A 112,719-nucleotide genomic window follows, 5' to 3' on the forward strand; every position below is an offset into this window, starting at 1 on the left:
GAACGTCGTAGACCTCGCTAATCGCCCCGTCAGCATCGCCGAGGGAGGCCTGCAGGTTGACCAGCATGACCGCGGATTCGAGCGTCGCGCGCTCGACCACCTGTACGCGCGTGGCCGCATCGTCGGCGGTTGCCTCGACCTCGGTCAAGCGCTGCGCCTGGCCGGCGGTGGTCTCTTGCAATCCGCTGACGGACGTTTCCAGGTCGCCGGCGCGCGTGCCCAGCGTGGTGATCTGCTGGGCCTGGCTCGCCGTCGTGGTCTCGACGACGCTCACCCGCGACCAGGCGTCGTCGGCGACAGTCTCCACCGCCGTCAGGCGGTGTGCCTGGTCGGCGCTGGCGTCCTGCAACTGCGTGACGCTGGAGGCGGTGCCCGCGGCCTGCGCCTCGACGCTCGTCAGGCGCTGGGCGTGCTGCGCCGTCACGTCCTGCAGCACGGTTATCTGCGCCTGATAATCGCCGCTGGCGACGTTGAGCCGTTGCAGCGTACGGGCGTGGACCGCCGACACCTCGCGCAGGTCCGTAATCGCGCCATCGGCATCGCCCAGGCTCGCCTGCAGGTTGACCAGGTGGAAGGCGTACTCGAGCGTCGTCTGCTGCAGTCCGGTAATGGCTGTCTCGGCGCCATCCGCGCGTGTCGCCAGCGTCGTGAGCTGCTGCGCCTGCGCGATGGTGGTGGCTTCGACGACCCCGACACGAGACTGCGCATCGCCAGCCACCGTCTCCACCTCGGTCAGGCGCTGGGCGTGGCCGGCGCTCGCCTGCTCGACCACGCCAACCCGCGACTGCGCATCGTCTGCGGCCATTTCCACGGCAGTCAGGCGCAGGGCATGCTGCCCCGTGGTCTGATCGAGCACCTGCACCGACGTCTCGACGTCGGCCGTGCGCGTCGTCAACGCCTGCAGCGCGCTCGCCTGGTCTACCGTGGTCTCGCGCAGATCTTCTATCGAGCTGCCCTGCTCGCCGATGGCCGTGGTGATGGTGACCAACTGCTGGGCATAGCCGGCGCTCGTCGTCTCCAGCGACCCGATGCGCGAGGACTGCTGGCCCTGGACGGTCTGCAGTCCCGTGATCGCCGTCGCCTGCTCGGCGGTAGTCTGCTCCAACGACTGGGCGAGCGAGTGCGCATCGCCGGCGACAGTTTCGACGGTTTGCAGCCGGCTGGCCTGGTCTGCGGTAGCATCCTCCAGTTGCTCGACGCGCGATGTCGCGCCGGCGGACTGCACCTCCACCACTGCTAGGCGCGAGGCCTGGCCCGCCTGCACGTCCTGGATCTCGACGATCGACGCGGCGCGCTCGCTGTCGCGCACCTCCAGGCGCGAGATGCTGCGCGCATGGCCGGCGCCCAGCTCGCGCAGTTCGGTGATGCTGCCGTCGGTATCGCCGAGGGAAGCCTGCAGGTTCACCAGGTGCAGTTGATACTCGAGGCCAGCCTGCTCCAGCGCGGCCACGGCCGCAGCCCGCTCCGCGGCCTCGGCCACCAGGTCGCCTGCCAGTTGCTCGCCCTGCGCGATGCGCTGGCTGCGCTCGGACAGCAGTGCCTGCGCCGCCTCATCCTGCACGCCCGCAATGGCGCCCTGCAAGCCCTGGATCTGCCCGACTTGGGCAGCGATCTGCGACTGCAGGTTGGCCGCAAGCGCTGTCCTCGCCGCTGCCTCGGCGGCTAGGTCGTCCGCAACCTGCTGGCCAAGCGCCGCACGCTGCGCGGCCTCGTCCTGCACATCCGATGCCAGTGCCTGCATATCCTGCGCCAATGCGCCCACGGCCTCACCCAGGCTCGCATAGTCGCCGAGCAGGGACCAGGCGGCGCTCGGCGGCTCGCTCCCCGTGGACGCCGCCACGGCCCGCCACAATTTGCCGCCGTGCGTGACGATATCGCCAGCGGCGTAGGCCATGCCCACGTCCCAAGCGCCGGTGCCGAGGATGCCAGCGACCTCCGACGTCAGGGTATCGATGCGGGCGGACAACTGCGCATTGATGCCCGCGACGGCCGCCACGCGCTCGGCCGACTCGGCACTGAGATTGTTGGCCAGCCCCGTGTACTGCGCGATGCGCTGTGCCTCCTCGGCCAGCAGGGCCGCAGCCAGCCGCGCCGACTCCTGCGCCAGCGCGGCCTGCGTGCGCCGCTCCACGTCGTCGATCTCATCGCCCCAGTATTCAAGCTGGTATGAGAGCTCGAGTAGCGCCTGCGCCCGCGCGCTGGCCTCGGTCGCGACACGCGCGGCCACAGAGTTCGGGAGGCTCTCATCACCGTCGATCAGGTCGATCCTCGCACCGAGGTCGGCGTGCAGTTGGCCCTCGCGGATCGAACCCTGGAGCAGGTCCAGGACATAGTCCACGCCCTGGGCCACGATCACATGCTCGGCGATGTATTGCGTGCCACCGCTGGTGATGCTCGCCCGCACGCGCAGCCGTGGACCCTGCATCGTCTCTGCCTGCACCGTGCGCGCATTGCCGGTGCCGGTGAGCGTGGCGGCGCCCTCGACCACCTGCCACGTGACCGTGCCGGTGATGCCCGTCAGCACCGCGGTCAGCGTCACCGTGGCCGGGCTCGGGCCGCCGGCCACAAACAGCACCTGGCTGTCGCTGGCCAGGATGCGCACGCCGCGCACGGCCTCGATCGTCTCGCCCACCTCGGGCGGCAGTTGGTCGATCGGGATGATGCGCGCGATCGTGCGCTCCGGATCGGCCTGGAGGGCCAGGTCGCGCGGGTTCTGGATGGTTGCCATTACAGCCTGACCTCCACCTCGACGGCCACGGTCGCCTTGAACCAGTCGCGCTGCAGGGACACGATCTGGCACGCGCGGCCGGCCTCCAACCCGTATCGATTGCCGTACAGCACGACGCGCTCGCCCAGCTCGAACTGCAGCAATTGGGCAAACCCTGTCAGCGCCAGGCGGGCAATGCGCCCGTCCCCGTTGGCGAGCCGTCGCTGGCCCTCGGTCAGGGCGTCGGACTGCTTGAGCAACAGCGTGTCGATCTGCTCGCCGGCGCGCGATGCGTCGCCCACCGTGACCGTGAGCCACTCCTGCGCATAGCGGTCGCGGTACCGCGCCGGCACAATCTCGGCGATCTCCTGCCCGGGCGTCCAGTTGCGGCAGTATCCCAGTGTCACGCCATCGACCCGCCCACGAAATCCAGCCAGGCGCAGGCTCCCATCGAGGTAGTCGCCCGGCCGGATGACACGCAGGCCGGCCGTCGCCGTCGGCGGGGGCGGGTCCGCCTTGAGCAGCCGCAGTTGCCCGGTGCGGCTCGCCGCCACCTGGGCGCCGACACTCGCAGCCAGGCGCTGCACGGCGTCGCGCACGGTGATGCGCTCGGCCGAATACAGGCCAACGGGCTGCGGGTGGGCGGCGGCGAACGCATCGAAGTTCGCGCGGTCGATCTCGCCGGCGCCCAACCGTTCAGCCTCCGGCCCATACGACGTCGCCAACAGCTCCACCAGCGGCCCGACGGTGTTGCGGTACACGCCACCGCTCTTGTCACCCTGCACGCTCATCGTGAGCAGGCCATCCGGCTGCTTGGCGACTGTGGCACGCGCGTTGGTGAGGTCCGCGGTGGCGTCAGCAGGCACCCCCCGATCGCGCAGCTCGATGATGCGTTCGATCGGACGGCTATGCACGCGCACCTGCTCGCCTGCCGTGTCCTCGACGCGCGGCGTGACGTTGTGACATTCGCCCATGCACAACGGCATGGGCTGCTCCGCATTCGGCCCGACGCCCAGCGTGCCATCGTTGGCCGGGTTGTTGAGGCGCTCCAGCACGTCGCGCAGCACCAGGTTGAGCGTGCGCGCGTTGCGCGGCTGCAGGCGGGCGACCACGCCGGCTAGGGCCAGACGGTAGTCAGCACGCGGCCAGGACACGTCGCCGATGTAGACCTCGATCCGCCGGTCCTGCCAGACCACGGACAGCAAATCGTCGGCGTGGCCGCCAGTGTTGTCGATCTCGATGTCCCCGGCGCTCATGCGCGCCTGCGCGCCGTCCTCGGACAGGCTCTCGCTAAACGACGCACCGCCCTGCAGGATCGCGCGGTACGCACGGTTCGGCGCAACCTGATCATCCGGCGCCGTCACGTACGCACGCGACGACAGGTAGATCGGCGTATCGCCGGGCAACTCCACGAGCACGCAGCGAGGCACGCCGCTGGTGCGCAACCAGCGGTCGAATTGGGCGTCTGTGATCATGCTTCGATTGCCTGCCTATGCAGCGCGCGGCTGGCGCTGTCCTCGACGGTGTTTGCGACGTGCGCCGCACCACGGGCAGTTGCTTCGGTGTTGTTGTCGACGGCCTTGACGACAGCCCCTTCAAGCAGTGCGATCCGGTCATTCAGTCGCCGGATCTCCGCGATCAGTTCCACGTTGCCCTGTCCGCGCCCGGACTGCGTCCAGTCCGGCATTGCGGCCAGCGCGCGGTAGCGCTGGGCCTCGGGCTGCGGCAGCACGGCCTCACCGGCGTGCAGCTCGGCGCGGTAGCCGTCGCGCGGGACCAACCACAGGCCGTCGCGGTGCGAGCCGTCGATGCCGGCGGACGCCAGAAACGCCCGCTTGGCGCCATCTGCGCCCCAGCGCTTGATATCCTCGATCCAGTGGGCCAGGCCGGCCGGATCCGGGTCGTGCCCCAGGTACTGCCGGTACCAGGTCGTGACGATGCTCGCGTCGAAATCGGCTTTGACCTGGTCCTGGGGCCGCTGACCCAGTTGTCCCTGCCAGTAATCGCGGCCGGCTTGGTCGCCCTGCCCGTAGCCGGCGTCCGCATACCAGCCCGAGACGATGTTGCCCATCGCGCCGGACAACACCGGCTGCAGTGCCGCGGCGATGCCCGCTGGCATGCCCTGCAGGAGCGCGGCAACATCGTGCAGCCGGTCGGTGTCCGAGGCCATGGCCGTGAGCATGGCCAGTTCGTGTTGGCTGGCCTGCAGGGCAGAGTGGTACTGCGCGTCGATCGCGTTATATGCGCGCTCGGCGATCACCTGCAACTGCGCCAATTGCTCGAGACTGCCCTCAGCCACGGCGAGCTGGCGATCCGCGTCAGCCTGCGCCCATGCGGCGAGGTCGCCGGCTGCGCCGGTCAGACGGTCGTAGGCGGACTGGTAGTCGCTGCCCGATGCCCCGTATTCGCGCCACAGGCGCAGCGCTGTCTCGAGCTGGCCCTGCACCCGGCCCATGGCGTCAAGATCGCCGACCTGAGCGCGCGCAATCGTGTCCATGAGCTGCCACTCGGCCTCTGCCGTACGCTGGCCCAGGGTGAGCGGAGAGAGGTCACCGACACTCAGGCTGTCGAGGTAGGAGCCGAGCGAGCGGCCCAGGTCGCGCATGCGCTCCGCGGCCTCGATCTCCGCGTTGTAGCGGTCGAGCTCGATGTCCGTCAGCTCGCTCGCCAGCTCGATCTGCTGCTCGTAGCTGCCCGTCGTCAGCCGCACCCACATCTCGGCCTCGCGCGCGCTGGCATAGCGCCCAGCGGCGCCGCTGGGATCGCCGGCCGCACCGGCCGCCTGAGCCGCTGCGATCCGATCGAGCACGCTGCCTGCCGTGCTCCGGATCGTGGCGAGCCGCCCCGCCTCCGTCGCCAAGCGCTGCACCAGGTCGTACTGGGCCCCGAAGGCTTCCTGCTGCGCGCGCTCGATCGCTGCGGCCTGTTCCTGGGCCGCGCGGATCGCCGCCTCCGCAGCGGCCTCCGCTTGTTGCTCCAGCGAGGCCATCCCTTCCTGCAACTGGCCGAACGCGCCGGCCAGGGCATACACACCAGCACGCGCCCGCAAGCCGGCGTCCGTGGTGGTATCCAGCCCTTCAACCAGCGAGCGCAACTCCGCCACGCTGCCCGGCATGGCCAGGCCCAGACCCTCGAAGCCCTCGGCGACTTGCGCTTGCAGATGTGCGACCTTCTCCTCCTCGCTGTAGACGAGGTCGTAGTAGGTCTGCATGTTCGCCAGCAGCGGCTCGATGCCGCCGCTGAACTGCGCCAACTTCAAGCCCGCTTCGAGAGCGATGCCGGCCAAGTCCTCGAACGGCAGGCGCGTCAAGGCATCCCGGAACTGCGCCATCGCGTCGAGGTTCGCCGTGACGGCGGCCACGCCGGTCTCGTCAAGCGCCGATATGTCGAACTGGCCGAGGTAGTCGGCGAACGCGGTATCGAGCCCGGACATCTGCAGGCCGCGCAGCACGGCACGCTGCATTTCCAGCCCGAACTCGGCCGCAACGGTCTCTGCGTCCTTGACACCGGACAGGTCGCGCATGCCTCGCTGCCAGCTCAGCTCGTCAGCACCGGCGACCCAATCGGACCACACGAACGAACGCCCTTTATCGGGGCTCAACTCGTAGCCGCCTCCGAAATGCAGGTTCGACGCATCACCACCCAGGCGGGCCGCTAGGTCGCGCACGGAGTCACGCACGCCCGTGATTGTCTGGATCGTTTGACTTTCGTTCGGGTCGCCGCCGGAAGGCCCTCCGCTGCGGAAATACTGGCCGTCGGCGCCAACGGTGTATCCGCCGCCGTAGCGCGTCTCGCCAGAGCCGATCAGGCTGCCCAGGGCCGAGCCCAGCACCATGCCGATCGCCGCCCCGATAGGCCCGGCAGCCGTGCCGAGCTGGGCACCGAGCGTCGTCCCGGCGACCGCCGACGACGTCCCGATCATCATGCCGGCCGAGGCGCCCAGACCACCTCCCATGGCGGACTGGCCCTTGTTGCCGAACATGGAGCCGCCGAGGTACCCACCGATCAGGCCGGCACCAGCGGTAGCCAGCCCGCCGGCAGCACTGCTCATGCCGGTGGCACTGTTGTAGCCGCCGAAGCTGAAGATCGAGGATGCCGGCACATTCGTGAACCAGCCGGTCAACCCTCCCGTGGTCCACTGGGGATTGGCAGCGATTAGTTGGGACAATCCGTCCCCGCCAGCGGCATACGCAGCAGAGCCAGGCGTGGCAGACGCCCAGTTCGCGTAGGACAAGGAACCCGGCAACGCCCCGCTACCGTACAGCATGCCGCTGACGCTGGACCCAAGGCTCGTCGAACCGCTGCCCGTCATCCCTGAATGCTGCAGGATGGACTGCTGCAACTGAGATCCGCCTGCCAAGCCGGCGACCTGCGCGATGAGCCGCACGACAAGCGGCTTCGCGAACGCCTCGTATGCCGCCGTCGCTAACGCAGTTTTCGCTGTCCGCTTCAGGTTGTCGCCAAAGGCCGACACGGCGTCCTGATCGCCGAGCGCCGCAAAGAACCCTTCCTGGAACGTCTCGCGCAGGCCATCAGCGGCCCGCATCCACTCCTGGGCCTCAGTCTGCACGCGCCTGCGGGTTTCAGCCTGGGACTGCGCAACATCACCCAGCCACGCCAGTTTCTGCCGCAGTTCCAACTGACGGGTCAAGCCGTCGATGACGCCGGCCGTGTACTCGATTTCCTTCGCGGATTCTTCGTTGGCGAGCTGGCGCCACAGCGTCTGCTCCTCGGTGGCGATACGGTCACGCAGGCGCGCCTGCTCGAGCATCTCCAGGTTGCGTGCGGCCCGCTGCTCATTGACATCCCAGGTGGCCGTTTGGTCGCTCAGACGCAGGTAGGATTCGTACAGGCTGGCGTTGGCGTCCAGGATGCTGTCCGAGTACGCCTTTTGCATCTCACGCGTGCGCTCTGCCGCCAACTGAGTTTTTTCGAGCGCATCCTTTTCCGCGAGCCGAGCGCGTACGCTGGCCTGAACCGCCCGCAGGCTGCCGTCCTTGTCGCGGGCCAGGCGACGCTCGAACTCGATCAGCTCTTTCTGCGCTTCGGTCACCGAGCCGTATGCGGCTGCCTCGACCTTGAGCGCCTCGATGCGGTCCTCGATGCCCTTCAGCAGCTTCTGGCCTTCGGTCTCGGCCGTCTTGCCGCCGGTGGCGGACGGAGACGTGTTCGCGAGGATGCGTTGCAGGCGCTCTCGATGTTCGGCGAGCTTCGCATCGTAGGCGGCCTGCGCCTGCGCATCGATGTTGGCCATGGCGGACTCGGCATACGCCAGAGACACGCCGCGTGCGATCTCCAGTTGCAACTTCGCCAATGCTGCCGTGCGCGTGGTCAGGGCTGCTGTGGCGGCCTCTTGCTTCGCGAGATCGTCCAGCACCTTGACCGCACCGGCCTGGGCTTTGGCATCCTTGTCCTGGATCGCCTTTTCCAAGGTTTTGTAAGCATCGGTCTGCGAGCCGATGATACCCGCCAATTGCGCCTGCGCGTCATTGGCGCCCCTCGCGCGTGCCTGGTACTCGGCCAGCTCCTTGGCTGTCATGCCGATGACATCGCGCGATTCCGTGAGTCCCTTGACATGCTTGTCCCAGTCGGCGGCGGCCATACCGGTGGCGAGTTGCTGTGCTGACTGTGCAAGGCCACGTGTGGCGCCATTGGCCGCCTCAACTACCTCCTGGAACTGCTTGACGCGGTCGGCGGACGTGGCAACGCTCTGCTGCGCGCGCGCTGCCGCGCCAGCAGTACGCTCCAGGCCCGCCACAATGTGCGGGGCGGCGCCGCTGCCCCGAATGAACTGTTGGACCACGCCATCCAGATCGCGTACGCCGCTCCGGACATCTTGCAGTCCACGCTGGAACTCAGCGAACGCCTCGGGGTTCCGCAGCCGCGCGAGCGACGGCACGCTGCCCTCGATATCGCGGAACGCCTGCGCGGCTGCGTCTCGGAAGTCCTCAAGTTGCTGTTCGGCGGCACGCAGTAGCGGCCGTCTCTGAGCTGCGTCGAGCTCCTGAAACGTCTTGACCTGCTCGTCGACGGCGCCGCCCATCTCCAGCAGCGAGCGCGTCGCCTCGTCGGCGTTGTCGCTGAATAGCAGGAAGCCGGCCGCTGTAGCCGCGGCAATGCCAATCAGCCCTGCAGGACCACCAAGCACACCGAGGGCCAGGCGTGCCGCCGCTGAGACGCCCCCCGAAGCGGCGGCCACGGCTGCCTTGGCCGCCGCCGCATTCCGATCCGCCGCGGCCTCCGCAGCACGCGCCGCAATGACGGTCTGGGCCGCTGCAGCCTCCTGTGCCGAGCCCCGTGCGGCTGCGAAGGACGCAGTAGCCGCCTGCGAGGCACTACGCGCTTTTACCTGCTCAGCCTCGGCCACGGCCAGATTCGCGGCCGCCAACGCCTGCACAGCCGGCCTGGTTGCGCTCGCCTCGACCCACTGGGCACGAAACGCCTTCGCCGCCTCCCATCCACCCTGCGACATCGTGCCGAGGGTCTTGACCAAATAGCCCGCGGCCAGCGTTCCTCCAGCCGCCCCCAACAACCCGAGATTCTCTGTCGCGAGGTCGATGGCCGACACGAGCATATCCGTAGCTCCGGTGGCCTCGTTCAGCTCATTGATGCGCATGCCCAGCCGATCCCAGCCGCGCGTCATCGCGTCGGCCACGCTCGTCTTCATCTTGTCGGCCTCGGCGCCGAGGTTCTCCATCTGGCTCGTCACCGTCATGAGCTGCTGCACGCTCAGTCCGCCATTCTGGACCATCTGCATGAGCTGGCCGTTGGTAACGCCGAGCGAGTCAGCCAGCGCCTGCGCCAACCTCGGGGACGCGTTCAGCACTGCCAGGTACTGATCCATCCCCATCTTGCCGTTGAGGATGGACTTGGACACCGCATCCACGGCGGATCCAGTCTTCTCGGCGTCCGCCGCTGCGATGGTCAGCCCGTATTGCATGGTCGCGACGAGATCGGCGGCGGACTGGGACTGATACCCCAGCTCGCGGAGACTGCCTGCCGTGCGTGCGTACACCTCCACCCCGTCGGCCACGCTACGGTACGTGCGTCCGGCCGCGTCCACCAGGCGCTCCTGCACCGCCAGGTACTCAGTGTGCGAGCGGGTCGCGCCCTCCAGACGGCTCTGGAGCTGCCCGAACTCGTCGGCCAGGCCGATGACCTTGCCAACCGCGAGGATGCCTGCCGCCGACCGAGCCATGTTGCCGATCATCGTGCGCGTGCGCTCGGTCGCAGCCGAGGCGCGATCCATCGCCGCTTCCGTCTCTTTCGCGAACTGGCCCGCGTGCATGGACGCGAGATTCAGCCCACGCCGCAGGCCGCTCTCGTCGGCAGTGAGCGTGACGCCGATGCGTTTGTTGGTCATGGATGCGCGCAATGAAAGGCCCCGCTCGCAGGCGAGGCTAGTGGTCAAACTCAGTTGTGACGCGAGCATCTGGGGCAGCTATCGCTGCGCTTGGGCCCACACCTCGAGCGCGGCTCGCTCCATGAGCCGCAGATCCTCAAGCAACTCTCGCCGCCGCCGCTTCTTCGGTACCAGTTCCCGCAGCAGTGCGGTGACAGCGGTGTAGTCCAGGCCGGTACGCTGGACTGGGCCCATGCCACCGATGTAGCGCCATGATGTACCCACCACATCGCAGAACCACGAGACGGATTCCCAGTTGTCCGGCCAGACCTCGAAATCGCCGCCGCTGCTCCCTGCAGACCGCCGAACCTGCTCCAGCACCTCGGGCGGGGCGCCGGCTTTCGTGAGGGCGTCCAGCACCACAGAGTCGACCGCGAAGCCCTGGTCGGGCTTCGCGCCGGCCCAGTGCCGGGCCGCCTCTACAAGTTTTTTTGCCGAACGTCGTTGATGTTGCTCCAGTACGCCGCGGCCATGGCCACGCGCACCTGCGGGATGAGCAGCAGCGCCTCCAGGTTTTCGGGGGTGGGCTCGAGCGGCTGACCGTCCTCGCCCAGAACCCCGCTCCAGGCAGTGTGGACGCGGCGGATGACCTCGCTCTGCCCCTTCACCAGTACGAGTTCGTCCAGCTCGTCGGAGTCGACTCGCCGCACGTCCCACCAGAAATCCTGACGTTCGAAACGGCCCTTTTCAGTGGGCAGTGACACCTCGACTTTGATGCGATAGGTGGGAGTTTGAGTAGCCAGACGGAGAGTCATGAAGTGATCCTGTGATGTTTGATTGATGGTGCAGTGAGCCGGCATAGAAGGCCTCGAACCGTTACAACAGTCGAGGCCTTCGCCTTTTCTGATCAGCGGAACGTGATCGCGACTTCGTCGTTACCTTGGTCCGGCTGGAACGCCGTATCGAGTCCCAGCATGGCTGTGCCATCCTGGTCGGAATACGAAGGGTTCATGAGCTGGGCGGTCGGCATCTCCAGTTCGACGATGTTGCCCGGCGTGACACCGTGGGTGATCGAGAGCGGCACATCCTGCGCACTCAACACCATCTGCGGCCAATTGAGCTGGGCAATGCTCGGCAGCTCCATCAAGACGTTGCCGGCCGGTCGCCGGTCGCTGATGTGCGCGCCATTGCATCCGATGAGCTCGCGCCACGCCAGTTGGTTCGCGATGTCCAGCGTGAGCGACTGCAGGCAACCGGTGTAGGCGCCGAGCGCCCATGTCGGGGTGTTCGCGCGGTTCGCAGCCAGCGGCTTCTGGAAAGCGGAGTAATCGACACCGGTCGGCATGGCTGCGTCCGTGATCGGTTGGTAGGCGCCGATCAGCCGGAAACGCATGAATGGGATCGCCTTGGCTGTGATGTCGAACGAGACCGTGCCCCGCGCATCCAGCAGGTTGTGGAACAGTCCGTCGAGGTAGTAGCGCAGCGCCAGCAGTTCCATGCCAGTGGACACCGGCGTGTACGTGACACTGGTGTCCGCGACCGTGGTTTCGGCAAAGCCGCACGCTCGCAGCAGCGGTCCGAACGCTGGCGCCGTGCCCGCCTCGCCGGAGCCTGCCAGTTCCACTTCGAACTCGAGCTGGCCGTAGCGCGTCGTGGCGATCTGCCCGCTGTTGCCCATGTACGGGCGGATGAGGTTCCGCTCGACGAACTCGGCCGACAGCGGGGTCGCGTTGACGTTTCGCACGAGGATGGCGTTGGCGCCAGCAGCCGGTACCGGGTCCGTGCCGGCCGTCGTCTGGACCTTCGCCAGCACCAGGGAGTTTCGGGTGGATTTCGCCATGGGCGGCTCCTAGAAAAAAGAAGGGCCGCACGTGGCGGCCAGGAAGCGTCTGCCGCTGCAGCGCGGCGTGTCGATGCGTTACGCCTTCGGCTGGGGCGTCTGGTGTTTGAGCGCCCGGACTCCGGTGGCAGGATCCAGGATGTAGCAACCGCCTCGTCCGGCATTCTCATCGCGCAGCGCCTTGCGCAGCACGTCCTTCGGGGTAGGAGCAGCCTGCTCAGGCACCGGGACCGCGGGAGGCTCTGCCACCGTGGGCACGGCGGTGGACGGGACGGCGGCCACGACATCGGGGGTCTTGTTCATAGTGATCTCCTACTCGCTCAGCGAATGCTCGTCGGTTTGATAAGTGATGAGATAGCGCCGGGTGACAACCTGGCGCAGCAGATCGCCATTGGCGTACTTCGGCTCATCGGTGCGCAGCTCCTGAATGCCAACGATGCCGGGGGCACTGAACCCCATCACCAGCGGGTGAGCCGCCTCGAAGACCGACTCGGACAACTCGATGTGATCCTCGCCTGCCGTGTGGACCAGCAGGTGGACTTCGCGCGCGCGGTTGACGCGCGAAATCGAACCGTCTGCCACGGTCTCCAGCCCCAGCAGCAGGGTCACGACCTGCGGTCGCTGCCGCGTGCTTGCCCGCACAGGGGAAGACTCCACCTCGGCCGGAAAACCCGGGGCGGCGATAAGCTCCGCCCTGAGGCCCTCAACATAGGTTTGCACGAGAGTGGTCATGGCAATCGCTCCAGTGTGGCTCGGGTCCAGTGCCCGTCGCCTTGCACCAGCGGCTCCTGGTTGACGCGGTAGCGCTCGAACACGCCTCGGCGAACCTCAATCTGCAGCACGTCAGCATCGGCCAGCGGCGGCTGCACGTCCGCGCTGGTGCACTCGATCGCGTAGTCGGTCGTGTGCACCAGCCCGTCGAGCACGAGCTCCTGCGGCCGGTCGAATCGGGCCCGGAACTCGGGCCCTGGCGTGTTGCCCACCAGACGCCGTACCGGCACGCGGATGCCGACCGCGTCGAACGCGCGGTCGAACACGCTGTTGTCCCAGTCCATCATGCGCCCGCGGTAAGTCGAATGACGGCCTTGGGCCGCGTCGGAATATGCAGTGGGTTCGATTGGCTCTCGATGCCCAGGCCCTTACCGTAGGGCAGCACCTCGACGCGGCTGTAATACGGCAGGCCGTCTGTGTTGACCGTTTCCAGATAGTCGCCAGGCGCAAAGCGTGTAATGAAGAACTCCGGTACGCCTTCTGGAAACGCGAAAGCTTCGTTCGCCGGCACGTAGGGCTTGCCTTTCATGCTGCCGCGGTAGCGCTCGAAGCTGATGCCACCGATCTCGAACGAGCCGCTGAGCTCACCGCGCAGTTCCGCTGCCTGCGCGGTGTTCAGGTACGTTTCGCGCACGCTCTTGTGACTGGTCAGCTTTTTCCAGAATTCGCGGCCGCACAGCGCGCGCGCGCTGCGCGTCGGCGTCGCACCCAGCGCGGTCTCGATCAGGTCCAACACGTCATCGCACCTGTCGCGAACGATGGTGTTGACGTCGCCCAGGGCCATCGAGAAGGATGTTTGTTCGATGTTGAACGCTTGGTATACATCGAGCAGTACGGTTTCGCCGTCGGCGTCCAGGATTTGGCCCTTGATGGCGCCGATCCGCTGGAACTCGTGCGTCATGTCCAACTGCGTACGATGCGTGGCCTGATACGAGGCGACGCGCGCGACGGCCGTCTCCAGTTCGGATTGCGAGCCGAATGCGCGGATGCTCTGGATCTCGTCGGCCAGCATGGTGGACCGTTGCGGCAGGTGCACCGTGTTGAAGGGGATCAACTTGCGCGGGCCGAGGGTGGTGATGTCGGCCACGCCGCCACGAGGCTTGGCGGCGACGAGTTTGAGCGTGGCGCCGTCATATTCGATCTGCACGACGGTGGTCGAAACGCCTCTTTCATTGAACAAGCCCAGTTCGCCAATGCGGCCGGGAACATAGGGCTGCTCGTTGATCGCTGCCGCGAGGTTGGGGACGGAGAATGCCTCGTCCTGGAACAGAGAGATATCGGCCATGGTGGCTCCAGAAATGGAAACGGCCGCACTCGCGGCCGCAATTCATCGGGTGATGAGGGCTGAAGGGGATCAGTCGCGCACGAGCACGCCGAGGGCTGCGAGGTCGGTCCGGCCAGCGGCATCCAGGCCAATGAGGAGCGCGGCGGCCACCTCGGCGTCGCGAACGATGCCGACAGCCTGCACGTCCGCCTGCGTCGTATCCACCGAGGCATACAGGACGCCACCGGCTGCACGCCGGCCGTCGTTGGCGCCGTCCTCGTCATACGGCACCCATTCGCCGAGGTTTGCGGTGACCGCAATGGTCCACGAGTCGCCCACCACGAAATCTGAGGCACCGTCAGCGATCGTGAACGTGAGACCGCCGGCGGTAAACGGCGTACCGACCTCGCCTGCACCCAGTACCACGCCGCCCGGGCCCGTAACCTCAAACGCACCACCTCCGGCAGACGCCTCGGTGATCTGCACCGAGTAGTTGCCGGACACGGCGCCGCTTGTGACGACGAACGTGCCCAGCACGCCGTTGCCCGTGTTGCCGGCGGTGGGCGTGGCGATTGCCGCGTTGTCCGCGGTGGTCTGCGCGATCAGGGTGCCGGCCAGCACGACGCCGAAACCGGCGGCCATCACAATGTTGGCTCGCGAACGCTGGCCATTGGCCTCGGAGACGATGAAATCGGCCGCACGGGCCTGTTGATGTACGAAACTCATGTTGAGACTCCTATCGAGCAGAGAGGGTTTTGCGGGCGGCGTAGATCGCCGAAGGGTTCGGTCCGCTGCTCTGCGACGGAGCCGAGGGAGAGGGGGGGCGTTGCAGGTTGCTGACAGGGTTGGCGTTGCGGGTCTCGAACATGTGGTCGAGCAGCCGTGAGCGCACCTGCTCGACACCCAGGCCGGCCATGATGAAATCGGCTGCGCGATCGGGCACAGAGGCCGCGAGACACAGCCCTGCGACCTGTTCTGCGACGGCGACCCGGGCGTTTACCGACGTGCGGTCCGTCAGGTCACTGCTGACGAGTACGCCCTCGGCCATATGGGGGATGCGGCGCGAACGGCACTCAGCGTACACATGTGCCACCATCTCGGCAGAGTTCGCGGGGACCGGGGGCGGAGGCGGGGCCGGAGCTGGCTGCGGCACCGGATCCTCGGGCACCGGCGGGGACGGCTCCGGAGTGGGCTGGGAGCTGGGGGCCGGGTCGCTGTCGGCGTCATCCAGCTCGGCGAGCAGCGCGGCCGGCACCCCCTTGTGTCGCGCCAGCAGATCGACGGCCCTCGCGGACGCGGCCAGTTTCACGGGCTCCTCGAGCGCGGTCGCAAACCCTTTATCCATGGCCTCGCCCGCATCCAGCCACGTGGTGGCGTCCATCATGGCGATGATCTCGTCATCCGCCTGGCCACTGCGCGCGTAAGCCGTCACCACACCGTTGCGTACCTTGTCCATCATGTCGGCCTCGGCACGCAGCTCCTCAGCCGTTCCGGCCGCCACCGTCCACGCATGGTGGATCATCAGCATGGCGTTGCCAGGCATGATGCGCTCGCCGCCCGCCATGAAAATCAGGGAGGCCGCGGAGGCGGCAACGCCGTCGACCCGGGTGGTGACGGGCAACGGGTGCCGCAGCAGCGTGTTGTAGATCGCGTTGGCGTCGAACACGTTGCCGCCGGGGCTGTTGATCGAGACGAGAATGCGCGTCGCATTGGCGGACGCAACCACCGCGTCCAGCTCGTTGACAAACGCTTTGGCCGTCGTACCCCAGAATCCGATCTCGTCATAGATCAGGATCTCGGCGACGCGCTCGTCGCCCAGGGTCTTGGCCCGGATCGAATACCAGGGTCTCGGCATGGGTAGCTCCTATCGAGGTGAGGGAACAGCGGCGGGGTCCGACGGATCGTCGTCCCGCTCGCTCGGGGCGGCGGGCTCGGCCCCCTTGTTGCGCGCGTGGCGCGAGTCGCTATCGAGCGTCAGGCCATCCCGGTCGGCCTGATCGTTGTCCTCTCGAATCTGCTCAGCGACCTCCTCAGGGTCAACGCCCTGGGCGAGGACGATCTGCTGGCGCGAAATGAAACCGGCCCGCACCGCGTCGGTGTTGGCCTTTACGTCCTGCACGGGGTTGAAATACTGCCAACCCTGGGGCACCCACAGGACACGACGAAAGAGCCGGCGGTCGCGGATGTAGGAATCCATCGGGATCACGCCCGACAGAGCCAGCATGTCCACCCAGGCGTTCCACAGCGGGCGGCACCACTGGTGGATGAAGAACCCCCACTGGAATCGCTCGATGGTGCGATGGAACTCGTTGACGATGACACGCAGCGTGCGGTCATTGACCCCGCGCAGGTCGCCCGAGCCGAGCTCATAGGGAATTCCGACGGACGCGAACGCGGCCATCAACTGCTGCCGCATGAACTCGCCATAGGCGTCTGGCGCTCCAGGCGGCGTGGCGAATTTCACGTCCCATCCCTCGGGCACCGCCTGCATGGTCCCGGGCTCGAGCCCCACCAGCGGGGCACCGTCATCGCCATAAACCTCATCCACACCAGTCATGGGGTTTACCGGGTCATCGGGCTGGCTCATGTCGCTGCCCTTGGCCACCAGGAACCCGGCGAACAGGTTGGACACCTCCTGCCGGAATGCCACGGCGTCGTCGAAACTATCGAGCGTGCGCAGCCGCAGCAGTACCGTGGCCAACTCCGAGACGCCACGCACCTGCCCGGGCCGCAACATACTGAACGCATGCACCACCTCGGTCGCCGGCACGCGGCGCAGTTCGCGCAGCGCGCCGGTGGCGTTGTCACCAGGATGCCGGTTCCAGAGGTGATATGCCACGCGTCGGCCAATACTGTCGAACTCCACGCCGTTGACGAGTTCATTCCGCCCCGCGAGCGGCATCGTGACCTCGACAGGCAGATGATCGCCCTCGATGGCCTGGACCTGCAGCGGCACCACAAGCCCGTCCTCCACGCGTCGTTGGCGCAGTCTCGACAGCGCCTCGCCGTCGATGAACATTGCACGCGCCGCGAGCGATTGCAGCCCATACACATCCAGCCGATCGTCAGCGTCCGCCTCCGGCGACCAGTCGGCCCACAGCTCCTTGAGCAGCCGCCGCATGCTGGGGTCCGGATGCCGAGGGTAGGGCTGGATGCCGGTGCCAATGGCATTGGACACCCAGCGCTCGACCGCGGCCTTTGCCCACGGGTCATTGCGCACGGCATCCCGGGCCCGCCGACGGATCGTGGTCAGGCTGGACGTGGCCGCACTGTTCGGCCCCGCCGCACTCGGGTTCCAGTTGCGGGAGCGGTGCCCGGTGGCGCTGCCGCCCTCGTAGGGCGACGACAACGCCTGCATGCGAGCGGGCACCATGAATCCACGTTGCGCCAGCGTGCGGTAGCCTGCGGGTGCCGTTCGCATCACATCCCCTTGCCCTTGTTGACCATGTGATACATACGCGGACGGCGGCGCCGAGCCTGCGCGTTCAGGTCATCCTGGATGAGGTTCACGAGCCTGAGCCGCTCCTCCACGGCCAGCAGCTTCACGCGCTTGTCGCCGTACTGGACCTCGCTCTGCGCCGCGATCAGATCGCGCTTGGCTTGGTCGAGGTCTGCCTGTGTATATGCCATGTCAGCGCCTACGCAGATACGTTGATTGCACCACCCGCCGCGGCGCACGCCGGGCCGGTGGTGGTGCCGGCGGGGCCAGCGGTTGATCGAGTGACGGCTGCTGGCGTGTAGCGCGCGCCGGCGACGGAAGGGCCGCCCGACGAGCCTCCGGCGGCGCTGCGCCGGCCACCTCTGCACGCGGTGCATCTGAGCCTGCACGCAATGCTGCGAACAGATCGGCCTGATCCGGCTGCACCTTCGCCTCCAGCATGTCCCACCAGGCCGCCGGCTTGCGCGCGAGCTCCAGGTGCGCCTCCAGCCAGAGGGCGTAGACCGCGCAATCCCAGGTCTCGACGCGCTTGCGTACCGCCGTCCAACGCGTTTGCGTGCCGGTAACGGTGCGCCGCGTGGCGCGCACCTCGCCGGTGAACTGATCGAACCAGGACTTCGGCAACTCGTTGGACAGATGCACGTAGCCTGGCCCCGGACGCGTCACCTGCAAACGGCCGTGCAACAGGTCTTTGGCAAGGTTGGTGCCGACATGCCAGAGGATCACCCCGCCCTTGACGCGCTTGCCCCGCCAGTCGATATCAACCGGACCCGCTCCGTCCTTGATGTGCTTCTCTCCAGCGGGGCGGCCACGCACCGCGAACACACGCAATGCGGCATGTGAGCGTGCGAACTCGTACACAGCCTGGGCATTGTGGCCGCCGCTATCGATTGCGGTGGCGTAGATGCCCATCTCCGGGCCCGCGACATGCGGGAACCGCGTTTCGCGCAGATAGGCGGAGAGCTCGACCCAGATCTGCGGCTCAGCCGGATTGCCGTAGAACACCCGGTGCTCGATGGTCCACATGCGCCCACCACGCCCGAACCCCCACACGGCTACCTCGATGCGGTTGTCCTGGGTATCGGCTCCGGCGAGCAGCAACAGACAATCGCGCGGCACGATGCGCAACGAAAACGGCTCGGCCCTGTTCAGCAGTTCCTCAGCGTCGGTGCGCTCAATCTCACCCTCCCACACCTCGCCCCGCGTCGTGTTCGTGAACGCTTTGAGCTTGCTGTCGTCGCCTTGCTGGGTCGCCTCGTACGCAGCCATGAACTCGCGCACGATTTGCGCCCACGTCACCAGTGGGCTGTAGGCCGTCCAGACGTGGAACGCGACGTGTGCCGGCGGCGGTATGACCACACCGGCGGCATCGCGGAACACGCCCTCGTGATCGACCGTGGAGCCGTCGGTGCCGTACCAACGGCCACTCTCCTCCGCGGCCAGGTAGTCTCCCTGGGTGGAGAGGGCACCGCAATGAGGGCACAAGTGCTTGACGGTCTCCGGGTCACCGTCCACCCACTTGAACCCGTGCGGCTCGTCTTTACCACCCCAGGTGAGCGCATGGTGGCCGCCGCAATGCGGGCAATCGACGTGGTATCGATAGACCACCTCGGCCAACTGCACCCGGGCATTGATCAGGCAGAAACCCTTGAGCTTGGGCGTAGACCCGCAAATGATCTTAGGGAACGTCGCTCCCTCGACGCGCTTGGCCGCTAGGGTGAACGGATCGCCCTCTTTCTCCACATCGTTGTCGAACCCGGACAGCTCATCCAGCAGCGCCACGTCCAGTGACATACGCCGGTAGTTCTTCGCCGACCTGCCGCCCTTCAGATGCAGCACGCTGCCTAAGAAGCGCTTTTGCAGCAGCGTGTTGTCCTTATGCCGGGCAAGATACTCCGGGAACACACGGCGCATGGCCGGAACGTCCCGCAGCATCGAATCCAACTCAGTTTTGACGAAATCGTCCCGGTCGTCATCCGTCGGCTGCCAGAGGCCCTGATTGCGCCGCTTGTGCTCCGCGAAATAGCCGATGGCTGCGAGCAGCATTTTCGTGTAGCCCACGCGCGCGGACTTCTCGACATCCACTTCGCGGATCGCGTCGTTCCCCATGCACGACAGAATCGCTCGCTGAAACGGCCACGGCCGCCACCGTTGCTCGACGTAGCTGGACTCCGCCGACAGATAGAAATTCTCGCTGGCCCACACATCGAGCGACACAGGCGGCGGCACGGCGAACGCCGCCAGGCCAACCCGCAGATGTTTGCAGACGGCCTCGGAATACGCTGTCGTCATGTCAACCTGCCTCGGGCTCGCCGTCGGACTCGGCGTCCGCGAATATGTCCTGAGGCTGCAGGTCGGCGACACTCACCGATGCGGCGATGTTGCGCACGCGTGCGATCTCCTCCTCGATGTAGCGCACCGAGGAGGCCGGCAACTCAGGCACGCGGCGCTTGACCGCCATCGGGATGCTATCCAGAATGCCGGCCACTCGCGCACCAGCACGCGACAGCACCTCCTCGATCACATGTGCTGGAGCCAGCTCGCCGCGCGTGACGGCGTTGGCCATCTCGACCTTGTCAGCCTGGGCTGATGCCAGCCGTGCGCGCTCCGTCGCCAGGTCGAGATCGCCCGCAGTCAACCGACCAGCCGCTCCCTCACGCAGGTGGCTGCAGTACTCGACGAGCCACACGCCCACGGGCTCGCCAGACCGGAGCACGCCACGTCCGACGAGGTCGCTGACGGCCTGCTGGCTGATACCAACAATACGCCCGAACTCGGACTGGGTAACCGTGGCGTGCAGATCCAGCATCATTGCCTCAACGTGCCGTAGCCAGCGCCATGTTCAGCGCCGACTGGTAATCGGTTTCGAAATGCGCCGCGTAGACCTCGTCGGCGCGCTCGTAAAACGGCAGACGGGGCTGGTAGCGCGGCTCGTCTACCGCCAGGAACACGGGAGAGACCTCGCCGCCATGGATGCCCGTTTTGCTCCAGATGCCGGCGGGAAGATGCTGCTCTCGGTTACCGGACAGCGTGCCCCGGCCCCGCGACACGAAATACACGACGCCGTTGATCCGCCTGAAACCCTGCTCGGTCGTGCCGACTTTCGCGAGGCGCTTCCGGCGCTTATCGGTGGCGTTCGCCCGGTAGCCCTCCTCACCGAACGCCTGGAGATACGACAGCAGCCGCACCACCTGGCCGCGAGACACGTTGCCATAGGGATCCAGCTCGGCAGCCGCCCCCGGCACGAGGTACGAGCCGGTGGGAATGCCGGAGCGCCGCGCAAACGCGAGTTCGCTGCGTTTGCGCGAGCGGCCGCCGCCCAGCGCCTGCGGCGAGAGGTAGCGGCCAGCGCTCGTTCCTTTGCCGGCGGCGTCCTTGAAATCCACCGTGGCCTCGAGCTTGTCCTTGCGGGCTCGCGAGAGCCGCAGAGCATTGCGAGTGTACGGAGTCGGCCGGTCGATGCGCCGGTCGATCTCGGATTTCAGGGCCTCTAGCATGCGCTGGCCCGTGGTGTTCAGGGCGACGGCCGTGGCGAACGGAACCTGGCGGCTCGTGGCGTCCAGAAATTTCGAGCCCTCGCCGAGGGTGGATCTGAACTTGATCACAGCCGATTCCTTCCCCAATTCACCATACAACCCCCTTGGAAGCGCCTCGTGACTGCGCACTTTCCGGGGTTCGAATTACCCTTACGGCAGCGTTTTCCCTAGGGGCCCCCGGCTTTCTGCTGGCTGCGGCACCCTCGGTCGCTGCCGCGCCCCACTTTGGTGCATCGACCACCAACCGCGCCCGCCGCGCCGCCTACCGCCGTCCCAAACGCACGAAGGCCCCGACATCTGACCGAATGTCGGGGCCTTTTCGCCCTGCCGCTGATTGTCTCCCGCGCAAGCTCCGCAGGAATGTACCGGATTATGCACGATCCAGTATATCTCTCCTAATTTCCGTCTCGCGGGCCGCCCTGGAGGCCGCCACGCGAGCCGCAAACCACTCGGCAAGCCGCTGGTCGGCGTAGCACAGACGCCGGTGCAGGGTGCCTCTCACGATGCCCAATCCATGAGCCACCGCGTCCAGCGTCCCCGACGCCGTGCCATGCCACGCCCCGACGGCCTGCCGCAACTCCGTTGGCAGGGCCCGCACCGCCTCGTCCGTCCTCGCGCATTCCAGAGCATCCACAGGCACGAAGGAACGCGGCACACCATCGCTGTCACCCCCACCGGCGCCCATGAAATCGGCCAGAGGGGACGAGGCCGCGTAGCCCCCCGAGTAGCGCCAGACCCCCCATGCGTCGAGGCGCTCCTGCATCGCGGGGTCTCGTTTCAGACTCATGCGGCCCGCCCATTGCCACGCGCGATCAGTTGCGCGATCCGACCTCGGTACTGATCCCGCGTCTCGCCCGGCCTCGCAGGCCCGGCGCCGACATCGCGCCCCTTGGCCTCCATGAGGCCATCATCCATCCACCACGCCAGCCCGGGCGCAGATCGCGGCTCTGCCGCCGCAGGCTTGACGATGGGGTCGAGCTCATCGTCCCAACGCTCTCCATTCAACCATGTGGCAGGGTGCGGGATGAACGACCGCTCCTCGCCATAGCGGGCGCGCCAGTGCTCGACGTGCACGGGCAACGCATCGCAGGCGGCCCGTCGATGCGCCTCCGGCATGCGAGACCACGCGCGTTCGGCGGCTTTCTTGGCGCACTTGCGAGGGTAGGCCGCCCACCATGCCTGGAACGTCACGGCCATGGGCTCGGTGTCGCGCGTTTTTGCTCCAGGGCCATCGTCGGTGAATAACTGCAGGATGTTGCTCATGATCTACCTCAATGGAACTTGTTGAGACGGTGGTACAGGGAGAGGGTGCCGGGCGGTTCGTCTGCCGTTTGGTGGGATCGGGGCGATTGGGCAGAGCACCCCCTAGTGAGGAGATGCGTACCCAACCATGCATGCCGCTCGGAGCCGACCGTACGCAACAGGGCCTCCGGGCGGATGTATGCCCCCGGAATTGACCAGACTTCGAACCCCATACAGGGCTCCTACCCACGCTCTAGTCGTTCGCACCCACGCTGCCCCTCGGGATCCGGTTTGGGGCCCTACCACCATGGCGTAACCGCGTATTCAGCCGCTTCCCGCCTGGCGCCTGGGCGAGTCAGGGAGGCCGGTCTGCTGCGATGTGCATGATGTCTCCATGTCGCCAGAACGGCGGCGCAGTAGCCAACGAGCGATCGGCGCCACGCGGTGCGATGCGCTCCCTGGGAATCGCAATGAGGGCCGTGAACGGCTCGCCCACGGTGTGGAACAGCACGATGATCTCGTGCGTGGGATGCCGCCGCACCGCGTCGGCAAACCCGGCCAGGCGCAGGATCTCGTCCCGCGACCAGGATCGCCCGGCCCCATGGAAATAGGTCTGACGCGTGGATGGATCACGATGCTCATGACGCGGAGGCAGGTCGCTGGCCGACGTGTCACGCCGCCATCCACCCGCCCGCCGGCTTTCGCGGCCCGTGAACATATCCCGCGTCATCGCCAGCCGATCGCCTCGGGCAGACGTTGCTCGGCAACGCGGTACACGAGCAGCGGTTTGCGCGTGCCGGATCTCCGGATGGACTCCGGTGCCGTGATCACGCCCGCCGCTTTGAGACGCCAGCAGGCGCGCTCCACAGACCGCAGCGGCAACCCCAGCCTGCTCGCGAGCACGTGTGCAGGCGCCGGTCCGCGCTCGTTGAGCGAGCTGAGGATGAGCGTCACGATGCGCCCACGAATCGGGGGGGATGAGGTCATGGTCAGGATGGCAGACGGTCCAGGCGCCGCGCGAACGCCTCGGAGAACACGCAAACGCCGCGTCCTGCCACATCCACCTCGCAGACGCGCTCGTCCGGCTCGCCAAATCCCTTGGCGCCGCGCTGTACATACCACCGGATCACAGTGCCCGTCGGGCCACTGTTGGGCATGCTGATCTTGTCGCCCGGCAAAAGTTGCGGCGACGCCTGAGCGATCTTCATCGGGATGAACCTTCGTGGAGTGAGTTACCGCGAGTTGCGGCGAGTACGTACGCATTTCCCGACATAGCGAAACCCAGCCACGCATCGCAAACTGATGCCGTACCTGAACTCGAGGATGAAGGGATGGAATTCGGAACCCTGGCGCGGCAGCACGCCGCCGACGACGCAACGGCGCTGCTCACCCTGCGGCGAGCCGTGGCAGTCGCAAAGCAGGCAGTGGCCGAGCCTGACGGCGGCGTTATCGGCGCCGTGTTCGCTCGCTTGACCGAGCTCGACGATCGCCGCGCCTGGGCGCGAGAGGAACTGCACCGAGAAAGCCTGAGCGAAATGCAGTGAGCCGCTCTCCGTGGCACGAGTGGTCTATGGGTGCCCCGCTCCTGACCGATACACTGGCGGCTCCTACACAACCAGAGTTCCAAAAAGGAGCAGGGCATGAACGACACGAACAAGCCGACAGCGCTGGAAGCGCTGACGGAAGCGCTTCTATCGGTAACCCGCACAACACAGGCGAATTCCGACTCGATCTTGGCCCTCAGGCTCGCAGTCGAGGCGCTTCTCGAAAGCGATGCCGCCGCGCAGAAGCGGTACGAAGAGAAACTCAGCAACTTCATGCTGTCCCGCCTTGATGAGGAGGGGGCTCGCCGCGTGCAGTCTCATTCCAAACAGCTACTTCAGCCGCGAACTTAGCGGCCGCTTCGGCACGGGCGGTGATCCCCTCACTGCCTTGCCGTTGAATCGACGCACGGACTTCAGATGCGGCTCTGGCCAGTTCAGCGACCAGCCCGATCGAGTATCCGCAAGCGCCACGGACAACGAGATCTACCCGAGGCCCAACATCGCTGGGAACGATCTGGCACGACACGATCAGCAACCCCGCCCGGCCTTCATCGGGCGGCTCAGCGACAAGTCGCATCACGCCCTCAAGCTGGCATAGCCGATGCTTGAGACTGGCTATCGCAGCCTCCGCCGCCAACAGGCGCTGGTCCAGGTTTGCAATCTCAAACGCGTGCGCGTCATTCATCGGGATCCTCCTGCGCTTGCGTGGGCGCGGCATGATGAGCCTCGTCGGCTCTGGATAGTTCACCGGATGGATCCACCGGCCGACCCGCGGCCCGACGGACTTTGACCTTCATCTGCATCAAATGCCGCACAACCAGATCGATGTGTTCCTCGATCTCGTCCACCTCGGCGCCCGTGAGGTGCCCGTCTGCCGTGGCCTGGTTCACGACGCCAGCGAGACGGCCGCCCTTCTCGAAGAACCGCGCGACCTTGTCCACGATCGCGCGCAGATCTGCTGCCAGATCGCCGACAGGCCGCGGCGGGTCAACGGCGATGACGATTAGGTTCCACCGTGCGGCCAGGGCAGCGATCCAATCGAGCGCCTTGTGGCGCGCATTGGCATCGCGCATCACGTACTCGGTGATCAGCTCCGCGTCTTCGATCGGGACGCGCTCACCCGGGTACTTGCCGTCGAGGCGCTTGTATAAGGTGCTGTCAGCGATCGTTCGATCGCGATGAGCCGAAGCCCAGTTGCAAAAGCCGGCAACGCCGTCATGCGTCGCCCGGAGAGCGTTGAACAGCGCGTCACGCCAGGACGTGTTTGTGCGTCGCAGAGTCATGCGCGCTCCGTAAATCGTGGGTTTTTTATCGTGGATGACGCGCCGCGCACGATGCAGAATGCGCAGCAGGAGGGCGCGATCGGGCGCCCGCCGCGACCTTGGAGATAACCGTGCGCGAACCCGAAATTGCCGCCGCCCGTGCAGACGTTGAGTTGCTGCTGGATCACGCACTGGAGATTGCGCGAGCGCGCGTGGCCGAGCCTGCGCAGACGCTCGTCGCAGCCATTTTTGAGAGACTTTGCGTGGAGTACGACCTGGCCGAGCCCGGCGCGGGCGACACGATGCGCGAGCGTGCGCCGGACATCAGGATGGTGCGGCCATGCGCGTGACGCAGCCGGCGGCGGGGTGCTCATATGACCACCCATGCGAGACACATGACAGCGACGATTCCGAGCGTGATGATGGCATCGAGGATGATCCACTCACGCATGCGTCGGCTCCTGCGCGGCGGCCATTGGGGATGCAAGCTCCGGCCAGCAAAGCTGCCAATCCGAGGGCCGCAGAGCTCGTCGGGAAACACCCCAAGTTCTCTCAGCCTCCACCGCCCGGGCGACGGGTACCTCGCCCCGATCGATCCACTCATACACGGACGTTCTTGCCAGTCCGAAGTGCTTGGCTACAACACCAACCCCACCGGCGTCCTTGATCGCTCCGCGGACAATCTGTTTCGGGTTCATAGACACGACCATGTTAGGCAATACACAACAATATACGTTAGGTGAAACACAACATGCAAGTGTTAGGCTCGCCCTCATGTCCATTGGCACTCGAATCCGGGAAAGACGTAAGGCGCGAGGCCTCACTTTGCAGCAGGTCGCTGAGGCATTCTCAATTCACCGCGCCTCCGTCTCGGACTGGGAGCGGGATGTGTCACGGCCGGACGTCGACCGCCTGGTTCGGCTCTCCGGCCTCCTTAGAACGACTACTGACTACTTGCTGACTGGCACTGCTGCATCCGCTCAGGGCGGAGCTGCGGACTGGCCATTCCGACGCGTTTCCCATGAGGAGTGGAGCGCGCTGTCCGAGGAGCAGAAGGCGCGAATCGAGGGTTTTGCTGAGGCGGTCGCCCAAGAGCTGCCTGCGCCTACCCATGCGGCGCGCAAGGCAAGCGGTTGAAAGGGATGGAGGGCGGCGGGTGGGGCCTACTCTAGCCTGTAATAATCCGCAACCACAGTTGAGCGGCCGCCGCGCCGCGCTTCGTCCAGTGAAGAAATAGAAAAGGCCCGCAGGATCGCGGGCCTTTTCTATTTCTTCACCGAGGCGTCGGTGTCAACCCAGTTTCCAGACACGCTTCGTTTAGAAGCTGGGCCATTCTCGGTTCATGCCCAAGTCTGTCAATGCGCACATGATCACCCATGACAGTGCCAATGAAAGGCTGGAAGCCCATATACGCACCATACGCATTTTTCGCGTTGAACTCCCCGCACATCACCACGGCCGCCTGCAGATCGCCAACGCGTAGCCGGCGCAACTGCACGCTGAACGGGTCCAGTAGATCCGAATCACGCATCGCCTCTTGCACGCCTTGCTCTTCTCTGGGCCATGCGGCCCTGACATTGAGGGCCCGCGCTGATGGCGGGACGAGCGACATAGCGATACCCGCGGTCTGACATTCATACTCGGCAGCGGTGCCGTACTGCGCCATACGGACGACAGTCCAGTCTCCGGGTGACCTCAGCGCCACAACCACCGAGACAAGCTGGAACTCCCGTGCCGCAGATAAGCCCGAGGCCAACGACAGATAGCCGCATAGCACTGTATGACCGGATACGTTGCTCGGGGCCGAAACTACTCCGCGCAATACGAAATCACGATGGAGTCGGGGATCGGCTGCAAGCGCTTCGCTTAACGCGTCGGAAGGGTTAACTGGCTCCTTTGCTGCTACCGGCGCCGCAAACCACGCCAGAGCCGCACAAGCCATAACGCCCCAGGCGCTTGGCCACCTCCATCGCCTCGCTTTCCGCAGACTCATTGGCGTCCTCCGTGACCGAGCGAGTTTACAAGTGACGCGCCCATGCGGTGGATCCGGAAATCAACTCGCCTATGGACCGCCTAGAAAGTTGTGTTTTGCTTGACATATGTAAGGCGCAGCCATACATTAGTCAGGCAAAACACAACTTTGAGGTTGTTATGCGAAACAAGTTGAATGCTCCACTGGGTCTCATTGCGGTGGCTGCGCTTTTCGGGGTTGCATCATCAGGCGACGAGGCAGCCTACGAAGCTCAGTTGATTGATATGCATACGGCCTGGGCGGAGATCGCAGGCCGTGGCGCCTGCGGCAGCGGCGGCGTGCTCGCCATCCTCCCCGAGGGGCATGCCTGCCTCTACGACCGCCCGGACGCTCGCACCATCGTCGAACCGCTGGACGATTACCCGCCACGCGCGCTCCTGGCCATGGAACGCCACTTCACAGCCGCGCATCGGGAGGCCCCATGAGCCCCTGGGCCAGCAATTCAGGCGCGACCGTATTCAGCCTCCTGACGGACTACGTTGGCTGCCAGCGGTGGCCGGACGACGAGGACAGCCCAACTCCGACGCCCCGCAACATGACCAGCATCACCGTGTTGGGGTCGCCGCCCTGGTCCTCGTTCAGGGCCTGGCATGCGGTCGTGGACGATTTCGGCACCCTGGTGCCAGTCGCCTGATATCGGACGCCGGCATGAGCCATCGGCAGCGCATTCAACCCACCGACGAGTATTTGCGCCGCGCTCACTACGAAGCCCGCGTGCGCGCATCGTTCGACGAGGCCATGCGTGACCCGCTGCTCGCTCACGCCATCTCACTGCACGCCATCGCCCTCATGCGGCGCGTATCGGCGCCGCCAACCGAGCTTCGCCCACCGCCGCCGCAAGACGTGAAGCGCCTGGCCGCTGGCGATAACGACTGAATCCGGCCGTGAGGCCACATACCGACGAGGACCCTATGGGAGTTCGACCCCTGATGGACACCCTGCGCCACGTGCGCGGAGGAATGCTGCTCGACGAGGCTGCCCAGGCGCTCGCAAACGTCGTCATGGCCGTGGAAAGCACGGGCAAGGACGGCGAGTTGACGATCAAGCTCAAGGTCAAGCGGCTGAGCCGCAGTGGCGCAATCGAGATCATCGACACGCTGACGCACAAAGCCCCACAGGAGGAGCGGCTCACGACGATGTTCTACCCGACGCCCGAGGGGAACCTGCTCACCCAGGATCCGCGCCAGCAGCACCTCGACCTGCATTCCGTAGAGATCCCCGGCGCCGCCAACGCCATCGCAGTGCCCCCCCGTCAAGCCATTGGAGAATGACATGCAAAAGCCCAGTAACGAAGTGCTCGCCGCATCCGCGGACGCCAACATCGCGGAAACCGCGGCCCGCCTCGCCCCCCGTCCCGAGATCGTCGTCGAGGCAGCCGACGCTCAGGGCAGGCTGATCGCGGTGCCCGAGGGCTACCACATCGAAACCGACGAGGCACTGCGCAAACTGGAGGACACGCCCCGTCGCAAAATCGGCTCGGTGGCCCTGCGCACGCCGGAGTCGTTCATCGAGTACGTGAACCGCCACAAACAACCAGAGACGCTGCTCTACACCACCGTGGATGCCACGGCCATGCCGCCTCTGAACATGACAGCGATATTCAACGAGCATGCGCCCGGCGAATACCTCGACTCGCCGGCAGGATGGTGCGATTTTCGTGCCGAATTCGCACCGAAAGTGGCGTTCGAGTGGGCGACGTGGACCAAACAGGACCGCAAACCGATGAACCAGGCCGAATTCGCCGAGTTCATCGAGAACAACATCAAGGACATCGCAACGCAGGAGGGATTCCCGACCGGCACCGCCATGCACCAACTCGCGACCAAGTTCGAGATCACATCGGACAAACGGATTCGCTCTGCCGTGCGCGTGCAGTCGGGCGGGGTGGACATCGAGTACGTGGATAACGAAGATGCCGAAACCACGTCGCGGATGCAATCGTTCGACAGGTTCCAACTGGGCATCCCGGCGTTCTGGCAGGGCCAGGCGTACCGCCTGGAGGCACGCCTGCGCTATCGCCTGCGCGAAGGCAAGTTGACCCTCTGGTACGAGCTCGTGCGGCCGGACTTGGTCCTGGACGCCGCCGTCGAGACGATGGTGGCAGACATCGTGGCCGGCACTGATACACAGGTGCTGTATGGGGCGCCGAAATGACCGGTCCGTACCTCACGATCGGTCTGTGTGGGCGCGAGGGCGTCGGCAAGGACACTGTCGCAGGTATCCTGCACGCCCTCGTTGGCTTCCACCGGACGGCGTTCGCTGATCCGCTGCGCGAGGAAGTCTCAGCAGCCTTCGGCGTGGATCCCCGCGTTTTCACGGACCGTGACCAGAAGTCCAAGCCCGACATCGTGTTGGCCATTGGTCGCTGCGCCGATGGAGACTTCATCCGCACGATGCACGCACTCGGCTGCGAGATTGGAACTCCGCGCAGCCCGCGCGACATCATGCGTTGGTGGGGCACGGAGTACCGCCGCAGCAAATGTGGCTCTGACTACTGGCTGCGCCTGATGGAGGACCACCTGGACACGGTTCGCCGCAACGGCACACGCAAGATCGTCATCACAGACGTGCGGTTCCCCAACGAGGCGCGGCTCGTGCGCGCCCATGGCGGGCAAATCTGGCGCGTCTACCGCCCGATGGCGGACAAGGCCAAAGCCGAACACATCAGCGAGATGCAGCTCGATGACTTTGCGCCAGACGTGACCATCAACAACAACAGCACGCTGGACCAGCTCGTACATGAGGTGTCGTCGGCGTACATGGACGCTGTGGAGGCCGCGTAATGGCGTCGGTCAACAAAGTGATCCTCGTCGGCAACCTCGGGCGCGATCCCGAGGTGCGCTACAGCCCCGACGGTGCTGCTGTCTGCAACGTGTCGATTGCCACCACGTCGTCCTGGAAGGACAAGGCCACCGGTGAACGCCGTGAGGATACGGAGTGGCACCGCGTCGTCTTCTACAACCGCCTGGCCGAGATCGCCGGCGAGTACCTGAGGAAGGGGCGCTCGGTCTACATCGAGGGCCGCCTCAAGACGCGGAAGTGGAAGGACACAGCCACCGGCCAGGATCGCTACAGCACCGAGGTCATCGCGGACCACATGCAGATGCTGGGCGGGCGCGAAGGGAGCAGCCCCGCTCAGGGGGGCGCCGCACCGGCACCGGCCGCAGGGGGGCGTGGCACCTATCCCGCCCCCGGCGCGCTCGACGACGACATACCGTTCTAGGGAGGTATCGACATGTCTATCCACGAACCGCCGCTGGACTACCAGCACGATCACGTGCGCGGCAACGTCAAGGCGGCGATGAGCGCGGCCGGCGCGAAATCCGCCGACCTCTGGCAGGTGCCGCCGGGCCAGATCCGGATCCTGCCGGGATTCAACGTCCGCGTGGACTCACCCGATTATCAGCAGCACATCGAGGAGCTCGCCGAGTCCATCCAGGTCAACGGATACTACCAGGACAAACCGCTGACCGGCTACGTGAGCCGCGAGGCGGATGGCGAGCACATCTATCTCACGGACGGGCATACCCGGTTCGCGGCCGTGCAACGGCTGCTCGACCGAGGCATACAGATCGAGCGCCTGCCGATCATCATCAAACCCGCCGGCACGAGCCGAGAGGACATGACGGTCTCTCTCGTGCGCGGCAATGCAGGCCGCCCGCTGACACCGTACGAAACGGGCATTGTCTGCAAACGCCTGCATGGCTACGGCATGGATCTGCCGACAATCGCTGCGCGACTGGGCCTGAGCAAAACCTACGTCAACAACCTGCTGGAGCTGGTCGCCGCGCCCAGGCAGGTACGCGACATGGTGGTTGCCGGGCACGTCTCGGCAACGACGGCTGTCCAGACGATTCGCGCGCATGGCGCAGCGGCGGTCGACGTACTGCAGACGGAGCTGGCACAGGCCCAGGCCGAGGGGAAAACGAAGATCACACCCCGCGCGATCGCCAAGCGCGGGCGCCGCGCAGCAGCGCTGGCGCCCGCGACGACAGCAGCAGACACTGCTGCGCGCGTCATGCCGCTGATCCCCAGGCTCTGCGATGCATGGGCGCAGTTCGACGGCAACGCCAGGGCAGCGGTTGAGAACATGGCAGCGCTCGCGCAGGTGCTGGATGAGATCTCGGAAGCGGCTGGCTGCGCGAGCTGCACCGCGACCGCCGGGTGAGGGGATAGCATGCGCACCTCGCAACTCGCGCTACCGCTGGGCAATGAGCTGATCATCGATAACTTCGCCGGCGGTGGCGGCACCAGCACGGGCCTGGAAGCGGCGTTCGGCCGCCCGGTTGACATCGCGATCAACCACGACCCCTAGGCTCTGGCGATGCACGCACTGAACCACCCGTACACGCGCCACCTGTGCCAGAGCGTATGGGACGTGGATCCCGTACAGGTCACAGGTAATCAACCTGTGGCGCTGGTCTGGCTGTCGCCCGACTGCAAACACTTCAGCAAAGCGAAGGGCGGGACCCCGGTCGCCAAGCATATTCGGGGATTGGCTTGGGTCGGCATGCGATGGGCCGCCCTGACAAAGCCTCGCGTGCTGATGCTGGAGAACGTCGAGGAATTTCAGACGTGGGGGCCAGTCATCGTCGGCACCGACGGCAACGTCTATCCTGACCCGAAGCGCAAGGGCAAGACCTTCGAGAGCTTCGTACGGCAGCTCCAGCAGCACGGCTACGTGGTGGATTGGCGCGAGCAGCGCGCATGCGACAACGGCGCGCCCACAATCCGCAAGCGCCTGTTCCTCGTCGCGCGCCGCGACGGCCTGCCCATCGTCTGGCCAGAAGCGACGCATGGCGATCCGGCGTCGCGGGAAGTGCTGGCCGGAATGCTGGCTCCTTACAGGACAGCAGCCGAGTGCATCGACTTCGGCCTTCCCGCCACCAGCATCTTCGACCGCCCGAAGCCGCTTGCGTCGAACACGCGGCGGCGCGTCGCCAAGGGCCTGTGGCGCCACGTCCTGAACAGCGCCAGCCCTTTTATCGTCGGCGTGGGCGGCCGCATGGGGCAATCTCCGGAACGGAGCGTGCACGCACCCTTGCAGACCATCACCAGCAAGGCCGATTCTGGCTTAGCCCAGCCAGTGCTGGCCCCTCTGGTTGTGACCAACATGCCAGGATATCCCGGCGCGAGCACTGGAACCTCCGGAGGTGGGGCGACTACCTCCGGAGGTCCTGAGGGTAGCTCCGGAGGTAATGGCGCGGCCCTGGCCCCGTTCCTCACGGAGCACGCCAACGCGAGCAACCAGCGCACCACGCCGGCGGACGCTCCGCTGCGCACCGTCTGCGCCCAGGTGAAGGGCGGCCATTTCAGCGTCGTGGCCCCGACCCTAGCCCCGCTGCGCGGCACCAGCGACGCCCACATGGGCGGGCATAGCGTCGAGCAGCCGCTCTCCACCGTGGCGGCCAGCGGCACGCACCATGCGATGGTAGGCGCGCACCTCGTCACCATCGGCTACGGCGAGCGCGAGGGCCAGCAGGCCCGCGCGCAAGACATCGAGGCGCCGCTGGGAACCGTGGTGACGGCGAACAAGCACGCACTGGTTGCCGCACACCTGGCCCACCTCACACATCACGGCGACCGGGCTGGCTCGACGCCGGCCGAGCCGCTGCCGACGGTGACGGGCGCGAACCGGGGCGAACAGACCCTGATAGTCGCCAATCTGATCGACATCGGTCACGGGGAGTCGTGCAGCACCGGCGCGAAGCGGTGGAGCAGTGGCGTGCGCAGCCTGGAATCGCCGCTCAACTCTGTGACGGCCAGCAGCGTTCCCAGCGCGCTCGCATCGGCATTCTTCGAACAAGCGAACGGCGGGTTCTATGACGGTGATGGCCGGCCTGCTGATGCGCCTATGTCCACGATCACAGCCTCGGGCAGCAACCAGCGCCTGGTGACGGCCTACCTCGTCCAGTATTACAGCGAGGGCGGCCAGGACTCGGGCTGCGCCCGGCCCATGCCCACCGTGACGACCAAGGCGCGCATGGGCCTGGTGTCCGCCGTCCAAGTGCCAGTCGATGCGCTGGCCCCGGAGCACCGGGAGAAGGCGCGCGCGTGTGCGACGCTGCTGCATGAGCATCTGCCCGACCTGTTCCCCGAGCCGGCTGATCTGGTGCTGATGAGCTATGGCGGCATCCGGTGGGTGCTGGTCGACATCACGCTACGGATGCTCAAGCCGCGCGAGCTGTACCACGCGCAGAGCTTCCCTTGCGACTACATCATCCACGAGATTCCCGACCCCGCACTGCTGTTCCAGGACGGCGTGCAGGTGCCGGGCGACCCGCGGCTGATCCCCCGCATCCCCCTGTCGATTACGGCCCAGGTGCGCATGTGCGGGAACAGCGTTGCTCCCATTCAGGCAGAGGCCCTGGCGACCGCCAACTTCGCACACGAATCCCTTATTGCTTCGAGGACTGCCGCATGACACAGGTACAGAAGAACACCAATGCCGGCGCCGGGGCGCAGCCGGCGCCGGACTGGCAGGCCATCGAAACCTTCATCGACGAGTATGTCCAGGACTACGAGATGATCGGGGAGGACGAATCCGGCCGCGCGGGCTACTGCACCCCGAACGAGCGAGAACGCGCCCTGATCCTCGATGCGATTCACGGGCTGGTCGCCGATGACGCGTTCGTGCGCCTGGTGCGCGCCCTCCCTCAAACTGTCGCCGTGCCGGATGTGCAGCCGGTGGCGGGAGACTTGCGCGCCTTGGTGGCATACCTGCGCGCTGAAGCGGATTTCAATCGGTCCTGGACTGATGGCCGCCGCGGCGGCGACCCTACGGACCAGTCGCCGGAATACATCGCCCGCCGGCTGGAACTGGCAGGGCGCGCGGACGGCTGGGCGGATGCCGTTGCAGTGCTGATCTCCGCTCCTCAACCCGCCGCCCAGGCCCAACCTGTAAGCGGGGCTGATGGGGTGCCGCGCCTGGAAAAGGACACCCGCGCTGCCCTTCTTTACGCACTTTGGCACCACCAGGGCGGCAGCAGCCCAGTAGGCCAACCCATCCGGCACATGCTGGGTATCAAGCAGCATGCGTACCTGACGAAAGAGCAGTACGCCGAGGCTCACCGCGTACAGGATGCGCTGGGGTTCCGCGTTGAGGCCCAGCCCAGCGAACAGGCCGCGCCGGCGCGAAAAATGACCTTCAAGATCGTCGACAGGCCGGGCGCCGTAGCCATCGCTGACATGCGCGAGACGTTCGAGCGCAGCGTGAGTGAGACAGCCATACTGGCTGCCAAACTTAATCTCACACCCGCCTACGCCAACGGCTCGTTCTCGCACTATGAGGATCCTGATACCGACTCCATCTGGACCGGCTTTGCCCTGGGTATGCGTGTCAGCGAGCGGTTGAGAGACGGCGGACCCGACCCGCTAGTGGAGGAGCTTTCGCGGATCATCCGGGACATGATTGTGGCCGAGCAGGCCGCATGGATCGAATGGCGCCACGGCGCAGGCGCCGAGGCGGCAATGTCGTGGATACATAACGGCCTGGCTGGGCCCGGCCACATACCTGACGAGGACGAACCATACGGGCGTGAGCCACAGGCGTGGTACGACGCCAACAACTCGAGACCATTTCCACGCTGCTTTTGCGGCAGGCCGTCGAACATCCTGCAGACGGGGAAGGGGTTCTGCTCGGAAGCGCACTACCGGCAACGCCAACAGGACGCCGATACGGCCCCACAGTCCGGAGGAGAAGCCACGCCATGACAACCGCTCGCGAGCGAGGAATCCTATTCTCGGCGTCCATGGTGCGCGCACTGCTGGCCGGCACGAAGACGCAGACCCGAAGGGCTCTGCGGCATCAGGTATGCGATCCAGGCATCTTTCGAATGGCCGGGCCCGGACACTGCGAAATCGTGAACGAGCACGGCGTGAGCATCCCAGGATTCGCCTGCCCCTATGGCCAGCCGGGTGACCGACTGTGGGTGCGCGAGGCTCATGCGTTGGATGGCGAGCGAGTGTTCTACCGCGCCGGCCACGTAGAAGCGCTGGGCAGCGGCCCACGAGTGGACGTGCGTTGGCGCCCCAGCATCCACATGCCCCGCTGGGCCAGCCGCATCACGCTGGAGGTCACCGGCGTGCGCGTGGAGCGGCTGCAGTCCATCGGCGAGGCCGATGCCCTCGCAGAGGGCATTCAGCGGCCCGAAGCTATTCGGGATGTGGACGTGTGGGAAGGCGCCGAGCGGGCGCTCTTCAACGGACTGAATCAGCCGGTTGCACAGTACCGCCGGCTTTGGGACAGCATCAACGGCGCCGGCGCCTGGGACGCCAATCCTTGGGTCTGGGTCGTCGAGTTCCGCGGCGCAGACATCGCAGGGGCAGCGGCATGACCGTCTACGTGGACGACATGCGCGCGGCCTACGGCCGGATGGTCATGTGCCACATGATCGCCGACACGGACGACGAGCTTCACGCCATGGCCGACCGGATCGGCGTGGCCCGGCGATGGTGGCAGTCGCCGGAGAGTACCAGCGGCAGTCACTACGACATCGCGCTGTCCAAGCGCGCGTTGGCAGTGGCTGCCGGAGCCATGGAGATCACCTGGCGCCAGTGTGGCGCTATGAATATGCGCCGTCGCGTCACGGGCGAGCTGGGCCAGCCGCATGAGGCGGTGGAATGGCTCAATGCACTACGCGCCTCACGCAGGGAAAGACAGCATGGCTGAGCGATCGTACGGTGCGGACGACGCCTATCTCACCGCGAGCGAGCTCGCGAGCCTGGTGGGATGCAAGCCCAACCAGCGCTCGATGATGTCGCGCTGGCTGGACCGCAATCGCTGGCGCTGGGTGCCAGGGCGGGACGGGCTACCACGGGTGGCCCGCGAGTATCACGATAAAAAGTTGGGTATCACGGATGGCCGCCACGAAGACCAACCGCGCACGCACCGCCGCCTCGCGAGCGAGCCGAACCAAGACGCCTTCGCCGGCATGGGAGCCCACCGGCGTTGATCGCCTGTTCAAGCGCGTAGGCAAGCGCAAGGTCTCGTTCATCTACAAGCATCTGCGCACCAGCGAGACGCTTGCCAGCGCGAATCTCGGAGATCGTAGCGCTATTGCCGAGGCTCGGCGGGTTGCGACGATCAAAGCGGCCGCCATCCTGGAAGGGACGCCGGTTGCAGGCTCTGTCGCCGATATGTTGGATCTTTTCATGTCCGACGTGGCCCCCAACCACTATCGGGATCAGAGCAAGAACGGCAAGGCGGATCGTGCCGCCCAGTCCAGGCGATTGACCGAGTTCTTCGGAGCTATGGCTCCCGGTGCGCTGAAGCCCCAGCACGGATACCTCTACGTCGACGCTCGCGCGAAAGTGGGCGCACGGCTGCGCGCGATCAAAGAGATGGCATTGATGGCAACTGTCTGCCATTGGCTCGTGCGCAAGGGCGCGATCGATAGCAATCCATTCGTGAACATGCGCTACTCGGTCGAAACCCCGGAAGGGGCGGGCAGACCGACGAGGCCCGCCACACGCCGCCAAGTTGTACGGTTCTATCTGTGGGCGGTTCGGCAGGACGCGCAGAACGTGCGCACGCTCGGCTGCGCGGCGATGTTCACGTATCTGACCGGGTTCCGGCCCTCGGAGGTCCGGCCGTTCCTGCGAGCCGGCATCACCGACGAGGGCGTGTGCGTCGTGGCGGCGAAGCGGCGCAAGGGACACGCCGAGATGACGAAGATCAGGGAATGGTCGATGAAACTGCGTTGCGTGGTCGCGCGGGCGCTGGACCGTGAGGACGTACAGCGCTCGCCTGCACTGTTCGCGCCGTCAAAACGCTCGCTGGTCTACACCCGATCCGGCTGGGGCTCGTCCTGGCATGACGCGATGCATGCCTGGATTTCTAGTTTCGATGAGAGCGTGACGGCGGCGCAGCTCGTCGAGCACCCGGCGTATTTCAATCTGCAGGACATCCGACCGACCGCGATCACGAAGAAGCTGGCCGACAGGGCCCCCGACGCGTACGACTTCGCTGCACATGCGAACCCGCAGACGACACACCGGCACTATGACCGCCGGGTCGTGAAAAAAGCGTCGGCTACCGAGTGAGTCCGTTCTAAAGTTCCCGATTCCGTTCTAATTTTTATATCGTGAAACCTGGAAAAAATCGGAACTTTTTGATTTATACGGGAAATTTGGGGTGGCTGATGGGACTCGAACCCACGACAACCGGAATCACAATCCGGGACTCTACCAACTGAGCTACAGCCACCACTGTGTGCAGAACGCACAGCAAGGCAGGAACCGCCTTGCAGAAAGAAATGAATTATAGCGTATTTTCTTGGCCTGCCCAGAGGGAGTCGAACCCCCGACCGTCTGCTTAGAAGGCAGATGCTCTATCCAACTGAGCTATGGGCAGCCCGTGCGTTGCGCCGGGACGCGGCGGCAGCGGAAGTTTAGCATCCGTGCGCCGCCGGAGCCCGTGGCTCCCCCGTAGGCATGCCGTGCGATCGAGAAAGCCTGCTCAGCCCGGAACGTCGGCCTGCAAGGACAGCGGTCCGACGCTACGCGGCAGCCGGACAAACGAACCGACCCCGCGCACCGGTGCCGGTTGCGCGGGGTCGCAATTGCCTAAGGAGGGTCGGCCGCGGCCGGTGGCCTGGCTCAGCGGATGCCTGTGCCGCCTTGCATCGGTGCGGTCGTACCGGCGGGAGGCGGCGTGTAGGTGCTGCCGGGCGTGGTGTAGGTCGTACCGGGTGCTCCGGTCGGGGCCGGCATGGTCTGGGTGGTACCCGCGGGCGGCATGGACGCACCGGCCGGGCCGGGTTCGCCGACCTCGCGAATGGTGGTCTGGCGCAGGATGGCACCGTCCTTGACGCTGCCCTGGACCTGGACATTGTCGCCGCGCAGCGCCATGCAGCCTTCGCGACGCTCGGGCGGCAGGCGATCGCAGCGGGCGGTCGCGTTGGCGCTGTAGTCGCCATTGGCGCGATTCAGGTTGCCGCGCTGGCGCTCCTGCAGGGCGGCGCCGGCTTCGCGCATGCAGTCGGCGCGCGCCTGGCCGGTCTGGCCGGCCTCGCAGGCGGCGCGTTCGGCCTGGTAGCGCTGTTGCGGGCTCATGCCGGCGGTGTCGGCCGCAAAGGCGGAGCCGGCACACAGGAGGGTGCCGGCGGCGAGGAGACTGGCGGGGCGGAGGGAGGACAGAAGGCGCACGTTCATGGGATCTCCTTTTGCATGTTGGGGAGCAGGCCGCATGGGCGACCGACGACGGTACGTCCAAGCAATCGGCGTGCCCGGTTACATCCGCTGCAGCAGATCTGCGGCGACGCGATTGCCGGTGTCCCTTGCCCGCGTACCGACGCAGGAAGCCCCGTCGGCCCCATACCAAGCGAAGGCAGCGCCGGCGCCCCGCTCAGCCCGCCACGCCCGCCCAGGGGAACAGGCCGATGGCCAGCGCGGCGGCCAGCATCACCAGGCAGACCAGCACCGCCCACTTCAAGGTGAAGCGCTGGTGATCGCCGAAGTCCACCGCGGCCAGGCCGACCAGCAGGTAGGTCGAGGGCACCAGCGGGCTCAGCAGGTGTACCGGCTGCCCGATCAGCGATGCGCGCGCCATCTCGACGGCGCTGATGCCATAGCCCTGCGCGGCGTCGCTCAGGATCGGCAGCACACCGAAGTAGAAGGCGTCGTTCGACATGAAGAAGGTGAACGGCATGCTGACCAGCGCGGTGATCACCGCGAGGTAGGGGCCGAGCGCGTCAGGAATCACCGCCAGCAGGCTGCGCGACATCGCCTCGACCATGCCGGTGCCCGACAGGATGCCGGTGAAGATGCCGGCCGCGAAGATCAACGCCACCACCGAGAGCACGTTGCCCGCGTGGTGCGCCACGCGCCGGCGCTGCTCGGCGAGGTCCGGGTAGTTGATCACCAGGGCAATCGCGAACGCAATCATGAACAGCACGGGCAGCGGCAGCACGCCCAGGATCAGGCCGACCATGAGGGCCAGCGTCAGCGCGGCGTTGACCCAGAGCAGCCGGGGCCGTCGCAGCGAATCGTCGTCTTCGGAGGTCGGCCCGCCCGGCACGCCGTCCTCGTCGTAGCCGGCATGCAGCGCGCCGGCGGGCAGGTTCACGGTGCCCAGGCGCCGCCGCTCGTGCAGCCCGAGATAGAACGACAGCCCGAGGATGGCGAGGATGCTCACGCCGATCGCCGGCACCAGCGGCACGAAGATGTCGCCGGCATCCACATGCAGGGCGGCGGCCGCGCGCGCGGTCGGGCCGCCCCAGGGTGTCAGGTTCATGACGCCGCTGGAGAGCATGGCCAGACAGGTCATGGACAGGGCATTCATGCCGAGACGGCGATACAGCGGCAGCATGGCGGCCACCACGATCATGTAGGTGGTGGAGCCGTCGCCGTCCAGCGAGATCAGCAGCGCCAGCACGGTGGTGCCGACGACGATCCTGAGCGGATCGCCCTTGACCAGGCGCAGGATGCGCCCGACGATGGGGTCGAACAGGCCCGCGTCGATCATCACGCCGAAGTACAGGATGGCGAACATCAGCATCACGCCGGTCGGCGCGATCTTGCGGATGCCGTCGAGCATCATGTCGTCGACCGAGCTGCCGAAGCCGCCCAGCAGGGCGAACACGATGGGCACGAGGATGAGGGCGACCAGCGGCGAGAGGCGCTTGGCCATGATCAGCGTCATGAACACGATCACCATGCCGAAGCCGAGCAAGGTCAGCATCATGGCGGGTATCTCCTGTCGTTATGGGGTCGGGCGACCCTCGTATGCGCGGCCCGCGCGGCGGCGCAAGGCCGCAAGCGTAGGCGCCCGGACCTGTCATCCACCTGTCATCGGCACATTCGTTTCGCGGGGCCTGTGCGACAATTTCCGCCATGCGCATCCTGGTCATCGAAGACGACGTCGACCTGGCCGACGCCCTGGTGCGCCGGCTGCGGCGCATCGGCCACGCGGTCGACTGGCAGCAGGACGGGCTGGCCGCGAACGGGGTGCTGGAATACGAGACCTTCGACCTGCTGGTGCTCGACGTCGGCCTGCCTCGCCTGTCCGGCCTGGAACTGCTGCGGCGCCTGCGCGCGCGCGGCGACAAGACGCCGGTGCTGATGCTCACGGCCCGCGCCGACATCGAAGACCGTGTGCACGCGCTGGACGCCGGCGCCGACGACTACCTGGCCAAGCCGTTCGACTTCCGGGAGCTGGAAGCCCGCTGCCGCGCACTACTGCGCCGTCCGCTCGGCCAGGCCAGCGGCCTGCTGCAGTTCGGCGCCCTGGTCATCGACAATGCGGCCCGGCAGGTCAGCTTCGCCGGCCAGCGCATCGAGCTGCCCAACCGCGAATACAGTCTGCTCGAGATCCTCGTGGCCGCGATGGGGCGCGTCGTCAGCAAGGACGAGATCGCCCGGCGCCTGTTCGGCTTCGATGACGAGGCCGGGCCCAACGCCATCGAGGTGTACGTCGGCCGCCTGCGCCGCAAGCTCGAAGGCACGCCGCTGCGCATCGAGACGCAGCGCGGCGCCGGTTATCTCGCGTCGATCTCTGCCGACGACGCCGAACCCAGGCCCTGACGATGACCCCATCCGGCAGCGCGCAGCGCCCCTTTGCGCGGGTATCCGTGCGACGGCGCCTGCTGGCCACCCTGCTCGTGCTCTTCGTCGCAGGCACTGCCGTGCTCGCGCTGATGCTGCGCGGCTATGCGCGGCAGGCGGCGGATGCCTCGTACGACCAACTGCTCCAGGCCTCGGCGCTGTCGATGGCCGACAGCCTGCAACTGGTGCAGGGGCGTTGGCAGATGGACATGCCCTATGCCGCGCTGGAACTGCTGGCCCAGGCGCCGCGCGACCGGGTGTTCTATCGCGTGACCGACCTCGACGGCGCGCCCATCGCGGGCTACGGCGATGCGCCCGCGCCGCCCCGCGCGCCCGGGCCGGCCGGGCCGGTCTATTTCGATGCGGTCTATCGCGGCGAGCCCGTGCGCTTCGCGGCGCTCCAGCGCCAGCTCGCCGGGCCGGAACAAACGACCGCCGCCGTGGTGCAGGTGGGCCAGACGCGTCTGGCGCGCGAAGCCCTCGCCGCGGACATCGTATGGCGCGGCAGCCTCGCGCTGCTCGCCTTCGCCGCCACCGTGATCGCCGTCGCGTGGTGGGGTGTGCATCGCGCGCTCGCGCCGGTGGCCCGCGTCGAACGCGACCTTGCCGCCCGCGAGGCGGCCGACCTGCGCCCGCTCGGCACGCCCGTGCCCGCGGAGCTCGAACACCTGGTGCGCGCACTCGACGACTTCATGGCCCGGCTCGCCGACAACCAGGATGCGCTGCGCCTGTTCATCGCCGAAGCGGCGCATCAACTGCGCACCCCGCTCGCCGCGCTGCGCGCGCAACTGCAGCTCGCCCTGGAGGACGACGATCCGGCCGAACGGCAGCGCAGCCTGCAGGCAGTGCAGCGCAATGCCGAACGCCTGTCGCGCCTGGTCAACCAGTTGCTGAGCGACGCCAGCGTGAACCATCGTGGCGCGCTGCGCCAGTACGAAAGCGTGGAGCTCGCCGCCGTGCTGCGCCAGGCGGTGCACGACAGCGTGCCCATGGCCGAGCCGCGCCCCGACGTGCGCCTGGCGCTGCCGGACACGAGCGCCTGCATCCGGGGCGATGCGCTGATGCTGCGCGAAGCCGTCAAGAACCTCATCGACAACGCCTTGCGACACGGCGACCCCGCGGCCGGGCCGATCGAGGTGAGCCTGCAGCGCGAGGGCGAGAGCTGGTGCATCGTGGTCGCCGACCGCGGCCCGGGCATTGCGCCGGCCTTTGCGCAGACCGCGTTCGAGCGCTTCTCCCGCGGGCCGCAGGCGCGCGCCGACGGCGCCGGCCTAGGCCTGGCGATTGTGCGCCGCGCCGTCGAAGGCCAGGGCGGCACGGTGACGCTGGCCAATCGCGCGGGCGGCGGCCTGGCAGTCACCCTGCGCCTTGCCGAGAGTCACGGCCATGCGAGCTGAGCCGCGCCGCCGGGCCTTGCCGGGCTTCCCCAGGGTCGAGCAGCGTTCCCCGCAGGGTTCAATAAGGAAACCCCGAGCGGCCCGGCGTTTTCTCGCGCGCGCCGGCGCCCTCGCCTTCGCCGCGCTGCTTTGCAGCGCCGAACCGGCCGGCGCCCGCGACTTCGAGACCGTCATCCTCGGCCCACCGCAGGCGAGCGACACACTGACCATCGAGGCCTCGACCGACACCCGGGTATTTCGCGGCGTGCTGGAAGATTTCAGCAGCCTGCATCCGGCCATGCGCCTCGTCTACACCGAACTGCCCACGCAACTGCTCTACGACGGCGTGATCGGCCGCGCCCGCGACGGCGAGCGGCCGGGCGGACCGGACCTGGTCATCAGCAGCAGCATGGATCTGCAAACCAAGCTCGCCAACGACGGCCATGCGCGCGCGCACACCTCGCCCGACACCCAGGCCGTCGCCGACTGGGCCAACTGGCGCGACGAGGTCTACAGCATCGGCGCCGAAGCACTGGTGATCGCCTATCGCACGGACCGGCTGCCCGCAGAACAGGCGCCGCATACCCGCGGCGACCTGCTGGCCATGCTGCGCGCACCGGGGGGCCGGCTGTCCGGCCGCATCGGCACCTACGACGTCGAGCGCAGCGGCATCGGCTATCTCGCCGCCACGCAGGATGCACGGCTCGACAGCATGGCCGGCGCGCTGCTCGCCGCGCTGGGCAGCAACCGCGCGCGCGTGGAGGAATCCGCCGACGCCACCCTGGACCACCTGGCGAGCGGCGAGATCGTGCTGGCCTACAACATGCTCGAGTCCTACGCCCAGCGCCGCATCGACGACGGCGCGCCGATCGCGGTCGTGCGGCCCGCCGACTACACGCTGGTACTCTCGCGGGCCGCCGTGATTCCGCACCAGGCTTCGCGCCCGGATCTGGGCGCGCGTTTTCTCGACTATCTGTTGTCCGAGCGCGGCCAGCACGTCATCGTGCGCGAGTCGGGCATGCTGCCCGTGCGCGCCAGCATGCAGGCGGCGCACGCGCTGCCCTCGGCCCGCCCCATCGGCCTGGGCGTCGGCCTGCTCGTCTACCTGGACGAGCTCAAGCGCGGGCACTTCATCGACGCGTGGCGCGCCGCGCTCTGCCTGGACTGCACACCCGGGGCGCCGGCCCCATCGCCCTGACCCGCCATGCCTCGCGCCCCGGGGCATACAGTTACTCTCGCCTACCCTTCATCCAGGAGACCGCCAGCATGACCGAAGCCGTCCAGCCCCCGCAGGCCATCACCCCCGACGCGCTCGCCCTGGGCGAGCGCCACCGCCGCCAGACCATGGGCGACGCCTTCGTCGACAGCGCCCTGGCCGCCGCCCGCGAGGACGAATTCATGAAGCCGCTGCAGGAGGCCGTGACCGGCCTGGCCTGGGGCGCGGTCTGGGGACGCCCTGGCCTGAGCCTCAAGCACCGCAGCCTGGTGACCGTGAGCGTGCTCGTGGCCACCGGCCGGCGCCAGGAACTCAAGGGCCACATCCGCGGCCTGCTCAACAACGGCTGGACCGTCGCCGAACTGCAGGAGATCCTGCTGCACTGCGCGTGCTACTGCGGCATGCCCGCCGCCGTGGACGGGTTTCGCGTGGCGCAGGAAGTGCTCGCCGAGCGCGCGGCAGCGCCTGCCCCGGCTGCTTCCTGATCCGAGCCGCGCAGCGCTCGGGCCCCTACCCCTGGCCAGCCGCCTGCCCGCGCCCGCGCGGGTGGGCGTCGCCGCGGTCCGTACCGCGCTCGACCCCGCAGCATCCAACATCGACACACTGCGGCGCGCGGTCGAGTGCATCGAATTGCCCTGCGTACTGGACTTCGAAGCCAGCCTGACCGAAGAGCGAGCCCGATGCGAAGCCCGGATGCGCGGTCCGGAATTCCGCGCCCTGCGGCAAGCCTTCCTGGCCGAAAGACGCGCGCCGAAAACAACTCGACCGGGGCTGGCCGCGCAAGCGCCTGCGATGGGCTGACGCCCTCCCGCAATGTTTCCACCAGCGGCCTGGGATGTCGTGGAGCGGCTTGCTCTCTGTGGTTGCGGATCGCAAACTGTCAACTCTTTAAGGTTTTAGGCTGGAATCCGACATGGTTTCGGGCCGGCTTCGGTTACGTACTTCTAGCCAAAAAGCGCGGAAATGTTGTCGTTTCCTGCTTGAAGCCTCATTGACCGCCCTGAACGATGATCCTATAGTGTCAACACATTACGGACTCGGTCGCATCATGTCACCCACCGTTCTACGCCTCACCCCCTCTTTCCTCTTTGCAGTGGCCGCCGCGTTCGGCACCTCGGGACAGGCGCTGGCCGCGGCCACTGCCGCCGACTATCCGGTCAAGCCGGTCAGGCTGGTGATCCCGTTTCCGCCGGGCGGTCCCACCGACATCACCGCCCGCGTAATCGGCGAGGCCCTGTCGCGCAAATGGGCTCAGCCGGTCGTCATGGAGAACCGCTCGGGCGCCGGGGGCAATGTCGGCGCGGCCGCAATCTCGCAGGCACCGGCCGACGGCTACAACCTGGTGCTGGGCGTGACTGGCTCGCACGCGATCAACGTCTCGCTCTACAAGAACCTGCCCTACGATCCGCGCCGGGACTTCGAGCCCATCAGCCTGGCGGTGATCTACCCCAACGCCATCCTGGCTCATCCGGACGTGCCCGCGAACGGGCTGCAGGATCTGATCGCGCTCGCCAAGGCCGAGCCGCAGAAATACAGCTACGGCTCCGACGGCAACGGCGCCGCGACCCACCTCACCATGGAACTCCTCAAGGCCCGCGCGGGCGTCGAGCTGACCCATATTCCCTATCGCGGCAGTTCGCCCATGCTCAACGACCTGGCCGGCGGCTCGATACCGGTGGGCATTACCGGGCTGCCTTCGGCGGAGGCCTTCATCCAGGGCGGGCAGGTCAAGCTCATCGCCATCACGACCGCCCGGGACGAAAGCGGCAAAGGCTATCGCAGCATTGCCGAACAGGGCTTTCCCGATTTCGCCATCGCGCCGTGGTCGGGCTTCTTCGCCCCCAAGGGCACGCCCGGCGAGATCGTCGAGAAGATATCGGCCGACATCAACGCGGTCATGGCCGATCCGGCCGTACGCGACAGGCTCGAATCGCTGGGCCTGACGCCGATGGCCAATACGCCCGCAGAGTTCGCGGATTTCCTGGACGCGCAGATTTCCCAATGGGCCCAGGCGGTGCAGCTTTCCGGCGCCCGCGTGGACTGAGCCCGGCAAGGCAAGAGAGAGCATTCATGTCAGCACAATACCGATCGCAGGACTTCGATGCCGAATTCGACGTCCTGGTCGTGGGCGCCGGCGGCTGCGGCCTGACCGCGGCCCTCGCAGCCCTGGCGGCCGCTCCCGGCGCGCAGGTCGCCGTCGTCGAGAAGGCCGACCGCCTGCAAGGCAATACCATGCTGTCCAGCGGATCCATACCCGCGGCCGGCACGCGCTGGCAACGTGCCGCGGGCGTCGAGGACGGCCCGGAGATTTTCGTCGAGGACCTGGAACGGGTCGCGGGCGCACACGAGGCGCCGGAACTCACCCGCCGGCTGGCCGGCGTTTCCGCCGAGCTGGTCGAATGGCTGGCCGACGAGGCCGGCGTCAACCTCAGCCTGGTCCAGACGTACAAGCATGTCGGCCACCGGGTGCACCGCCTGCACTCGCCGCCGTCCCGGCGCGGCGCCGACCTGCTCAACGACCTGTACCGCGCGGCCGAATCGCGCGGCATCCCGGTTGCCTTCGGCAACCCGGCGGTCGAACTCATCGTCACCCCCGACGGCGCCGTCGCCGGCGCGGTGACCGAGGCCAACGGCGAGCGCACCCGTGTCGGCGCCAAGGCGGTGATTCTCGCCAGCAACGGCTTCGGCGCCAACCGCGCCCTGCTCGCGCGGTTCTGCCCCGAGCTGGCGACGGCGCCCTACGGCGGTTCGACCGGCAGCGAGGGCGAGGCGGTGCTGTGGGGCGAAAAGCTGGGCGCGGCCTTCGCCAACATGGGGGCCTACCAGGCGCACGCCAGCCTGGCCGACCCGCACGGCTCGCTGGTGACCTGGACCGTGGTCGAGAAGGGCGGCATCGTGGTCGACCCGAACGGCGATCGTTTCGGCAACGAAACGGTGGGCTATTCGGCGTTCGCCGCACTGGAACTGGCCCGCGGCGGACCGTTCCACGTCATCGCCGACGCCCGCGTGCGCGATACCACCGCAGGCGGACAGGAAGAGTACGCGGAACTGGTCTCCCATGGCGGCGTAATCGAAGCGCCCGACGCGGCAGGCCTGGCCCGGCGCATCGGCGTACCCGCCGACAGGCTCGAACGCACGCTGGCCGAGGCGGCCGCGGCTGCCGAAGGCACCGCCGCCGACCCGTACTCGCGCACCGCCTGGGGCCTGGGCGCATTGCGCGCTCCCTATACGGCGACGCGGATCGGTCCGGCCCTGTTCCACACCCAGGGCGGGCTGCGCGTGGACCATGACGCCCGCGTGCTGCGCGCCGACGGCAGCCTCATCCCCGGCCTGTACGCCGGCGGCGGCGCGGCGGCCGGCATCAGCGGCGCGCGCGGCGGCCTGGGCTACGTGTCCGGCAACGGCCTGCTCGGCGCACTGGGCCTGGGCTATATCGCCGGCCGCGCCGCGGCTTCCGCCATGCGGCGCTGATCCCATTTTTGCCGCCGGGCCGCTCCCAAGGCAAAAAGCGCCCCCTCGGGGGGCAGCAAGCCGAAGGCGCAGCGTGGGGGCCATTTTCCGCCGCCGGGCCGCCCCAAGGCAAAAAGCGCCCCCTCGGGGGCAGCAAGCCGAAGGCGCAGCGTGGGGGCCTTCTCTTTCGGAACTCCAGCCATGAGCCAGACCCGCACCACCCGCCCGCCGCAGCCCACCACCGCCGCGCTCGCCGAGTTCGCCAGCCGCCTCACCACGCGGCAACTGGACGACGTCGAGCGTCGGGAAGCCGCCCGCCACCTCGTCGACACCCTGGGCGCCTGCGTGGCCGGCGCCGGCCAGCCCGTCTGGCGCAGCGCAGCAGGCGTGCTGCGCGAGCTCGATCTGGTCGGCGCTGCGCGCCCGGTGCCCATACCCGGAACCACCGAACGCGGGGACGTGCTGCACGCCGCGTACCTGATGGCGGTGGCCTGCCATGCGCTGGAACTCGACGACGGCAACCGCGAAGGCTCGATCCATCCCGGCACCGTGGTGGTACCGGCCGCGCTTGCCCTGGGCCACCGGCTGGATTCCGACGGCGACGACCTGATCGCCGCCGTCGTCGCCGGCTACGAAGTCGCCATCGCGCTTGCCGAAGTGCTGCACCCGCACGCCGCCCGGCGCGGTTTCCAGACGACGCCGGTGGCCGGCGTGATCGGCGCAGCGGCGGCCTGCGGCCGGCTGCTGGGACTGGCCCCCGCCGAGATGGAAAGCGCCCTGGGCATCGCCGCCAGTTCGTCGGCGGGCCTGTTCGCCTATCTCGCCGGCGGTGGCAACATCAAGAAGCTGCACCCTGCGCATGCCGCCCGCGAAGGCGTCTTCGCCGCGCTGCTGGCCGCCGAAGGCGGCGTACAAGGGCCGCGCGGCGTGGCCGAAGGCCCGGCCGGCGTGTTCCAAGCGTTCGCGGGCCTGGCCGGCGGGCCGCCTGCCGAACCCCGGCGCAACGCGCTGGCTGTCGTGCGCTCGTATCTCAAGCCCTACCCCGCCTGCCGGCACATACACCCGGCCATCGACGCCTTGCTGGCCCTGCGCGGCGAACACGGCATCGACCCGGCTCAGGTCGCCAGCATAAATGTAGGAACCTATGAGGCCGCCATGCCCCACGCCGCCCTGGGCTGGGACACCCTGCCCATCGCGCAACTGAGCTTTCCGTATGTGGTGGCGGTGGCCCTGCAGTACGGCGCGGTGGCGCTGCCGCACTTCTCCGACGAAACGCGCGCGCGGCCGGAGATCGCCGCCCTGGCCGCCAAGGTGAGCGTGCATGCCGACCCGGTCTGCTGCGCCGCCTATCCCGCCCATGGCCCGGCCGACGTCACCATCGTCATGGCCGACGGCACGCGCCACCAGCGCTACGTGGCCGAACCGCTGGGCTCGCCCGACCTTGCGCTGAGCGACGCCCAGTTGCTGGAGAAATTCTCGATTTCGGTCGCCGGCCTGCCGCGCGCGGCCGACGCCGGCCGCATGGCCGCCGGCCTGCTCGGCGGTGCCGCACCCGGCGTGCGCGCACTCGTGCACGAGCTGCTCGCCTGACCACGGGGCCCAAGCGCAAGCCTCGCCCTTCAGGGCGAGGTCAAGCGAAGCAAGCCCATCCTGGCGCCGCAGGCGCCCCCAACGAGTGACGAGGAAGCTCCCGCCTTCAGACGGGAGTGACTCACACGATCCAGCCTGCCCCGGCCCTCGCCGGCGGCCGGTTCCCTCCCTCATCCAGATCTGCCCGGAGCTTTCATGAAATCCCGCATTTCGGCCGCCCGCGCCACGGTCCTGACTTTGCTTTGCCTCGCCGTACCCGCAGCCGCGCTCGCCGCCGACGCCGACTATCCGGCCAAGCCGGTGCGCCTCATCGTGCCCTTCGCAGCCGGCGGCGCCACCGACATCTTCGGCCGCCTGGTCGCCAACGAACTCAGCCAGTCGCTGCACCAGCCCTTCGTCGTCGAGAATCGCCCCGGCGGCGGCGGCAACATCGGCTCCAACGTGGTCGCCAGCGCCGCACCCGACGGCTACACCCTGCTGCTGGGCGCCGCCGGCAACATCGCGATCAACCCGGGCCTGTTCAAGAACATGCCGTTCGACCCGATCAAGGATCTGAGCCCGGTCGCCCTGGCCGGTTCGTCGATCAACGTGCTGGTGGTGCCGGCCAGCCTGCCGGCGGCCTCCGTCCAGGACCTCATCGCGCTCGCCAAGAGCAAGCCCGGCGCGCTCAACTATGCGTCCTCAGGCAACGGCGGCACCACCCACCTCGCCGCCGAGATGTTCAAGACCATGGCCGACGTGGACATCCTGCACGTGCCCTACCAGGGTAGTGGCCCGGCCATGATCGACCTGCTCGCCGCGCGCGTGGACCTGATGTTCGACAACCTGCCCTCGGCCCTGCCCAAGGTGCAAAGCGGCGAACTCAAGGCCCTGGGCGTCACCGGCAGCGCGCGCAGCCAGTCCATGCCCGACGTGCCCACCGTCGCCGAGGCCGGCGTGCCGGGCTTCGAGGCCACCACCTGGTTCGGCATCTTCGCGCCGGCCGGCACGCCGCAGCCGATCGTGGACAAGCTCAACGCGGCGGTCAACGCCGCCCTGGACAAGCCGGAAATCATCGCCCGCCTGGACTCGATGGGCGCGGAAGCCAAACCGACCACGCCCGCGGCCTTCGCCGAACTGGTCGCCACCGACACCCGCAAATGGGGCGAGGTGATCCGCCAGGCCAACATCAGCATCGATTGACGTCCCGACCGGCGCCGGCGCGACACGGCCGGCCCGTGGGGCTTCGTACACCGATTCATTGCCGACGATGGCGATCATGAAAAACTCTTCCGAATTCGATGCGGCGCTGCATGCGCTCGCCGAGTGGGCCGCGGACTGCGGTCTGGCCGGCATCCCCGAAAGCGCCCGGCGGCGGACGGTGCTGGTCCTGGCCGACGATCTGGCCGCCATGGCCGCAGGCGCGTGCGAACCGGAACTCGCGGCGTACCGACAGCGCGTGCTGAGCAGGCCGCACATCGAAGAATCCACGCTGTTCGCCGCCGGCCTGCCGCGCGTCGACCGGCTGCAGGCGGCGTCGGTGAACGCGGTCGCCGGCACCTGGTGCGAACTGGACGAAGGATTCCGGCGGACCATCTGCCACGCCGGCATCTACGTCCTGCCCGCGCTGCTGGCGGAGGCCGAGGCGACGGGTGCGAGCTACGGCGAGCTGGTGCGCGCCCTGGCCCTGGCGTACGAATGCGTGACCCGCGTCGCCCTGGCCTTTCGCTTTGCCCGGCCGACGGTGCATGCGCACGCATGCTGGTCGGCCATCGGCGCGGCGGCGGGCGTGGCCCTGCTGCGCCGGGAACACGCCGACGTGCTGGCCGGCGCGATGGCGGCGGCAGCCACCACCGCCAGCCTGGGCCCGCGGCCGCACCTGGTCCAGGGCGTGCTGGTGCGCAACGGCTGGGCCGCCGCCGGCGCGGTCAACGGCATGCAGTGCGCGGACTGGTCGGCCTGCGGCATCCGCGGCGTCGGCGGCAGCCTGCCGGCGGTTTATCGGGACATCCTGGGCGGCCAGGCGGACAGCAGCGCCCTGACCGCGGCGCTGGGCGAAGTCTGGTCTGTCGAGTCCGGCTACCAGAAGCTGTATGCGTGCTGCCAGCACGGCCACGCGGCGGTGGAGGCCGTGCTGGAACTGCTGGCCGGCGGCGGGCTGGACGCGCAGGCGGTGCTTGCCATCGACGTGTACACGCACCCGCTCGCGCTGACCCTGGACAATGCGGATCCGCTGACGACCCTGGGCGCCAGGTTCTCGATGCCGCACATGGTGGCCGGACCGCTGGTGTACGGCACGGGGGGCATGGCGGCCTTCTCCAGCGCCGCGCTGACCGATCCGCGCGTGCAGCGGCTGCGCCGCGTGGTGCGCCTGCATCCGTGGCAGGGACCGCTGGAACCGCCGTTCGACCGCCCGGCCCGGGTGGTGGTGCATACCCCGGCCGGACGGCTGCAAGCCGAATGCCTGAGCGCGATCGGCAGCCCGGACCGGCCGCTGGACCTGTCGACGCTGGCGGCCAAGATCGGTGAACTGGCCGGTGGCCTGCTGCCCGGGCTGGCCAGCCTGATCGATGCCGGCGACCCTGCCGGGGACGCGGCCAGGCCCTGGCCAGACATGCTAGCGAGCCTGCGGACTTGACGTCCGCTCAGTCTGCCCTGAGCGGGGCCGCCAGCGCGCGGCAGCGCCTGCCCCGGCTGCTTCCTGAACGCGCAACGGCCATCGGCCGGCCGCCGCGCATGCGCCCGGAACGGCGCCACGCAGCCAGTCGCAGTCTTCGTGTCCGACTCAGGCATAGCGGCTAGGCGCGTACGGTGCAGGGTCGACCACCGGCGACGCACCGTCGAGCATCTCGGCGAGCAGCCGGCCGCTGATCGGCCCCAGCGTGAAGCCCTGGTGGCCGTGGCCGAAGTTGAACCAGAGGCCTGGGTGCCTGGGCGCGGGACCAATCAGCGGCAGCATGTCCGCGGTGCAGGGCCTGGCGCCCAGCCACGGCTCGGGCTCCACCGCCTCGCCCAGGTCAAGCCAGCGGCGTGCAGCCGACTCGGCCCGCGTCATCTGCAGCGGCGTGGCGCGCGCCCCCAGGCTGGCGAACTCCGCGCCGGTGGCCACGCGCAGGCCGGCGCGCATCGGACTCATCATGAAGCCACGGTCGGCATCCTGCAGCGGCACGCTGGGCGGCCGTGCGCAGACATAGTGCCGGTGATAGCCGCGCTTGACGAAGAGCGGCAGGCGATAGCCCAGGCGGCGCAGCATGCCATCGGCCCACGGCCCGAGGGCCAGCACGGCCTGCTGGGCCGTCAACACGCCGTCGACGGTCTCGACGGCCCAGCCGGCGCCCTCGCCGCGCAGGCTTTGCGCGTCGCCTTGCCGAACCTCTCCCCCCTGCCGTACGAACAGCGTCGCGTACGCCGTCACCAGGGCGCCCGGGTCGACCACGCTCCAAGGGTCCTGCCAATGCACGGCGCCGACCGCATCCGCGGCCAGCATGGGCTGCGCGCGCCGCAGATCCGCGGCCGACTCGACGGCGCTGTGCACGCCCCAATCGCGCTCGAGGCGCTCGGCGCGCGCCGTCGCAAGCGCGAAGCTGTCGGCACGGCTGAATATCGCGCGGTAACCGCCGGGACGCGCCAGCGCCAGGCAGTCCGCGGCCTCCATCAAGACCCGATGCTCGTCGATTGCGTGCAGGATGAGGCGGGCATAAGGCGGGACGATGTCGCGATAGCGCGCGGGCGCCGACGCCGACCAGTAGCCCGCCAGACGCGGCATCAGCGTCGGCAACGCCGCCCAGTGGTAGCGGATGTCGAAGCCGCGGCGCAGCGCTACGCGCAGAATCTTGCCGAACTCGCGCGGGAAGGGGTAAGGTTCGACCGCCTCGCGCTGGATCAGCCCGGCGTTGCCGTACGACGTTTCGCGGCCCGGTTCGCGACGGTCGACCAGGCAGACGGTGTAGCCCAGGCGCTGCAGATGCAGGGCGGTACAGACGCCGACCATGCCGGCGCCCAGGACGATGATGCTCTTGCTCATGGCGATGGCTGCTCCTGACGACGGACATTATCGCGTCCCCATGGAGCGTGTGGTGGGCCGCGCGCGCCGAAAGCGCGGCCGCAGGTCCGGGCATGCCGAATGGGCTCGCCGGGCGGCAAGCCAAACGGACACTCCGTCCATGAAGGAACCGATGCAAACTCTCTACAGCGCCACCTTTACATTCGCCATGCACGAAGCGGACGACGAATTCCATGCACTGGACCAGGTGATCGCGCGAGCAGCGAAGTCGATCCCGGGATACCTCGGCGAAGAAGCCTGGGAGAATCCCTCGACGGGCTTGATATCCAACGTGTACTACTGGGAATCCATGGAAGCACTGCAGGCGCTGATGACACATCCCGCGCACGTCGAGGCCAAGCAGCGCCAGGCGGCGTGGCTCGATGGCTATCAGGTCGTCATCGCGCAGATCGTCCGTTGCTACGGCGACGGCCGCATCGCCCATCCGCTCCAGAGGCTTGGCGAGCTTGCGACGAGAGCCTAAGGTAGCGCCATCGACGCAGCCTCCATCAACCACGTGCCATGTCGCTCCTGCCCTTTTTCATCGCCGCCATCGCTCTCGCCATCACGCCCGGCCCCGGCATGGCCTACGTCGTCGGCATGCTGCACGTCGCCGCTGCCGCTCTCGGGCTCTCGCTCCTGATCGCGCAATCGGCCGTTGCCTTCATCGTGCTGAAGTATGTGGGCGCGGCGTACCTGGTCTACCTGGGCATTCGCGCTCTCGTGCAGGCGAACCGACGTCTGCCCAACGATCGGACGGTCAGCCGCGGCATGCGCCGTGCCCTTCTGGAAGGCGCGCTGGTCGAAGCCATGAACGTGAAGACCGCCCTCTTCTTCCTGGCCTTCCTGCCGCAATTCGTCTCGCCGAGCGAGCCGCTGGCGGGTCAATTGGTCATGCTCGGAACCGTTTGTCTCGCCCTGAACACTTTGGTGGACACACTGGCCGTTCTTGGCGCTCACCGCCTGCTCCGCTCCGACGCCATGCGCGTCGCCCGGGCACGCCTGCTGGCGCGTTTGTCGTACCAAGGCTTGTTCTTCGCCGAGCATAAGATATATTCAATATAGATCTTTAAAGCACGTGTCCGAGCAGCGCTGCCCCCATGACCGAACGACTGCGCATCGACGAGCCCGCCACCGGCACATCCACGGCGCCGCAGTGGCGAGCGTTCCTGGAGCTGGGCTTTCGGCCGCTGTACCCGGCGGGGTGCCTCTGGGGCATCGTGGCGGTGGCCGTGTGGGTGTTCGCGCCGCAGTGGCTGCAGGGCGCGCTGTCCGGCGTGCTCTGGCACGCGCACGAGACGCTCTGGGGTTTCGTCGCCACCATTGCCCTGGGCTTTCTGCTCACCGCCAGCGCCAACTGGACGGGTGTCAATCCTTTACGCGGGCCAGCGCTGGGCGGGCTGGCCCTGCTATGGGTATCGGCCCGAGTGGGCTTTCTGGTGCCGGGCCCGACTGCCTTCGTCCTGGCCGCGCTGTGCGAGCTGCTGTTCTACGGCTGGGGCGCACTGGCCCTGGGCCGGACCATCTACGCCACCCGCAACCGGCGCAACTACGGCGTGCCGGTGCTCGTGCTCGCGCTGGGCGTAGCCGACGCACTGTTCCTGTACGCCATCTGGGCCGATGAGTATGCGCTGCTCATGCGCTACTTCTACACTGGGCTGCTGTGCATGGCCGTGATCGCCCTGCTGGTCGCGCGCCGGGTGATCCCCTTCTTCGCCATGCGAGCGGTCACCGGCCTGCATATCCCCATGCACACGGCGAGCGGCCAGTGGCAACTCGCGGCCGGCGCGCTTGCCGTGACGGGCCAGTTGCTCGGCGGGACGATCGCAGCCGCCGTGGGCCTGGCATCTGCCGGTGCGCTCGCACTATGGCAGGTGCTGGCCTGGAAACCCCTGGCCGTGCGGCGCGTGCCGCTGCTCTGGATTCTCTACGCGGGCTACGCAGGGCTCGGCGCGGGCCTGCTCGTGGCGGCGGCGCAGGCCGCCGGCTGGGTGCTGCTTGCGGCCTGGCCGGCGCACGTGATCGGCGTCGCCGGATTCGGCGTGCTCATCATCGGCATGGTCACGCGCACCGCCCTGGGCCACCTGGGCCGCCCGCTGCGCACGGACCGCAGCATGGTGGCGGCCTATGTGCTGGTGATCGCCGCGGCCGTGCTGCGCCTGGTTGCGCTGCTGCCCACGCCCCTGTCCCTGGGTACGCTGCATGCCTCGGCCGGGGCCTGGGAACTGGCCTTCGCCCTGTATCTGTGGCGCTTCCTGCCCATGCTGATCCGTCCGCGAGTCGATCAACCGCTTTCCGTGCCAGCCCCGCAACCCGGCAGCTCGGGCAGGCCCTCGTGAGCGAGGCTTTCGCATGCGTCTGACCACGATGACCGACCACGCGCTGCGCCTGCTGATGAGGTAGCGCCCCGGCCGGAACGCCTCCGCACCATCGCCGAGATCGCCGCGGCCCATCGCGTTTCATTCAGAAGCCCACCTGATGAAAGTCACGCATCAGCTCGGCCGGCACGGCTGGATCGAGACCGTGCGCGGCAAAGGCGGCGGCATGCGCCTCGCGCGCGCACCGCAGGACATCAATCTGGGCGCAGTGGTACGCAGCATCGAGCCTGATCTCGACCTGGTGGAGTGCTTTGCCACCGGCAGCCAGTGCACGCTGACGGGCGACTGCCGTCTGGCAGGTGTGCTTGGCGGCGCCCTGCGCGCCTTCATGTCGCACCTGGACGGCTACACCCTGGCCGATCGGCTGCCGGGCTCGGACCTGCCGGCGCCGGACCTTCTGTTGCGGATAGCACCGCACCGGCCCGCATGAGCTACGGGCTGCCGGTCGTCCTGCATCTGTTCGCTCTCGCGATCATGTTCTGACATTTCGCGACAGCCACGCTGTGCAGACGACGCGGCCTGCCGCGTTGGCCTGCACCCGAGTGTGCTCTGCCACGTCCTCGCCATGCGTGTCAATCGTGCCCAGAACGAATGCCGGCGCCTGGCGGTCATTCGTTACGCGGAAGGCGGCACGATTTTTCTTCTTGAGCCGGCACCGTCAGCGCGGCGCGTCACCGCCGCACTCGCATGCCATGACAGCTATTTCGCCATGTCTGGCTGGCCACGCATCAGACCCGCCAACCTCGAACGAACCCATTCGGCGTCGTAGGCCTCCTGCGCCGCCTCACGTCGCAAGGCCGCTCGCCGGAAGTCTTCAGGCATGCCGTCCCAAAGGCTCAGAATGGACGCCCCCAGGAAGGCCAGCACCCGCTTCTCGTGTTCGTCGAAAACCTCGAGCGGGAATGTAGCCGCCGCCGGCAGATGCTGCGAGCCGCCCTCATCCTCCCACTGCGCAGCGCCTCGCTGGCGGGAAAGGCTCTCAGGGTTCACACGCCCCCCTTTTTTCCCTGCTGCTGTGCTTGGCGGTCCGCGTCGGACTGGTTCCGGCCCTTGTCCTGGTCCGGCTGCTGCCTGCTGCTCTGGTCGGCCTGCTCCTGCTGCCTGCGACTTTCCTCGGTTGACGGCTGGCCTGGCTGTTGGGTGTTCACGGTGGAAGTCTGTTGTTGGGTCATGATATTCATCCCTTTCTGTCGTGCGCGGCAGTTGCCGCACACACCCAGGCTACGCGCACGGCGGGCCCGCACCTAACTTTCATTTGAAACACATCTAGCGTGTTCGGTTCGCTGTCTGAAGTGGTAGCCCGGATCGCGGCCCAGCCCCCCTCTCAAACCTGGATATATCCACCCACCCGGCTCGCCGAAGGCTTGCCCCGGTGGGATAAACAATGGCAAGCGCGCACCGCGGCCGCAAGCAAAGACCCGCTCGAAACAGAGAAGAGAATAGCGCCCTCTCTTTACCAAGCGGGCATCGATGCGTCGAGTCGCTCCATGTCGATTTGCTTCTTGCGCGATATATCCATGGGAAAACCATCACGATATTCAGATTGAATTGAGGAAGTCACAAATGGCATTGGACGGGCCAACTTGCCAGGATGCAAGATGATTTCAAATCAAACATCGCGGACTCCGGCTTTCGTCATGGAACGCAAAGCAAATGAGTCCCGCCCAAGATGTGTCAGCGCTTTCCCCGAGGAGGAACTTAATGAAAATATCAACGTACTTACGCGTGCTTGCGCTTGTCTTGCTCCAAAGCTTCAGCGCCATGCCCTGGGGGAACGCCACGGCGGCGGAGTTCCCGAGCAAACCGATCCGGCTCATCACCCCTTACGCGGCAGGCGGATCCACCGACACGTTGGCGCGCATAGTCGGACCCAAGATGTCCGAAGCGCTTGGCGTGCCGGTAGTGGTCGAGGCCATGCCTGGCGCCAACGGAGCTATGGCGCTGTCGCACCTGGCCAAGTCCGCGCCCGACGGCTATACGATGTTGATCACCACCGCCAGCCCCATCGTCGTCAATCCGCATACCTTTCCCAATGTTCCCTACGATCCTCTCAAGGATTTCACGCACATTTCCCTAGTGGCGAGATCCGAAGCGGCTTTTCTGGTCAATCCCTCGATACCGGCCAACTCTCTGCAGCAACTGATCGACCTGTCCAAGACGCGACCGATCCGCATCGGGGTGGCGGGTGCTGGCGGACAGCCGGAACTGATCTTGGCCAAAATCAACACAGATAGCGGCGCCCAGTTCGACGTCATCCCGTATAACGGCGGCGGCCCGGCGATCATCGACGCAGTTGCCGGGCACGTCGACGGCGTATTGAATGACATCGCGGGCAACGTCGGCCCGATGGTCAAGGCCGGAAAACTGCGATCGGTGGCGGTGCTGACTTCAAACGACAAGTCGGCCATGCTTCCCGGAGCGGCCACGCTGGCCAACCAATCCTTGCCGACGCAATGGGAGCTGCGCAACTGGCTGGTATTGCTCGGACCGGCGAACATGCCGCCCGCGATCTCCGAGAAACTGCGCAAGCTGGTCAGCGATGTGGTTGCCGACACGGGCGTGATCGAGAACCTGAAGACCGGATCGATGGTGCCATTTGCTTCCGAGTCGACGGCCGAAGCGCACGAGTTCATCACCAACGAATACATGATCTTTCGTGACATCCAGAAGCAGACCGGCGTGAAAGTCGAATGATCCGCCGGCCGACGCGCGGCCGACAGCTCTCTTTGATGGAAAAACACTATGACTGATCTCCACCAACCGGAATGCGTGGTGCGAAGCAATGACTCGCTCGGCGAGGTTCCACTTTGGAACAGCGTGCAAGGCAAGCTGTGGTGGATCGATGTCAGGGCCCCGTTGATTCAATCTTGGGACCCTGTCAGCGGCGAACACCAGCGCTTCGACATACCGGGGCGTTCCGTGGGTAGTTGGGCGTTTCGCCAAAGCGGCGGCATGATCGTCGCATTGCATGACGGCGTGTACCACTTCGAGCCGACGACAGGATCCTGCAAGCGCCTGCTGGCTCTGGAAGCGGACCAGGAAGGGCATCGCCTGAACGATGGGCGCTGCGACCGGCGCGGCCGCTTCTGGATCGGCACCATGCACGACACGGTACGCGAATTCCAGGGTTCGTTCTATTGCGTACAGCCCGACCTTTCCGTCCAGAAACTCTTCGGAGGGATCGACATTCCAAATTCGGTGGTGTTCAGCCCGGACGATCGCTTGATGTACTTCGCGGACAGCACGGCCAAGAAGATCTGGGTATTCGATTTCGATCTTGCCGCGGGCGCCTTGTCGAACCGGCGCGTATTCGTCGATTGCGCGGCCGACCCTGGCGTGCCGGACGGATCGGCCATGGACGCCGACGGCTGCCTGTGGAACGCCAATTACGGCAACGGCCGTATCGTCCGCTATACACCCGGCGGCAAGGTCGACCGTATCGTCGCGCTGCCTGTCACGCAACCCACTTGCTGCAGTTTCGGCGGCCCGGATCTCGATACGCTGTACATCACCACGGCGCGGCAGAAACTCACGGCGGAACAGTTGGCGCCGCAGCCACTCGCGGGGGGAGTCTTCGCGCTGAAGACCGGCGTCAAAGGCATCGCGGTGCCGGGTTTTGCCGGGTGACAGTCGGCGATATCGGAGGATGAACATGGCTTTGGACATTTCCACGCAAGCCGCGCGGCAAGCGCTGATCGAGCGCTGCGCGGGCATCAGCACGGCGACCTGGTCCGACGCGCTGGACGATTTAGGCCTGGCCGGGGTGATATCCGGCCTGCCGATGCGCAGTGGCACGGGCCGCCGCTGCGGTTTCGCCGTCACCGTGCGCGGCGAGGTCGGGAAACTCGGGAGCCATTCGCTCGCCGAGTTCGGCCAGGCCGAGATGGTGGCGGCGGCTGGACCGACTCAGGTGCTGGTGGTCGATGCCGGCGGGGCCGAGGTCTCGGCCATGGGTGGCATCGTCGCGTTGTCCGCGCATCTCAGAGGCATCGAGGCGGTCGTCATCGACGGTGCCTGCCGGGATATCGATGACATCCGCACGGCCGGATTGTGGGTGGCTAGCCGGCATGTCACGCCCAGATCGGGCAAGCGGCGCACCAGACTCGGTCATATCGGCGAACCGCTCGATATCGGCGACGTCCGCATCTGCGCGAACGACCTGGTGATTGGCGACAGCAATGGCCTGGTGGTCGTGCCGTTCGACAGACTCGAAGACATGCTGGCCATCGCCGAGCGCGTCAATGCCTCCGACCGGCAGTTGGAGGGACAAGTGGCGGCGGGCCGTTCCTTGCTGGACGCGGCGGCGCCGTGACGGCAATGCCAAGCGGCCGCGACGCGATGGATGGCATGCCGGCCACGCTCAGCACGCAATTGATCGATGCTCTATTTGCCCAGCGGCGTGCCGGCATCCCGGCGGCGATCCGTCGCAAGACCCGTCTGCACATTGCAGATAACCTGGCGATCGCAACTGCCGCGCGCGAGACCAGTGCTCTCGCCAGGCAGTTGCCGTGGTCTTTTCAGACGGGTGGTCAGCTCGCGCCGGCGATGGTCGCTTTCGTCATGTCAGCCTACGGCCACATCCTGGATTTCGATGACATTCACGACTTCGCACGAGTCCATCCCACCGCCGTGACGTTGCCGGCAGCACTGGCTGCGGCGCGGGCCGGCGGCGCCTCGGGAGCGGATGTGGTCGACGCGGTCGCCCTGTCCAACGAACTGTTGTGCCGGCTCGGCTCGATCTGGAGGCCGATAGGACGCGGCCCGGGTTCGGACTGGTTTCTGAGCCAGCTATTCGGCTATTTCGCCGCGGCGCTGTCGGCTTGCATCGTATTGCGGATGAACGCGGAAAACACGCGTTCGGCCCTCGGATTGGCATACATGCAGGCGGCCGGCGGCAAAGAAGCGGGCTTTGGCGTGGGCGGCAATGCCCGGGCCATCTACCCGGCGTTCGCCTCGATGGGAGGCGTCAACGCCGCATTGCTGGCACTGGCGGGAGTCGTGGGCCCGCCGACGGCACTGGACGGCGCGGCCGGGTTTTTCCCGCTCTACTTCGGCAGGAATCTGGACTCGGCTCAGCGCGCGCAGCTCCTGCGCGCCGATGCGTGGATGTGGAGCGATACCTGCATCAAGCCCTGGCCAAGCTGCCGCATTTCGCATCCCTATGTGTACGCCGCACAACGTCTGCGCGAGGATATGGGCAGGGATCGCATCGAGCGCATCGTGATCAGCGTGAACGGTTCGGCCGCCAAGTTGTGCGCGCCGCTGGCGCAGCGGCTCAGGCCGCAGACCTTGCAAGACGCCAAATACAGCATCCCGTTCATGGTCGCCTTTACGTTGGTGCATGGCGAGGTCAGCCTGAACACGCTCACCGATGCGTCCCTGCACGACGCGCACGTGCTGGACATGGCGCAGCGTATCGAACTGGTGCAGGTCGATACCGATGAACCGGGTTTGCCGCCGGCGGCGATCACCCTGTACGGCGGCGGCGCATCCCGCACGGTTGCCGGGCCGTTCAATCCTCCCGATTCGGAAGACGCGGTACGCACCAAATTCCGGTCCTGCTTTGATTTCGCCGGCTTGGGCGCGAGCGCGCACGCCGCGTGGATCGCCGTGGACGCTCTGGACCAGGGCGGTGTCGGCGATTTGCTGGAGCTGATGCGGGTCGAACCGGTCGGTCAATCGTAGGCACCATCGCAGCCAGCCGCCGGCGCCCGACCGTGCACGGGGGCGCCTGCGGCGCACCGCAAACGTCGCTAAACCGCGCTCGGTGCAGTTCCGGATACCGCGCCCGAAGCGCGCAGGGCGGCGATCCGCTCCGGCGCCAGGCCCAGCACGCCGCTCAGGATATCGTCGGTATGCTGCCCGAGGCAGGGTGGCGGCCGGCGGATCGGCAGGGGATTGCCGTCGATGCTGATCGGTGAGCGCACCATCTTGATCGACCGGTACAGCGGATGCTCGACGTCCTGGACCATACCCATCGCCCTGATCTGCTCACTGTCCAGAGCATCTGCAACCGTGTTCACCGCCGCGCAGGGAATGGCGTTCCGCGCCAGGCTCTGCAGCCACCATGCCAAAGGCTGCGCGGCGAAGACGGGTTTCAATTGCTGATTCAGCGCTTCGCGATGCGCGATACGAGCCGTATTGATCGAGAATCGCTCATCGTCTCTCAGATCCGGGCGCTCGATCAGGGTGCAAAGGCGTTTCCATTGCGGCTCGTTGCCCAGGCCCAGCGCGAGCCAGCGGTCGCTGGTTTCATATACCTCGTAAGGCACCAGATTTGGATGCGCGTTGCCATAGCGGTGGGGGAAAATACCCGCTACCAGATAGTCGCTGACGATGTTGGGCATGCAGGCCAACGCCGTTTCCATCATCGATGTGGAGACCTTGGGCGCCCGTCCGGTCGACTGTCGCTCGTACAGCGCCGATTGCACCGCGATGCAGGCGGTCAGGCCGGTCAGTACGTCCATGATCGGCGCTCCCACCTTCATCGGCGATCCATCGGGGTCACCGTTCAGCGCCATCATTCCCGACTCGGCCTGGATGGTGAAGTCGAACGCGCCGCGGCGCCGATCAGGGCCGCGATCCCCATAGCCCGTGATCTCGCATATCACGCATTGGGGATTGATGGCCCGCAAGCGAGTTTCCGACAGACCCAATTGTTCGAGCGCGCCGGCAATCGCGTTGATCACCAGCACATCGCTCTTGGCGATCAGCGCCTCGAGCGTCTGCATGCCATCGGCGTGCTTGAGATCCAAGCCGATCGAACGCTTGTTGCGATTGACCGAGAGATAGTAGGGATTGTCGGACGGAAACGGACCGGAACCCCAGCGCCGCGTGGCGTCCCCGTCCAGCGGATGCTCGATCTTGATGACGTCGGCGCCCAAGTCGCCCAGAAACATCGTCAGGTAGGGACCGGAAATGAAACGGGTCAGATCCACCACGCGGATGCCTGATAACGGTGCCATTCGGTGATCCTTTGAGATGCTAAGCCCTGGCCAAAATGACCGTGCTATGCATGGCCAGCGGACCGCCTTGGCTATGTACCAGGGCCGTCTCGGCGCCGGGCACCTGGCGCGCGCCACATTCGCCGCGAATTTGCCGAACCGCTTCGATGCCATGGGCCAGGCCGGAGAAACTATGGCCCCAGGACAAGCCACCGCCGTGTGTGTTCATCGGGTGGCTGCCGGCCGGGCGCAGCTTGCCGTCGCTCACGAAAGCACCGCCCTCGCCCTTCTTGCAGAAGCCCAGATCTTCGAGCATCCGCAGCGCCGTGATGGTGAAACAATCGTAGATCTCGAGCAGATCGATGTCATCGTGCCCGAGCCCGGCCATCTGCAACGAACGCGCGCCGGTGTGGACCGCGCCGGATTCCATCCAATCGTGCATGACGTTGACGTAGCCCTGGAAGGTATAGTCTTCGGCGCCGCCCAGGACCTGCACCGCGGCCTTGCGGCAGTCGCGCGCTCGTTCCTTGGTGGTGATGACCATCGCGCCCGCGCCATCGTTGGAGATGCAGCAGTCGAACAAATGCAATGGATCGGAGATCATGCGTGAGTCGGTCACGTCGGCGATCGTCAACGGCTTTTGCATGATGGCTTGTGGATGCATCGCCGCCCACATGCGTGTTGAGACCGCGATCTCGGCCAGTTGTTCGGAAGTGGTGCCGAACTCATGCATGTGGCGGCGCGCAGCCAGCGCGAACCAGGAAGGCACCAGCGTGCCCCACGAAACGTCGAATTCGCCGTGCGCATAGGCCATCTTTTCCACATTGGCCTGGCGCGACGCACCCCGGCTGCCGCCGCCGATCACGACAATGGTCTGCGCCAGACCGGCCGCCACCGCCAGCGCAGCGTGCAGGATGTTGGCCGAATGCGCCGCGGCAGCCGCGTCGACGGTGCTGAAATAGCGCATCGGATGTCCCAGCAGTTCCGACCAGTAGGCAGGAAAGGCGGTGGCCGCGCTGTCGGTAGGACTGCGGCCGCCGGCGATGCCGTCGACATCCTCGATCGTCAGGCCGGCATCGGCGAGGGCGCCTTCGATCGCTTCGAGCAAGAGTTCATCATTGCTGTGCGAAAGATCGCCCTGCTCGGTCGTGTATACGCCGACGATCGCCGACGACTGAAGCAAACGGCGGGTGGCATGCAAGTCATCAGTGCGCATTACGGTCTCCCGGCGGTGGACGCGGACGGCGCAGCCGCATCGCATGGACGAAAGCGGAACAGGGAAATATCCGGCGTCACGTCGTCGAACACGATCTCTACCGGCATGCCGATGCGTAGATCGCCAAGCGGTGCAAGCAGGTTCGATAACAGCCGCACATTCGTGTCGGCCACGTCGACCAGGGCGACGGCATAGGGCACGTCTTCTTTGAAGGCGGGCACCGGCGGACGATGCACCACGGTATAGCTGTAGACGCTGCCTTGCGGCCGCACACGTGTCCAGGCAAAGCCATGTCCATGGCAGCGCGGGCAGGCAATGCGCGGCGGGTGGTTATAGAAATGGCAGGCGGTACATTGCTGAAGCCGCAGCTCATGATGCTTGAGCGCTTGCCAGAATGGTCGGGCCAGTTCGGATGGGACCGGCAGCGGCTTGGCCGCCGCGACGGGCTCCGACGAGGTTGAATCACTCATGTTTGCATGCTCCCAGGGGTTGCGTCAGCCAATGGCCGGATCGCACGTGCGCGGCGACGGCATCGTCGCAATCGGCCGCCGAGCCCATCGCGGTCAGCAGCGGCAACACGGCGCGTGTGATGAAGTTGACGGGATGTTCTTCGATGAAGCCGATGCCGCCCAGCACGTCGTAGCACTTCATCAAGGCAGCCCAGGCGGTATCGCGCGCGAACGCCGCAGCGGCAGCGGCCAGTGAAAAGCGATCGTCGGCCTGATGTTCGAGCCCCGACAACGCACGCAGGCTGAGCAACTCGGCGGCATCGGAAGTCGCCAGCATGTCCACCAGTGCGTGCTGCACCGCTTGATAAGCACCGATCGCATGGCCGAATTGCATACGCACCCGGGCATAGTCGACAGCGATGGCCAGTGCAGCCTGGGCAGCGCCGATGAGCTGCGCGGCCGCCAGACAGCGATGGGTGGCCAGCGCTTCTTCCCACAGCGCACGGCCGGCGTCGGCTGGTGCCAGCACGCGGATGCGCTCGTCCGCCAGGTTCGTCAGCAGCACGTGGGAAGCGCGTGCGGTGGTGGGCACAATCTGGCCACGCGCGGCGTCGCCAAGCTCGCGCAGCACCAGGCCCTGCGCGGCCGTCCATTGGATGACGCCGATGCGCGCCGGACCCGCATCGGCAAGCAGGCCCGCACGGCCACCGTCCAACTCGGGCAGCGCCTGCGGCAAGGCCAACTGCAAGGTGCCGGCCGCGACATCCTCGATCAGATCCGCCGGCGGATGCGCGCTTCTTGCCAGGACGGCGCCGAGCGCCACGCTCTCGGCGAAGCCGGCCACGCGCGCCGCGCGCCCCAGTTCCAGCGCGATCACGCCGGCGGCGGGCAGGCCGCTGGCCGATCCGCCCAGCGACTCCGGGATGGCGACACCGAGCCAGCCCATGGCGCCCATCTCATTCCACAGGCGGCGCTGGCCATCGGCATCGCGCGTGAAGCGCGCGGCGCTCTGCGCAAAAAAATCTCGCGCCGAGTCGCGCAATATCGACAAAGTATCGTCGGCAACAGTCTGCATCGTCTTCGTCCTCAGTCTCGCGGCAGATTCAGGCCGCGCCGCGCGATGACGTTGCGCGTGACGAAACGGCCGCCTTGCCCATGGTTATTGAAAGATTCGCGCAGATACCATTCGACGCGGCCAGCCAGCACGGCGCGTGGATCGCCGCGTTCGATCAGGCACTGCGGACCGACGACCTCCAATAGCAATTTGCCGAATTGGGGGTTGAAATCCTTGCGGTACAGCTGCGCCATGGATGCCTCCCAGGTCGGCACTTCTCCTCGTGCTTGCAGCATCACGACGCGCCAGCAGACCATTCGCCAGGCTTCCAGATAGGCGGCCAGGCGGCCCACCGCCTCGCGGATGGAACTGCGCCGCCATAGCCCCGTCTGGCGCGCGTATTCGGCGACGTCTTCGAGCTGAGCCATATACTTGGCCGGCAGGTCCAGGCCCGAGCGCTCGAAATTGAGCGCGGTCGCCATGTGATAGAAGCCGCGGTTGGGTTCTCCCAGAAGCGCGCTGGCGGGGATATGCACGTCCTGCAGATGCACTTCGTTGACCATATGCCCCGTAAGACAAGGCAGGTGATTGACCGTGACGCCAGGCAGGTCCATGTCCATCAGGAACAGACTCACGCCGCCATGGCGCTTCTGCGATGCATCGGTGCGCGCCGCCAGCAGCATCGACGTGGCGTAGTGCCCGTAGGTGATGTACAGCTTGCTGCCGTTGGCCACGAAATAATCGCCCTGGCGTGTCGCCTTCAGTTCCATGGCCGCCAGGTCGCTGCCTGCATTGGGTTCCGTGAAACCCAGGCAGATCACTGTTTCGCCGCGGGCGATCGGCGGCAGATAGGTCGCCTTTTGCTCTGGCGTGCCGAACTCGATCAGCGCCGGGCCGACGATATAGCGGCCGTGGCCGCCGAAAGTCGGCACCCGGAAATAGCCCTCGAGTTCACGCAGCGCGGCATGGCGCATGAAAGCATCCGTGGTGCCGCCGCCATATTCTCGCGGCCAGTGCAAGGTGTACCAGCCGCGTTCGATCAGGTTCAGGTCCATCTGCCGGCCGTGCGCTAGATACGCTTCGCACTCGGGGTCCAGCGATAGCCACTCGGGCCGCTGCAAGGACTGGAATGCGGCGGCGACCTCGCGCTTGAAGGCTTCGATGGCGGGATCGAATTCGATGATCATGCTCGATTTTCCTGATATGTCCTTTGACTTTTCACCAGCATGTCCGGCGGCCGTTCAGTCTGCCGCCAGACGCAGGCTCGCATCGCCCACATCGCGGATCTGACCATTGACGCTGGCCTCGATCCGGCAATGCAACAGACAGCCACCATCGAGCGTGGACTCGTGTCCGGCATAGCGCACGGAATAATGCGGTGCCTCGCCGACGAGCATGATGCCGCGATGGGAGCAGTGCAGCCGCAGCAGCAGCCCCGGTTCGGGCGCAAGCTCGGCAAGTACCTGAGCCATCCAGGCGACACGTAATGAGCCATTGACTACGGCATCGGCAAAATTCGCCTTGCGCGCGAAATCGCGGTCGTAGTGAATAGGGTCGGTCACGCCGACGGCAGCGCAATAGAAAGCCAACTGCGTCATGGTGACCGCCGGCAGGTCCACGCCGGCCAAGACGTCGCCAAGGCGGCAGGATTGCAGACGCGCGCGGTTCAACGGATGTACGGTCAAGACGCCGCCCCCCGGTACACCATCGTCGAGCGTACGCAAGCGACTTCCTCCTGCTGTGCGTCGCGATAGCGGGTTTGCGTGACGATGATCGCCAGCGGCCCGCTCTTGCCCTCGCGCACAAAGGCATCCGCCAGGGTCCGCTCGGCGCTGATCGTTTCGCCAAGACGCAGCGGGCGCGAGAATTTCACTTCGGTGCCGCCATTGACCGGATCGCGCAGCGAAGCATCGATGGTTTCGTGCGGACGCACATCGCAGCCGACATCGGCGTCCGCGCGAAACAGATGCGCGATCGCCATCATCGGGACACCCAATGACGGATCGGCGGGAAGACCGAGCGCTTCGCGCAGGCGTCTGACGGTCACGGCGTCTGCCGTGGCGCTTCCCAGCGCATCGAGAAGCACGCCCTTCTTGCCGGCGAGGCGCGCGACGGCATCGTGAAGATTTGAGTGAGGCGATAACATGATGAGAACGCGAACCTGTTCGCGTGAGGAATCAGACGAACATCATGTTCTGTCAGGGCGCTGACGCAGTCCAATGTGATTTTTGGCTTTGTCGATTCGATTGGCATATCATTGCGGCCAGCCAAATGTAATCAGGGTTGAACGTGGATCTCCGACATTTGCGGTACTTCGTGGCGGTCGCCTCAGAGCTGCATTTCGGCCGCGCTGCGCAACGCCTGCATATCACCCAGCCGCCGTTGAGCGTCGGCATCCGTCAGCTCGAAGATCAGCTCGGCTTCCGGCTGTTTCACCGGGACAGCAAGCGCGTGGCTTTGACGCCGACCGGCCAAGCCTTTCTGCCGAAGGCGCATGAACTGCTGAACCAGGTGGACAAGGCCGAGGAATTCGGGGCAGCGCTGGCCAAAGGGCACGCCGGGCACCTGGATATCGGTTTCACCGGCGCGATGCTGTTCCGTGGCCTGGGCGAATTCCTGTCATTGTTCGAGGCGCTGCATCCGCATGTCGAATTTTCCTTGCATGAGGGTTCGTCGCTGGAGCAAAAACGCTTGGTGCGGTCCGGCCGCCTCGATGCCGGTTTCGTCAATGTCGGCGATTCGGGGGACTTCGGGAATCTGGTGTGTTTCAAAGAACGCTACGTCGTCTGCCTGCCGGAAAAACATCGCTTTGCCGACTGCTCCTGTATCGACCTGGCGAGCCTGCGCGACGAGCGCTTCGTCATCTTCGCTCGCGGGCCGTCGCCGGGGCACTACGATCATCTCATCGCCCTGTGCGCGCAGGCTGGTTTCGAGCCGCGCAGCCGGCTCGAAGTGCAGCAGTTTCTGAGTGTTGCCGCCATGGTGGCAAGCGGCCTGGGCATATCGGTGGTACCAGCGTCCATCGCCCGTTCGGCGATGCCGGGAGTGCGCTTCATTGCCCTCGAAGGAAGCGAGATCCAGCCGACCGCCTTTCTGATCTGGGACCCCAAGCGCGAGACGCCCGGGCTGGATGCGTTCGTCGATACGCTGAAACAAGTGCTGGTGCGGTCCGAGCTTGGCAATTTGTCGGCGTAAGGCGCATGGGTGCGGCGCGGACATCCGTGCCGCGGCCACGAAAGCTCCGCCCATGTCGCATGTCGACCGCGGACCCAGTCACGGGCCGGTTCGTTCTCATTTCGAGCCTCGCCGTCATCCCGATCGTCCCGGTCCGGGGCCGATAACCCCGGGGGAGGCAGGCCGATGCGCGGACCAAGGAAAAGCCTGTGCCGGTCGTTAGCCGACAGCAGCCCTCTCACCATTGAAGACCATACCAACCAGCACTTCACGAGCGTCGCTAGAAGGACTAAATTCAGGCTAAAATTAGTCTTTGCCTGCCAGGTCGTCCGAGACCGCACTATGAAATACTCCGCTCAAATCAAACCGATCAGCTACCTCAAGAGCCACACAGCGGAAATCGTCACGCAATTGACCGAGACCCGCGAACCGCTCCTGATCACCCAGAACGGCGAAGCCAAGCTGGTCGTCATGGATGTCCAGTCGTTCGAAGAGCAGGAACAGACCCTTGCCTTGCTGAAGATGCTCGCGCTCGGCAACCGCGAGATAGAGCAAAGCCAGTATCGCGGCGCCGCCGACGTGTTCGCGGAGCTGGATAAAGAAGAATGACGGTCAAGGTCGTCATCCTGCGATCGGCTCAGGCCGATCTGCAAGACCTGAGAAGCTACCTCGTCAAGAAGTTCGGCAAGGCCACTTGGCAGAAGAGCTATGCAGGCATCAAGGAGGCCGTCGCTCGCATCGAGACCCGCCCGCAAGCCGGCCGGATGCCCGATGAACTGGCCACACTCAACTTGATGCAATACCGGCAAGTGCTGTCCGGCATGAATCGCATCATCTATGAGCTCAGAGGCGATACCGCATTCGTGCACATCATCTGCGACATGCGCATGGACCTGAGGACCCTGCTGATGCGCCGGCTGCTGCGCGCATCGTAGTGAGGTGGTGAGCCCAGCGGGGAACTCGTCTCGCGGTGTATCGGCCGCTCCCCCGCAGTCTTCCACGTCCCTCTTACTGCTGCCCGTCCTCCCCACAGCCGTATTGCTGGACTAGCGCCTGACTCCGCCGGAACGCAACACCCGGATGGTCTTATGCGCCAGCGCAGACGAGCTTGCCGCCTTGAGCCCGATCGGCCACGCGACCTGTTGCGCGTTCTGTTTCTACGGCGGTGGGATCGTGGCTGGCAGCAATCGGGCTCGACTCTTCCTTCAGGACGCCGCCGGGGCACGTACATGGCATGGAGCCGCCGCGCATGGCACGGATCAAGCAAACGCAGACCAATAACGCTCGCAGGACCGCCAATGCGCCGCCACTGGATTGATGCGGTCTTACAATCACGAACGGCTGAATATGGCTCTGAAGGCTTCGTACCCCAAACAGCGGTTGACAATCGCCGCGTACCGTTGCTGCTGGCGTGCACCGCCAAGAAAAATGGGCTTTCCGTACCCTGCGAATGTCTCGCCATACATACTACAGAGAAGTACCGAACTTGAGGTGTCTAGATGGTGACCCTACGCCAGATCCGCTATTTCGTGGCGATAGCTGAAGAGTTGAGCTTCGTAAAGGCAGCGGCAAGACTTCACGTATCACAGCCGCCGTTATCCTCGCAGTTAAAGGCGTTAGAGGATGAACTCGACGTAAAGCTCCTGACCCGCGATAGCCGCGTCGTCGAGCTGACAGACGCGGGTAGGACGTTCCTGAATGGCTGCCGCCGCATCCTGGCCGACCTCCAATCCACTGTACAAGAGACAAACCGCACAGCAGCGGGCGAACTGGGCACATTACGTATTGGTGCCGTGGCGAGTTCCATCATCAGCATTTTGCCCACCATTCACGGGCAGCTCTCCGCGACAATGCCCGACATGGAAATTGTGGTGGACCACCAGGGATCGCGCGAGCAATACCTGTCACTCATGCGCGGCGACATTGACATTGCGATGCTTCACGCGGCGCCGAATGATGAAAGACTGGAGATCGCTCCGCTTCACCGCGAAAGCCTGTGCGCGATCATGCAAAAGACGCACCCACTGGCAAGCGCAAAGACATTTTCGCTGAACATGCTGGCAGACGAGAATTTCGTCAACTATCCACGCAAGTCTGCACCGGCGATGTTCGACCTCGTCATCAGCACGTGCATGCTGGCCGGCTTTAGCCCAAGACTTCGGCATACTGGCGACTTCATGACCATGGTGCAGATGGTCGGGATGGGTATGGGCGTTGCCCTCGTGCCTCGCTCCTTGGCGATCTGGTCGAACGGCATGATCACGGCACGGGAACTGGACGGGGCGGCGCCCACGATCGGAGTCGAACTTGCCTGGAAGAAAGACAATGCATCGACGCTCGTGCAGCGCGCAGCACGAGTCATCCTGGACTGCGTGACGCCCTTGGCTACTGCGAAGGTGCAGTTTCCGGCCACGGTCCAGAGAGAAACCCGGCCAGCACGCGGATCAGTTCGGCCGGCAGCCACAGGCTCCCGACATCCTACTCGCTCCAGGTAACAGCCAGACTCACGGCAACGCCATCCAACGATCCAGGTGCGTGTTCTGGCAACCCTCCGTTGCCCGCGTGCCCGCTGGCACGGGCTGCTCCGAGTTTTTCAATGCATGATTGTGCCGCCGTCCACCGACAGAGTCTGGCCAGTAACGAGCTTGCTGGCGTCGGACAGGAGATACAAGATTGCGCCGGCGAGATCCTCAACCTGTAGTGTCTTCTGAATCGCTTGGTTGCTGCGGATCACGTCCAGGGCACTAGTAACCTTGCCGCCAAAAAACTCCTTGGTGCCCTCCGTCATGACCGCGGCCGGAGCGACCGTGTTCACACGGATCAAGTCGCGCCCGAGCTCTCGAGCGAGGCCCCGAGTCAGGCCGATTACCGCTGCCTTGGATGCGGTGTAGTGCAAGCGGCCGGGCATGCCATAAGTTGCGGCCAGGGATGAGATGTTGACGATGCTGCCGCCGCCGCTCTTGCGCATGGCAGGCACCACCGCCTTGCAGCAGTTCCATACCCCCTTGACGTTAACCGCCATGGCCGCATCCCATTCCTCCTCCGGAATGTCGTCGAAGCGACCGCCTTTGAGGGTGCCGTAAAGCGCAGCGTTATTGACGAGACCGTCAATCCGGCCGAATTTTTCGACAGCAAGCTGCGCAGCAGCCAACGTGGACTCCGAGCTTGCGACATCCATCGTCGTCGCCACAACGTGCTGAGTGGCCTGAGCGACCAGATCGGCCGTCTCCGCACAATCACTCACGTCGCAGACCAATACACTGGCGCCGGCTCGCCCGAGTGCCACCGCGTATTCACGGCCGATACCGCGTGCCGCCCCGGTCACCACAACCACTTTCCCTTGCATGTTCATTCGAGTCCTCGACGTGAAGGTGTAAAGGGAAATTGTAGGACTCGAAAGCCTCGGGACTCTTTCGAAAACGAAATTGTCGCTGTTGATTTTCAAACTGTACAAGCCGGGAGTTGGACAGGATCATTGCTCGATCAAACAACGGAGCAATCACATGGCGGGCAGTTCACCGAACTCGAGCATCATCGAACTTTCGGCCAGCGAAGGGGTCGCTGACATTCGTTTGAATCGTCCCGAAGTCCTCAATGCATTCAGCGACGATTCGGTCAGGGCCCTGGTAAGCGCGCTGCGGCAAGTCGACCGCAGACCTGATCTCAACGTCGCTGTTCTCAGCGGAAATGGCCGCTCATTTTCCAGCGGCGCTGACGTGCGCCAGCGCCAGTTGCGCAGCCGTGAGGAGTTGATCGCGCTGGGTGGTCCCGAAGGCGACGGCGCGAAATGCGCCGATATCTTCACTCAGTCCGTCAACTGGAAACCCGTAGTCGCTGCGGTCCACGGCTATGCGATCGGCATGGGTCTGGGCGTTGCCCTGTCATGCGACCTCATCGTCGCCGAAGACGGCACACAGTTCCAAGTAACCGAAACGTTGAGAGGGCTATCCAGCGTACGTTACATGGAGATGCTCAAAATGCGCGGCAGCGGCTCGTTTGCGATAGACGTCACCTTGACCGGCCGCTGGTTCAGCGCACAAGAAGCGTTGGCCGCTGGTGTGATCGATCGCGTTGTCGCGCAGGGCAGCGCCTATCAAGAGGCGCATCGGATCGCCAGGCAGATTGCCGACCATCCGCCCTTGGGCATACGGGCTTCCGTGCGTTCGCGCCGCATGGCTCTGGACGCCGCTGAGCGACGAGCCGCAGCCCAAACGGATGCATTGAAACTGCATCTCACAGAGGACTTTTCCGAGAGTGCTCGAGCGTTCGTCGAGAAACGTCAGCATGTCCCCTACAAGGGCCAATGAACGCCTCGCGACAGCCGAATCGTCGATAAGCAGCGATGCGTTCCTGCAGCTAGGCAATCACTTAATGGCTTGGAAAGCATGAATCTGGTCAATTACCACACCAAAGATGCCATCGCCTATGTCGCCATGGCGAAAGCTCCACTGAATGCGCTCGATATGGACATGATTGCGGCGCTGCACGAGGCGATGGACCGGGCACGCAGGGATAGCGCTGTTCTAGGTGTTGTCCTCTTCGGTGAAGCCCGCATGTTTTCGGCCGGGGCGGATATCCGGGAATTCGACGCCCCGGACACATTGCGGCCTGCGCTGCAAGAACTATGCTCGGCAATCGAGTGCCTCTGCAAGCCGGTCGTGGCAGCTATCCACACCTGCGCACTGGGAGGCGCCCTGGAACTCGCTGTGGGCTGCCATGCGCGCATCGCGATGATCGGCTCCAGGCTGGGGTTGCCGGAAGTGAGTCTGGGCCTGCTGCCCGGAGGCGGAGGAACACAACGGGTACCCCGATTAGTGGGAACAACGCAGGCGCTCCAACTGATGATTGGCGGCAAGCCTATCGACGCGGCGCAGGCTCATGCGATCGGTCTCGTGGATGAAGTCGTGACGAGCGACCTTCTGGCCTCGGCCGCAGCGGCGGTCATTCGTCTTGCCACAGGCGCGAGCTGCCGCGTGACGAGCCGCTTGCCCGCAGACGTCTCGTCCGAATCCCTTGCCGAGATCGAGCGCCGCCGCACGCAAACCGCCCGCTTGTCGACTCCCGCACAAGCCGCCATCGTGGAGTGCGTCGATAGGGCCATGAAACACGCGCCGGAAGATGCCCTGGCGTTTGAATGGCGCGAGCTCATCAAGCTGATGCACACCCCGCAGTCGCGCGCGCTGCGTCATCTATTCTTCGCGGAAAAGGAAGCGGCCAGGCTGTCCACCGGCGCCGCACCGGAAGCGCTCGTCCCGATCCGGCGCATTGCAGTCGTCGGCGCAGGCACGATGGGTAGCGGCATCGCCACGTGCTTTCTTGCCGCGGGATTTCCGGTGGTATTGCTGGATGTGGCTGATGCAGCCTTGGAGCGTGGTCGAGATGCCATACAAAGGGCGCTGGACGCAGGCGTCAGGCGCGGCCGCTGGAGCTGCGCGGAATCAGCAAACTTTATCGACCGGCTGACCACGGCGACCGATCTCGAAGAAGCCGCCAGCGCGGATCTGGTCATCGAGGCGGTGTTCGAGAATCTGAGCCTCAAGCGTGAGGTGATGCAACGCCTGGGGAAGATCGTAACGCATGATGCGATTCTCGCTACCAACACATCCACACTCAATGTGGACGAGCTGGCGGCCGCAACGAGCCGTCCATCCCAGGTGATCGGAATGCATTTCTTCAGTCCGGCCCATGTGATGCGTCTGCTCGAGATCGTCAATGGTCGCGCCACGTCGCCGAGAGTATTGGCAACAGCCATGGCCATCGCACACCGCATTGGAAAGCAGGCGGTGGTGTCCGGTGTGTGCTACGGCTTCATCGGCAACCGCATGCTCGAAGGCTATCTCAGAGAGACCGACCTGCTGCTACTGGAAGGTGCCAGCCCAGCGCAAATAGATCGAGCGCTCGAAGCGTTCGGTATGGCGATGGGCCCATGCCGCATGCTCGACATGTCGGGTGTTGACGTAAGCGCCAGAGTCGTCGAAGAAGCGCAGCGGCGCGCAGATGTAAGCCGCGATGGCGCCTATCGACTCGTCTGCCGGCGTCTACATGCCATGGGCCGCGACGGCCAGAAAAGCGGAGTTGGATATTACCGACACGACGGGCAGAAGCTTCTGCCCGTCGACGACCAGACAACGTTGTATGCGTCCTGGGCCGCGGAGTTCGGCATTGCCCGGCGAAGCAGCATCAGCGATGACGAAATCGTGCATCGCTGCTTGCTGGCCTCGATCAATGAGGGCTTTCGGATCATCGACGAGCGGGTCGCCTCGCGCGAGGGCGATATCGACGTTGTCTGGACCAACGGTTATGGCTTTCCCCGACACCTGGGCGGCCCGATGTACCAGGCACGGCAATGGGGTCTGCCGTACGTCATCGCCCGGCTGGAAGAATTCGCCAAGCGCTATCCGCGCGAGCCGTCCTGGGCAGCAGCCCCTCTTCTTGCGGTCCAGGCCGCCGCCAACGAAACAACGAGGAGCACGGCATGACCGTCAGCGAGAACCAAGTAAGGCGCCATCAGCACCAATTCATTGACGGCCAATGGCGTGCAGCCAGGTCCGACAGGTATGTCTGCAACGTGGATTCCTTCACGGGGGAGCCCATCTCCGAGGTCGTTCTCGGCGACGTAGCCGATGTGAATGCCGCAGTTGCAGCGGCTCGCCGGGCCGCCGCCAGTTGGGCGGAGACATCGGCTGCCAGTCGCTGCGACCTGCTGCGCCGCGTCAGTGTCCGATTGAATGCCCGCGCAGCCGAACTGGCAGTCGAAGTGACCCGTGAAGTAGGCATGCCGCTCAAGCTATCCAACCGGATTCAAACCCAGGCTCCCGCGGCCGCCTGGGCCACCTATGCGTCACTAGGAGAGACTTTCGAATTCGAGTCGTCGGAGGGCAGTTCCACGGTGCGCCGCGTGCCGGTTGGGGTGGTGGCCTGCATAACGCCATGGAACTATCCATTGCATCAAATGACCGCCAAGGTGGCTCCGGCATTGATCGCTGGTTGTACCGTCATCCTCAAGCCCTCCGAGATCGCACCGGCTGCGGCTCAGGTCCTGGCCGAGTCGCTCGAAGCCGAAGGATGCCCGGCCGGCGTGTTCAACATGATCTTCGGAACGGGCTCGACGGTCGGCGAGGCGCTGGTGCTGCACGAGCATGTGGACATGGTGTCGTTCACCGGATCTACAGCGGTCGGCACCCATGTTGCCAGATTGGCAGCCGGGCAGATGAAGCGCCTTTCGATGGAACTGGGCGGTAAGTCGGCCTCTGTTCTGCTGGACGGTGCGGATCTGGCGCGCGCGGTCAGGCACGCGGTCAGTTCATGCTTTCTCAATAGCGGACAAACCTGCAGCGCCCTCACCCGTCTGGTGATACCTCGCGCGGTATTGCCTGAGGTTGACCGACTGCTATGCGAGGAGATGGAGAAGCTGCGAATGGGCGACCCCATGGACAGCGCCACCCGTCTCGGCCCGCTAGCCACCCAGCTTCAACGGGATCGGGTGAATACGCACGTCGACCGTGCCCTCACAGCCGGCGCCAAGATGCTCTATCGCGCGCCGACGTCGGCGCTTCCGTCCACGGGATACTTCGTCGCGCCCACGGCATTGCATGTCGAGCCAGACATGTCGATCGCGCAGGAAGAAGTATTCGGCCCGGTACTTTCCGTGATCACGCATGAGGGGGTCGACGACGCCGTGGCAATCGCCAACGGAACTCGCTACGGACTGGCCGGCGCCGTGTGGGCACAAGACAAAGGGACTGCGCTCCAAGTCGCCAGGCGTCTACGCGCGGGCCAGGTCGATGTCAATGGCGCCGTCTACAACACCACCGCCCCCTTCGGAGGATTCGGGCTCTCCGGAGTGGGACGGGAGAACGGCCGCTATGGCATTGACGAGTTCGTCGAGTTGCAAGCGCTCCAACTTCCGCCCGCGCAAGGTGCCGGGTCCAAACAAAGCTGATCTGAATAGCCAGCATCCCGAATCCAACACCTAAGAAGTGGGCTGCGCCCGCGGGAAAGATTCCCATAATTAGACGACGCCGCGCAAGAGCAATGCCTCGCAGACATGGAGACAAGAATGTCGATAAATAAGAACGCGTACATAGTGAGCAGCACAAGGCAGCCCCATCGGGGTCTCAAGCGCAGGGACATATTGGCCTTACTGGCATGCGCACCACTGGTGCATACAACCGCGCTCGCGAGGCTGCAAAGCACGCCGATCCGGGCGATCGTACCGTTTCCTCCAGGTAGCGCGACGGAAATCGGCGCACGCTTCATCGCCAATAAGCTGGCCGAACTCACGGGCCAGCCGGTGATCGTAGAGTCGCGCGGCGGCGGCAACGGCTTCATCGCGGTGCAAGCCGTCATGTCCGCGCCTGCCGATGGCCACACGGTGCTTTTCGGCGGGTACTCGACTCTCGTCACGAACGAGGTGCTCTTCAAGAAGCTGCCGTATGACACGCTGAATGATTTGGCTCCGGTCTCGATGACCATCTCATCGCCGGTCGTGCTGCTCACCAGCCGCAACTCCCCTTACAAGCGGCTCCCGGACTTCATCACGGCAGCGCAGCGGCAGCCGGGTAAAGTCACCATCGGCTCAGGTTCGGCCAGCTATCTCCTGGCCGCTGAATTACTGGCACAAAAGGGCAAGTTCGAGTTCACGAGCATCCCCTACAAAAGCGCACCGGAAACGGCCCTCGCCGTCGCATCGGGACAGATCGACTTGGGCGTCGTGGAAATGACCTCGGCTCTGCCGCATATACAAGCTGGTATCGCAAGCGCCCTGGCCATTGCCACCGAAAGCCGTCATCCCGCGTTGCCCGATGTACCTACCTCAGCGGAAGCCGGTGTGCAGGATTTTCTGGCCTCTTTCTGGACAGGCATCGCAGTATCTGCCAGGACGCCTAAGGAAACCATAGACTCGCTGTCCGACCTGATGGTCAAGATCATGAACATGCCGGAAACCCGGAAATACTTCACCGATCAAAACGTCGTTGTCATGCCGCCGGGCCAGGCTGCCATGCGGACCTTGCAAGGCCAAGAGATTGCGATGTGGAAGAAGATCGCAGCAGACGCAAAGATCGAGCTTCAATAAACCGAGGTTGCAGAAGCAATGAATAGCTCGCACACTGCCAGCGACCAGCAAGTATCACCAACGGCCTTGGGCGGCCTGCGCGTTCTGGACATGAGTCGCGTCCTGGCTGGCCCATGGTGCGGCCAGATGCTGAGCGATCTGGGCGCGGAAGTCATCAAGATCGAGCGCGCGGGCGTTGGAGACGACACGCGGCGATGGGAGCCCTGCGCCCCGTCGCCGGCCGGCGATGATCAGCGTCACTCCTGCTATTTCCTGGCCGCCAATCGCGGCAAGAAGTCGCTGACGATAGATCTTTCCCAGCCCAAGGGGGCGGATATCGTACGTCGGCTCGCCGCTGGCAGCGACATTCTCATCGAGAACTACAAGACCGGCGACCTCGACCGTTACGGATTGGGCTTCGAGGCCTTGTCCAAGTCCAATCCCGGGCTGATCTATTGTTCGATCACGGGGTTCGGCCAGACCGGGCCTTATAGATCCCGGGCAGGCTACGACACGATCGTGCAGGCCATGGGCGGGCTTATGCACATCACAGGCGAGTCCGATGACATGCCTGCCGGAGGACCGCAACGATGTGGCCTTCCGGTGATCGACCTGATGACAGGCGTCTACGCGGCGGCAGCCATCCTTGCGGCCCTGCGCCATCGCGATGCGACCGGCCATGGCCAGTACATCGACATGAGCCTGCTAGACGTGCAGGTCTCATCGTTGGCTTATTTCGGTCTCAACTACCTCACCACGGGCCGGGTGCAACAGCGCAGCGGCAATCGCAACCCCGTGAGCCATCCCAGCGGCGTTTATACGTGCTCGGACGGCCGAGTGGTCGTCATTGTTGGCAACAATCGGCAGTTCACAAGTTTCTGCACGGCATTGGGCGTGCCGCAACTGGCGTCGGACGAAAGATTCGCCGAGAACGAAAGCCGTGTGGGAAATGCCCTCGCCTTGGACACCGTTCTGGACCCGCTATTCGCCGCTGCACCAGTCGCGCACTGGCTGACCACGTTGAGCGCAGCGGGCGTGCCATGTGGGCCGATCAACGACATAGCGCAAGTCTTTGCCGACCCGCAGGTCTTGGCACGCGGTGCGGTAACGACTGCCTCCCACCCGGTGCTTGGTGAGATTCCACTGCTTGCAAGTCCGATGCGCTTGTCCGCAACCCCCACGCGGCACACGCTTTCCCCACCGATGCTAGGCGAACATACGAGCGAGGTTCTTCGGGACCGGCTCGGCCTCACAGATGACGCAATCGTCCGTTTACGCCGCAACGGGATCGTTTGACGCGCCTGCACTCGGCCCACTCCGCCCAACAGGATTATGACTATGCCCTTGTTAATGGAAAGACTCGGCGATATCGCCGTTCTGACGCTCAGCCGCCCTCATGCGCGAAATGCATGGGGAGATGATTTCAATGACGGGCTGATTTCGATTCTGCCGCAACTCGAGGCGGATCGCGATGTGCGTTGTGTCATCCTGACCGGCGATGAAAAGGGGAAGGCGTTCTCATCAGGTGCGTATCTCGCCGACAAGCACACGCACGCAGCCTTGGAACCCGGCCAGTTCATCGAGGACCTGCCGAATTCACGCAAGTTCGTCTCCAACTTGCTGAGCGAGTTCCCGAAGCCCATCATTGCAGCAGTCAATGGTTATGCCATCGGCATTGGCTGCATCGCGTCGGCCTCGTGCGACCTGGTTGTTGCCTCAGAGAAGGCTGAGTGGCGTCTACCTCAGGTCCAGCTCGGAATCTTGCCCGCTTACGCGGGAGCCGCCCGTCTTGCGCGCTTGATCGGCAAAGGCAACGCGATGCGGGTCGCCATGGGCTTTCCCTTGGACGCCCGGGAGGCGCACCGCACCGGCTTGGCGCAGTGGCTGGTTCCGCATGAAGACCTGATGGACCATGCGATGGAAGTCGCCCGAACCATCGCTGCCTCGGCGCCGCTCGCGACCCGTCTGGTGAAGGAGTCGATCGATCGCGGCATGGACCTGCCCAATATCGCGGACGCTGCCTTGGTGGATGCCTATCGCTTCATGGTGCTGCAACAGACAGAGGACGCAAAAGAAGCACATGACGCCTGGCGGGATGGCCGACGCAAGCCTGAATTTGCCGGCCGCTGACCCGTTCTCCGTTCCGCCCTTATCGCAGAACCGCGACGATTACTCATACATTGGAATCCCTCACTCATGGTCGACGCTGTCATCGTCTCCACCGCGCGCACGCCCATTGGCAAGGCATTTCGTGGGTCCCTCAACAACGTCAAGTCGCCCACGCTGATGGCGCATGCGATCCGGCATGCGGTCGCACGCGCACGCGTCGACCCAGGCCAAGTGGACGATGTGGTGATCGGCTCCGTCCTGACGGCCGGAACGGCAGCATCCAACATTGCGCGGCAGGCGGCGTTGGCCGCCGGGCTTCCAGACACCGTTAGCGCAGCCACGATAGACCGCCAGTGCGCTTCGGGCCTGATGGCCATCGCAACTGCGGCCAGGCAGATCATGGTGGATCGCATGGACATCGTGGTGGCCGGAGGACAGGAGAACATCTCACAGGTTCAGAACCGCTACTTCGAATGGATGCGAGCGGAACAAGACCCCAACGTCACCCGACTTTCGTTACACGCGTACATGCCTATGCTTTTCACCGCTGAGCACGTAGCGGCGAAATATCGAATCTCCAGAGAAGCCCAGGACCTCTACGCACTATCCTCGCAACAACGCACTGCGCGCGCATGGACCGCAGGGCTATACCACGCTGAGGTTGTCCCAATCTCCTCTTTCATGCGCAAAGTAGATCGCACATCTGGCGAGGAAAGCTTCGAGGAGATCGTCCTTGCCCATGACGAAGGCAGCCGTCCCGAGACGACTTTGGAATCCCTTGCCGCTCTGAAGCCTGTCGTAGAAGGCGGCACTATCACTGCAGGCAACGCAAGCCAGCTCTCCGACGGCGCCAGTGCCTGCGTACTCGTAAACGACCGTTTTGCACAGCGCAAAGGCCTCACGCCACTCGGGATCTACCGCGGGATGGCCGTCGTGGGCACAGCACCGGAAGAAATGGGCATCGGACCGGCCTACGCCATCCCGAAGCTCTTGCGGCAGCACGGGCTAAAAATTGAGGATGTGGGGATCTGGGAGTTGAACGAGGCATTTGCGTGCCAGGCGCTATATTGCCGCGACTATCTGGGCATCGATCCGGAAAAATACAACGTGAATGGGGGTGGCATTTCGGTCGGTCATCCCTACGGAATGACAGGGGCCAGACTCACCGCCCACGCATTGTTGGAAGGCAGACGCCGTGGGGTACGTTACGTCGTGATCGCCATGTGCGTGGGAGGAGGCATGGGAGCAGCAGCGCTTTTCGAAGTTGCGTAGCCTAGCCTTGTTGGGAGCCAAACCAAATTCGCGGCCAGGCTCAGAACGGTGAACTTTTAGAAACGCCGTCACATTCGGTCTATCTTGAGCCAGCCGCCCACCCATAGCTGGACATCGATACAGCAGGGTTACTGCCCGATTGCCTGAAGAAATGCTGCGTTATGTTTCACATGGTGAAGACCAACCCACAACTGCAATGTCCAAGGCGAACCTCACCGGCTCCACCCTAGTGTTCCTCTTCGTGATTGGACTTGCCATAAAGGCATGCGGTGGCGAGACAGCCACCGAACGGTCGTCCCGGTCCAGCTACACAGCCCCGGTCCAGCCTGTCGCGCAGGCGTATAAGCCGACGCCGCAACCCGTCGATCCGGTCGCCCTGCATATCAAGAAGCTATATGTCGGACCTCAAACCCTGAACGTTCGAACCTCTCCCAATGGGCAGGTCTCCGGCTCTCTCATCCATGGAGCGGCGGTGGATGTTCACGAAGAGCGGGATGGTTGGTCGCGCGTTTCTCCTAGCGGACAGCGCGAACGCTGGGTTTCCAGCGCCCACCTCTGCACGCGCCAAGACTGCAGCGATGCCCCTAGGTGGAGGTCGGGTCCATCAAGCCCAGCTCCGAGCGCCCCTGCCCGATTCAGTTCGCCGCCAGCCAGCTCGTCCTATGGCTGTCCTTGCTCTTCCGACTCCAACTGCTACGGGCCTCGAGGGGGCAGGTACTGCATCACCTCTGGAGGGAACAAGCGCTATCGTTGAACCAGCCAATAAGTACGAAGGGCGACCCGGAGTCGCCCTTCTCTGTTGCGTGCCTGGCCCTATTCGATGCCGGCCGCCGGTGCCCGCACCTCGGTTACTCCACATCGGCAAGAAAGACAAAAGGGTTAGCCACTACTGCGGCTAACCCTTTGATTTTCTTGGTCGGGGCGGCGGGATTCGAACTCGCGACCCTCTGCTCCCAAAGCAGATGCGCTACCAGGCTGCGCTACGCCCCGAAACGGTGTTGGCGAAGAGCCCGCACCGCGAAGCCGCCGATTGTAGCGCACTCGGGCGCTGCCGTAGTCGCCCGCACCCCGTGCGGGTTGTCGGCAACGGGCCACCTGCAAGCCTTGCGGACGGCGGTCCAGCACCGACGAGCCACGCGGCGCCGATCAGGTCTGCGGCTGACGCCCCCGCACGCGTTCGCCCAACAGGTCCAGCGCGCGGTCCAGCAGATGCTGCAGAGCCTTGGTGTCCGAGGACTCCGACACGTCGGGCGAACCCGCCAGACGGGCAGCCACCTCCTGAAACGTCGCCTGCCACCCCTCCAGGGCTCCCGGGGCAAGCTCGGGCTGTGTCGCAGCGGCTTCCATCTCGCCAATGATCTCGCGCAATTGCTGCTGCTCAGGTATGAACTTGTCCATGCGACCTCCCATGTCGGTGTTACGACAGCCCAGGGTAGCATTACCTGGACTGCGGGCAGGCGCCAGGACGGTGGCAGCGGCACCGGCCTCGGCTACACGCCCAGGTAGCGCGCCCACAGCCCCCGGTCGGCATCCAGCTCGGCCGAGGTGCCGCTCCAGGCGATGCGTCCGCGTTCGAGCAGGATGTGGCGATCGGCGAGCTTGACCAGCCGTTCGACGTACTTGTCGACCACCAGGACGGTCTGCCCCGCTTCGCGCAGCACGCTCAGGCAGCGCCAGATTTCCTCGCGGATCACGGGGGCGAGGCCTTCGGTGGCCTCATCGAGGATGAGCAGGCGCGGGTTGGTGGACAAGGCGCGGGCGATCGCCAGCATCTGCTGCTCGCCGCCCGAGAGCTGGTTGCCCAGGTTGTCGCGGCGCTCCTTCAGGCGTGGGAACAGGCCGTACAGGCGCTCGAGCGTCCAGGGTTCGCGCAGCCCGCTGCGGTTGTCCGCGAAGGCGATCAGGTGCTCTTGGACGGACAGGTTGGGAAAGCACTGGCGGCCCTCGGGGACGATGGCCATGCCCAGGCGCGCGATGGCGTCGGCGCGCATGCCGCTCACCCGCTGGCCGGCGAAGTGGACCTCGCCGGCGCGCACGGGCAGCCCGCCGATGAGGGTCTTGATGGTGGTGCTCTTGCCCATGCCGTTGCGCCCGAGCAGGGTCAGCATTTCGCCGGGCCGGATCTGGAAGTCCAGCCCGAACAGCACCTGGCTCGCGCCATAGCCGGCCTGCAGCCCGCGGCAGGCGAGCAAGGGCGCGGGGCCCTGCCGGTGTGCGGTCATGCCGTGTCCTCCGTGCCCAGATACACCGCCTGCACCTTGGGATGCCCCTTCACGTGCTCGGCGTCTCCGGACGTCAATACGGTGCCGTAGACCAGCACCGAGATGCGGTCGGCCAGTTGGAATACCGCGTCCATGTCGTGCTCGATGAGCAGGATCGCGGTCTCTTCGCGCAGTTGGCGCACGAGTTCGACCATGCGCGCCGAGTCTTCCGGGCCCATGCCGGCCATGGGCTCGTCCAGCAGCAGCAGCTTGGGCCGCGCCGCCAGCGCGAGCGCGACGTCGAGCTTGCGCTGGGCGCCGTGCGGCAAGGTGCCGGCGACGCGATCGAGCGCGTCCTCCAGCCCGACTTTGCGCGCGAGCGCCTGGGCGCGCTCGGCCAGCTCGCTCTCGCGCGCGCGGTCGGCGAAGAAGCGAAAGCTCGATCCGGCATGCGCCTGCACCGCGAGCAGCAGGTTGTCGCGCACGGTGTCGCCGGCGAAGATGCTGGTGACCTGGAAGCAGCGCGCAAGCCCGGCGCGCACGCGCGCGTGCGGCGTGGCGCGGGTGATGTCGGCGCCGTCCAGGACGATGCTGCCGGCGTCCAGCGGCAGCAGCCCCGAAACCAGGTTGACCAGGGTGGACTTGCCCGCGCCGTTGGGGCCGATGAGGGCGTGGACCTCGCCGGGCGCCACGTCGATGCTGACGTCGTTGGCGGCGATGAGGCCGCCGAACCGCTTGACCAGGCCGCGCGCCTGGAACAGCGGCGTGCCGTGCGCGCCTGCGCTCATGCGTTGCTCCTGCGACGGTCGAACCAGGCCGCAATGCCGCGCGGCGCGAAGAACACGATGGCGAGCAGCAGCACGCCCATCGGCCAATGCCAGTAGTCGGTATACATGCGCAGCACCTCGACCAGCGTGAGCCACAGGCCCACACCGATGACCGGCCCCCAGCGATAGCCCAGGCCGCCGACCACCACCATCACGAGCAGGGCGGCCGACTCCGTCCAGTGCATGATCGAAGGGCTGACGAAGGCGTTGTTCACGGCGAGCAGCGCGCCCGCCAGCCCGGCCAGCGCGGCGGACGTGACGAAGGCCGCCAGCTTGAGGCGGTACACCGGGTAGCCCAGCGCGGACATGCGCGTCTCGTTGTCGCGGATGCCTTTCAGGGCATGGCCGAAGCGCGAAGCCGACAGGCGGCTCAGCAGCCAGAATACGGCCGCCGCGAGCAGCAGCACGGCCCAGTACAGGGCATGGCTGCCGGTGGCGGCGAACCAGCCCAGGGACACCGGCGCGTAGATGCCGTAGCCGTCGTCCCCGCCGTAGGTGCGCCAGGACACCGCCACGTAGTAGAGCATCTGCGCGAACGCCAGCGTGATCATGATGAAGTACACGCCGCGCGTGCGCAGGCTGATCGCGCCGATGGCCAGGGCGACCAGCGCGGCGACGAGAGCCGCGGCCAGCCACATCAGCCAGGCCGCGTCGTGGCCGGCGTCGGCCATCGCCACCACGGTGTAGGCGCCGACGCCGACGAAGCCGGCATGCCCCAGGGCCACCATGCCGCCATAGCCGAGGATGAAATTCAGGCTCGCCGCGGCAATCATGAAGATGAGCAGGCGGCGCACGAAGGCGATGTAGTACTCCAGGCCCAGGCTGGGCGCCACGAACGGAAACGCCGCCAGCAGGGCAAGCACGATCCAGGGCAGCAGCGCGGCCGCGGCCGGCCGGCGCGCGGAGCGGGCGGCGGCGGGCGCGTCGGAAGCAGGCAGGCTCATCGCGCGCCTCACGAACGCGCAGGGAACAGCCCCTGCGGCTTGATGGCAAGCACGGTGGCCATCACCACGTACATGGCGATGCCCGCGATGGCGGGGCCCAGATCGGCGGCGAGCGAGGGCGGCAGCACGGCACGCAGCGCGGGCGGCAGGAAGGCGCGACCCGCAGTATCGATCAGGCCCACCAGCAGGGCGGCGACGAAGGCGCCCCGGACCGAGCCGATGCCGCCGATCACGATCACGACCAGTGCCGGAATCAGGATGGCCTCGCCCATGCCGATCTGCACCGCACTGATCGGCCCCATCAAGGCGCCGGCCAGCGCGGCCAGGGCCGCGCCCAGCACGAAGACGAAGGAGAACACGCGGTCCACCCGCACCCCCATGAACTCGGCCATGCGGCGGTTCGAGGCGCCCGCGCGCACGACCATGCCGAGCCGCGTGCGGTTGACCAGCAGGTAGAGCCCGATCGCCACCAGCAGGCCGACGGCGATCATCATCAGCCGGTACGAGGAATAAGGCAGCCCCGGGATGATCTCGAGCGGACCGCTCAGCGCGGCCGGCGTGGGCGCGGTGACCGGAGACGGCCCCCAGATCGCATGCACGAGATCGTCGGCGATCAGGATCAGGCCGAAGGTCGCCAACACCTGGGCCAGGTGGTCGCGCCGGTACAGCCTGCGCACGATCAGGATCTCGACGACGGCCGCGACCAGCATGGTGACGGCAACCGCAACGAGGATGGCCGCCAGGAAACTGCCGCTCGCCTGGTGCGCCTTGGCGGCGACGTAAGCGCCCGCCATGTATAGGGAACCGTGGGCCAGGTTCATGGTGTCCATGATGCCGAACACCAGGGTCAGCCCGGCGGCGAGCATGAACAGCATGAAGCCGTAGCCCACGCCGTTGAGCAGTTGCTCGATGATGAAGATCGCGTCCATAGGGGCGTATCCGAAGGAAGGAGGACGGGAGCGCGTGGACGCCATCCCGCGGGCGGCACCGGGACGAGCCCCGGCGCCGCGAGCGCGCCGCCCGCCGCGGCGAACCCGAAGCGAGTGTACCGAAGGGGCGGCGCCCTGCCCGGGCCCCCGCCTGCCGCCGGGAACGCCGCCCGGCGCGGCGCGCGCCGCGCCGAGGAGCGCATCAGGACATCTGGCACTCGGCCACGTAGGCGTCCTGGTGGTTCTCGAGCACGGTGCTCTTTCTGATGTTGGTCATGCGGCCGCTGCCGTCCTTCTCCACCACGCGCAGGTAGTAGTTCTGGATCGGGTAGTGGTTGGCGCCGTACTGGAACGGGCCGCGCACCGAGTCGTACTCGGCCTTGGCGAGCGCGGCGATCACCGCCTCGCGGTCGGACACGTCGCCGCCCACCTGCTCGACTGCGGCGTTCATCGCCATGAGCACGTCGTAGGCCATCGCCGCGTACACCGACGGATAGCGCCCGTCGTACTTCTTGCGGAAGGCATCGACGAATTTCTCGTTGGCCGGGTTCTCGAGGTCGTGCGTCCAGTGCGCGGTGTTGCGCAGCCCCAGCATCGAATCGCCCACGGCATGGATGACATCCTCGTCGGCGGAGAAGCCCGGGGCGACCAGGGGCACGTCCTTCAGGCCGGCGGCCACGTACTGCTTGATGAAGTTGATGCCCATGGCGCCGGGCAGGAAGATGAAGACCGCATCCGGCTTGGCCGCGCGGATCTGCGCGATCTCGGCGGCGTAGTCGATCTGGCCGACCTTGGTGTAGATCTCGTCGGCCACCTTGCCGGTGTAGGTACGCTTGAAGCCGCCCAGGTGGTCGCGGCCGGCCGGGTAGTTCGGCGCCAGGATGACCATGTTGCCGTAGCCCGCCTGGTTGGCCACCACGCCGGCGGCCTCGTCATAGGTGTCGTTCTGGTAGTGCCCGAAGAAGAACGCGTTGCACTGCTTGCCGGCGTACTGGCTGGGGCCGGGGTTGTTCGACAGGTAGGGCACCTTGGCCGCGAACAGGGCCGGGCCGGCGGCCAGCGCGGCGTTCGAGCCGATCGGGCCCGTGAAGAAGTCCACCTTGTCGCGCTGGATGTAGCGCGACACCAGTTGGTTGACCTGCTCCGGGTTGCCCGCGAAGTCGGTCTGCAGGAACTCCGCGTCCACGCCGCCGAGTTTGCTGCCGAGCTGTTCGATGGCAAGGTTGAAACCATCCCTGGCCTCGGCGCCCAGCGCGGCGAACGGGCCGGAGATGTCCAGGGCGATGCCGACCTTGATCGGGTCGGCGGCGTAGGACGCCGCGCCGCAAAGCGCCAGCGAGGCGCAGAGAACCGCGTGCTTCAGCTTGAACATGGTAACTCCTGGTGACGGATCGGAAATAGTATCCGGGGAACGCGGACGTTGGGAACGCTTGTGGCCGGATTGAGGATACGCGCACCGGCGCGGCCAGCGGCGGGACCCTTTTCGTCCGGAGCGGCCCGGCGGAAAAAATGGCATGGAATTTGCATTTTTGACTTTGCACTTTTCTGACACCACCGTCTTACCGCACGATTCATCCCGATGCCATCGTCAGCCACCCCACCCGACATGATCCACCAGGTCCGCGGCAACGAACACGCAGGCGTCCTGGTCTCCATGCTGCTCGCTGCCCCATCGGGCCGCGCCGAACAGGCGCCGCCCGCGGCAAGCATCGCACCGCGCGCGGTACGCCGCGCCGAAGCCTACATCGAAGCCCACGCTGGCGATGCCATCCGCCTGGACGACATCGCCAGCGCCGCCGGCGTGCCGGTACGCACCCTGCTCGACGGCTTCAAGCGCTTTCGCTCCTGCAGTCCGATGCAGATGCTGCGCGAGCGCCGCCTCGAACACGTGCGCCAGCGCCTGCTCGAAGGCGGCCCGGAGGCCCGCGTGGCCTGCGTCGCCCTGGACTGCGGCTTCGCGCATCTGGGCCGCTTCGCCGGCCACTACCTGCAGCGCTACGGCGAGTCGCCTTCCGAGACGCTGCGCCGCGTCCAGCGCCTGGCCGCCTGACCCGACCGTCCGACGCCCGCGCCGACGGCGCCCCACCGCAAGGTCGGGCGCCGTCGGCGTTTTCGCCCTTTTCCAGCGAGCACCGCGCCGGCCTCGCCGCCGTCGCGCAACGCGCCACGATGGCGCGTCGGACCGCCCGCCTGCATCGTTTTGGCGAGCCCAGGCTTCGTCGCTGTGCTGATTCTGAAAAGCTGATCTCGATACTGGTTCATATGATTTGTCGCGGCCCTGTCGGGCTCCTAGAGTGCGCAGAACGATCAACGTCACTGCCCACGAGAACGACATGGAACGCAAAGTCTTCCTGCGCAAACCCTATGCGGCCTACGAACGCGGCCGCACGCCTGCCGAGGACGCCGAGCTTACGCACGTGGAACAAGGCGCGCCCATGGGCGAGTACCTGCGGCGCTACTGGCAGCCGGTCGCGCTATCGGCCGAACTGGGCGAGCTGCCCTTGCCCGTGCGCATGTTCGGCGAGGATCTGGTGCTGTTCCGCACCCGCAGCGGCAAGCCGGGCCTGCTCGAGAAGCACTGCGCGCATCGCGGCGCCTCGCTCGAATTCGGCATCTGCGAGGACGAGGGCCTGCGCTGCTGCTATCACGGCTGGCTGTTCGGCGTGGACGGCACGATCCTGGAGACGCCGGGCGAGCCCGCCGACTCGCGCCTGCGCCACAACATCTGCCAGGGCGCCTACCCGCTGCACGAATACCAAGGCATCGTGTTCGGCTACTTCGGGCCGGCCGACAGGAAGCCCGAGTTCCCCGTCTACGACAGCTTCGAGCGCGAGGGCGACCGCCTCGTGCCCTATTGCATCACCTATCCCTGCAACTGGCTGCAGGTGCACGAGAACGTGATGGACCCCGCGCATGCGGTGTTCCTGCATACGCGCATCAGCTTCACGCAGTTCTCGGAGGCCTGGGGCGAGCTGCCGGACATGGCGTTCGTGCCCACCCCCACCGGGATGATCTACGTGACCTCCCGGCGCTGGCAGGACAAGGTCTGGGTGCGCTCGAACGACATCCTGCTGCCCAACCTCGCCCAGGTCGGCCACATCTGGGAAGAAGGCGCCCACGAGAAGGCCTTCGGACGCGTGGCCATCACCCGCTGGACCACGCCGATCGACAACACCACCTGTCGCATCATCGGCTGGCGCCATTTCCACCCGGACGCCGATCCGCGCGGCATCGCCGACGAAACCCAGTGCGGCGTCGAATCCGTCGATTTCTTCGGCCAGAACGGCGCGCGCGACTACGCCGAGCGCCAGCGCATCCCGGGCGACTACGACGCCATGGTGTCGCAGCGCCGGATCGCCGTGCACGCCATGGAAAGCCTGACCCGCTGCGACCGCGGCGTCGCGATGCTGCGCCAGTCGCTGCGCCGCGAGGCGCGCCGCGTTGCCCAGGGCGAGGATCCGGTGCCGCTCGGCGTACATGGCCCCGGCCCGATCCCGACCTACTGCCACGACACGGTGGTGAGCATCCCCGTCGTGGAAGGGACCGACGATGCGGCCGTGGTCCGCGACGTCGGCGCGGCCATCACGCGCATCGTGCTCGAGGGCGACTACCACGCCCTGCCCGAGCGCGAGGCCATCGTGCGCGAGCGCATCGCCGCGTTCGCCGAAAGCCGCCGCCTCACCCCAGCCTGATTTTCCCTTCAACCCCAGCCCGCCCCCCCGAAGAAGACTGAAGCCGTCTCGGCCGCGAACGCAGTGAGCGCGGGAGGCCGTTTCACTTCAGTCCTTCATGGCGCTGCGCGCCACCCCGACCGATGACTGCCGCGATGCGATCCAGGGCACCGCGGAGCCGGCTCCGCCAGTGCCGCCCCCCCGGGGGGCGCGCGTCAGCGCGTAGGGGGGGCACCCTTCCTTGGAGCTTTCGATGACGAATCCCACACATCCCGGCGTGGTCGCCTGGAGCGGACACAACCCCGGCATCTACCTGAAGAACGACCCGGACGGCGAATGGACCGGCCTGGCGACCTTCTTCCGGATCGACTACTCGCCCTTCGGCATGGGACGCGGCGTATTGCTGCTCGATCGCCCCGCGGTGGCCGCCGGCCTGCCCGAGGTCTGCAACGTCATGATCTCCGACAACGAAGCGCTCGCGCGCTATCTGATGGACGGCTTCTTCTCGAAGTTCGCCGCGTTCAAGGTGAGCCCGGGCACCGCCGCGGTGACCCACCTGGCGCTCACCCGTTGCCGCTCGGCCGGCGACAGCCGCAGCCGCTACCAGGAGATCATCACCTCGAGCGAGCTCGAAGTGGTGATGACCTGGGAAGGCCTGGGCACACCGTACGCAGTCGACATGCCGGCCGAGAAGGGGCCGACCGGGCGGCACGAGATGTACAGCCTGTTCCTAGACGCCGAGCAGGCCAGCGTCACCGTCAACGGCCGCGCGCTCGAGGGCAAGGTGGCCTACCGCGGCTTTGACGGCGGGCGCAAGCGTTCGGCCTTCCTCGCGTTCTCCGAGACGTGGGTGGAAATGCCCGCCAGCGGCGGTTAAGGGAGATCCACCATGACCGAGCTTCTCCAGTACCTCGTCTCCGGCATCGTCGTGGGCTGCATCTACGGCCTGGTCGCCATCGGCTTCACGGCCGTCTACAACGTCACCAGCATCGTGAACTTCGCCCAGGGCGAGGCGTCGATGCTCGCCGCCCTGGGCGCCGCCGGCCTGATCGCGCTCGGCCTGCCGCTGCTGGCGGCGCTGGTGCTCGCCGTGCTCGGCGTGGGGCTGCTCGGTATCGTGATCGAGCGCGTCGCCATCCGGCCGATCGGCCAGGACGTGATGCGCGGGATCATCATCACCATCGGCGTGGGCATCGTCCTGCAAGGGCTCGCGGTGCTGATCTGGGGCACGGACGCGCAGCCCCTGCCCGCCTTCTCCGGCCACGAACCGATACGCCTGGGCGACGTGGCGATCCCGCGCCAGGCGGTCTGGGTGGTGGGAACCACAGCGGTGCTGATGAGCCTGCTCTACGTGTTCCTCACCCGTACGTATCTCGGCAAGGCGTTCCGCGCCTGTGCCATGAACAGCAGCGCGGCCAGCCTCATGGGCGTGCCCACGCTGTCCATGCGCCGCGTCGGCTTCTTCCTGTCCGGACTGGTCGGCGCGATCGCCGGCGTGATCGTCGCGCCGATCGCCCTGATGCAGTACGACAGCGGGCTGAGCCTGGGCATCAAGGGCTTCGTGGCCTGCATCATCGGCGGATTCGGCAACCCGATCGGCGCCGCCCTCGGCGGCCTGCTGCTGGGCGTGCTCGAAGCGCTGTCCTCCGGCTACCTCAGCTCGGGCTTCAAGAACGCCATCGCCTTCGTGCTGCTGCTCGTCTTCCTGCTGGCCCGGCCCGGCGGTCTGCTGGGTGAACTCGACGCGGTGAAAAAATGAAGCCACTTCTGCTGCTCGTACCGGCGCTGATCCTGGCGGCGCTGGTCAACGACCCGTACGTCACCAACCTGCTGGTGGTCTGTGCGATCTTCGCGCTGCCGGCGATCGGCCTGTCGCTGCTGATGGGCTACACCGGCCAGATCTCGCTCGGGCACGCGGCCTTCGTCGCCATCGGCGCCTATGTCTCGACCCTGTTCGAACAGCACAGCGGGCTGAGCCCTTGGCTGGGCATGCTGCTCGCCACCGCGGCAAGCGCGCTGGCCGCCTGGAGCGTCGGCTGGCTCGTGTTTCGCCTGCGCGGCCACCACCTGGCCATGGCCACGCTGGCGCTGGGCATGATCGTGCACACGGTCCTGGTCGAATGGCAGCCCGTCACGGGCGGCCAGGACGGCCTGGGCAACATCGCCGTGCTCGGCGCCTTCGGTATCGAGCTATTCGACGACCTGCGCTTCTACCCGCTCGCCTGGCTGGCGTGCATCGCCGGCCTGGTCCTCGCGCACAACCTCGTACGCTCGCCCACCGGCCTGGCCATGCGCACGGTCGGCGAGAGCGATGCCGTCGCCGCCTCGCTGGGCATCGACGCCGCCCGCGTCAAGCGCCGCGTGATGGCGCTGTCCGGCGCCTATGCCGGCCTGGGCGGTGCTTTGTACGCACATTGGATGGGGTACATCAGCCCCGATCCGTTCCACGTCGGCTTCTCGATCAAGCTGCTGCTCATCGTGGCCCTGGGCGGCTTCACCGGCGTGTGGAACGTGCTCGCCGGCACCTTCTTCGTGGTCATCGTCAGCGAATGGCTCAAGCCGCTCGGCCGCTTCGACGTGGTGATCTATGGCGCCCTGCTGGTGCTCGCCATGATCCATTGCCGCGACGGGCTGTTCGCTTCGCTGGCCCGCATCGCGGGCAAGGCCCTTCCCGCCCGGCGACACGCAGTGCACAAGACCTCGGAACGCGCGATGGACATCGCCAAGGAGACCTCCGCATGAGCACCCTCGCAAGCCCGCTGCTCGACGTGCGCGGCGTGACAGTACGCTTCGGCGGCCTGACCGCCCTGGACGCCGTCTCGTTCGAGGTGCGGCAAGGTGAAATCCTGGCCCTGATCGGCCCCAACGGCGCCGGCAAGTCCACCATGATCGGCGTCGTCAGCGGCGCGCGCGCACCGGATACCGGCAGCGTGCGCTTCGCGGGCGAGGACGTGAGCGTCCGGAATGCGGCGCAGCGCAGCCGGCTGGGCATCGCCCGCACTTTCCAATCCGCCGAAGTGCTGCGCAGCCTGAGCGTGCTGGAGAACGTGATGGCCGCGGCCTATGCGCGCCACGGCAGCGGCTTCGTGGCCGGCCTGCTCGGCGCGCGCTCGGCCCACGGCAGCGCGGCCCGCATGCGCGAGCTGGCACTCGCGCAGCTCGAACTGGTCGGCCTCACGGCGCTGGCCGCCCAGCCGGCCGGCCTGCTCACCGCGGGCCAGCAGCGCCTGCTGGCCGTGGCGCGAGGGCTCGCCACCGAGGCCAGGTTGCTCATCCTCGACGAACCGGCCGCCGGCCTGAACGCCACCGAGAAACACACCCTCTCGCGGCTGATCCAGCAGATCCGCGGGCGCGGCACCACCATCATGTTCGTCGAGCACGACCTAGCCTTCGTCGGCCGGCTGGCCGACCGCATGGTCGTGCTCGATCACGGCCGCCTGCTCGCGCAGGGCGAGCCGGACGAGGTACGCGCCGATCCGGCCGTGGTCGCGGCCTACCTGGGCAACACGGAAGTCTCGGTGAACCGCGAGCCCGCGCCGGCGGCCGCGCCGGCGCGCCTGCTCAGCGTCGACGCCGCGAGCGTGCGCTACGGCGGCCTGACCGCGCTCGAACGCCTCGACCTGTGGGTCGGCGAGCGCGAGATCGTCTCCCTGGTCGGCGCGAACGGCGCGGGCAAGACCTCGTTGCTGAACGCGGTCGCCGGCCTGGCCCCGCTCGCCGAAGGCAGCATCCGCCTGGCGGGCCGCGATCTCGCGGGCATCCCGGCGCAGGATCGCAGCGGCCTGGGCATCGCCCTCGCGCCCGAGGGCCGCGGCCTGTTCCCCACGCTCACGGTTCGCGACAACCTCATGCTGGGCCGCTACGCCCTGGTGCGGCGCGCCGGCGTGCGCCACCTGCTGCGCCCGGTCGGCGACTCCGCCCGGCAGATGCGAGAGGTCCTGGACGAAGTGCTCGGCTTCTTTCCCCGCCTGGCCGAGCGCATCGACCAGCAGGCCGGCACGCTGTCCGGCGGCGAGGGCCAGATGCTCGCCATCGGGCGCGCGCTGATGAGCCGACCCCGTCTGCTGCTGCTCGATGAACCCTCGTTCGGGCTGGCGCCACAGGTCACCCGCGAGATCCTGGAGTTCCTGCCCACCCTCACCCGGCTCGGGCTCTCCATCCTGCTGGTCGAACAGAACGCGCGTGCGGCCTTGCAGGTCTCGCACCGCGGCTACGTGCTGGCCAACGGCCGGCTGACCGACACCGGCCCCGCGGCCGAGCTGCTCTCGCGCGGCGACATCGGCGCGGCCTATCTCGGCATGCGCGAAGAAGCGGAGGTGCCGGCATGAACCCCATCGACACTGCCGCCCGCCCGGCGACCCTGGCCGCGTGGCGGCGGCTCGCGCAGGTGCGGCCCCGCCTGGCGGCCCTGCGCCCGCTGGGCGACTGCGTCCGCCTGCCCGCGCGCACCCTGCTGCACGCCGGCCCACCGCTGGCCCGCCCGCCCTGCGCTCCAATGCTGAACTCAGCGGTCCAGGCCGTGCTTTTCGAAGGCTGGGCCGACACGCCCGAGGCTGCGCACGCCCTGATCGCCGACGGCAGCGTGCGCCTGGCCGCGGCGCAGGACCACGACTGCGTAGTGCCGCTGGCCAGCGTGCTCTCGCCCGGCCAGCAGGTGCAGGTCGTGCAGGATGCGTCGGGCATGGGACGCACCGCCTACGCGCCGCTCAACGGCGGCAGTGGGCCGGCCCTGCGACTGGGGCTGCCCGGCCCGCAGGTGCTCGCGCATCTACGCTGGCTGAACGGGCCGTTCGCGCACGCCGTGCGCGGGGTCGTACCGGCCACCCGCCCGCTGCTGTCGATCGCCGACCTGGCCTTGCACCAGGGCGACGACTGCCACGGACGCACGGCGGCCGGCAGCCGTGCGCTGCTCGAGGACTGGCGCGCCGCGGGGCTGGCCGCGGACGGCGAGGCAGCGCGCTTCCTGGCGGACTCCCCCAGCTTCTTTCTCAATCTCTGGATGGCCGCGGCCAAGTGCATGCTGAGCGCCGCCGAAGGCGTGGCCGGCTCGACGCTGGTCACGGCCATGGCCGGCAATGGCAGCCAGACCGGCATCCAGCTCGCGGGCCTGCCCGGCCGCTGGTTCACGGCGGCGGCCGCCGCGCCCGTGGGCCGCATCGAGCCCGGCCGCGACGTCGGCGACGCCCTGCCGGCGATCGGCGACAGCGCCCTTGTCGAGACCCTGGGCTTCGGGGCCCTGGCCATGCAGTACGCCCCGGCGCAGCGCGAGGCGCTGGGCGCCTACATGCCAGACACGCCCGAGCGATTGTGCGCCCGGCTGCTGCTCGCGCCGCACCCCGCCTGCACCGTCAGTCACGTCCGCGTCGGCCTGGACGCCGAAGCCGTTCTGCGCCACGCCCAGCCACCCGTCGTCGCGCTCGGCATTCTCGATCGCAAGGGCATGCACGGACGCATCGGCGGCGGCATCTGGCAGGCCCCCATCGCCCCTTTCCAAGCAGCGCTCGCCGCGCTCGCACCACAACCCGCCCCTTAAGGTGATATCCATGACAATCTGGAAACCCACGCTGTTCGCTCTGCTGCTCGGCCTCTGTGCCACTGCCAGCCAGGCGCAGATCCGCATCGGCGGCCTGCTCGAAACCTCCGGGCCCATTGCGTCCCTGGGCCAGCCTACGCTGGAAGGGGCTCAACTGGCGGTCGACCAGGTCAATGCGGCCGGCGGCATCGATGGCCAGCAGGTCACGCTGGTCAACCTCAATACCGAGAGCGACAATACCAAGGCCGTCTCGGCCACGCGGCGCCTGCTCAGCCAGGAGAAGGTGAGCGCCATCATCGGCCCGTCCAGCTCGGGCTCCAACTTCGCGGTCGTCGACGCCATCGAGCGGGCCCGCGTGCCCTTGATGGCCAATGGCGCATCGCGCGGCATCGTGCTGCCGGCCGAGAAGCGGCGCTACGCTTTCCTCGCGCCGCTCACCGACATGGTGGTGCTCAGCGTGATGCTGGACGACATGAAGGCACAAGGCGTCAGCTCGCTCGCGCTGCTGCACTCGGACGTGGCGTTCGGCACCAGCGGACGCGATACGCTGCAGCAGCTCGTCAAGGAGCGCGGCATGACGCTCGCCGCGGTCGAAGTGTTCGGCAGCGCCGACACCGACATGACGCCGCAGTTGACCAAGATCCGCGGCAGCGGCGCGCAGGCGACGGTGATCTGGGCCACCGGGCCCGGCCTGGCCATCGCCACGCGCAACCATCGGGCGCTCGGCATCGACAGCCCGCTGTACCTGACGCATGCGGCCAACGACTTCAACTACCTGCGCCTGGCAGGCGATGCCGCCAACGGAATCCGCCTGCCGTCCTCGAAGATCTACGTCACCGACAGCCTGCCGGCAGACGACCCGCAGAAGCCGGTGCTCGAACGCTTCGTCAAGGAATACCAGCAGAAGTACGGCAGGATGCCGGCCACCTTCGCAGGCAATGGCTACGACAGCGCCATGCTGCTGATGCAGGCGATCAAGGCGGCGGGCAGCACCGATGCGCCGGCCGTGCGCGACGCCCTGGAAGGCACGCGCGACTACGTGGGCGTGACCGCGGTCTACAGCTACGCGCCGGAGGATCACTTCGGCACCCAGCCCAGCAGCGTGCGCATGCTCACGGTGAAGGACGGTGCCTTCGCGCTCGCCCAGTGAAAGCGGGTCACCTCCGCCCGAAGGCGTCAGCGCGCCTCGAGCACCAGCTCGTCGACCAGGACGGCGAGCTGCTCGATGACGGCGTTGGCCACGCGCGGCAGGTGATAGCGATGCGAATAGGCCACCACGATGTTCGGCTGGCGCACCAGCGAGTCGAAGGCCCGGGAAACGACGCGCCCGACACCGGGCACCTCGTAGGGCGGACAGAAGTTCAGCAGCGAAATGCCGTGGCCGCTCGCCACCATGGCGAGCAGCATGCCCATCGAATAGACATGTTGGGAAACGCGCGGCGTGGCGCCGTGGGCGCTGTAGGCGGACAGCATGTAGTCGCGCGTTCGCGGCAGGTCGAGCAGCACCAGCGGCTCGGTGAGCAGGTCCACGGGCGCCAGGCTCCGGCGTTCGGCGAGGGGGTGGCGCTCGGCGAGCACCACCTGCAGCGGCGCCGGCCTCAACGGGACCGCGATGATGCCGGAGGGCACTTCGAAGTCGTACATGACGGCAAGATCGATCGCGCCCGAATGCAAGGCCTCGAGCAGGTGCTCGTGGTGGCCTTCGCGCCACTCGACGCGGGCGCGCGGGAACTGCGCCTGGATGGTCTTGAGCAAGGGCGGTACCACGTACGGCCCGAAGGTGAACAGGCAACCGAGACGCACCCTGCCGTGCACTTCGGCGCGCTCGAACAGGCGTCCGGCGCCGAGCCCCCACGCCTCCTGCAGCAGGCTGCGGCACTCGATGGCGAAGGCACTGCCCAGTTCGGTGAGGATGAGGCCGCGGGCATGGCGGCGCAGGAACAGCGGCTCGCCCAGCGTGGTCTCGAGGTGGGCTATCGCCGCCGAGATCGCCGGCGCCGAGACATGCAACGCGGCCGCCGCTTTCTGCACCGACTGATGATGCGCGGCCGCGACGAAGTAGGACAGTTGGCGCAATGAGAAATCCGGCGCGCGCAGGCTGGCGTCGCGATCCGGATCATCTTGCGGCTTGGACGGTTCCGTCATCGCGGCATGCCAATGAGAGAGCATCGATGCATAGGACGAGATTACAGGGAATCACCGGTCAAGCCCAGGCGGATGCGGGGCGCCCGCACGAGGCCGCCGACGCACACGTGCTGGCGGCGCTGCCGGTCAAGGCCGATACCTGCCGGGCCTGGGACATGGCCCCCGACGCCTGGGCGCTGACAGTGCGCATGCCCGGCGACTCAGGCGGCCGGGGCTCCCTGCTGTGGCCGCATGCCGCCAGGCAAGCGCCGCGGCGCATCGTGCTGGCCCCGGAAACGGTCCTGCCCGTGCCCGCGCACCTGGACGACGCCAGCGCCGCGCGCCTGGCGCTCGACTGGACCCGCGTCTGGAACGCGCTGGCGCGCCGCGCGGCCCTGCGCGCGGACGAGGCCGTCCTGATCCACGACGCGCACACGCTGCCCGGACGGCTCGCGATCCATCTGGCGATCCAGCTCGGCGCTTCGCCGATGGCGATGGCGCGCACCGCCGACGACTTTCCGGCCCTGTTCGCCGCGGGTGCCGTCGAGGTGATGCGCTATACCGACCCTTGGCCGCAGTTGCTGCGCGAGCATGGCGGCGTGGATGTCGTGCTCGATCCCGGCGACGGCGCACGGCTCGATCCCAGCTTGACCTGCGCCAGCGCGCACGCGCGACTCGTCCTGCTGGGGCAGACCGTCGCGCCCGACCTGCACCTGGATCTCCCGCGCCTGCTGGCCAAGGGCGTCAGCATCATTGCGGCCTCCTGGTCGCCGCAGCGCGAAGCGCATCTGCTCGCGCAAGCTGCAGTACAGTTCAAGACGTACTTGCAGGCCGGCCGCATGCCTGCCTGACGCCCGCCTTCCCACGCTCCCCAGCCGCTCATTGCGCCGACACCATGACCTCCTGCATCCCCACCGCCGACGCCCCCGAACCGCTCTGTGCGGTCGCCATCCATCAGGCCGTCTCGCGCGGCGAGACGCGCGCCGTAGCGGTGCTCGAACAGGCGCTCGCGCGCATCGCCACCGTCGACGGCGCAGTCCACGCCTGGACCGAAGTCGACCGCGACGCCGCTCTGGCCGCCGCGTGCGCGATCGATGCGGGCGAACGGCGCAGCGGTCTGCTCGCCGGCGTGCCGCTGGCGGTCAAGGACATTTTCCGGGCGGCCGGCACGCGCACCACCTTCGGTTCGCCGATCTTTCGCGATGCGCCGCCGGATGCGGAGGACGCCGACTGCGTCGCCGCCGCGCGCGCGGCGCAGGCGGTGGTGCTGGGCAAGACGGTGAGCACCGAGTTCGCCTACTTCACGCCGGGGCCGACGGCCAACCCCTGGGACACCGGCCATACCCCCGGCGGTTCGTCGAGCGGTTCGGCCGCGGCAGTCGCCAGCGGCATGGTGCCGCTGGCCATCGGCTCGCAGACCGCGGGCTCGCTCATCCGGCCGGCTTCGTACTGCGGCGTGTTCGGCCTGAAGGCCACCTATGGCCGCTACAGCCTGCGCGGCACGCGCGACTTTTCGCGCTCGCTGGACACGCTCGGCTGGATGGCGCGCAGCGCCGATGACCTGGAACTGATGCGCTGCGCGCTGGCCGGCGAAGCCTACGCGCCGCTGCCCGTGCCGCAGGCCGGCGGCCTGCGCCTGGGCTATTGGGACACCTTCGAAGCCGAGGCGCTGGACGCCGGCGGCCGAGCCGCTTTCGAGACCGCCGTCGCGCGCTGCGGCGCGGCGGGCATACACCTGGAGGCCGTCGCGCTGCCCGGGACGCTGCGCGGCCTGGCCGAGGCGCAGAAAACCGTCATGGCCTACGAGGCCTGCCGCGCCCTCGCACCGGAGTATGAAAACCATCGCGACCTGATGGGGCCGGCCCTGGTGCAGTTGGTGGAGACGGGGCTCGGCATCGGCGACGCGGCCTATGCGGCCGCGCAGGCGCTCGCCGAGCAGGGCCGGGCGGCGGCGGCCGACCTGCTGCGCCACGTGGACGCCCTGCTCGTGCCGGCGGCGCCCGGCGAGGCGCCTGCCGGCCTGGCCGCCACCGGCGATCCGGTCTTCAGCCGGGTCTGGACGCTGCTGGGCCAGCCGTGCGTGAGCGTGCCCGGTCTGTTCGGCCCGAACGGCCTGCCGATCGGCACCCAACTCGTCGGCCGCTGGCAGCAAGACCGCGCCCTGCTCGCTGCGGCGGCCCGCCTGCGTCAAGCACTGGCTGCCTGACGGCCGCGGCCGGCTATTGCAGCTCCAGGCCGACCTCGGTGGCGACCCGGTCCCAGCGCTCGGTATCGCTGCGCACGAACTCGACGAGATCCTGCGCGCTGCCCTGACCCGCGCGCATGCCGGCGAATTCCAGGGCCTGCTGGAACGCCGGTGCGCGATACACCTCGGCCAGCAAAGCATTCAACTGCGCCGCGGTGTCGGCCTTGACGTTCGGGCTCGCCGCCACCGCGAACCATTGGCTCGCATCGTAGTCCGGCAGGCCGGCTTCGCGCAGCGTGGGCGTCTCGGGCAGGCTGTCGAGCCGGTAGGCCGTGGTCACCGCATAGGCCGTCAGCGCGCCGGATCGGATGTGCGGCATCACGGGTGTCGGGCCCAGGATCGCCAGCGGGATCTGCGCGCCGACGACATCGGTCACGGCCTGGCCACCGCCTTTGTACGGGACATGCAGCATCCGCGTGCCCGCCTGCAGATTGATCAGTTCGCCCGCCAGATGCTGCGAGGTGCCCGTGCCGGAACTCGCATAGCTCCAGCTTTCGGGAGCGTTCCTGGCCGCCTCGAGCACGGCCCGCATGTCCGCCGGGCCGCCGCGCGGGCCCACGACCACCATGGGCCCTTCGGCCATCAGGCCGACCGGCGCCAGGCCAGCGCCGATGGTCGGCTGCGGGCTGGGATAGAGCAGCGGCCCCGGCACCGTGATCAGCACCGGCTCGCCGGCGCTACCCCGTGCGGCCTGCTGCAGGGCGATGGCGCCCGAGGCGCCCGGACGGTTCTCGACGAGCACCGTGTAGCCGGTACGCTGGGCCAGCCCTTCGGCAGCCAGCCGCGTCAGCACGTCGGCGGTTCCGCCGGGTGCGAAGCCGACGATCCAGGTGATCGTGCGGGCGGGCCAGGTGAAAGTGGCGCTCTGGGATTGGGCAGCGGGCAAGAGCCCGGTGGCGAGCGCCGCAGCGCAGACGAATTGACGCAGGTTCATGGCGGTTCCTGGCTGGTGCGATGGGGCCGGCCTACGCAACCGGCGTCGGGTCCGGCGCCCCGGGCGGGGTGTTCGGATGGGCCGCGCAACTCGCGTTGAAGTCGTGCACCATGCGCATGATCGGACCGAGTACCCAGGTGTTGAAGATGAGCACGTCGGACTCTTCCTTGGGGTCCTGGAGCAGGTGAAAGAGATAGGGCGATTCGAGCTTGCCCTGCCCCTGGTTGACCTCCGGTTCCCAATAGAAGTGCAGCTTCCAGTCGCGCCATTTCACGGCGCGCAGGTCGTTCTTGATGTAGAACAGAAAGCCCTCGCGCGCGGATGGGCCTTCGCCGCGCAGGAAAGGCAACTGGTTCACGCCGTCGATCGGACGGTCCCGGGGCAGGCTCGCACCGGCCGCTTCGCAGAGCGTGGTGTACAGGTCCGTGACGTGCACCATCTCGTTGGAGACGCGGCCCGGTTCCACGCGCCCGGGCCAGCGCACGATGCACGGCACGCGCAGGCTGCCTTCCATGGCGGTGTGGTACGTGCCGGACCACGGCCCGGCCGTGCCGCGGTAAGGCCGGCGAAACTCCGGGCCGTTGTCACTGCAGAAGATGAATAGCGTATCGTCGCGCAGGCCCAGCCGATCGACTTCGTCGACGATCTGCCCCACGCGGTGATCCATCTCGACCATGGAATCCGCGAAGTCCCCGGCGCCGGTCCGGCCCGCGAACTCGGGGTGCGGCAGCGTGGGGAAATGCAGGTGCACCAGCGGCAGGTACAGGAAGAAGGGCTTGCCGGCCGCCAGGCTGCGCTGCATGAAATCCACCGAGCGATCGACCAACTCGGCATCGATGCCGCGGCGAGCCTCGAGATCGTAAAGGCGCACGTTGCTCGACTCGGCGCCCGCCTTGCCCTGCATGATGTAGGGCAGTTGCGCCGCCTCGGGATCGAACCCGATCGAGCTCGTAAACTGGCTTTCGTCCGTGGTACGGGGAATGCCGAACCATTCGTCGAACCCGCGATCCGACGGAAAGCGCCCGGGGATGTCGCCGAGATGCCATTTGCCGAAATGCGCGGTGGCGTAGCCGGCGCCGGACAGTTGTTCGGCCAGCGTGCGTTCGTCGCGCCGCAGGCCCTGCGGCAGTCCCGGCGGCACCGACTGCAGGCAGCCGGTGCGGATCGGATGGCGCCCCGACATCAGCGCCGAGCGCGTCGGCACGCAGTCGCTCTCGACATTGAAGTTGTGCAGCAGCAGCCCGTCCTTGGCGAGCGCGTCGATGCGCGGCGTGGGCGCACCGCGCAAGGCCCCGCCGCCATAGCAGCCGAGTTCGCCCCAGCCGAGGTTGTCGGCCATGATGAGCACAATGTGGGGTCGTTTGGACATACGCGCGAATCCGTGAGCAACGGCCCGATTCTAGGGTCGTATACTTCGCTTACGCATTCCCATTCCGTGTATAGGCCATAACCTGCAGGCATGAATCTTTCGCTACGCGATCTGGACTATTTCCTGACCGTCGTCGCCTGCGGCCAGATCAGCAAGGCGGCGGAGCAGTGCGGCGTCAGCCAGCCGGCCCTGTCGAAATCGCTGCGCCGGCTGGAAACCGAGACCGGGCTGACCCTGCTCGATCGTGGCCGCCACGGCGTGTTCCTGACCTCCGCCGGCCTGGTCTTCGTGGAGCACGCGCGCAAGCTGCGCGCGGAGTACGGCGACGCGGTGCGCAACACGCACGAGATGCGCATGGGCCAGGCCGGGTTGCTGCGGCTGGGCGCCACGCGGGCCACCATGGACGAGTTCGTCCTGCCGACTCTCGCGCGGCTGCTGCCGCGACGGCCAGCCATGCGGGTGCAGCTACGCTACGGCCTGTCGGACGACCTGCGCGTGCGCGTCGACGCGGGCGAGCTGGACCTCGCCGTGATGCCGGTCTACGGCGAGGCCGCCTCGGAGACGGATGCGTGCATCCACAGCGAAACGCTGTGCGTCGCGGCCTCGGAGCGGCATCCGCTGGCACTGCAGCGGCGCGTGAGCGCACGCGAGCTGCTCGATTTTCCCTGGATCATGCCGATGCAAGGCTCCGACGCCCGCCGCGCCCTGGAGCACAGCCTGGCCGCCAGCGGCGTGGCCGCGCCGCCGGCCTCGCTGGAAGTGGAGTCGTACTCGGAGGGCACGCTACGGCTGCTTGCCGAGTCGCAGATGATCGCCCTGGTGCCCGAAGCGGTCGTCGGAAAAGGCGGCCGACAGCGGCTGGCGCGCCTGCCGGTGCGCCTGGCCTCACCCTTGCGGCGCAGCATGCTGCTGGTCAGCCGCGCGGGCGCGACCTGGTCGCCGCTGATGCGGGCGTTTCGCGAGGCGATGCCGAGCAAGGTGCAACGGCGCCCGGACTGATCTCCCGCCGCGCCGCTTCCGCGGGCCGGGACGCATCATGGCGCGGCAGCTCGCCGCGGCCTCATCGACGCGGGTATGCCCCCAGCACCCGAATGTCGCTGCGTGCCTGCAGCAACTGCGCCAACTTGCCGTCCTTGGGATGGCCCGCCACCTCGATCAGGTATTGGTGCGTGTCCAGGCTTTTCTTGCTCGGACGCTCGTAAATCGTCAGGATCTGCACGCCAGCGCCGGTAAAGGCTGTCAGCGCCGCGTCGAGATGCTCGTCCGACGTGTCGACCAGAAGCGAGGTCTTGTCGTTGTCCGTCGGCTCGGGCAGGGTGCGGCCCAGCACCCACCAGCGGGTGACGTTGTGCGGCCCTTCCTCGATACCATCGACCAGCGAGACCAAGGAGTACACCGAGGCCCCGACCGCAGGACCGAAGGATGCCTTGTCAAGGGTGGCGCTGTTCGCGACGGTCTGCGCTGCCGCGCCGCCGCTGGCGGCCTCGGTGCGGCGCACGTCGGGCATCTCACGATCGACCCAGGGCTTGACCTCCTCGAAGGCGACGGGATGGGCCAGGACCTCGGTGATGTCCTCACGCCTCGTGCCGGGCCGGACGAGCAGACTGTAGCCCAGCATCTTGGGATATTCAGCCACCACCGTGACCTCCGGGAGCGCGAGCACGTCATCCAGATAGGGCGTGACGCCGACGACCGACGTGGTAACGGGCACACACGCCCGCTCGACCTTGCCTGCAGCGTAGGCGTCGAACAGCTCCTGCCGCGACAACGCTACGAGGTCCTTCTCCCCGAACAGATCGAGGCAGGCCTGGTGCGTCCAGGACCCTGCCGGTCCCAGATAGCCGATGGAACCGGCAAAGGCGCTGCTCATGCCGAGCATGCAGGCCAGAAGGCCGAGGGCGGGAATGGTGCGCAGGGGTTTCATGAGTGTGGTTTCGAAAAGAGAGGAAGGCTCAGTCTGCCACATGCCGGCGGCGCAACGCCCCCTCCGCAGCAGGCATGCCTGCCGCGGCCTTCTCAAACCCCGCCCAGCAGGTGCATCAGGTGGTCGTGCAGGTTGACCTTGGCGCGCCGGCTGCGCGCACGGTGGTAGTTGCCATCCGGGCCCTGGAGCCAGGAAAGCTCGGTGTCGCGCAGCGCCCAGGTGAAGGCTTCGTCGATCACCCGCTTGCGCAGCTTGGGATCGAGCACCGGCACGGCGATCTCGACGCGGCGAAAGAAGTTGCGGTCCATCCAGTCGGCCGACGAGAGATACACCTTCTCGTCCCCGCCGTTGTAGAAGTAGTACACGCGCGAGTGCTCGAGGAAGCGGCCGACGATGGAACGCACGGTGATCTTCTCGGACAGACCGGGCACGCCGGGCCGCAGGGTGCACACACCGCGCACGATGAGATCGATGCGCACGCCGGCCTGGCTGGCCTGGTAGAGCTCCTCGATGATGCGCGGCTCGAGCAGCGAATTCATCTTGGCCATGATGCGCGCGCGCTTGCCGGCGCGGGCCTGCTGGGCCTCGGCGCGGATCATGGCGACCATGGTGTCGTGCAGGCTGAAGGGCGATTGCAGCAGTGCCTTGAGCTGGCGGCGCTCGCCCAGGCCGGTGAGCTGGGAGAAGACGCGGTCCATGTCCTCGCAGATGTCGCGATTGGCGGTGAGCAGGCCGAAGTCGGTGTAGAGCCGCGCGGTGCGCGGGTGGTAGTTGCCGGTGCCGAGGTGGCCGTAGCGGCGGATCTGGCCGCCCTCTTCGCGGCGCAGCACCAGCACCATCTTGGCGTGGGTCTTGTGGCCGACCACGCCATACACCACGTGCGCGCCGACTTCCTCGAGCCGGGCCGCCCAGTGGATGTTGGTCTGCTCGTCGAAACGGGCCATCAGCTCCACGACCACGGTGACTTCCTTGCCCGAACGGGCGGCCGCCACCAGCAGGCGCATCAGTTCGGAATCCTCGCCGGTGCGATAGATCGTCTGCTTGATGCTGACCACGTTGGGGTCGCTGGCCGCGGCGGTGAGAAAGTCGATGACCGGCTGGAACGCCTGATACGGATGGTGCAGCAGCCGGTCGCGCTCGGCGATCGCGGCGAACATCGCGGCCGGCGTCTCGGCCGCCGCCACCAGGTCCGCCGGGATCGCCGGACGGTAGTCGGAGAACAGCAGATCGGGGCGGCGCGTCTCGTTGGCGATCTGCATGAGGCGCGACAGGTTGACCGGGCCGTCGACGCGATAGGTGTCGATCGCGCTCAAGCCGAACTCGCGCTGCAGGAAGCGTTCCAGCTCGGGCGGCGTGCTGGCCTCCAGCTCCAGGCGCACGGCGTCGCCGAAATGGCGCTGCGTCAGTTCGCCCTGCAGCGCGTGGCGCAGATTGGTGATTTCTTCTTCGTCGACGAAGAGATCACTGTTGCGGGTGACGCGCCATTGGTAGCAGCCGTTGACCTGCATGCCCGGAAAGAGCTCGGCCACGAAAGCGTGCATCAGCGAGGTCAGCATGGTGTAGCCGTACTCGCAGCCCGCCACCTCGGGCGGCATGCGCAACACGCGCGGCAGTGCGCGCGGCGCCTGCACGATGGCGATGCCCGCGTTGCGGCCGAACGCGTCGCGCCCGCTCAGCGACACGATGAAGTTCAGGCTCTTGTTGTAGACCCGCGGAAACGGGTGCGCCGGATCGAGCGCGATCGGCGTGAGCAGCGGCATGACGTCGTGGCGAAAGACCTCGCGCGCCCAGGCGCGCTGCTCGTCGTTCCAGTCGGGCACGCGCAGCAGCGCCACGCCCGCACCGCGCAGTTGCGGCAGGATCTGCCCGTCGAGCAGCGCGTACTGGCGCGCGACGATCTGCTTGGCCAGGGCCGAGACCGCCTGCAGGGCCTCCTCCGGCGTCTTGCCGTCGGCGCCCGCGCCGGCGCCCTGGCGCAACTGCTCCTTCAGCGAGGAGACGCGGATCTCGAAGAACTCGTCGAGGTTGCTGCCGACGATGCACAGAAAGCGCAGGCGTTCGAGCGGCGGTGTGGCCGGATTGTCCGCCTGGGCCAGGACCCGCTCGTTGAACTTGAGAAGGGCAAGCTCCCGATTCAGGAACAGCTCAGGATCGGGGGAACGGGATGACATCGAGAAGCTTCCAGGCAAACAGGGCGAGCGCGGACCCGTTGCCGGATCGCCCTGTGCCGACGCGCGCCGGCGCGCACCCGCACGGAGGCGATCCGGCACGGCTGAGCCGCAGTTTTTAACGGATCACGATGACGCAATGATGACAACCCCGGCGGCGCCTGCCAAGCCGGGATTTACAGCGTACCGGCCGCGCGGTAGAGATTGCCGCTGCGCGTGCCGGAACGGCAGAACGCCAGCACCGGGCCCGGCAGCGACTTGACCAGCTCGCCGAAGGTCACGACATCCTGCGCCTGGATCGCGGCGCCGTTGACCGGCTGGTAGCGGTATTCCAGGCCCGCGGCCCTGGCGGCCTGCTCGATGTCGGCGCTGAGCGGCTGCGCGGGGCCGCCCTCGCCGTCGGGCCGATTGTTGATGACGCTCTTGAATCCGGCCTCGGCCAGCCTGGCCATGTCCTCGGGCGCGAGCTGCGGCGCAACCGCGAAATGGTCGTTGAAACGGGTGATGGGCAGATCGGACATGAGAGGGCTCCTGGAAGGCATCGATAGGATCAGCGCGATAGTACTACCGGCATCGGCGACAACACGGCTGCACCCCGGCTACACTGGCCCGCATGACGCCAGCGACTCCCATGCCCGAGGCCGCAGCCGAGGCGCCCCCATCCGCGACCCGCGAGCCGGGCCGCGCCAGCGCAACCATCCAGACCTTGCTCGACACGGCCGAGCGCCTGTTCGCCGAAAAGGGCGTCGAGCACGTATCGCTGCGCCAGATCGTCCTGGCCAGCGGCCACCGCAACGTGGCCGCCATGCAGTATCACTTCGGCTCGCGCGCCGAGCTGGTCACGCAGGTGCTGCGTCGCCGCCGCGAGTTCATCGACGCCGCCCGCAACGCGGCGCTCGACGCCTGCCTGGCCGGGAACCCGGACCCCGACGTACCCGCCCTGGTGCAGGTCACGACGCGGGCGCTGGCCGATACCGTGCGCGACCAGCCCTGGGGACCGGACTATCTGAGCGTGCTCGCGCAGGCCACCCTGAGCCCGCAGTTGCGCGAGGACGCCGCTCCGCTCACGGCCGTCTCGGGGATGCAGCGCGTGCATGCGCTGCTGCGCGCGCGCCTGCAGCACGTGCAGGCGCAAACGCTCGAGCAGCGTCTGACCTGGCTGACCCACACCATCGTCTATGCCCTCGCGCAGTGGTGCAGGTCGCACGACGTCCACGACCGCCGGGCCTTCGACGCCTACGTCGCCAACCTGATCGATTTCTGCAGCGGCGCGATGGCGCAGTCCGGTACCGGCGCGCTCGGCGGGTGATGAATGTCGATACAAGCCGGCGGCGGCACGATCCTTTTCGACGCCTGAAAGTCCAGGCGCGTAAGTGACTCCCGCTTGAAGAATGAGCCCGTGGTCAAGGCATCAGTGCGAAACCGCGCAGGCAGGCGTCATGCACCTCGCTCTGCGCGACATGCCGTTCGGCGCCCGCTGCGGGCCCCTGCCCCGGCCTGGGCAGCCGCGTGGTGGGATCGAACACCACGCCGCGCACCTCGCCGCCCGCGACACGATGGAACACCTGGGTAGCGCGTGTGCAGGCGCGCGCCTGAGCCGCCCGGGTGCGCGCCAGCGGCCCCGGATCGAGCCCGTCGCAGGCGATGACGCCTGCCATGCAGTCGGCCGGCAGCCAGACGCGCACATCCACCCAGGCTTGTTCGCGCAACCGCGCGGCGATCGCCAGGAAGGCGTCGACATCGAATCCGCCACGGCTCGGCAGGCGCAGCCAGACCTCGGTGGCGCCAGCCTGTGTGGCGCGCAGCGCCCAGGTATCCACGCCCGCCTCGCCTTGCTGGGCAAACGTGCTCGCGAGCGTGGAGAACTCGACGCCGAACACCCGGCGCGGCGGGTTTGCCGCCTGCAGGGCATCGTCGCCGAAACGCCTGCGCTCGTGGTCGGACACCACGGGCAGCGGCCTGCCATGCACATCGGCATCCGGCAGCATCAGGCGCACCTCGTCGTCCGCCGATGCGCGTATGCGCAAGGCCACGCCCGCCGCCCCGAACCGGGGCTCGACCCAGACGCGCGGTACGGTGCCGGTGATCTCGCGGATGCCGCTGGCCATTGCCGCCACGCGGCGAACCGCCTCCTCTGTCGCCTGGCGCGCCGGGTCGAAGGGCAACAGGCCCGCGAGCTCCACGTCGCGACGCACGGCCCGCAAAGCCCGCCAGGCCGGGCTTTCCGCCTCCGGCATCGCGTCAGCACTGGTGGGCGCCAGCACGGCGCGCCAGCCGTACGACGCCAGCAAGGGCCGGATCTCGCGCGCGAACTGCGCCGGCTCCTGTACGAACACCAGCACCATCGGGCGCGCGGACACACCGGCCGGATCTTCCTGGCCTGCCGCCAGGCGCACCGGATCGACCGCATGATAGCCCTGGGCATGGAGACGGGCCAGACGCACACGCGCAGCCACCAGCGCGTCGTCCGACCAGTGCCCGTCGAGCGTCTGCGCGTCCGGCAGGAATGCCGCGCCGACCAGCGGCGCAGCCGGCGCGCCGGGTTGGGCGCTCGCGTCCGCGGCCCATCCGCGCAGCGCGATGCAGGGCACGGCGAGCAGCAGACAGGAGAACAGCAGGAACGCGCGCCGCTGGCCGGCCCGCCGGAAAAACGTGAAGAGGGACAATCGAGGCTCTGTCGAACGGCGCCGCGGGGCACACGCACAGGCGCCGCCCCGTTGCGCCCCAGCCCGCACTCTACGCAAGCCTGCAGGCGGCGTGTCCGGACCGTGACGATTGTTTATGTTGGAGCGTCGGCCGGCGCCGCTGCGCGCGGCAGGCACAGCGTGAAGCGTGCGCCCCCGCCCGGCAGGTTCTCCGGCACCAGATGGCCGCCGTGCCGCGCCGCCACGGTGCGCACATAAGCCAGTCCCAGACCTACGCCGGCCGTTTCCGCCTGCAGCCGCACGAACGGCTGTCCGAGCTGCGCCAGAGCGGCGTCCGGCACGCCCGGGCCGGCGTCGCTCACCGACAGATGCCATTCGCCGTCGCTGGCAGCCAGCGTGATGCGCACCTGGCCGCCACGCGGGCTGAACTTGATCGCATTGCCGAGCAGGTTGACGAGCGCGCGTGTGAGCCACGAGCGATCGCCACGAACCTCGGCGCAGACGTCGGCCACGCCGGCGACCGACACACCGAGCTCGCGCGCCTGGGCCCAACAGGCGTCTTCGGCGTCCATGGCGACCTCGGCCAGGTCCAGCACTTCCACGCGCAGCGGAGCCGACTCCGCGCGCGCGAGCTGCACGAAGGACTCGGCCAGATGCAGCGCCTGGCCGGCCAGGCGCGCTACGCGGGCCTCGCGTTCGCGCGCATCGGCGGCGGCGCGCCCGTCGATCAGCGCCTGGATCGCCGCCAGCGGCGCGCGCAGGTCGTGCGACAGAAAGCGCAGCGCCTCGTCGCGCCGCTGCTCGGCCTGGCGCACGCGGGCGATGTCGACCACGGTAACGATGCCCAGGGCCGGCCCGTCGCCCAGCCACAGCGGGGCCGACTTGTAGAGGAACTCGCCGCCGTGCGCATCGATGCACTCGGCAGTGCCTTCGGCCGGCGGCGGCGCGAGCGGTTCGCGCGTATCGCGGGTGCGCAGGCCATCGAGCAAGACCGCCGCGGATACGCCAGCCAGCACGTGCGGCGCGGTGGCGCCGACGTAGGTCGCAGCCGCGCGATTGGCCAGCAACACCTGTCCCGCGCCGTCGGTCACGAGCACGGCATCGGGCAGGTGTTCGATCGACGCCGCGATGAAGGCGTTGAGCGCGCGCAGATTGTCGGTGGCCGCGCGCATCGCGGCGATGCGCCGCTCGACCGCGTCGCCGCTGGGCGCTGCCGCCGCCGGCGCGCGCGCCGGCAGCAGAGCGCGTTCATGCCTCAGGCGGGTCAGTTCCTCGTCCAGATACGCGCTGGCCGACTCCAGCCGGCGCCAGCTCCACACGGGATACGCGGCCAGGCAGACGATCACCGCGCCCGCCGGCGGATACCAGAGCCGCCAGCCGAGCCAGATCAGGGCGCTGGCCGCGCAGGCCGCCAGCGCGACGACCAGGGTCCAGAGCAAGGCATGGCTGGGCGAGGCGCGCCAATACACCGGCAACAGCAGGCACATCACCAGCAGCGTGAAAACCACGCTGCCTAGCGGCCCCGCGGCGGTGCCCGTGTCGCCGTGGGCGAGATTGGCGAGCGCGGTCGCGAGCACGTACACGCCCGGGCTGTAGGCGGTGCGCGACCTCGGCGTGGGATAGGTGTCGCCCAGCCCGCCCGCCGTCACCCCGATCAGGACCATGCGCCCGCGCAAGACGTCCGGCTCGAGTTCGCCGGCCAGTACCGCGGCAGCCGACACCGTGGGCGGCTCGCCGCGCGCGAACGTGAGCAGCACCCAGTGATCGCGCTGCCAGGCGCCGGGCGAGACCGACTGCGCCGGCGCACGCGCACCCGGCAGCGCCGGCGTCGGCGCGCCGGCCAGCCGCAGCATCTGCACGGCGAGATGGTCCCACCACCCTTGCGAGGCGTTGCCTTCGCGCAGGAAGACGCTGCGCGCCACCCCATCGGCGTCGGTCTCGATCGACACGTGGCCGAGGGCGGCGGCGGCCTGCGCAAGTTCGGCCACCGGCGCGACCGCCTGCACACCGCCGCCCGGCGCATAGGCGGTAAAGACCGGCAGCGCCACGCGGCCGCTGCGCCGCATCGCCGCGGCCAGCGCGGCGTCCTCGTCGGCGCCGGCCGGCTCCGACAGCAGGAGATCGAGCGCGATGGCGCTCGGCTCGTCGATGGCGATGCGTTCGATCAGGTCGGCGAGCACGCGGCGATCCCAGGGCCAGCGGCCATGGGCGGCGAGGCTGGCCTCGTCGATGGCGACCACCACCGTGTCCGTGCCGGCCGCGGGCGCCAGCGCCGAGACCATGGCGTCGTAGAACATGGCGTCCAGCCGACCCAGCCCGGCCTGCGCACCCAGGGCCAAGGCGAGCAGGGCCATGGCCGCCAGCAGCCCGAGGCGATCGCGCAGCCCGGCACGCATGCCGCTCAGGGCAGTTCGACGCCCGCGCCGCCGTCCACGCGCAAGGCCCCCGCGCCGACGCGCACCAGGCGCCGGACGTCGAACGCCTGCGGCGTCGAGTAGCGCCGGACGTAGCCGTCGGGGTCGGTGGCCTGCACCCGCAGGTAGTAGCGCCCGCCATCGAGCGCGGGCGCATCCAGCCTGGGCGCGTCGGTCGTCAGGTCGATCTGCGGCGCGGCGAACTGCGGATCGCCGGCGACCTGCACGCGGTAGGTCTGGCCGGGCTCGCCATCCCAGTGCAGAGCGAGGCGATCGGCGCTCTGCTGCACCTCGACACGGGTGGCCACGGGCGGGCGCACCGAGAACGCCCGCGGGTCGCTGTAGGGTCCGGGCCGGCCCGGCGGCGCGCCCTCGGCAGGTACCGAACGGATGCGCCAGTAGTACTGGCCGGTGGCCAGGGCCGCCAGCGCATGCGCGGTGCCGGTCACGCGCTGCTGTACCAGCGGCTGCGCGAAATCGATGTTGCGGGCCACCTCCAGATCGTAGCTGGCCGCCTGCGTCACGGCGGCCCAGCGCAGCTCGACATCGGCCGACGCCACCTCGCCGCCCACGTCCGGGGCCAGCGTGGCCGGGGGTTCGGGCCGCGCGCGCAGGTCGATCGGCACGCTCGCCACCGCACCCTCGATACCGTGAGCGTCGATGGCGCGGATGGCGACCAGATAGTGGCCGTCTTCCAGGCCTTCCAGGCGGGCCCTGGGCGTGGCGAACACGTCGTTGGCGACCACCTGATCGAGCGCGGTGTCGCGCGTCAGGTAGGCCCGGTAGGCGAGCGCGCCGGGCACCGCGGGAAAGGCCACGTCGATGAGCGGTCGTTCCTGCAACACTGGCACGCCGCCCAGATCGGGCGCTGCGAGCAGGCGCACCGGCGCCGCGGGCGCCTGCGAACTCAGGCCCATGCCGGCGCGCACGGCCACCGCCCCCGCGGACCGGGCCTGCGCGGCCACCCGCCCTTCGCTGACGTCGGCGGCCGCGCCGGCGGGGCCCATCGACACGCCGAAGCGGGTGCCGCGCACGCCGGTGGACATCACCGGCGTCTGCACCTCGAAGCGGTTGGCCGGCCCGGCAGTGCGGCGCGGCACGCTCGATTCCACCCGGCCGCGCGTGAGCCCTACCCGCGTATCCCCGCGCTTGCGCCGCACCGAATAGCCCAGGCGATCGAAGCGCACCTCCGAATCGCCGGCGACGCGTACCAGCGAGCCATCGGCCAGGCGCAGCGTGGCGAAACCGTTGCGCGCCGTCACCAGCACGTCGCCGTCGAGCACCACGTCGTCCGGCGCCAGCGGCCGCGGCGCCTGCCCGGCCGCCTGCAGCGTGACGTCGCCGGAAAGATGCTCGATGCGTGCGCCGCCGGGCCGGGCGCGCAGCAGTTCGGCCGGCACCACGATGACCAGGCCCGGCGGCAGCCGCGTGGGCTGCGGGTTGCCATTGGCGAGCGCGAGCGCCTGCCACTGCGCAGGGTCGTCCAGGTAGCGCTCGGCCAGGTCGTACAGGGTGTCGCCGGCAACGACGACGTGCTGGATGGGCTGGGCTGCCCAGGACAGAGCGGCGGCGTGGCTGAGCGCGAGCACGCCCGCCAGCCGCTTCAGATGCAACAGGTTCATGATGCCGAACCTTCCTCCTGCGCGATGGCTTCCAGCCGGTAGCCGGCGCCATATACCGGCACGATGCGAAAACCGCGGTGCGGACGCAGGTCGAGCTTGCGCCGCAATTGGGAAATATGGGTGGCGACCGTGCGCGTATCGATGTGGCTCACGCCCCAGAGCTCGACCAGCAGCTCGTCATGGGCCAGGAGCCTGCCCTGGTTGCGGAACAGGTAGAGCGCGAGCTCGTACTCCTTGGGCTTGAGCTCCACCGGCGCGTCGGCCAGGAAGACTTGGCGCTGCCGCGTATCGAAACGATAGGCGCCGAACACGTCCGGCGCCGCGCCGCTGTCGGGATAGGCGCGCCGCAGCACGGCGCGCAGCCGCGCCAGCAGTTCGCCGCGGCGAAAGGGCTTGACGAGGTAGTCGTCGGCGCCGCTGTCCAGGCCTTCGATGATGTCCTCTTCGGTGTCGCGGCTGGTGACGAAGACGACGGGCACGCGCTGCTCGAAATGCCGGCGCACCCAGCGCACGACCTCGATGCCGGACACGCCGGGCACCTGCCAATCGATCACCAGGGCATCCAGACGCCTGCGCTGCAGCTCGCGCAGCATCGCCGAGCCATCGATATAGGCGATAACATCGTGCCCCAGCGATTCGATCGCGCTGCGCAGCAGCGCCGCGTGCGCAGGTTCGTCCTCCAGCAATCCGATCAGCATGTCCATTGACACCGTTCGGGGCGCGCCGCATTGTGCCTGCGCGAGCCGCCTGGTGGTGTGCCATCAAATTCGACCGGGCTACATATTAACTTGCTTACAAAATTCTGCGCCTCAGTTACATATGCAACTTCTCTGTTACTGAATGATATCGGCCAGCAGGACGGTGCCGACAGCGACGCCAACAGGCAGCATCCATAAGAGAGCGTGCGGGCGATAGGTCAGCACCAGCCCTACCGCGAGTGCGGCGGGCAGCAGCAGGCCGCACCACGCCGTCGCCCCCGCCGAAGGGCCGGCCAGGCGGATGCAGGCGAACAACGTAAGCACCAGCGCCGCGGCGCCGATGCCGCGCAGCAGCAGGCGGGTGCCGCGCGCAAACTCGCGCGCAAGGACATCGTCCGCATGGCGCGGCATGGCCAGCGCCAGCAAGGCGAAACCGCAAAAGACCAGGGGCAGCACGGCAAGCAGGTTCACGATGCGCTCCCTTCTTTCAAACCGGCGCCGGGCAGCACGGGGCTACGCGCCCTGGCGCTGCGCAGGCTAGGCGTGGCGCCGCGCTGCACGAGCCAGCGCCAGGCCGCGCCGTGCACCAGCGCGAGCAGGAGCATGGCAAGGTCGAACCCCGCCACCGGCCATGCCCCACCGG

Annotated in this window: 110 protein-coding genes, 3 tRNA genes and 2 pseudogenes (1 of these 115 only partly in view); 58 read left to right on the forward strand and 57 right to left on the reverse strand. The window is 67.1% G+C overall.

Annotated elements, in window-relative coordinates; translation table 11 throughout:
• The 21 genes from FOZ76_RS14465 to FOZ76_RS14560 form a co-directional block, all read right to left on the reverse strand.
• Positions 1-2,728, reverse strand: a 2,728-nt coding sequence (locus tag FOZ76_RS14465; RefSeq protein WP_143948988.1) for a carbohydrate-binding protein, incomplete at its 3' end; no start/stop codon positions are given.
• Positions 2,728-4,182, reverse strand: coding sequence for a hypothetical protein (locus FOZ76_RS14470; protein ID WP_143948989.1), 1,455 nt, complete (start codon positions 4,180-4,182; stop codon positions 2,728-2,730). The genes FOZ76_RS14470 and FOZ76_RS14465, both read right to left, overlap by 1 nt.
• Positions 4,179-10,070 (reverse strand): tape measure protein, encoded by a 5,892-nt coding sequence (locus FOZ76_RS14475; RefSeq protein ID WP_170235454.1) that lies wholly within the window; start codon positions 10,068-10,070, stop codon positions 4,179-4,181. Before FOZ76_RS14475 ends, FOZ76_RS14470 begins: the two co-directional genes overlap by 4 nt.
• Before the next feature lie 78 nt (positions 10,071-10,148).
• The gene (locus FOZ76_RS27530) at positions 10,149-10,469 is read right to left on the reverse strand and encodes a DUF1799 domain-containing protein (protein WP_170235455.1); all 321 of its coding nucleotides are present in this window, start codon (positions 10,467-10,469) and stop codon (positions 10,149-10,151) included.
• A 59-nt stretch (positions 10,470-10,528) separates the two neighbouring features.
• Positions 10,529-10,864, reverse strand: coding sequence for a hypothetical protein (locus FOZ76_RS27535; RefSeq protein WP_170235456.1), 336 nt, complete (start codon positions 10,862-10,864; stop codon positions 10,529-10,531).
• A 92-nt stretch (positions 10,865-10,956) separates the two neighbouring features.
• On the reverse strand, positions 10,957-11,889 hold the full coding sequence (locus FOZ76_RS14485; protein WP_143948992.1) for a phage tail tube protein: 933 nt from the start codon (positions 11,887-11,889) through the stop codon (positions 10,957-10,959).
• Between the two features lie 78 nt (positions 11,890-11,967).
• Positions 11,968-12,192: a hypothetical protein gene (locus FOZ76_RS14490; protein WP_143948993.1), complete on the reverse strand. Its 225-nt coding sequence runs from the start codon at positions 12,190-12,192 to the stop codon at positions 11,968-11,970.
• A 9-nt stretch (positions 12,193-12,201) separates the two neighbouring features.
• Positions 12,202-12,621: a hypothetical protein gene (locus FOZ76_RS14495; RefSeq protein WP_143948994.1), complete on the reverse strand. Its 420-nt coding sequence runs from the start codon at positions 12,619-12,621 to the stop codon at positions 12,202-12,204.
• The gene (locus FOZ76_RS14500) at positions 12,618-12,947 is read right to left on the reverse strand and encodes a head-tail joining protein (protein WP_143948995.1); all 330 of its coding nucleotides are present in this window, start codon (positions 12,945-12,947) and stop codon (positions 12,618-12,620) included. Before FOZ76_RS14500 ends, FOZ76_RS14495 begins: the two co-directional genes overlap by 4 nt.
• Positions 12,944-13,945 carry a major capsid protein gene (locus FOZ76_RS14505; protein WP_143948996.1) on the reverse strand — a complete coding sequence of 334 codons (1,002 nt, stop codon included), beginning with the start codon at positions 13,943-13,945 and terminating at the stop codon, positions 12,944-12,946. The genes FOZ76_RS14500 and FOZ76_RS14505 overlap by 4 nt, the downstream gene beginning before the upstream one ends.
• 69 nt (positions 13,946-14,014) lie before the next feature.
• Complete coding sequence (locus FOZ76_RS14510; RefSeq protein WP_143948997.1) at positions 14,015-14,650, reverse strand: head decoration protein; 636 nt, start codon at positions 14,648-14,650, stop codon at positions 14,015-14,017.
• A gap of 10 nt (positions 14,651-14,660) precedes the next feature.
• Positions 14,661-15,779 (reverse strand): head maturation protease, ClpP-related, encoded by a 1,119-nt coding sequence (locus FOZ76_RS14515; RefSeq protein WP_143948998.1) that lies wholly within the window; start codon positions 15,777-15,779, stop codon positions 14,661-14,663.
• Between the two features lie 9 nt (positions 15,780-15,788).
• Entirely contained in the window at positions 15,789-17,345 is a 1,557-nt protein-coding gene (locus FOZ76_RS14520) for a phage portal protein (protein WP_170235457.1), read from the reverse strand.
• Positions 17,345-17,554 (reverse strand): hypothetical protein, encoded by a 210-nt coding sequence (locus FOZ76_RS14525; protein ID WP_143948999.1) that lies wholly within the window; start codon positions 17,552-17,554, stop codon positions 17,345-17,347. The genes FOZ76_RS14520 and FOZ76_RS14525 overlap by 1 nt, the downstream gene beginning before the upstream one ends.
• Before the next feature lies 1 nt (position 17,555).
• Complete coding sequence (locus tag FOZ76_RS14530; RefSeq protein WP_143949000.1) at positions 17,556-19,655, reverse strand: phage terminase large subunit family protein; 2,100 nt, start codon at positions 19,653-19,655, stop codon at positions 17,556-17,558.
• A gap of 1 nt (position 19,656) precedes the next feature.
• Positions 19,657-20,175 (reverse strand): terminase small subunit, encoded by a 519-nt coding sequence (locus tag FOZ76_RS14535; RefSeq protein WP_246129521.1) that lies wholly within the window; start codon positions 20,173-20,175, stop codon positions 19,657-19,659.
• Between the two features lie 4 nt (positions 20,176-20,179).
• The gene (locus tag FOZ76_RS14540; RefSeq protein ID WP_143949001.1) at positions 20,180-20,968 is read right to left on the reverse strand and encodes a hypothetical protein; all 789 of its coding nucleotides are present in this window, start codon (positions 20,966-20,968) and stop codon (positions 20,180-20,182) included.
• 714 nt (positions 20,969-21,682) lie between these two features.
• Complete coding sequence (locus FOZ76_RS14545; RefSeq protein ID WP_143949002.1) at positions 21,683-22,162, reverse strand: hypothetical protein; 480 nt, start codon at positions 22,160-22,162, stop codon at positions 21,683-21,685.
• A gap of 334 nt (positions 22,163-22,496) precedes the next feature.
• Entirely contained in the window at positions 22,497-22,859 is a 363-nt protein-coding gene (locus FOZ76_RS14550) for a hypothetical protein (RefSeq protein ID WP_143949003.1), read from the reverse strand.
• A gap of 8 nt (positions 22,860-22,867) precedes the next feature.
• Positions 22,868-23,128 (reverse strand): hypothetical protein, encoded by a 261-nt coding sequence (locus FOZ76_RS14555; RefSeq protein WP_143949004.1) that lies wholly within the window; start codon positions 23,126-23,128, stop codon positions 22,868-22,870.
• 2 nt (positions 23,129-23,130) lie between these two features.
• Complete coding sequence (locus tag FOZ76_RS14560; RefSeq protein ID WP_143949005.1) at positions 23,131-23,349, reverse strand: hypothetical protein; 219 nt, start codon at positions 23,347-23,349, stop codon at positions 23,131-23,133.
• Positions 23,350-23,472: 123 nt separating this feature from the next.
• On the opposite strand from FOZ76_RS14560, the gene FOZ76_RS14565 reads away from it, so the two are divergent.
• Both FOZ76_RS14565 and FOZ76_RS14570 read left to right on the forward strand, forming a co-directional pair.
• The gene (locus FOZ76_RS14565; RefSeq protein WP_143949006.1) at positions 23,473-23,685 is read left to right on the forward strand and encodes a hypothetical protein; all 213 of its coding nucleotides are present in this window, start codon (positions 23,473-23,475) and stop codon (positions 23,683-23,685) included.
• 96 nt (positions 23,686-23,781) lie between these two features.
• Entirely contained in the window at positions 23,782-24,036 is a 255-nt protein-coding gene (locus tag FOZ76_RS14570) for a hypothetical protein (RefSeq protein WP_143949007.1), read from the forward strand.
• 326 nt (positions 24,037-24,362) lie between these two features.
• Here the strand turns inward: FOZ76_RS14570 and FOZ76_RS14575 are convergent, their stop codons facing one another.
• Complete coding sequence (locus tag FOZ76_RS14575; RefSeq protein ID WP_143949008.1) at positions 24,363-24,968, reverse strand: phage regulatory CII family protein; 606 nt, start codon at positions 24,966-24,968, stop codon at positions 24,363-24,365.
• A 110-nt stretch (positions 24,969-25,078) separates the two neighbouring features.
• On the opposite strand from FOZ76_RS14575, the gene FOZ76_RS14580 reads away from it, so the two are divergent.
• Both FOZ76_RS14580 and FOZ76_RS28385 read left to right on the forward strand, forming a co-directional pair.
• Positions 25,079-25,297 (forward strand): hypothetical protein, encoded by a 219-nt coding sequence (locus FOZ76_RS14580; protein WP_143949009.1) that lies wholly within the window; start codon positions 25,079-25,081, stop codon positions 25,295-25,297.
• A gap of 424 nt (positions 25,298-25,721) precedes the next feature.
• Positions 25,722-26,084 carry a helix-turn-helix domain-containing protein gene (locus tag FOZ76_RS28385; RefSeq protein ID WP_143949011.1) on the forward strand — a complete coding sequence of 121 codons (363 nt, stop codon included), beginning with the start codon at positions 25,722-25,724 and terminating at the stop codon, positions 26,082-26,084.
• Positions 26,085-26,220: 136 nt separating this feature from the next.
• Here the strand turns inward: FOZ76_RS28385 and FOZ76_RS14595 are convergent, their stop codons facing one another.
• Positions 26,221-26,613: a hypothetical protein gene (locus tag FOZ76_RS14595; protein WP_143949012.1), complete on the reverse strand. Its 393-nt coding sequence runs from the start codon at positions 26,611-26,613 to the stop codon at positions 26,221-26,223.
• A gap of 485 nt (positions 26,614-27,098) precedes the next feature.
• Between FOZ76_RS14595 and FOZ76_RS14600 the strand changes: the two genes are divergently transcribed.
• The 13 genes and pseudogenes from FOZ76_RS14600 to FOZ76_RS14660 all read left to right on the forward strand — a co-directional run bounded on the left by FOZ76_RS14600 (position 27,099) and on the right by FOZ76_RS14660 (position 37,023).
• Positions 27,099-27,404: a hypothetical protein gene (locus FOZ76_RS14600; protein WP_143949013.1), complete on the forward strand. Its 306-nt coding sequence runs from the start codon at positions 27,099-27,101 to the stop codon at positions 27,402-27,404.
• Positions 27,405-27,627: 223 nt separating this feature from the next.
• Complete coding sequence (locus tag FOZ76_RS14605; RefSeq protein ID WP_143949014.1) at positions 27,628-27,855, forward strand: hypothetical protein; 228 nt, start codon at positions 27,628-27,630, stop codon at positions 27,853-27,855.
• A gap of 53 nt (positions 27,856-27,908) precedes the next feature.
• Positions 27,909-28,250, forward strand: a complete 342-nt coding sequence (locus FOZ76_RS14610) for a hypothetical protein (RefSeq protein WP_143949015.1) — start codon at positions 27,909-27,911, stop codon at positions 28,248-28,250.
• 1 nt (position 28,251) lies between these two features.
• A complete protein-coding gene (locus tag FOZ76_RS14615; protein ID WP_143949016.1) occupies positions 28,252-29,133 on the forward strand; it encodes a DUF2303 family protein in 882 nt (293 codons plus the stop codon).
• On the forward strand, positions 29,130-29,762 hold the full coding sequence (locus tag FOZ76_RS14620) for a deoxynucleotide monophosphate kinase family protein (protein WP_143949017.1): 633 nt from the start codon (positions 29,130-29,132) through the stop codon (positions 29,760-29,762). Before FOZ76_RS14615 ends, FOZ76_RS14620 begins: the two co-directional genes overlap by 4 nt.
• Positions 29,762-30,202: a single-stranded DNA-binding protein gene (gene ssb, locus FOZ76_RS14625; protein WP_143949018.1), complete on the forward strand. Its 441-nt coding sequence runs from the start codon at positions 29,762-29,764 to the stop codon at positions 30,200-30,202. The genes FOZ76_RS14620 and ssb overlap by 1 nt, the downstream gene beginning before the upstream one ends.
• 54 nt (positions 30,203-30,256) lie before the next feature.
• Positions 30,257-31,147: a ParB/RepB/Spo0J family partition protein gene (locus tag FOZ76_RS14630; RefSeq protein ID WP_170235459.1), complete on the forward strand. Its 891-nt coding sequence runs from the start codon at positions 30,257-30,259 to the stop codon at positions 31,145-31,147.
• Between the two features lie 9 nt (positions 31,148-31,156).
• A pseudogene (locus FOZ76_RS14635) lies at positions 31,157-33,403 on the forward strand (DNA cytosine methyltransferase).
• Entirely contained in the window at positions 33,400-34,692 is a 1,293-nt protein-coding gene (locus tag FOZ76_RS14640; protein WP_143949020.1) for a hypothetical protein, read from the forward strand. Before FOZ76_RS14635 ends, FOZ76_RS14640 begins: the two are co-directional and overlap by 4 nt.
• Positions 34,689-35,315 carry a hypothetical protein gene (locus FOZ76_RS14645; RefSeq protein WP_143949021.1) on the forward strand — a complete coding sequence of 209 codons (627 nt, stop codon included), beginning with the start codon at positions 34,689-34,691 and terminating at the stop codon, positions 35,313-35,315. Before FOZ76_RS14640 ends, FOZ76_RS14645 begins: the two co-directional genes overlap by 4 nt.
• On the forward strand, positions 35,312-35,650 hold the full coding sequence (locus FOZ76_RS14650; protein WP_143949022.1) for a DUF4031 domain-containing protein: 339 nt from the start codon (positions 35,312-35,314) through the stop codon (positions 35,648-35,650). The genes FOZ76_RS14645 and FOZ76_RS14650 overlap by 4 nt, the downstream gene beginning before the upstream one ends.
• Positions 35,643-35,933: a DUF4224 domain-containing protein gene (locus FOZ76_RS14655; RefSeq protein ID WP_170235460.1), complete on the forward strand. Its 291-nt coding sequence runs from the start codon at positions 35,643-35,645 to the stop codon at positions 35,931-35,933. The genes FOZ76_RS14650 and FOZ76_RS14655 overlap by 8 nt, the downstream gene beginning before the upstream one ends.
• Positions 35,839-37,023 (forward strand): site-specific integrase, encoded by a 1,185-nt coding sequence (locus FOZ76_RS14660; RefSeq protein ID WP_143949024.1) that lies wholly within the window; start codon positions 35,839-35,841, stop codon positions 37,021-37,023. Before FOZ76_RS14655 ends, FOZ76_RS14660 begins: the two co-directional genes overlap by 95 nt.
• 87 nt (positions 37,024-37,110) lie before the next feature.
• Here the strand turns inward: FOZ76_RS14660 and FOZ76_RS14665 are convergent.
• The 4 genes from FOZ76_RS14665 to FOZ76_RS14680 form a co-directional block, all read right to left on the reverse strand.
• A tRNA-His gene (locus FOZ76_RS14665) sits at positions 37,111-37,186 on the reverse strand.
• A gap of 70 nt (positions 37,187-37,256) precedes the next feature.
• Positions 37,257-37,333: transfer RNA gene (locus FOZ76_RS14670), tRNA-Arg, on the reverse strand.
• A gap of 245 nt (positions 37,334-37,578) precedes the next feature.
• Positions 37,579-38,133 carry a hypothetical protein gene (locus tag FOZ76_RS14675; protein WP_143949025.1) on the reverse strand — a complete coding sequence of 185 codons (555 nt, stop codon included), beginning with the start codon at positions 38,131-38,133 and terminating at the stop codon, positions 37,579-37,581.
• A gap of 193 nt (positions 38,134-38,326) precedes the next feature.
• Positions 38,327-39,664: a CitMHS family transporter gene (locus tag FOZ76_RS14680; protein ID WP_281283006.1), complete on the reverse strand. Its 1,338-nt coding sequence runs from the start codon at positions 39,662-39,664 to the stop codon at positions 38,327-38,329.
• A gap of 149 nt (positions 39,665-39,813) precedes the next feature.
• Here FOZ76_RS14680 and FOZ76_RS14685 point away from each other — a divergent pair, with 149 nt between their 5' ends.
• From FOZ76_RS14685 to FOZ76_RS14725, 9 genes are all read left to right on the forward strand, one after another.
• A complete protein-coding gene (locus FOZ76_RS14685) occupies positions 39,814-40,503 on the forward strand; it encodes a response regulator transcription factor (RefSeq protein WP_143949026.1) in 690 nt (229 codons plus the stop codon).
• Positions 40,504-40,505: 2 nt separating this feature from the next.
• Positions 40,506-41,921 (forward strand): sensor histidine kinase, encoded by a 1,416-nt coding sequence (locus FOZ76_RS14690; protein WP_143949027.1) that lies wholly within the window; start codon positions 40,506-40,508, stop codon positions 41,919-41,921.
• Entirely contained in the window at positions 41,911-43,098 is a 1,188-nt protein-coding gene (locus tag FOZ76_RS14695; RefSeq protein ID WP_143949028.1) for an ABC transporter substrate-binding protein, read from the forward strand. Before FOZ76_RS14690 ends, FOZ76_RS14695 begins: the two co-directional genes overlap by 11 nt.
• A 68-nt stretch (positions 43,099-43,166) precedes the next feature.
• Positions 43,167-43,601, forward strand: a complete 435-nt coding sequence (locus FOZ76_RS14700) for a carboxymuconolactone decarboxylase family protein (RefSeq protein WP_143949029.1) — start codon at positions 43,167-43,169, stop codon at positions 43,599-43,601.
• A gap of 563 nt (positions 43,602-44,164) precedes the next feature.
• Positions 44,165-45,160, forward strand: coding sequence for a Bug family tripartite tricarboxylate transporter substrate binding protein (locus FOZ76_RS14705; protein WP_143949030.1), 996 nt, complete (start codon positions 44,165-44,167; stop codon positions 45,158-45,160).
• A gap of 26 nt (positions 45,161-45,186) precedes the next feature.
• On the forward strand, positions 45,187-46,587 hold the full coding sequence (locus FOZ76_RS14710; RefSeq protein ID WP_143949031.1) for an FAD-dependent oxidoreductase: 1,401 nt from the start codon (positions 45,187-45,189) through the stop codon (positions 46,585-46,587).
• 180 nt (positions 46,588-46,767) lie between these two features.
• Positions 46,768-48,156, forward strand: coding sequence for an MmgE/PrpD family protein (locus FOZ76_RS14715; protein ID WP_143949032.1), 1,389 nt, complete (start codon positions 46,768-46,770; stop codon positions 48,154-48,156).
• Between the two features lie 195 nt (positions 48,157-48,351).
• Positions 48,352-49,338, forward strand: coding sequence for a tripartite tricarboxylate transporter substrate binding protein (locus FOZ76_RS14720; protein WP_143949033.1), 987 nt, complete (start codon positions 48,352-48,354; stop codon positions 49,336-49,338).
• Positions 49,339-49,414: 76 nt separating this feature from the next.
• A complete protein-coding gene (locus tag FOZ76_RS14725; protein WP_170235461.1) occupies positions 49,415-50,773 on the forward strand; it encodes an MmgE/PrpD family protein in 1,359 nt (452 codons plus the stop codon).
• 147 nt (positions 50,774-50,920) lie between these two features.
• Here the strand turns inward: FOZ76_RS14725 and FOZ76_RS14730 are convergent, their stop codons facing one another.
• Positions 50,921-52,159 (reverse strand): NAD(P)/FAD-dependent oxidoreductase, encoded by a 1,239-nt coding sequence (locus FOZ76_RS14730; protein WP_143949035.1) that lies wholly within the window; start codon positions 52,157-52,159, stop codon positions 50,921-50,923.
• Positions 52,160-52,310: 151 nt separating this feature from the next.
• On the opposite strand from FOZ76_RS14730, the gene FOZ76_RS14735 reads away from it, so the two are divergent.
• From FOZ76_RS14735 to FOZ76_RS14750, 4 genes and pseudogenes are all read left to right on the forward strand, one after another.
• The gene (locus FOZ76_RS14735) at positions 52,311-52,661 is read left to right on the forward strand and encodes an antibiotic biosynthesis monooxygenase family protein (RefSeq protein WP_143949036.1); all 351 of its coding nucleotides are present in this window, start codon (positions 52,311-52,313) and stop codon (positions 52,659-52,661) included.
• A gap of 38 nt (positions 52,662-52,699) precedes the next feature.
• Complete coding sequence (locus tag FOZ76_RS14740) at positions 52,700-53,242, forward strand: LysE family translocator (RefSeq protein WP_143949037.1); 543 nt, start codon at positions 52,700-52,702, stop codon at positions 53,240-53,242.
• A 35-nt stretch (positions 53,243-53,277) separates the two neighbouring features.
• Positions 53,278-54,516: an NnrS family protein gene (locus tag FOZ76_RS14745; RefSeq protein ID WP_143949038.1), complete on the forward strand. Its 1,239-nt coding sequence runs from the start codon at positions 53,278-53,280 to the stop codon at positions 54,514-54,516.
• 13 nt (positions 54,517-54,529) lie between these two features.
• Positions 54,530-54,985 (forward strand): annotated as a pseudogene (locus tag FOZ76_RS14750) (RrF2 family transcriptional regulator).
• A gap of 269 nt (positions 54,986-55,254) precedes the next feature.
• On the opposite strand, the gene FOZ76_RS14755 reads toward FOZ76_RS14750, so the two are convergent.
• Together FOZ76_RS14755 and FOZ76_RS14760 are read right to left on the reverse strand one after the other, a co-directional pair.
• Complete coding sequence (locus tag FOZ76_RS14755) at positions 55,255-55,545, reverse strand: hypothetical protein (protein WP_143949039.1); 291 nt, start codon at positions 55,543-55,545, stop codon at positions 55,255-55,257.
• Positions 55,542-55,727 carry a hypothetical protein gene (locus tag FOZ76_RS14760; protein ID WP_143949040.1) on the reverse strand — a complete coding sequence of 62 codons (186 nt, stop codon included), beginning with the start codon at positions 55,725-55,727 and terminating at the stop codon, positions 55,542-55,544. The genes FOZ76_RS14755 and FOZ76_RS14760 overlap by 4 nt, the downstream gene beginning before the upstream one ends.
• Before the next feature lie 529 nt (positions 55,728-56,256).
• Here FOZ76_RS14760 and FOZ76_RS14765 point away from each other — a divergent pair.
• From FOZ76_RS14765 to FOZ76_RS14780, 4 genes are read left to right on the forward strand one after another with little or no spacing between them, the layout of a single operon-like run.
• Positions 56,257-57,249, forward strand: a complete 993-nt coding sequence (locus FOZ76_RS14765; RefSeq protein WP_170235462.1) for a Bug family tripartite tricarboxylate transporter substrate binding protein — start codon at positions 56,257-56,259, stop codon at positions 57,247-57,249.
• A gap of 48 nt (positions 57,250-57,297) precedes the next feature.
• The gene (locus FOZ76_RS14770; RefSeq protein ID WP_143949042.1) at positions 57,298-58,182 is read left to right on the forward strand and encodes an SMP-30/gluconolactonase/LRE family protein; all 885 of its coding nucleotides are present in this window, start codon (positions 57,298-57,300) and stop codon (positions 58,180-58,182) included.
• A gap of 25 nt (positions 58,183-58,207) precedes the next feature.
• Positions 58,208-58,867 carry an RraA family protein gene (locus FOZ76_RS14775; RefSeq protein ID WP_170235463.1) on the forward strand — a complete coding sequence of 220 codons (660 nt, stop codon included), beginning with the start codon at positions 58,208-58,210 and terminating at the stop codon, positions 58,865-58,867.
• 35 nt (positions 58,868-58,902) lie between these two features.
• Positions 58,903-60,240 carry an MmgE/PrpD family protein gene (locus FOZ76_RS14780; RefSeq protein WP_170235464.1) on the forward strand — a complete coding sequence of 446 codons (1,338 nt, stop codon included), beginning with the start codon at positions 58,903-58,905 and terminating at the stop codon, positions 60,238-60,240.
• A 68-nt stretch (positions 60,241-60,308) separates the two neighbouring features.
• Here FOZ76_RS14780 and FOZ76_RS14785 read toward each other — a convergent pair whose 3' ends face one another.
• The 7 genes from FOZ76_RS14785 to FOZ76_RS14815 are packed head-to-tail and all read right to left on the reverse strand — an operon-like array spanning position 60,309 to position 66,364.
• A complete protein-coding gene (locus FOZ76_RS14785; RefSeq protein WP_170235465.1) occupies positions 60,309-61,520 on the reverse strand; it encodes a CaiB/BaiF CoA transferase family protein in 1,212 nt (403 codons plus the stop codon).
• Positions 61,521-61,539: 19 nt separating this feature from the next.
• Positions 61,540-62,715: a thiolase C-terminal domain-containing protein gene (locus FOZ76_RS14790; RefSeq protein ID WP_170235466.1), complete on the reverse strand. Its 1,176-nt coding sequence runs from the start codon at positions 62,713-62,715 to the stop codon at positions 61,540-61,542.
• Entirely contained in the window at positions 62,715-63,185 is a 471-nt protein-coding gene (locus tag FOZ76_RS14795) for a Zn-ribbon domain-containing OB-fold protein (RefSeq protein ID WP_143949047.1), read from the reverse strand. The genes FOZ76_RS14790 and FOZ76_RS14795 overlap by 1 nt, the downstream gene beginning before the upstream one ends.
• Positions 63,178-64,239, reverse strand: a complete 1,062-nt coding sequence (locus FOZ76_RS14800; RefSeq protein ID WP_143949048.1) for an acyl-CoA dehydrogenase family protein — start codon at positions 64,237-64,239, stop codon at positions 63,178-63,180. The genes FOZ76_RS14795 and FOZ76_RS14800 overlap by 8 nt, the downstream gene beginning before the upstream one ends.
• Positions 64,240-64,250: 11 nt before the next feature.
• Entirely contained in the window at positions 64,251-65,405 is a 1,155-nt protein-coding gene (locus tag FOZ76_RS14805; protein ID WP_143949049.1) for an acyl-CoA dehydrogenase family protein, read from the reverse strand.
• A gap of 54 nt (positions 65,406-65,459) precedes the next feature.
• Positions 65,460-65,942, reverse strand: coding sequence for a MaoC/PaaZ C-terminal domain-containing protein (locus tag FOZ76_RS14810; RefSeq protein ID WP_143949050.1), 483 nt, complete (start codon positions 65,940-65,942; stop codon positions 65,460-65,462).
• Positions 65,900-66,364, reverse strand: a complete 465-nt coding sequence (locus tag FOZ76_RS14815) for an FAS1-like dehydratase domain-containing protein (protein ID WP_143949051.1) — start codon at positions 66,362-66,364, stop codon at positions 65,900-65,902. The genes FOZ76_RS14810 and FOZ76_RS14815 overlap by 43 nt, the downstream gene beginning before the upstream one ends.
• A 143-nt stretch (positions 66,365-66,507) precedes the next feature.
• Between FOZ76_RS14815 and FOZ76_RS14820 the strand changes: the two genes are divergently transcribed.
• The 4 genes from FOZ76_RS14820 (at position 66,508) to FOZ76_RS14835 (ending at position 69,887) form a co-directional block, all read left to right on the forward strand.
• The gene (locus FOZ76_RS14820; RefSeq protein WP_246129575.1) at positions 66,508-67,413 is read left to right on the forward strand and encodes a LysR substrate-binding domain-containing protein; all 906 of its coding nucleotides are present in this window, start codon (positions 66,508-66,510) and stop codon (positions 67,411-67,413) included.
• 321 nt (positions 67,414-67,734) lie between these two features.
• Entirely contained in the window at positions 67,735-68,001 is a 267-nt protein-coding gene (locus tag FOZ76_RS14825) for a type II toxin-antitoxin system Phd/YefM family antitoxin (protein ID WP_143949053.1), read from the forward strand.
• Positions 67,998-68,327: a type II toxin-antitoxin system RelE/ParE family toxin gene (locus FOZ76_RS14830; protein WP_143949054.1), complete on the forward strand. Its 330-nt coding sequence runs from the start codon at positions 67,998-68,000 to the stop codon at positions 68,325-68,327. The genes FOZ76_RS14825 and FOZ76_RS14830 overlap by 4 nt, the downstream gene beginning before the upstream one ends.
• Before the next feature lie 564 nt (positions 68,328-68,891).
• Positions 68,892-69,887 carry a LysR family transcriptional regulator gene (locus FOZ76_RS14835; protein WP_143949055.1) on the forward strand — a complete coding sequence of 332 codons (996 nt, stop codon included), beginning with the start codon at positions 68,892-68,894 and terminating at the stop codon, positions 69,885-69,887.
• 98 nt (positions 69,888-69,985) lie between these two features.
• On the opposite strand, the gene FOZ76_RS14840 is transcribed toward FOZ76_RS14835, so the two are convergent.
• Complete coding sequence (locus FOZ76_RS14840; protein ID WP_143949056.1) at positions 69,986-70,744, reverse strand: SDR family NAD(P)-dependent oxidoreductase; 759 nt, start codon at positions 70,742-70,744, stop codon at positions 69,986-69,988.
• 73 nt (positions 70,745-70,817) lie between these two features.
• Between FOZ76_RS14840 and FOZ76_RS14845 the strand changes: the two genes are divergently transcribed.
• The 8 genes from FOZ76_RS14845 to FOZ76_RS28390 all read left to right on the forward strand — a co-directional run bounded on the left by FOZ76_RS14845 (position 70,818) and on the right by FOZ76_RS28390 (position 80,582).
• Entirely contained in the window at positions 70,818-71,699 is an 882-nt protein-coding gene (locus tag FOZ76_RS14845) for an enoyl-CoA hydratase/isomerase family protein (protein ID WP_143949057.1), read from the forward strand.
• 78 nt (positions 71,700-71,777) lie between these two features.
• Positions 71,778-73,871 (forward strand): 3-hydroxyacyl-CoA dehydrogenase NAD-binding domain-containing protein, encoded by a 2,094-nt coding sequence (locus tag FOZ76_RS14850; RefSeq protein ID WP_143949058.1) that lies wholly within the window; start codon positions 71,778-71,780, stop codon positions 73,869-73,871.
• Positions 73,868-75,334, forward strand: a complete 1,467-nt coding sequence (locus tag FOZ76_RS14855; RefSeq protein ID WP_143949059.1) for an aldehyde dehydrogenase family protein — start codon at positions 73,868-73,870, stop codon at positions 75,332-75,334. Before FOZ76_RS14850 ends, FOZ76_RS14855 begins: the two co-directional genes overlap by 4 nt.
• A 117-nt stretch (positions 75,335-75,451) precedes the next feature.
• Positions 75,452-76,468 carry a Bug family tripartite tricarboxylate transporter substrate binding protein gene (locus tag FOZ76_RS14860; RefSeq protein WP_170235467.1) on the forward strand — a complete coding sequence of 339 codons (1,017 nt, stop codon included), beginning with the start codon at positions 75,452-75,454 and terminating at the stop codon, positions 76,466-76,468.
• 18 nt (positions 76,469-76,486) lie between these two features.
• Positions 76,487-77,743: a CaiB/BaiF CoA transferase family protein gene (locus FOZ76_RS14865; RefSeq protein WP_143949061.1), complete on the forward strand. Its 1,257-nt coding sequence runs from the start codon at positions 76,487-76,489 to the stop codon at positions 77,741-77,743.
• A gap of 42 nt (positions 77,744-77,785) precedes the next feature.
• Positions 77,786-78,577 (forward strand): enoyl-CoA hydratase/isomerase family protein, encoded by a 792-nt coding sequence (locus tag FOZ76_RS14870; RefSeq protein ID WP_170235468.1) that lies wholly within the window; start codon positions 77,786-77,788, stop codon positions 78,575-78,577.
• A gap of 66 nt (positions 78,578-78,643) precedes the next feature.
• Entirely contained in the window at positions 78,644-79,828 is a 1,185-nt protein-coding gene (locus FOZ76_RS14875; protein ID WP_143949063.1) for an acetyl-CoA C-acyltransferase, read from the forward strand.
• A gap of 196 nt (positions 79,829-80,024) precedes the next feature.
• Positions 80,025-80,582 (forward strand): SH3 domain-containing protein, encoded by a 558-nt coding sequence (locus tag FOZ76_RS28390; protein ID WP_170235469.1) that lies wholly within the window; start codon positions 80,025-80,027, stop codon positions 80,580-80,582.
• Positions 80,583-80,741: 159 nt separating this feature from the next.
• Here FOZ76_RS28390 and FOZ76_RS14885 read toward each other — a convergent pair.
• The 7 genes from FOZ76_RS14885 to FOZ76_RS14915 form a co-directional block, all read right to left on the reverse strand.
• Positions 80,742-80,818: transfer RNA gene (locus FOZ76_RS14885), tRNA-Pro, on the reverse strand.
• A 156-nt stretch (positions 80,819-80,974) separates the two neighbouring features.
• Positions 80,975-81,226, reverse strand: coding sequence for a hypothetical protein (locus FOZ76_RS14890; RefSeq protein ID WP_143949065.1), 252 nt, complete (start codon positions 81,224-81,226; stop codon positions 80,975-80,977).
• Positions 81,227-81,318: 92 nt separating this feature from the next.
• Positions 81,319-82,020 (reverse strand): ABC transporter ATP-binding protein, encoded by a 702-nt coding sequence (locus FOZ76_RS14895; RefSeq protein WP_425473295.1) that lies wholly within the window; start codon positions 82,018-82,020, stop codon positions 81,319-81,321.
• A gap of 26 nt (positions 82,021-82,046) precedes the next feature.
• Positions 82,047-82,817 (reverse strand): ABC transporter ATP-binding protein, encoded by a 771-nt coding sequence (locus FOZ76_RS14900; RefSeq protein ID WP_143949067.1) that lies wholly within the window; start codon positions 82,815-82,817, stop codon positions 82,047-82,049.
• Positions 82,814-83,800, reverse strand: a complete 987-nt coding sequence (locus FOZ76_RS14905) for a branched-chain amino acid ABC transporter permease (protein WP_143949068.1) — start codon at positions 83,798-83,800, stop codon at positions 82,814-82,816. The genes FOZ76_RS14900 and FOZ76_RS14905 overlap by 4 nt, the downstream gene beginning before the upstream one ends.
• A gap of 8 nt (positions 83,801-83,808) precedes the next feature.
• Positions 83,809-84,729 carry a branched-chain amino acid ABC transporter permease gene (locus FOZ76_RS14910; RefSeq protein ID WP_143949069.1) on the reverse strand — a complete coding sequence of 307 codons (921 nt, stop codon included), beginning with the start codon at positions 84,727-84,729 and terminating at the stop codon, positions 83,809-83,811.
• A gap of 202 nt (positions 84,730-84,931) precedes the next feature.
• A complete protein-coding gene (locus tag FOZ76_RS14915) occupies positions 84,932-86,101 on the reverse strand; it encodes an ABC transporter substrate-binding protein (RefSeq protein WP_143949070.1) in 1,170 nt (389 codons plus the stop codon).
• Between the two features lie 207 nt (positions 86,102-86,308).
• Between FOZ76_RS14915 and FOZ76_RS14920 the strand changes: the two genes are divergently transcribed.
• From FOZ76_RS14920 to FOZ76_RS14955, 8 genes are all read left to right on the forward strand, one after another.
• On the forward strand, positions 86,309-86,779 hold the full coding sequence (locus FOZ76_RS14920; RefSeq protein WP_143949071.1) for a helix-turn-helix domain-containing protein: 471 nt from the start codon (positions 86,309-86,311) through the stop codon (positions 86,777-86,779).
• Between the two features lie 283 nt (positions 86,780-87,062).
• Complete coding sequence (locus tag FOZ76_RS14925) at positions 87,063-88,421, forward strand: aromatic ring-hydroxylating dioxygenase subunit alpha (protein ID WP_143949072.1); 1,359 nt, start codon at positions 87,063-87,065, stop codon at positions 88,419-88,421.
• A 232-nt stretch (positions 88,422-88,653) separates the two neighbouring features.
• On the forward strand, positions 88,654-89,277 hold the full coding sequence (locus FOZ76_RS14930) for a hypothetical protein (protein WP_143949073.1): 624 nt from the start codon (positions 88,654-88,656) through the stop codon (positions 89,275-89,277).
• A gap of 12 nt (positions 89,278-89,289) precedes the next feature.
• Positions 89,290-90,159, forward strand: coding sequence for a branched-chain amino acid ABC transporter permease (locus FOZ76_RS14935; RefSeq protein WP_143949074.1), 870 nt, complete (start codon positions 89,290-89,292; stop codon positions 90,157-90,159).
• Positions 90,156-91,142: a branched-chain amino acid ABC transporter permease gene (locus tag FOZ76_RS14940; protein ID WP_143949075.1), complete on the forward strand. Its 987-nt coding sequence runs from the start codon at positions 90,156-90,158 to the stop codon at positions 91,140-91,142. The genes FOZ76_RS14935 and FOZ76_RS14940 overlap by 4 nt, the downstream gene beginning before the upstream one ends.
• On the forward strand, positions 91,139-92,728 hold the full coding sequence (locus FOZ76_RS14945; RefSeq protein ID WP_143949076.1) for an ATP-binding cassette domain-containing protein: 1,590 nt from the start codon (positions 91,139-91,141) through the stop codon (positions 92,726-92,728). The genes FOZ76_RS14940 and FOZ76_RS14945 overlap by 4 nt, the downstream gene beginning before the upstream one ends.
• Entirely contained in the window at positions 92,725-93,933 is a 1,209-nt protein-coding gene (locus FOZ76_RS14950) for a YlbE family protein (RefSeq protein ID WP_143949077.1), read from the forward strand. The genes FOZ76_RS14945 and FOZ76_RS14950 overlap by 4 nt, the downstream gene beginning before the upstream one ends.
• Positions 93,934-93,943: 10 nt before the next feature.
• On the forward strand, positions 93,944-95,083 hold the full coding sequence (locus FOZ76_RS14955) for an ABC transporter substrate-binding protein (protein ID WP_143949078.1): 1,140 nt from the start codon (positions 93,944-93,946) through the stop codon (positions 95,081-95,083).
• A gap of 26 nt (positions 95,084-95,109) precedes the next feature.
• On the opposite strand, the gene FOZ76_RS14960 is transcribed toward FOZ76_RS14955, so the two are convergent.
• A complete protein-coding gene (locus FOZ76_RS14960; RefSeq protein ID WP_246129525.1) occupies positions 95,110-96,078 on the reverse strand; it encodes a LysR family transcriptional regulator in 969 nt (322 codons plus the stop codon).
• 26 nt (positions 96,079-96,104) lie between these two features.
• Here FOZ76_RS14960 and FOZ76_RS14965 point away from each other — a divergent pair, with 26 nt between their 5' ends.
• Both FOZ76_RS14965 and FOZ76_RS14970 read left to right on the forward strand, forming a co-directional pair.
• A complete protein-coding gene (locus FOZ76_RS14965; RefSeq protein WP_170235470.1) occupies positions 96,105-96,908 on the forward strand; it encodes a zinc-binding dehydrogenase in 804 nt (267 codons plus the stop codon).
• A gap of 44 nt (positions 96,909-96,952) precedes the next feature.
• Positions 96,953-98,263 carry an amidase gene (locus FOZ76_RS14970; protein WP_143949080.1) on the forward strand — a complete coding sequence of 437 codons (1,311 nt, stop codon included), beginning with the start codon at positions 96,953-96,955 and terminating at the stop codon, positions 98,261-98,263.
• 13 nt (positions 98,264-98,276) lie between these two features.
• Here the strand turns inward: FOZ76_RS14970 and FOZ76_RS14975 are convergent, their stop codons facing one another.
• Positions 98,277-99,236 (reverse strand): Bug family tripartite tricarboxylate transporter substrate binding protein, encoded by a 960-nt coding sequence (locus tag FOZ76_RS14975; RefSeq protein WP_143949081.1) that lies wholly within the window; start codon positions 99,234-99,236, stop codon positions 98,277-98,279.
• A 31-nt stretch (positions 99,237-99,267) separates the two neighbouring features.
• Positions 99,268-100,605, reverse strand: a complete 1,338-nt coding sequence (locus FOZ76_RS14980) for an arylsulfatase (RefSeq protein WP_143949082.1) — start codon at positions 100,603-100,605, stop codon at positions 99,268-99,270.
• A gap of 90 nt (positions 100,606-100,695) precedes the next feature.
• Between FOZ76_RS14980 and FOZ76_RS14985 the strand changes: the two genes are divergently transcribed.
• Positions 100,696-101,604: a LysR family transcriptional regulator gene (locus FOZ76_RS14985; protein WP_143949083.1), complete on the forward strand. Its 909-nt coding sequence runs from the start codon at positions 100,696-100,698 to the stop codon at positions 101,602-101,604.
• A gap of 61 nt (positions 101,605-101,665) precedes the next feature.
• Here FOZ76_RS14985 and FOZ76_RS14990 read toward each other — a convergent pair whose 3' ends face one another.
• The 3 genes from FOZ76_RS14990 to FOZ76_RS15000 form a co-directional block, all read right to left on the reverse strand.
• Entirely contained in the window at positions 101,666-102,484 is an 819-nt protein-coding gene (locus FOZ76_RS14990) for a prephenate dehydratase (protein WP_246129577.1), read from the reverse strand.
• Between the two features lie 137 nt (positions 102,485-102,621).
• Complete coding sequence (gene ppk1 / locus FOZ76_RS14995) at positions 102,622-104,700, reverse strand: polyphosphate kinase 1 (RefSeq protein WP_143949085.1); 2,079 nt, start codon at positions 104,698-104,700, stop codon at positions 102,622-102,624.
• Between the two features lie 173 nt (positions 104,701-104,873).
• Positions 104,874-105,218, reverse strand: coding sequence for a protein tyrosine phosphatase family protein (locus tag FOZ76_RS15000; protein WP_143949086.1), 345 nt, complete (start codon positions 105,216-105,218; stop codon positions 104,874-104,876).
• A gap of 110 nt (positions 105,219-105,328) precedes the next feature.
• On the opposite strand from FOZ76_RS15000, the gene FOZ76_RS15005 reads away from it, so the two are divergent.
• Entirely contained in the window at positions 105,329-106,006 is a 678-nt protein-coding gene (locus FOZ76_RS15005) for a TetR/AcrR family transcriptional regulator (RefSeq protein WP_170235471.1), read from the forward strand.
• Between the two features lie 94 nt (positions 106,007-106,100).
• On the opposite strand, the gene FOZ76_RS15010 is transcribed toward FOZ76_RS15005, so the two are convergent.
• The 6 genes from FOZ76_RS15010 to FOZ76_RS15035 form a co-directional block, all read right to left on the reverse strand.
• A complete protein-coding gene (locus tag FOZ76_RS15010) occupies positions 106,101-107,363 on the reverse strand; it encodes a polysaccharide deacetylase family protein (RefSeq protein ID WP_143949088.1) in 1,263 nt (420 codons plus the stop codon).
• 113 nt (positions 107,364-107,476) lie between these two features.
• Positions 107,477-109,738, reverse strand: a complete 2,262-nt coding sequence (locus FOZ76_RS15015) for a CHASE2 domain-containing protein (RefSeq protein ID WP_143949089.1) — start codon at positions 109,736-109,738, stop codon at positions 107,477-107,479.
• Between the two features lie 5 nt (positions 109,739-109,743).
• Entirely contained in the window at positions 109,744-111,378 is a 1,635-nt protein-coding gene (locus tag FOZ76_RS15020; RefSeq protein ID WP_143949090.1) for a FecR domain-containing protein, read from the reverse strand.
• Entirely contained in the window at positions 111,375-112,076 is a 702-nt protein-coding gene (locus FOZ76_RS15025; RefSeq protein ID WP_143949091.1) for a response regulator transcription factor, read from the reverse strand. Before FOZ76_RS15025 ends, FOZ76_RS15020 begins: the two co-directional genes overlap by 4 nt.
• Before the next feature lie 135 nt (positions 112,077-112,211).
• On the reverse strand, positions 112,212-112,547 hold the full coding sequence (locus FOZ76_RS15030; RefSeq protein WP_246129526.1) for a DUF3325 domain-containing protein: 336 nt from the start codon (positions 112,545-112,547) through the stop codon (positions 112,212-112,214).
• Positions 112,544-112,719, reverse strand: the final stretch of a protein-coding gene (locus FOZ76_RS15035; RefSeq protein WP_246129528.1) for a PepSY-associated TM helix domain-containing protein. 1,432 nt of this gene lie beyond the right edge of the window; the window shows 176 of its 1,608 coding nt (coding positions 1,433-1,608); its start codon lies beyond the right edge, outside the window; it ends in the stop codon at positions 112,544-112,546. The genes FOZ76_RS15030 and FOZ76_RS15035 overlap by 4 nt, the downstream gene beginning before the upstream one ends.

It is taken from the genome of Verticiella sediminum (genome assembly GCF_007558815.1).
GTDB classification, from domain to species: domain Bacteria; phylum Pseudomonadota; class Gammaproteobacteria; order Burkholderiales; family Burkholderiaceae_B; genus Verticiella; species Verticiella sediminum.

Coding starts and splice junctions, on each gene's coding strand:
- FOZ76_RS14470 (WP_143948989.1), bottom strand. CDS start 4,182: ATGATCACAGACGCCCAATTCGACCGCTGGTTGCGCACCAGCGGCGTG.
- FOZ76_RS14475 (WP_170235454.1), bottom strand. CDS start 10,070: ATGACCAACAAACGCATCGGCGTCACGCTCACTGCCGACGAGAGCGGC.
- FOZ76_RS27535 (WP_170235456.1), bottom strand. CDS start 10,864: ATGACTCTCCGTCTGGCTACTCAAACTCCCACCTATCGCATCAAAGTC.
- FOZ76_RS14485 (WP_143948992.1), bottom strand. CDS start 11,889: ATGGCGAAATCCACCCGAAACTCCCTGGTGCTGGCGAAGGTCCAGACG.
- FOZ76_RS14490 (WP_143948993.1), bottom strand. CDS start 12,192: ATGAACAAGACCCCCGATGTCGTGGCCGCCGTCCCGTCCACCGCCGTG.
- FOZ76_RS14495 (WP_143948994.1), bottom strand. CDS start 12,621: ATGACCACTCTCGTGCAAACCTATGTTGAGGGCCTCAGGGCGGAGCTT.
- FOZ76_RS14500 (WP_143948995.1), bottom strand. CDS start 12,947: ATGATGGACTGGGACAACAGCGTGTTCGACCGCGCGTTCGACGCGGTC.
- FOZ76_RS14505 (WP_143948996.1), bottom strand. CDS start 13,945: ATGGCCGATATCTCTCTGTTCCAGGACGAGGCATTCTCCGTCCCCAAC.
- FOZ76_RS14510 (WP_143948997.1), bottom strand. CDS start 14,650: ATGAGTTTCGTACATCAACAGGCCCGTGCGGCCGATTTCATCGTCTCC.
- FOZ76_RS14515 (WP_143948998.1), bottom strand. CDS start 15,779: ATGCCGAGACCCTGGTATTCGATCCGGGCCAAGACCCTGGGCGACGAG.
- FOZ76_RS14520 (WP_170235457.1), bottom strand. CDS start 17,345: ATGCGAACGGCACCCGCAGGCTACCGCACGCTGGCGCAACGTGGATTC.
- FOZ76_RS14525 (WP_143948999.1), bottom strand. CDS start 17,554: ATGGCATATACACAGGCAGACCTCGACCAAGCCAAGCGCGATCTGATC.
- FOZ76_RS14530 (WP_143949000.1), bottom strand. CDS start 19,655: ATGACGACAGCGTATTCCGAGGCCGTCTGCAAACATCTGCGGGTTGGC.
- FOZ76_RS14535 (WP_246129521.1), bottom strand. CDS start 20,175: ATGATGCTGGATCTGCACGCCACGGTTACCCAGTCCGAGTTCGGGCGT.
- FOZ76_RS14545 (WP_143949002.1), bottom strand. CDS start 22,162: ATGAGCAACATCCTGCAGTTATTCACCGACGATGGCCCTGGAGCAAAA.
- FOZ76_RS14550 (WP_143949003.1), bottom strand. CDS start 22,859: ATGTTCACGGGCCGCGAAAGCCGGCGGGCGGGTGGATGGCGGCGTGAC.
- FOZ76_RS14555 (WP_143949004.1), bottom strand. CDS start 23,128: ATGACCTCATCCCCCCCGATTCGTGGGCGCATCGTGACGCTCATCCTC.
- FOZ76_RS14560 (WP_143949005.1), bottom strand. CDS start 23,349: ATGAAGATCGCTCAGGCGTCGCCGCAACTTTTGCCGGGCGACAAGATC.
- FOZ76_RS14565 (WP_143949006.1), top strand. CDS start 23,473: ATGGAATTCGGAACCCTGGCGCGGCAGCACGCCGCCGACGACGCAACG.
- FOZ76_RS14570 (WP_143949007.1), top strand. CDS start 23,782: ATGAACGACACGAACAAGCCGACAGCGCTGGAAGCGCTGACGGAAGCG.
- FOZ76_RS14575 (WP_143949008.1), bottom strand. CDS start 24,968: ATGACTCTGCGACGCACAAACACGTCCTGGCGTGACGCGCTGTTCAAC.
- FOZ76_RS28385 (WP_143949011.1), top strand. CDS start 25,722: ATGTCCATTGGCACTCGAATCCGGGAAAGACGTAAGGCGCGAGGCCTC.
- FOZ76_RS14595 (WP_143949012.1), bottom strand. CDS start 26,613: ATGGCGCAGTACGGCACCGCTGCCGAGTATGAATGTCAGACCGCGGGT.
- FOZ76_RS14600 (WP_143949013.1), top strand. CDS start 27,099: ATGCGAAACAAGTTGAATGCTCCACTGGGTCTCATTGCGGTGGCTGCG.
- FOZ76_RS14605 (WP_143949014.1), top strand. CDS start 27,628: ATGAGCCATCGGCAGCGCATTCAACCCACCGACGAGTATTTGCGCCGC.
- FOZ76_RS14610 (WP_143949015.1), top strand. CDS start 27,909: ATGGACACCCTGCGCCACGTGCGCGGAGGAATGCTGCTCGACGAGGCT.
- FOZ76_RS14615 (WP_143949016.1), top strand. CDS start 28,252: ATGCAAAAGCCCAGTAACGAAGTGCTCGCCGCATCCGCGGACGCCAAC.
- FOZ76_RS14620 (WP_143949017.1), top strand. CDS start 29,130: ATGACCGGTCCGTACCTCACGATCGGTCTGTGTGGGCGCGAGGGCGTC.
- ssb (WP_143949018.1), top strand. CDS start 29,762: ATGGCGTCGGTCAACAAAGTGATCCTCGTCGGCAACCTCGGGCGCGAT.
- FOZ76_RS14640 (WP_143949020.1), top strand. CDS start 33,400: ATGACACAGGTACAGAAGAACACCAATGCCGGCGCCGGGGCGCAGCCG.
- FOZ76_RS14645 (WP_143949021.1), top strand. CDS start 34,689: ATGACAACCGCTCGCGAGCGAGGAATCCTATTCTCGGCGTCCATGGTG.
- FOZ76_RS14650 (WP_143949022.1), top strand. CDS start 35,312: ATGACCGTCTACGTGGACGACATGCGCGCGGCCTACGGCCGGATGGTC.
- FOZ76_RS14655 (WP_170235460.1), top strand. CDS start 35,643: ATGGCTGAGCGATCGTACGGTGCGGACGACGCCTATCTCACCGCGAGC.
- FOZ76_RS14660 (WP_143949024.1), top strand. CDS start 35,839: ATGGCCGCCACGAAGACCAACCGCGCACGCACCGCCGCCTCGCGAGCG.
- FOZ76_RS14675 (WP_143949025.1), bottom strand. CDS start 38,133: ATGAACGTGCGCCTTCTGTCCTCCCTCCGCCCCGCCAGTCTCCTCGCC.
- FOZ76_RS14680 (WP_281283006.1), bottom strand. CDS start 39,664: ATGATGCTGACCTTGCTCGGCTTCGGCATGGTGATCGTGTTCATGACG.
- FOZ76_RS14685 (WP_143949026.1), top strand. CDS start 39,814: ATGCGCATCCTGGTCATCGAAGACGACGTCGACCTGGCCGACGCCCTG.
- FOZ76_RS14690 (WP_143949027.1), top strand. CDS start 40,506: ATGACCCCATCCGGCAGCGCGCAGCGCCCCTTTGCGCGGGTATCCGTG.
- FOZ76_RS14695 (WP_143949028.1), top strand. CDS start 41,911: ATGCGAGCTGAGCCGCGCCGCCGGGCCTTGCCGGGCTTCCCCAGGGTC.
- FOZ76_RS14700 (WP_143949029.1), top strand. CDS start 43,167: ATGACCGAAGCCGTCCAGCCCCCGCAGGCCATCACCCCCGACGCGCTC.
- FOZ76_RS14705 (WP_143949030.1), top strand. CDS start 44,165: ATGTCACCCACCGTTCTACGCCTCACCCCCTCTTTCCTCTTTGCAGTG.
- FOZ76_RS14710 (WP_143949031.1), top strand. CDS start 45,187: ATGTCAGCACAATACCGATCGCAGGACTTCGATGCCGAATTCGACGTC.
- FOZ76_RS14715 (WP_143949032.1), top strand. CDS start 46,768: ATGAGCCAGACCCGCACCACCCGCCCGCCGCAGCCCACCACCGCCGCG.
- FOZ76_RS14720 (WP_143949033.1), top strand. CDS start 48,352: ATGAAATCCCGCATTTCGGCCGCCCGCGCCACGGTCCTGACTTTGCTT.
- FOZ76_RS14725 (WP_170235461.1), top strand. CDS start 49,415: ATGAAAAACTCTTCCGAATTCGATGCGGCGCTGCATGCGCTCGCCGAG.
- FOZ76_RS14730 (WP_143949035.1), bottom strand. CDS start 52,159: ATGAGCAAGAGCATCATCGTCCTGGGCGCCGGCATGGTCGGCGTCTGT.
- FOZ76_RS14735 (WP_143949036.1), top strand. CDS start 52,311: ATGCAAACTCTCTACAGCGCCACCTTTACATTCGCCATGCACGAAGCG.
- FOZ76_RS14740 (WP_143949037.1), top strand. CDS start 52,700: ATGTCGCTCCTGCCCTTTTTCATCGCCGCCATCGCTCTCGCCATCACG.
- FOZ76_RS14745 (WP_143949038.1), top strand. CDS start 53,278: ATGACCGAACGACTGCGCATCGACGAGCCCGCCACCGGCACATCCACG.
- FOZ76_RS14760 (WP_143949040.1), bottom strand. CDS start 55,727: ATGACCCAACAACAGACTTCCACCGTGAACACCCAACAGCCAGGCCAG.
- FOZ76_RS14765 (WP_170235462.1), top strand. CDS start 56,257: ATGAAAATATCAACGTACTTACGCGTGCTTGCGCTTGTCTTGCTCCAA.
- FOZ76_RS14770 (WP_143949042.1), top strand. CDS start 57,298: ATGACTGATCTCCACCAACCGGAATGCGTGGTGCGAAGCAATGACTCG.
- FOZ76_RS14775 (WP_170235463.1), top strand. CDS start 58,208: ATGGCTTTGGACATTTCCACGCAAGCCGCGCGGCAAGCGCTGATCGAG.
- FOZ76_RS14780 (WP_170235464.1), top strand. CDS start 58,903: ATGCCGGCCACGCTCAGCACGCAATTGATCGATGCTCTATTTGCCCAG.
- FOZ76_RS14785 (WP_170235465.1), bottom strand. CDS start 61,520: ATGGCACCGTTATCAGGCATCCGCGTGGTGGATCTGACCCGTTTCATT.
- FOZ76_RS14790 (WP_170235466.1), bottom strand. CDS start 62,715: ATGCGCACTGATGACTTGCATGCCACCCGCCGTTTGCTTCAGTCGTCG.
- FOZ76_RS14795 (WP_143949047.1), bottom strand. CDS start 63,185: ATGAGTGATTCAACCTCGTCGGAGCCCGTCGCGGCGGCCAAGCCGCTG.
- FOZ76_RS14800 (WP_143949048.1), bottom strand. CDS start 64,239: ATGCAGACTGTTGCCGACGATACTTTGTCGATATTGCGCGACTCGGCG.
- FOZ76_RS14805 (WP_143949049.1), bottom strand. CDS start 65,405: ATGATCATCGAATTCGATCCCGCCATCGAAGCCTTCAAGCGCGAGGTC.
- FOZ76_RS14815 (WP_143949051.1), bottom strand. CDS start 66,364: ATGTTATCGCCTCACTCAAATCTTCACGATGCCGTCGCGCGCCTCGCC.
- FOZ76_RS14825 (WP_143949053.1), top strand. CDS start 67,735: ATGAAATACTCCGCTCAAATCAAACCGATCAGCTACCTCAAGAGCCAC.
- FOZ76_RS14830 (WP_143949054.1), top strand. CDS start 67,998: ATGACGGTCAAGGTCGTCATCCTGCGATCGGCTCAGGCCGATCTGCAA.
- FOZ76_RS14835 (WP_143949055.1), top strand. CDS start 68,892: ATGGTGACCCTACGCCAGATCCGCTATTTCGTGGCGATAGCTGAAGAG.
- FOZ76_RS14840 (WP_143949056.1), bottom strand. CDS start 70,744: ATGAACATGCAAGGGAAAGTGGTTGTGGTGACCGGGGCGGCACGCGGT.
- FOZ76_RS14850 (WP_143949058.1), top strand. CDS start 71,778: ATGAATCTGGTCAATTACCACACCAAAGATGCCATCGCCTATGTCGCC.
- FOZ76_RS14855 (WP_143949059.1), top strand. CDS start 73,868: ATGACCGTCAGCGAGAACCAAGTAAGGCGCCATCAGCACCAATTCATT.
- FOZ76_RS14860 (WP_170235467.1), top strand. CDS start 75,452: ATGTCGATAAATAAGAACGCGTACATAGTGAGCAGCACAAGGCAGCCC.
- FOZ76_RS14865 (WP_143949061.1), top strand. CDS start 76,487: ATGAATAGCTCGCACACTGCCAGCGACCAGCAAGTATCACCAACGGCC.
- FOZ76_RS14870 (WP_170235468.1), top strand. CDS start 77,786: ATGCCCTTGTTAATGGAAAGACTCGGCGATATCGCCGTTCTGACGCTC.
- FOZ76_RS14875 (WP_143949063.1), top strand. CDS start 78,644: ATGGTCGACGCTGTCATCGTCTCCACCGCGCGCACGCCCATTGGCAAG.
- FOZ76_RS28390 (WP_170235469.1), top strand. CDS start 80,025: ATGTCCAAGGCGAACCTCACCGGCTCCACCCTAGTGTTCCTCTTCGTG.
- FOZ76_RS14890 (WP_143949065.1), bottom strand. CDS start 81,226: ATGGACAAGTTCATACCTGAGCAGCAGCAATTGCGCGAGATCATTGGC.
- FOZ76_RS14900 (WP_143949067.1), bottom strand. CDS start 82,817: ATGAGCGCAGGCGCGCACGGCACGCCGCTGTTCCAGGCGCGCGGCCTG.
- FOZ76_RS14905 (WP_143949068.1), bottom strand. CDS start 83,800: ATGAGCCTGCCTGCTTCCGACGCGCCCGCCGCCGCCCGCTCCGCGCGC.
- FOZ76_RS14910 (WP_143949069.1), bottom strand. CDS start 84,729: ATGGACGCGATCTTCATCATCGAGCAACTGCTCAACGGCGTGGGCTAC.
- FOZ76_RS14915 (WP_143949070.1), bottom strand. CDS start 86,101: ATGTTCAAGCTGAAGCACGCGGTTCTCTGCGCCTCGCTGGCGCTTTGC.
- FOZ76_RS14920 (WP_143949071.1), top strand. CDS start 86,309: ATGCCATCGTCAGCCACCCCACCCGACATGATCCACCAGGTCCGCGGC.
- FOZ76_RS14925 (WP_143949072.1), top strand. CDS start 87,063: ATGGAACGCAAAGTCTTCCTGCGCAAACCCTATGCGGCCTACGAACGC.
- FOZ76_RS14930 (WP_143949073.1), top strand. CDS start 88,654: ATGACGAATCCCACACATCCCGGCGTGGTCGCCTGGAGCGGACACAAC.
- FOZ76_RS14935 (WP_143949074.1), top strand. CDS start 89,290: ATGACCGAGCTTCTCCAGTACCTCGTCTCCGGCATCGTCGTGGGCTGC.
- FOZ76_RS14940 (WP_143949075.1), top strand. CDS start 90,156: ATGAAGCCACTTCTGCTGCTCGTACCGGCGCTGATCCTGGCGGCGCTG.
- FOZ76_RS14945 (WP_143949076.1), top strand. CDS start 91,139: ATGAGCACCCTCGCAAGCCCGCTGCTCGACGTGCGCGGCGTGACAGTA.
- FOZ76_RS14950 (WP_143949077.1), top strand. CDS start 92,725: ATGAACCCCATCGACACTGCCGCCCGCCCGGCGACCCTGGCCGCGTGG.
- FOZ76_RS14955 (WP_143949078.1), top strand. CDS start 93,944: ATGACAATCTGGAAACCCACGCTGTTCGCTCTGCTGCTCGGCCTCTGT.
- FOZ76_RS14960 (WP_246129525.1), bottom strand. CDS start 96,078: ATGACGGAACCGTCCAAGCCGCAAGATGATCCGGATCGCGACGCCAGC.
- FOZ76_RS14965 (WP_170235470.1), top strand. CDS start 96,105: ATGCATAGGACGAGATTACAGGGAATCACCGGTCAAGCCCAGGCGGAT.
- FOZ76_RS14970 (WP_143949080.1), top strand. CDS start 96,953: ATGACCTCCTGCATCCCCACCGCCGACGCCCCCGAACCGCTCTGTGCG.
- FOZ76_RS14975 (WP_143949081.1), bottom strand. CDS start 99,236: ATGAACCTGCGTCAATTCGTCTGCGCTGCGGCGCTCGCCACCGGGCTC.
- FOZ76_RS14980 (WP_143949082.1), bottom strand. CDS start 100,605: ATGTCCAAACGACCCCACATTGTGCTCATCATGGCCGACAACCTCGGC.
- FOZ76_RS14985 (WP_143949083.1), top strand. CDS start 100,696: ATGAATCTTTCGCTACGCGATCTGGACTATTTCCTGACCGTCGTCGCC.
- FOZ76_RS14990 (WP_246129577.1), bottom strand. CDS start 102,484: ATGCTCGGCATGAGCAGCGCCTTTGCCGGTTCCATCGGCTATCTGGGA.
- ppk1 (WP_143949085.1), bottom strand. CDS start 104,700: ATGTCATCCCGTTCCCCCGATCCTGAGCTGTTCCTGAATCGGGAGCTT.
- FOZ76_RS15000 (WP_143949086.1), bottom strand. CDS start 105,218: ATGTCCGATCTGCCCATCACCCGTTTCAACGACCATTTCGCGGTTGCG.
- FOZ76_RS15005 (WP_170235471.1), top strand. CDS start 105,329: ATGCCCGAGGCCGCAGCCGAGGCGCCCCCATCCGCGACCCGCGAGCCG.
- FOZ76_RS15015 (WP_143949089.1), bottom strand. CDS start 109,738: ATGCGTGCCGGGCTGCGCGATCGCCTCGGGCTGCTGGCGGCCATGGCC.
- FOZ76_RS15020 (WP_143949090.1), bottom strand. CDS start 111,378: ATGAACCTGTTGCATCTGAAGCGGCTGGCGGGCGTGCTCGCGCTCAGC.
- FOZ76_RS15025 (WP_143949091.1), bottom strand. CDS start 112,076: ATGCTGATCGGATTGCTGGAGGACGAACCTGCGCACGCGGCGCTGCTG.